Below are 107,141 nucleotides of genomic sequence, written 5' to 3' on the forward strand. Positions count from 1 at the left end.
AACATCGTCCCGGGCATCGGCTTCTCGCCGGACAAGGTGCTGCAGGCGCGGATCTTCGCCTATGCCGACGCGCACCGCTATCGCGTGGGCACGCACTACGAGGCCTTGCCGGTCAATCGTCCGCGCTGCCCGGTGAACCACTATCACGCCGACGGCGCGATGCGCTTCGACGCCCCGCCGCGCACCAACGCCTGGTATGAGCCGAGCAGCTTCGGCGGGCCGGTCGAGGATCCGTCCGTCGCCGAGCCGCCGCTGCCGATCCACGGCGACGCCGACCGGTTCAATCACCGCGACGGCAACGACGACTATGCCCAGCCGGGCGACCTGTTCCGCCTGATGGACCCCGACCAGCAGCGCCAGCTGTTCGACAACATCGCCGCGGCCATGCAGGGCGTGCCGGTGGAGATCATCAAGCGCCAGCTGGTCCACTTCCACCGCGCCGATCCGGCCTATGCCGCCGGTGTCGCTGAACGGGTCGGCGTACCGATCGCCGACATCGCCATCGCCGCCGAATAGGCGACGAGCGGGAAGGGCCGCCGGACTTGAGCGGCCGCGCGGCCCTTCCCAATCCTTCGAAGGAGTTTCTCCATGACCACCGCCGCCCTTCGCGTTTCAGGCTGGAGCCTGCTGCTGGCCGGCGCCGGGGCCGGGATCGTCCTGCCCCATCCGGTGACCACCACGCTGTGGACCGCCGCGGCCAGGCTGTTCACCCGGGCCGGCGACCGCGCCATGGTCGCGCGCCTGACCTCGGCGACCAAGTTCGGGCCGCGCATTCGTCGCGGCCTGGCGCGCCGACCGGCGCCGCGTCTCGGCGGGCTGATCCCGGCGGCTTGATCAGGGTTGCTCCGGGGTTTGAACCGGCCCCGCGACGCGCTAACTCTTGCAAATGAGTCTCAAGCCTCGCCGCAAGCCGCGTCGCCGCCTGACCCGCGCCGAACGCTGGGCGCTGGACGGGCTGGGCGGCGCCTTGGTGGCGACCGGGGCGGTGGGCGTCGTCGTGCCGGGCATGCCGACCACCGTGTTCTGGATCGGGGCGGTGGTCTGCTTCCTCAAGACCCGTCCGCATACGGTGCGTCCGTTGCTGCGGACGCCGGTCGTCGGGCCGGCGATCATCTGGTTCCTGCGCTGGCGGCCGTTCGGCGGCGGGCGCAAGTCGCGTCCTTCTGCTGACACCTGACGGGTCGCGCAGGCTCGCGAAAGCGCCTATCTACCCCGCGCCATGACCGACATTCTCGACGACGAAGACGAAACCGGGCCCCGCAAGCGCGCCCTGTCGAACCGCCAGGTGCTGGGCTTTGTCGCCCGGTTCTGGAAGCGGCGGCCGGTGCTGTTCGGGTTCGGCGTCGGCCTGACCCTGGTGGCCGTGGCCTTCGACCTGGCCCTGCCCTACGCCTCCGGCTACCTGGTCGACACGGTCGCCAGCAAGCCGCGCGGCGACGCCCAGGCCTGGTCGGCCCTGGCCGCCTTCGTCGGCGTCTATTTCGCCTTCGCGCTGGTGCGCAACATCTCCCACCGGTTCTGGATCCCGCTGGCGGCCCGGAACATGGAGGAGATGACCAACGAGAGCTTCGCCAAGGTGCAGGCCTTCTCGTCGGACTGGCACGCCGACAGCTTCGCCGGCGCGACCGTGCGCAAGCTGACCCGCGCCATGTGGGGCTATGACAGCGTCACCGACGCGGTGACCATCTGGCTGGGGCCGGGCATCATCGTGCTGGTCGGGCTGTCGTTCGCCATGCTGCTGCGCCAGCCCCTGGCCGGCGTCATCTCGCTGGTGGTCGTCGTGGCCTATCTGGCCGTCAATCTGGTCATCACTGAGCGCTATGTGCGGCCCAGCAACCTGCGGTCCAACGCCCTGGATTCCAAGATCGGCGGGGCCCTGGCCGACGCTGTGACCTCGAATCCGACCGTGAAGAGCTTCGGCGCCGAGACGCGGGAGGCCGAGCGCCTGGCCCAGGTCACGGCCGCCTGGCGCGAGGCGATCATGGTCACCTGGACCCGCTTCACCAATGTGTGGCTGGGCCAGAACCTGCTGCTGGTCGTGCTGCAAGCAGGGCTGACCGGAGCCATGGTCTGGGGCTGGGCCCAAGGCACGGCCACGCCGGGCGACGTCGCCTTCGCCATCACCGCCTTCATGCTGATGAGCGGCTATCTGCGGAATCTCGGCGAGAACATCCGCATGCTGCAGAAGGGCCTGGACGACGCCGAGGACGTCGCCGCCTGGACCAATCTGTCGCCGCAGATCGCTGACGCTCCCGAGGCTCCTGACTTCAAGCCGGCTTCGGGCAGCATCGAATTCCGCGATGTGACCTTCCGCTACAAGGCGGCCGGCGCGCCGCTGTACGACCATTTCAGCCTGAAGATCGCGCCCGGCGAGCGGGTGGCGCTGGTCGGGCCGACGGGCTCGGGCAAGTCGACCTTCGTCAAGCTGGTCCAGCGCCTGCACGACCTGCAGGACGGGGCGGTGCTGATCGACGGCCAGGACGTCTCGAAGGTGACCCAGACGTCCCTGCGTCGCGCCATCGCGGTGGTGCCGCAGGACCCGGCCCTGTTCCACCGCTCCCTGCTGGAGAACATCGCCTACGCCAAGCCGGACGCCACCCGCGAGGAGATCGAGGCCGCGGCCAAGAAGGCCCGCGCCCACGAGTTCATCCTGCGCCTGCCCAAGGGTTACGACACCCTGGTCGGCGAGCGCGGCGTCAAGCTGTCGGGCGGCGAGCGCCAGCGCGTGGCCATCGCCCGCGCCTTCCTGGCCGACGCGCCGATCCTGGTCATGGACGAGGCGACCTCGTCGCTGGACGTCGAGACCGAAGGCCAGGTCCAGGCCGCCGCCGAGGCGCTGATGGACGGCCGCACCACGATCGTCATCGCCCACCGCCTGTCGACCGTGCGCGGCGCTGACCGCATCCTGGTCTTCCAGAACGGTCGGGTGGTCGAGGAAGGCCGCCACGACGACCTGGCGACCCAGGGCGGCGTCTATGCGCGGCTGAACGCGATCAGCGCGGGGATGGCGTAGGGGCCACCCCGCAGCCCTTCGCCGCCGGGCGCAGGATCAAGCGTTGGCCGCCCAGCATCAGATCGCGGCGGGCTTCAGGCTCGACCAGCTGGGCCGGGCCGCTTTTCAGGGCGGCGTCCAGGTCGACGCCCTCGCACGACGAGGACGCATCGGCCACCTTGAGCCATTGGCCGCCGGTGAGCTTCATGACGTCCAGCATCGCGCCGTTGGTCAGCAGCACTTCGTCGACGCCGTCGCCATCGACGTCCAGCATCAGGGCCGAGCAGCGCATGCCGGCATAGCCGCAGACCGAACCGGAGTCGTTCTTGGTCCAGTCCTGGTTGCGGAAGCTGTCGGGCAGGGTCTTGCCGGAGGGGTAGACCTGCATCACCGCGATGTCCGGCCCGCCCGGCGTGGCCGAGGCCTTGGCGGTCAGCAGCCGGGCCTTGTCGGCGCGTTCGGCGATGTCGGGGTTTCCGCTTTTCACCAGCCGTTCCAGCGCATTGCGCCCGTAGCGTCCGCTCTCGAAGCGCAGGAACTGGAAGTCGAACTTGTCGGGCGCGACCTTGCCGGCTTCCAGGCGCTTGACCTGGCTGTTCACCGACAGGCGGGCCGGATCGGCGATCGGGGTGAACAGGGCGATCAGCAGCAGCACCGAGATGGCGGCCATGATCAGGTTGGTCGGCTCCAGCGGCTTCATCCAGACGCCGGGCTTGAGGGCCGCCAGCGTGTAGCCGACCGTGAAGCCGGCCGCGACGACCAGATAGGCGCAGGCCAGCACCCGGTCGGGGGTGAGGCCGTACTGGTCGATCCGCAGATGGAGGGCATAGCCGGTCAGGATGACGATCGGGATCAGCAGCAGGCCGGCCAGGCGCGCGGCCCAGCGCAGGATCAGGTGCGGCGGCTCGATGCCGTCCTGATAGGCGGCGTTGATCAGGATGATCAGGGCGGCGGCGGCCGACAGCAGCAGGGCCGCGGCGGCCTTGGTGCCCCACAGCGGGGCCAGGCCGGTGAACGGCAGGCTGGCCAGGAAGCCGGCGGCGATCACCACCATCAGCGGCAGCAGCCAGGCCAGCAGCACCAGGGCCACGGTGCGCACGCCGCGCACCAGGCCGGCGCGGGCCTCGGTCAGCTGCACGGCCATGTGCACGGCGGCGGCGAACATCAGGCCGGTGGCCGGGAAGGCGAAGGCGGTCTCGCCGATCAGCTTCTGGATCGCGTTGACGCCGATCAGCTTGAACAGCGCCCCGGCCAGGAACAGCAGCAGCCAGAAGGCGCCGGTGAAGGCCAGGGACAGGAACAGCCGCACGGCGTTGGTGCCGACCAGGTCGAAATAGTGGTCATAGGGCGCGACCGGCTTGCGGACGGCCTCGGCCGGCTGGACCAGGTGATGGGCGATGAACAGCAGGGCGGCCACGGCGATGAACAGCGGCGGCGACAGCGGACCGGCGCCATAGCGCTCGGGCGCGGCCCCGGTCCAGGCGGCGTGGACAGCCAGGATTGCGGCCAGGGCGGCGGCGATCAGGCTCCAGGCGATCAGGGCCCGGCGGCGCATGGCCGACAGCGCCGCCAGCGGGATCATCGGGACCATCAGGGCGCAGACCAGCAACGGCGCGTACAGCATCGGCTGCGTCGCGGGCCAGGCCTTGGACTCGTCGGCCTTCTGCAGCAGGAACATCGCGATGCCCTGGGCCAGACCGATCCCCAGGCGGGTGAAGGCGGTGGTCCGGTTCGTGGTGTTCTGCGTGGGCGCGTCGTCCATGCGGGGCGTCTCTCCGTTTCGGGTAAAGCACCACGCCGCGCCGATGTCGGGAAGGGGGCTTTTCGAACGTCCTTGTTGGCGATCAGATGTTCGCGCCTGGGAGTGACGACCGATGATGAAGCCGCCCGCCGCCTCGATCGACGCCTATCTGGCCGCCTTGCCGCCCGCGCAGCGCGCGGCGCTGGAAGCCCTGCGCGGTCAGATCCGCGCCCTCGTCCCCGACGCCGAGGAGGTCATCAGCTACGGCCTGCCGACCTTCAAGCTGCATGGCAATCTCGTGCATTTCGGCGCGGCCGCGAAGCACTGCGCGTTCTATCCGGGCTCGGTCGAGGCGTTCGCGGACCGGCTGAAGGGCTTTGACACCAGCAAGGGCACGATCCGCTTCCAGCCCGAGGCGCCGCTGCCGCCGGACCTGATCCGCGAGATCGTCGAATATCGCGTGGCCGAGAACCTGGAAATCGCGGCCGAACGGGCGGCGAAGAAGAAGCGGTGAGCCTCAGCCGCAGTCCTCGATGGCCTGGGCCAGGGCGGGGGCCGCGCGGGCGACCTGATTGGGGTAGAGCACCTGCGAGCCCGAAGGCTGGGCGTTGACCACGATCGAGGCGGGGCCGTCGGCGTGGCGGAAGGTGATCGTCCAGCTGGCGTTGGCCGGGGAGTGGGTGAACGGCTCCTCGGTGGGCGGCGGCGCCTTCTTGCGGCGCGCGTCCGCCGTCAGCGTCTTCAGCAGGCAGGCGCGCACCTGTTCCGCCGACTGGGCCGAGCTGTAGAGCGTGATCTGCAGGTTCGAGACGGGGGCGGCGGCCCCGCTCGGACCCGCCACGAAGAAAGCCGCAGCCGCCAGACCAGCCAACCGTTTCAAGGCACGCCCTCTGCAACAACAATACAGCCTGTAGTTTAGCGGGCTGTTGCGGACGGGAGCAATCGCCTATCGCGCCAGGCGGCCATCCTCCAGGGCGGCGGGTTCGAACGGGAAGATCACCGCCGGGTCGGGCTTGGCGACGCTCTTGACCAGCTTCTTGTCGCCGGCCGCGTGCAGCAGCCAGCGGATGACGTTGAGGCGGGCGGTCTTCTTGTGGTCGGCGCGCACGCAGATCCAGGGCGCGACGTCGCTGTGGGTGCGCATCAGCATCTCGTCGCGGGCCTGGGTGTAGTCATCCCACTTGGCCTGGGCGACGGCGTCCAGGTCGCTGGTCTTGAAGGCCTTCAGCGGGTCCTCGCGACGGGCCTTCAGGCGCTCGGCCTGCTCGTCGCGGCTGATATCCAGCCAGAATTTCACGTAGCGTAGGCCGTTCTCGACCAGCATCCGCTCGAAGGCCGGCACGTCGCGCAGGAACTGCTCCTGCTGCTCGGGCGTGGAGAAGCCCATCACCCGCTCGACCCCGGCCCGGTTGTACCAGGAGCGGTTGAAGATCACCGCCTCGCCGCAGGCCGGCAGGTAGTCGACATAGCGCTGGAAGTACCACTCGCTGCGTTCGCGCTCGTTGGGCTTGGGCAGGGCCACGACGGTGGTGGCGCGCTTGGACAGGTGCTCGGTGACGCGGGCGATCGTGCCGTCCTTGCCGGCCGAGTCGCGGCCCTCGAAGATCACCAGGATCTTCCAGCTGTCCTTGATGGCCTTGCGCTGCATCTCGATCAGGGCGAGCTGCAGCTGGCGAAGCTCGTTCTCGTAGTCGTCGGACTTGCTCATGACGTCAGCCTACCCCCGCATTGTTGGATTAGGCTAGAAGGACGCCATGATCCGTCTCTTCGTTCCCAACGCCCTTTCCGCCGGCGCCGGCGTCGCGCCCACGGTCGACCAGTCGCGCTATCTGACCTCGGTGATGCGCCTGGCCGTCGGGGCCGAGCTTCTGCTGTTCAACGGCCGCGACGGCGAGTGGCGCGCGACCATCGTTGAAGCCACCAAGCGCGGCTGCCTGCTGAAGGCCGAAGAGCAGGTCCGGCCGATGGAGAGCGGGCCGGACCTGGATCTCATCATCGCCATGGTCAAGCGCAGCCGGGTCGAGACCATCGTCGAGAAGGCCGCCGAGCTGGGCGCGCGTCGCGTGCGGCTGACGATGACCCGGCGCACGAACGTCGACTTCGTCAAGCTGGGCCGCCTGGACGCCATCGCCATGGAAGCGGCCGAGCAGACCGGCCGCCTGGACGTGCCCGAGGTGGCCGACCCCGAGAAGCTGGACAAGATCCTCGACGCCTGGGACCCAGCCCGTCGCCTCGTCTTCTGCGACGAGGGCGGCGACGCCAAGCCGGCGATTGAAGCGCTGGCCGGGACGGGCGGTCCGGCCGCCATTCTGATCGGTCCCGAAGGCGGGTTCGCGCCCGAGGAACGCGAGCGGCTGCGGGGGCTTTCCTTCGTCACGCCGGTGTCGCTGGGCCCGCGCATTCTGCGTGCGGACACGGCGGCGATCGCGGCCATGACCTTGTGGCAGGCGGCCGCCGGCGACTGGCGTTAGCGAGATATGCTCAAGGTCGCCCCTTGAGGTTCTGAAAGAAAACGCCCAACTGGGCGTGACATCGCGTTTCGCCGTCGGCGGAGGGACTTCGTTTCCATCCTCCCGCAGCATCATTCCCTGGGGAGGGGCGGCTTGCATGGCCGACACCGCTAGCGTTCAAGATCGTCAGCTGACGCTGGCCGACCTGACCGAATATTTCGCCCGCGGCAGCAAGCCCAAGGAGGCTTTCCGTGTCGGCGCCGAGCACGAGAAGTTCGGCTTCTACCTGGGCTCGCACGCGCCTGTTCCGTACGAGGGCGACAAGGGCGTTCACGCCCTGCTGACCGGGCTGCAGCGCTTCGGCTGGAAGCCGGTCATGGAAGGCGAGGTCATCATCGGCCTGGAGCGCAACGGCGCCAATGTCAGCCTGGAGCCGGGCGGTCAATTCGAGCTGTCGGGCGCGCCGCTGGCGACCATGCACGACATCTGCGAGGAAACCGGCCAGCACCTGGACGAGGTCAAGACCGTCGCCGACGAGCTGGGCCTGGGCTTCACGGGCCTGGGCTTCTCGCCGCTGTGGACGCGCGAGCAGGTGCCGGTGATGCCCAAGGGGCGCTACGTGATCATGCGCAACTACATGCCCAAGGTCGGCAATCTGGGCCTCGACATGATGCTGCGCACCTGCACGGTGCAGGCCAATCTCGACTTCTCCAGCGAAGCCGACATGGTCGCCAAGTTCCGCATGAGCCTGGCCCTGCAGCCGATCGCCACGGCGCTGTTCGCCAACTCGCCGTTTACGGAAGGCAAGCCGAACGGGTTCCTCTCCGCGCGGGCGAATGTCTGGACCGACACCGATCCGAACCGCACGGGCCTGCTGGACTTCGTGTTCGAGGACGGTTTCGACTTCGAGCGCTACGCCCGCTACGCGCTCGACGTGCCGATGTATTTCGTCAAGCGCGGGGACCGGTACATCGACGTCGCCGGCCGCTCGTTCCGCGACTTCATCGAAGGCAAGCTGCCCGAGCTGCCGGGCGAGATCGCCACGATGAAGGACTGGGCCGACCACACCACGACCGCCTTCCCGGAAGTGCGCCTGAAGACCTATCTGGAGATGCGCGGCGCCGATGCGGGTCCCTGGAGCCGCCTGTGCGCCCTGCCGGCGCTGTGGACCGGTGTGTTCTACGACGACGCGGCCCTGGCGGCGGCCTGGGACCTCTGCAAGGACTGGACGATCGAGGACCGTGAAGGCCTGCGCCGCGACGTCCCGCGCCTGGGCCTGAAGGCGCAGGTCGCCGGCCGCAGCGCCCAGGACGTGGCCAAGGACTTCGTGGCCATCGCCAAGTCGGGCCTAAAGGGCCGCGCTCACATGAACGGCGGCTTCCTGGACGAGACCATCTATCTGGGCGAGCTGGAAGAGATCGCCGACAGCGGGATCACGCCGGCCGAAAAGCTGCTGTCGCTCTACAATGGCGACTGGAAGGGCGACATCGGCCGCGTCTTCACCGACTGCGCCTACTGATGCGGATCGTCTCGTCCCTCATCGTCCCTTGTCTTATGGGCATGGCGCTGCTGGCGTCTCCGGCCGCCGCCCAGACCATCGCCGTGACCGGTCCCGAGGGCCAGTCGTTGACGCTGAGCGCCGCGGATATCGCCGCCCTGCCGCGCCAGACGGTGACCTTCGCCGGCCACGGCGAATCGCACGTCTATGAAGGTCCGCTGCTGATTGACGTGCTGGCCAAGGCCGGCGCGCCGACGGGCAAGGCGCTGCGCGGTCCGAACCTAGCCCACGTGGTGCTGGTCGAAAGCAGCGACGGCTACAAGGTCGCCTTCGGCCTGGCGGAATCAGATCCGGGCACACGCTCCAACCGCATGATCCTCGCCGACAAGGCCGATGGCGCGCCTATGGGCGAAGGTCAAGGGCCGTTCCGGTTGATCGTCGAGGGCGATCTGCGTCCCGCGCGCGGCGCGCGAATGGTCTCTGCCATCAAGGTCCTGAACCTGGGCGACAAGGCCGCGCCCAGCGCGCCCGCGCACAAGCATTAGAAGATCGCTCTCGCTCCGGCGATCAAGCCTGCCCACAGGCCGATCGTGGCGGCCAGGGCGAACAAGCGGCCCCAGGCGAGCTTGCGCCCGACCAACTTGGATTGGGGATTGATCGTCGCGTGAACAGCAGCGTCCGTCCGATGAGACGTGACGTAGGCCATGGTTTCTTCCTCCGCGCCCCTCTGCCGGGAGCTGAACCTCATGGTCACGCTCCCATCGGTTAAGGCGGGCTTAAGCCCGGCTTCCCTCCTGAAAATCGTCGTCTAGATCGCGCCGACGCCCTTGTAGGGCTGCTGCACCAGCGGCTCGTCGATGTCGTGCTCGGCCTTGTCGGGATCGGGCATCGAGACGTTCGGCTCCCAGTGCGCGGCCTGGCTGCTGCCCGAGCCGCTGTCGGTGTGGCGGACGATCTCGTCCACCTCGCGCGCCGCCGTCAGGCCGCCCAGCTGGAACTCCACGTGCTCGGGATAGAAGGCCACGCGCTCCTTGATCCGATCGACAGCCGCGAACGGCGTCTCGTAGGACCACACCGCATCCTCGATCACCTGGGCGTCGCGATAGATGGTGAAGTAGCTGGCGTCGCCCTTGTAGGGACAGTGGGTCTTCTTGTCGGTCCGGCGCAGGAACAGCATCTCAACGTCCTGGCGGGGGAAGTAGTAGACCGGCGGATAGTCGGCCTCCTTCAGCACCAGGACATCGTCGCTATCGGCGATCTCGTGACCTTCGAACAGCACGCGCACCGTGGTCGGCGCGCGGCTGAGCGTGATCGGATGGCTTTCGTCTGGAATCTTCATCGGGCGCTTCCGCATGAAAGGGTTCGCAAGGGAAACGCACGAAATCACCGCAAAGCTTCAACCGAGGCTCGCGCAGGGGTGAAAGTTCGCGGCGTCGGCGGCATGCCGTTGCTTGTGAAACCATCCGCTGCGTGATCTTCTCCCCGCCAATCAGGGGAGGCGAGGGCGATTTGACCGGGGGTCAAAACTCAGCCCCGTCACGTTTCAAGGTTCGCGTATGAACATCGTCATCGCCGGCGGCATACTGGTCACGCTCGTGACCGGCATCCCCGTTCTCGTGCAGTTGCTGAAGGGCCACCCGCGCGGCCTGATCATCTGCTTCCTGGCCGAGATGTGGGAGCGCTTCTCCTACTACGGCATGCGGGCGCTGCTGATCTTCTACCTGACCCAGCACTTCCTGTTCGACCCGAAGGCGGCCAGCGGCCACTACGGCTCCTACACCTCGCTGGTCTATATCGTGCCCCTGTTGGGCGGCTTCCTGGCCGACCGCTATCTGGGCACCCGCAAGGCCGTGGCGTTCGGCGCCCTGCTGCTGGTGGCCGGCCACCTGGCCATGGCGGTCGAAGGCAAGCCGGCGGTGCAGACCCTGGCCTTCGGCGGCCAGGTCTACGAGTTCCAGTCCGAGGGCCGCGGCGACGCGCGCACCGCTCAGCTGATCGTGGCCGGCAAGCCCTATGACGTCACCGCGACCCCCAAGGGCGACTTCGCGATCAAGGACCTGCCCCCCGGCGCGCCGCTGCCGGCCGTGCTGCCCAAGGGCGAGTACAAGCTGGACGTGGCCGGTCGCGACCCGCTGTACCTGAACATCTTCTGGCTGGCGCTGTCGCTGATCATCGTCGGCGTGGGCTTCATGAAGTCGAACGTCGCGGCCCTGGTTGGCCAGCTCTATCCGCAGGGCGATCCACGCCGCGACCCGGGCTTCACCCTCTACTACTACGGCATCAATCTGGGCTCGTTCTGGGCCTCGATCCTGTGCGGCATCCTGGGCGTCAACTTCGGCTGGTGGGCCGGCTTCGGCGCGGCGGGCCTGGGGATGCTGGCCGGCTTCGTGATCTTCGTGCTGGGCAAGCCCTGGCTGCTGGGCAAGGGCGAGCCGCCCGCGGACGCCAAGCTGAAGGAGAAGGTCGCCGGCCCCATCACCCGCGAGGTGGTGATCTACGGCGTGTCGCTGCTGGCCGTGCTGGCGGTGTTCCTGGTGGTCCAGCGCACCCCGGTGGTCAATGTCACCCTGCTGGCCGGCATGTTCGGCTCGCTGGGCTACATCCTGTGGTTCGCCTTCGTGAAGTGCGAGAAGGTCGAGCGCGAGCGCCTGCTGCTGGCCACGGTGCTGGTGCTGGGCGCGGTGGTGTTCTGGACCCTGTTCGAACAGGCCGGCTCGTCGCTGAACCTGTTCGCGGCCACCAATGTCGATCTCAAGCTGCTGTCCAAGCCGGTCGAGTGGTTCGGCGGGGCGGTGGTGCTGGGCGCGCCCGCCCAGCTGGCCGCGGCCGGGATCTCGACGGCCGGCAAGTTTTGGATCAACACCGACTTCAACGCCGCCCAGACCCAGGCCATCAACGCCGGCTGGATCCTGATCTTCGCCCCGGTCTTCGCCGCCCTGTGGACGGTGCTGACGGCGCGCGGCAAGAACCCCAGCGCCATGGTCAAGTTCGGCCTGTCGCTGATCCAGGTGGGGGCGGGCTTCCTGATCCTGCTGGTCGGCGCCACGTTCGCCGACGGCGCCTTCAAGATGCCGCTGATCTTCCTGGTGCTGATGTACATGCTGCACACCACCGGCGAGATGTGCATGTCGCCCGTGGGCCTGTCGCAGATGACCAAGCTGTCGCCGCTGCAGATGGTCTCTTTCGTGATGGCCGTCTGGTACATGGCCCTGGCCATGGCCAACCTGTTCGGCAGCTGGATCGCGGCCATCGCCTCGACCGAGACCATCGGCGGCCAGGTCCTGGACCCCGCCGCCGCCATGGCCCAGTCGCTGCTGGTCTTCAAGGTGATCGGCCTGGCCGCCATCGGCCTGGGCGTGGTGTTCCTGGCGCTGGCGCCGGTCCTCAAGAAGTGGTCGCACGGCGCCGACGAGACCGACGCCAGCTTGGTGGCCGATCCCAGCGTCTCGGGCCAGGCCTAAAGATCGAAGGGCCCCGGCGCTCACCGGGGCCCTTCACCGAGGCGCAGAGGGGCCGCGCCTCACCTTCGGGTGGAACGGCCTTCGCGGTGGCTCAATACCGGCGAAGGCCGCTTTCCGCTCCGACCCGAAGCCCGCGCACCGTGCGTGCGGCGGCGCTTCGAGGACAGTTACAAGCGCGAAAGGTGGATTAAACCTGCGACAGGTTCGCCTCTCCCATCCCGATCTTCCCGGCGAAAGCCGGGACCCAGGTCGTAGGGCGGTGAGGCGCATGCAGAAACGCCCGCGATCCTGTCGGGACCGCGGGCGCTCTTGCATCTGGGCCCCGGCTTTCGCCGGGGAAGCGGAGAGGGATCAGACCGCCGTGCCGCCCACGGTCAGGCCGGTGATCTTCAGCGATGGCTGGCCGACGCCCACCGGCACGCCCTGGCCGGACTTGCCGCACACGCCGATGCCGGGGTCGAAGTCGAAGTCGTTGCCGATCATCGTCACGCGGGTCAGGGCCGACGGGCCGTCACCGATCAGGGTCGCGCCCTTGACCGGGGCGGTGATCTTGCCGTCCTCGACCAGGTAGGCCTCGGTGCACTGGAAGACGAACTTGCCGTTGGTGATGTCGACCTGGCCGCCACCGAAATTGGCGCAGTAGAGGCCGCGCTTCAGCGAGGCGATCATCTCGGCCGGATCGTCATTGCCGGCCAGCATGCCGGTGTTGGTCATGCGCGGCATCGGCATGTGGGCGTAGGACTGGCGACGACCGTTGCCGGTGGCCTTCATGCCCATCAGGCGGGCGCTCATGCGGTCGTGCATGTAGCCGACCAGGATGCCGTCCTCGATCAGCACGGTGCGCTCGGTGGGCGTACCCTCGTCGTCGACGGTCAGTGAGCCGCGGCGGCCGGCGATCGAACCGTCGTCGAACACGGTGACGCCCTTGGCGGCCACGCGCTCGCCGATGCGGCCGGAGAAGGCGCTGATGCCCTTGCGGTTGAAGTCGCCTTCCAGGCCGTGACCGACGGCCTCGTGCAGCAGCACGCCGTTCCAGCCCGGGCCCAGGACCACGTCCATCTCGCCGGCCGGGCAGGCGACGGCGTCCAGGTTGACCAGCGCCATGCGCAGGGCCTCGTCGACCTGGCCCTGCCACTTGTCGGGGCTGATCCAGGCCGAGAAGCCGGCGCGGCCGCCGGCGCCCGAATTGCCGGTCTCGCGGCGGCCATCCTTCTCGACGGTGACCTGGACATTGACCCGCACCAGCGGGCGCACGTCGCGGATCAGCTTGCCGTCGGCGCGCAGGATCTCGACCACGCGGCGCTCGCCGGCCATCGAGGCCATGACCTGCACGACGCGCGGATCGCGGGCGCGGGCGAAGGCGTCGATCTCTTGCAGCAGGGCGACCTTGTCGGAGAAGTCGGGAGCGCTGACGGGGTTGTCCTCGCCGTACAGCTTTTCGTTGGTCGAGCGCGGGCCCTCGGCGCTGACGCCGGCATAGCCGCGCTTGGCCAGCTTGGCCGAATCGGCGGCGCGGCCGATGGCGGCTTCGGAAATCTCGGCGGCGTGGGCGTAACCGGCGGTCTCGCCGGCCACCACGCGCAGGCCGAAACCCTCGCCCGAATCATAGGAGGCGCTCTTGAGGCGTCCGTCGTCGAAGACGAAGGCCTCGCTCTCGGAGCGCTCGAGGAACAGCTCGCCGTCGTCGGCGCCGGCCAGGGCCTGGCCCAGGATGTCCCGGGCGCGTTCGGAATCGACGCCAGCGGCGTCCAGCAGGGAAGGAGCGGAGATGGGAGCGTTCATGCGCCTACAGGTAGGCCTTCCGAACGCGTCCGTCACCCCGCTCCCGATTCTCAGTACTCCCGGCGGATCTCGCCCGAGCCGCTGATCTCGCTGTTCACCGTCTTGGGTTCGGTGCGCAGTTCCAGATCGCCGCTGCCCGAGATGTCGATCTTGGCCAGGGAGGTGGCGAACAGCGCGCCGCCGCCGCTGCCGGAGATGTCGACGCTCGCCGTCTTGGCCTTCAGGTCGGCCAGATTGACGTAGCCCGAGCCCGAGTTGTCGATCGTCACCGCGTCGACCCGGCCCGAGGCGTCCACATCGCCGCTGCCGCTGACCGACACGGCGAAGGCGGGGTGGTCGTACTTGCGGATGTCCAGGTCGCCCGAGCCGCGCACGTCGAACTTGGTGACGTCCGGCGCGATGACCGTGATTTTCACCCGGTCGGAATCGCTGCGGATATGCACGCCGAAGGCGCTGATCGTGACGCTGTCTTGGTCAACGCCGTCGTTGCCGTCCAGGCTGATGTGGCCGCCGTCCACCTTCAGGCGGTCGATATAGGCCTTGGGGCCCGAGGCGACGATCTTGGCCTCTGCGCCCTGGACGAAGACCACGTCGATCGGCAGGTCGACGCGCAGCTCGTCCTTGCCCGTCCACGCGAAGGTGCGATCGATGCTGGGCGTCATGCGCTCGCCCCGGACGAAGTGGCTGCCGCTGGCGCGGATCACCTTGCCGTTCTCGCGGATGACGATGGTGTCGTCCTGGTTCAGCGGGATGGTCCAGCCGTTCTTGAGGATTTCAGGGCCGGCGATGGCCGCCACCCCGGCGAAGCAGCCGACGGCGAGCGCGAAGCTGGCTCCGGCGACGATCAGTGAATTGCGGATCAACATGGTGTCCCCTCCTTGTCCCGCTTAGGCTTGTTCAAGGGCCGGCTTGAGCAGCCGGAAGTGAAGGCGGGCGTACCAGACGACCGCGTTGAAGACGCCGACCGTGACGATGGTCAGCAGGGCGCCCAGGCAGGTCGCCACGCCCATCAGGCCCAGGCCGGTCAGGAAGGCGGTGATCGGGCCGCCAGGCGGTCCGGTCAGCGGGCCGACGGCGAACACCAGGCCGCCGCCGACGAAGACGGCGACCACGGCCACCAGCATGCCGAACAGGGTCCCCAGCACGCCCATCAGCAGGGGCAGCAGGATCATGATGTCCAGCGCGCCCAGGCCCAGCAGGGCGATGACGGCGGCCATGGCGTTGGAGGGGTTCTTGCGCTCCTCCCACTGCTTGAGGCCGTTTTCGGCGCGCAGCTCGCGGGCCAGTCGGTCCGGATCGCCCAGGGCGGCGGCCACTTCCTCTTCGCTGCGCCCGGCTTCCTGGGCGTCGGCGAAGTGGGCCTCGTGGTCGGCGACGATGTCGGCGATGGTGGTCACCGGCAGGCCGGCCAGGCCGCGACGCAGGCGGGTCATGAACTCGGCGCGGGTCATGCGGCGGCTCCCACGATGGCGTTGACGGCGTTCGAGAAGGTCGCCCACTCGGCCTTCTGCTGCTCGAAGCTGCGACGGCCGGCGGCCGTCAGGCGGTAATATTTGCGCGGCGGGCCGCTCTGGCTCTCGACCAGATAGGTTTCCACCAGACCATCCGACTGCATGCGACGCATCAGCGGATAGATCGTCCCTTCCCCCATATCGATGTCCTTCGTCAGCCTGCTGGCGATCTCATAGGCGTAGCTGTCGGCGTGCGAGAGCAAGGCCAGCACACACAGCGCCAGCACGCCTTTCTTCAGTTGAATTTCAATGGCTTCCGGCACGTCGTCCTCGCCTCCTTGGATGCTCTCTTCTACCGCCAGGTACTGCGCATCGCAAGGTACCTACTCATGAACGATACGTAATGATGCGGAAATTGCGGGAAGCCGTTGCGGCGCAGGTTTTCCGGGGGCTGGAGGCGAGGCGCGCCAATCCCATGCTCAGAGCGTGGTCTCTGGCGCTTGGCAACAGGGGACGATGCGCGTATGCAGCCTGCGGATCGGCCTTTTTGGGGCGGGCTGGGCGTCGACGTGTGTCCTTTTGGACCGCGCCGGTCGTGGCTCCCGCCATCATCGGGGTCGTACTAATCAAGTCGGCGCGGCGTGACATTGATTGATGTCAAATCGCCGCCGAAACGGGCCGTGAGGGATATGAAGGCGCAATTTTCGGGGATTCGGCGGGTCTTGACGGGCGCCAGCGCGCTCGCCGCCAGTGTCGTTTTCGCGGGGCACGCCCTCGCCGAAGATCTGATGGGCCAGCCGACTCCGGGGGCCATCGATCTGCAGCCCGCCGCGTCGGAGCTGAAGCACCACGCGATCTGGTTCCACAACATCATCCTGCTGCCGATCATCACGCTGATCACCCTGCTGGTGCTGGGCCTGCTGATCTGGATCGCGGTGCGCTACAACAAGAAAGCGAACCCGGTCCCGGCCAAGTTCAGCCACAACACCACGATCGAGATCATCTGGACCCTGGTCCCGGTGCTGATCCTGATGGTCATCGCCATCTTCTCGTTCCGGCTGCTGTTCCACTACAACGACATGCCCAAGCCCTACATGACCGTGAAGGCCACGGGCTATCAGTGGTACTGGGGCTACGAGTATCCTGACCAAGAGGTCAGCGAGATCGTGTCGCTGCCGCTGACCAAGGAACAGGCCGAAGCCAAGAAGGTCCCGTACCTGCTGGCCGCCGATAACGCGATGGTCGTCCCGGTGAACCAGGTTGTCCGCGTGCAGGTCACCGGCGCCGACGTCATCCACGCCTTCGCCCTGCCGGCCTTCGGTCTGAAGATCGACGCCATCCCAGGCCGCCTGAACGAAACCTGGTTCAAGGCCGAGAAGACCGGCGTCTTCTACGGTCAGTGCTCGGAACTGTGCGGCGTCGACCATGCCAACATGCCGATCGAGATCCAGGTCGTGACGCAAGCGCAGTTCGACGCTTGGGTCGCCGCCAAGAAGGCTCCGCCGGCTCCGGCCGCCGCGCCGGCTGCTGCTGCTGATGCCCCCGTGGCTTCTGGCGCGACCCCCGCCTCGGCTCCGGCCGCCGCTCCCGCTTCCGTCCCGGCCGCGGCTCCCGCCGCGCCGGCGGCCTAAGATACCTGTAGGATAGAAGTCCGATGGCTCACGCCGCAGACACTCATGGCCACGGCGGTCACGACGACGCCGACCACAAGCCGCCCTTCTTCGCCCGCTGGTTCTTCTCGACGAACCACAAGGACATCGGCACCCTGTACCTGCTGTTCGCCATCATGGCGGGCCTGGTCGGCGGCGCCCTGTCGGGCCTGATCCGCTGGGAGCTGATGGAGCCGGGCATCCAGGTGTTCTCCGACACCGGCCTGCTGGCCCAGATGGGCATCTTCAAGGGCAAGCACGGCTACAACGCCGTCGTCACCGCCCACGCCCTGATCATGATCTTCTTCATGGTCATGCCCGCCATGATCGGCGGCTTCGGCAACTGGTTCGTTCCGATCATGATCGGCGCGCCGGACATGGCCTTCCCGCGGATGAACAACATCTCGTTCTGGCTGCTGGTCGCCGCCTGGATCCTGCTCTGCCTGTCGATGTTCGTCGACGGCGGCCCGGGCCACGGCTTCGGCGGCGGCTGGACGATCTATCCGCCCCTGTCGACCATCGGTCACAAGGGTCCGGCCATGGACCTGGCGATCCTGTCGCTCCACCTGGCCGGCGCTTCGTCGATCCTGGGCGCGATCAACTTCATCACCACGATCTTCAACATGCGCGCGCCGGGCATGACCCTGCACCGCATGCCGCTGTTCGCCTGGTCGGTGCTGATCACCGCCTTCCTGCTGCTGCTGTCGCTGCCCGTCCTGGCCGGCGCCATCACCATGCTGCTGACTGACCGTAACTTCGGCACCCACTTCTTCGACCCGGCCGCCGGCGGCGACCCCGTCATGTTCCAGCACCTGTTCTGGTTCTTCGGTCACCCGGAAGTGTACATCCTGATCCTGCCCGGGTTCGGCATCATCAGCCACATCGTCTCGACCTTCTCCAAGAAGCCGGTCTTCGGCTACCTGGCGATGGCCTACGCGATGGTCGCCATCGGCTTCGTCGGCTTCGTCGTGTGGGCTCACCACATGTACACCGTCGGCATGAGCATCAACCTGCGCGCCTACTTCGTGGCCGCCACGATGATCATCGCCGTCCCGACGGGCGTGAAGATCTTCAGCTGGATCGCCACGATGTGGGGCGGTTCGATCAGCTTCAAGACCCCGATGCTGTGGGCGATCGGCTTCATCTTCCTGTTCACGGTCGGCGGCGTCACCGGCGTCGTCCTGTCGAACGCCGGCATCGACTACAGCCTGCACGACACCTACTACGTCGTGGCGCACTTCCACTACGTGCTGTCGCTGGGCGCCGTCTTCGCCATCTTCGCGGGCTTCTACTACTGGTTCGAGAAGATGTTCGGCATCAAGTACAACGAGTTCCTCGGCGCCGCCCACTTCTGGGTGATGTTCGTCGGCGTGAACCTGGTGTTCTTCCCGCAGCACTTCCTGGGCCTGCAGGGCATGCCGCGCCGCTACATCGATTATCCGGAAGCCTTCACGAAGTGGAACTACGTCTCGTCGGTCGGTTACATGATCACCGTCGTCGGCGTGGGCATCTTCCTGCTGATGCTGCTGGAAGCCGCGATCCGTCGCCGCAAGGGTGAAGCCAATCCGTGGGGCGAAGGCGCCACCACGCTGGAATGGACCCTGTCGTCGCCGCCGCCGTTCCACCAGTTCAGCGAACCGCCGGTGATCAAGGAAGACAGCCACCACTAACGGGCTGCCTCCCAACCTGGACCAAGCGGGGGCGCGGTCTGGATCCGAACCAGGGTCCGGGCCGCGCCCTTCGCCCATCAAGACCGATATTGAAGCCGACATGTCGAAGATCGCCGCCATGACCCCGGAGACCATCCCGGACAATTCGAGCACCGCGCGCTGGCAGGATTACTTCCAGCTGATGAAGCCGCGCGTGATGTCGCTGGTGGTGTTCACCGGTCTGACCGGCCTGCTGGCCGCCCGCGCGCCCATCCATCCCGTCCTGGGCGCGATCGCCGTGCTGTGCATTGCCGTAGGGGCCGGGGCCTCGGGCGCGCTGAACATGTGGTACGACGCCGACATCGACCAGCAGATGCGCCGCACCCGCGGCCGTCCCGTCCCGGCCGGCAAGGTCAAGGGCGAGGAGGCCGCCACGCTGGGCGTGGTCCTGTCCCTGCTCTCGGTGATGTTCCTCGGCTTCGCCATCAACTGGTTCGCCGCGGGCCTGCTGGCCTTCACCATCGTCTTCTACGCCGTCGTCTACACGATGTGGCTCAAGCGCTGGACGGCGCAGAACATCGTCATCGGCGGCCTGGCCGGCGCCCTGCCGCCCGCCATCGGCTGGGCCGCGGCCACGGGCTCGGCCCCGCTGAACGCCTGGCTGATGGTGGCCATCATCTTCTTCTGGACGCCGCCGCACTTCTGGGCGCTGTCGCTGTACGTCACCACCGACTACGCCAAGGCCGGCGTGCCGATGCTGCCGGTGGTCAAGGGCGCCAAGGAAACGCGCAAGCAGATCCTGATCTACAGCCTGATCTTCACGCCCATCTGCCTGATCCCGGCCTTCACCGGCCTGGGCGGCCCGCTGTATCTGGCCGTCGCGGCCCTGGGCGGTCTGGTGTTCCTGCTGCTGGCCTGGCGGGTGTTCGCCAGCAAGGCCGGCGACGCGGCGGATCCGCGCGTGGCCGACCGGGCCCTGTACGACGTCTCCGAGGACGAAAAGGCCGCCGGCGCCAAGGCCGCCCGTAACCTGTTCGCCTTCTCGATCCTCTATCTCTTCGCCCTGTTCGCCGCCCTGCTGGGCGAGGCCGTGGCCGGGGTGCATGCGCTGGAGCTGCTGAAGTGAACCAACCGCTCGACAACAAGGACGCGGCCAAGAAGGCGCGCAACGGCCGCAACCTGGCCCTGGCCCTGGGCCTGGCCAGCTTTGTCATCCTGGTGTTCGTGGTCACCCTGGTGAGGCTCGCTGGCAATGTTCACCCGCACGCCTAAGGCGCCGCCAAAGGGGAAGGCGGCCCCGCTGACGCCGCAAGAGGCCATGGCCCGCCGCAACGGCCGGGTGGCGTTGATCTGCGGCGTCGCCTTCTTCGGCATGGTCGGCGCGGCCTATGCCGCCGTGCCGCTGTACAAGCTGTTCTGCCAGGTCACCGGCTTCGACGGCACCGTCCGCAAGGCCGAGGTCGCCCCGACCACGATCCTGGACCGCAAGATCACCGTCCGCTTCGACGCCAACCTGCGCGACCTGCCCTGGACCTTCCAGACCATGCAGGCCAGCCAGGACCTGCGCATCGGCGAGACGGGCCTGGCCTTCTTCAAGGTCACCAACCCCACCGACAAGCCGATCACCGGCCGCGCGCTCTACAATGTGGTGCCGGAATCGGCGGGGCCGTACTTCCAGAAGCTGGAATGCTTCTGCTTCACCAGCCAGACGATCCAGCCTCACCAGACGGTGGAATTCCCGATCGTCTACTTCATCGATCCGAAATTCGTCGACGACCCGGAGACCAAGGGCAAGAGCGAGCTCACGCTCAGCTACACCTTCTTCCCGGCGGTGGATGACGACAAGAATAGCAAAGTCGCCGCGGCGGCTTCGCCTCGCATCGTGGAACCCCTTGGCGGCACGCCGTCGAGAGGGCTATAGCGTTCACTTAAGGACTACGGCGTAGGGGGACCGGCGACCGTGGTCAGAGGGATATAAGGGTTAGCAGCAACATGGCCGGCGCAGTCAAACACGACTACCACATCCTTCCGCCCAGCCCGTGGCCGTTCGTCGGCTCGATGGCTTCGGTCGTCATGGCCGTTGGCCTGATCGGCTGGGTCAAGGGCGGCTTCCTCGGCATGGAAAAGGGCAACTGGGCGATCTTCGCCGCAGGCTTGGCCGGCGTGCTGTACACCATGTTCGGCTGGTGGTCGGACGTGGCCAAGGAAGCCAAGGCCGGCGATCACACCCCGGTCGTCTCGATCGGCCTGCGCTACGGCATGATCCTGTTCATCGCTTCGGAAGTGATGTTCTTCGTGGCCTGGTTCTGGATGTTCTTCGAAATGGCCCTGTTCCACGGCCATCGTGAACTCTCGACCATCGAGGAAGTCCGCACCGCCTGGGCCACCTGGCCGCCGGCCGGCGTCGAGACCGTCTCGGCCTGGCGCCTGCCGCTGGTCAACACCCTGACCCTGCTGCTGTCGGGCACGACCGTGACCTGGGCTCACCACGCTCTGCAAGTCGGCGACCGCAAGGGCGCCAAGTGGGGCCTGATCCTGACCGTGCTGCTGGGCGCGCTGTTCACCTGCATCCAGGTGGTCGAATACGCCCACATCAACCACGAGCAGCTGTTCTATTCGGAAGCCGCCGTGAACTCGGGCCTGTACGGTTCGACCTTCTTCCTGGCCACCGGCTTCCACGGCTTCCACGTGTTCGTTGGCACGATCTTCCTGATCGTCTGCCTGATCCGCCTGATGAATGGCGCCTTCACGCCCAAGCAGCACTTCGGCTTCGAAGCCGCCGCCTGGTACTGGCACTTCGTGGACGTGGTCTGGCTGTTCCTGTTCGCGTTCATCTACGTGATCTTCGGGGCCTCGGCCCACTAAGATCCAAGGATCAAAGGGGCCCGGAACGCCGACCAGCGTTCCGGGCCTTTTTCGTTTCAAGGCCTGTGCATGACGAAGACCAACCCCTACAGCGCCGGCGCGCGCAGCCTCTGCCCTCACTGCGGCGAGGGGCATCTGTTCGAGGGCTTCCTGAAGGTGGCCCCGACCTGCGAGGCCTGCGGCTTCGAGCTGGGCAAGTACGAGACCGGCGACGGCGCAGCGACCTTCGTGATCCTGATCGCCGGGACCATCTGCGCGTTCGGGGCGCTGTTCTCGATGTTCGCCTGGAACTGGCCGGTGTGGGCGCTGCTGATCGTCTGGCTGCCGGCGGTGTTCGTCATCACCCTGGGCCTGATGCGACCGGCCAAGGGCCTGATGGTCGCCGCCCAGGTCGCCCAGAAGGCTTCCGAAGCGGGGCGCGATCATGTCTGAGAACCCCACCAAGAAGCCCGGCTTCCCGATCGGCCTGACGATCGCGGTCGGGATCTCGTTCGTGATCCTGTGCGGTCTCGGGACCTGGCAGATGCAGCGCCTGCGCTGGAAGGAGGACCTGCTGGTCCGCCTGGAAAAGCTGAAGGCCGCGCCGGCCGTGCCGCTGGCGCCCGTGCTGGCCGCCTCTGCCAAGGGCGATGACGTCTCCTGGACCCGAGTCGAAACGGATTGCGGACCGGCTAAGCCCGATCGCGTCGCCAACCTCCCGCTGACCTATGCAGTGCGTGAGGGCCAGATGGTTTGGCGACCTACGGTCACTTGCGAACTGAGCGGCGCTGTCAACGATGTGATCCTGATTGATCTTGGCGTCATCGACGCGCTGACAGGCAATCCCAATCCGGCCCCCGTCGCCTATCGCGCACCGGGGCGCGTCGTCGGCGTGCTGGTCCAGCCTGAGCAGATGAGCAAGGAACGCCGCAAGACGCTGCTCTCGGTGATGGGCGAGAACCCGTCTTCCTACATTTTGATGGCCGAGCAGGTCTCGCCCAAGGTCGATGGCGTCACCGTGGCGCCCTTGCCGGTAGAAATTTCCAATCGGCACCTGGAATACGCCCTGACGTGGTTCGGTCTTGCCGTAACCCTGCTGTTTATCTATGCCGCCATGCTCTGGCGGAGATTGAGACCCTGATGCGCTACGTATCGACCCGCGGCCAGGCCGCGACCATCGGCTTCCTCGACGCGGTGCTGGCCGGCCTGGCGCCCGACGGCGGCCTGTACGTGCCCGCCGAGTGGCCGGCCTTCTCGGCCGCCGAGATCGCGGGCTTCGCGGGCAAGCCGTACGCCGAGGTGGCCGCCGCCGTGGTCGGCAAGTTCGTCGGCGACGACATCCCGGCCGATGACCTGCGCCAGATGTGCGAGGAGGCCTATGCCAGCTTCGCCCACACCGCCGTCGTCCCGGTCAAGCAACTGACGGCCAACCGCTACCTGCTGGAGCTGTTCCACGGCCCGACCCTGGCGTTCAAGGACGTCGCCATGCAGCTGCTGGGTCGCCTGTACGACTACGTGCTGGAGCGCCAGTCGCGGAAGATGACCATCATCTGCGCCACCTCGGGCGACACCGGCGGCGCGGCCGTCGAGGCGTTCCGCGGTCGCAAGAACGCCCGCATCGTCGCCCTCTTCCCGGAAGGTCGCATCAGCGAGGTGCAGCGCCGGTTCATGACCACGGCCGCCGACGCCAACGTGGCCTGCGTCTCGGTGCTGGGCTCGTTCGACGACTGCCAGCACATCGTCAAGCAGGCCTTCCAGGACGACCAGTTCCGCCACGCGGTGGACCTGTCGGGCGTCAACTCGATCAACTGGGCGCGGATCGCGGCCCAGAGCGTCTACTACTTCACCTCGGCCGTCGCGCTCGGCGCGCCGAACCGCGAAGTGGCCTTCGTGGTCCCGACGGGCAATTTCGGCGACGCCTATGCCGCCTTCGTGGCCAAGAAGCTTGGCCTGCCGATCCACTCGGTGACCGCGGCGACCAATTCCAACGACATCCTGGCCCGCGCCTTCGAGACCGGCCGCTATGCGCGCGGCGCGGTGGCGGCGACCCAGAGCCCGGCCATGGATATCCAGGTCGCGTCGAACTTCGAGCGCCTGTACTTCGAAGCCGTCCGCCGCGACGGCACCGAGACCGGTCGGGCCTTCCGCGCCTTCGCCGACACCGGCCTGCTGGACATCCCGCCGGCCGCCTATGCCTGGATGCGCGAGCTGTTCCGCGGCGCGTCGGTCACCGAGGCCGACACCGCCAAGACCATGCTCTCGACCCTGAACGAGACCGGCGAGGTCATCGACCCCCACACCGCCGTCGGCCTGGCCGCGGCGCAGGGCGTCGACGTGCCGGCCTCGGTGCCGGTCGTCGTGCTGTCGACCGCCCACCCGGCCAAGTTCCCCGAAGCGGTCCAGGCCGCCACGGGCCTGCTGCCCTCGACCCCGCGCGCCACGCCTGACCTTTCCAAGAAGCCGGAAAAGTTCGAGCGCCTGCCGGCCGACGGCGGGACGATCAAGGCCTTCGTGCGGACCTTCGCGGCCAATAGCTGAGGGAAAGCTGGCGTTTAGCGGCGCGGCATCCTAGATACCCCGCCACATGACCGCCTCCCTCCGCACCCTGAAGAACGGCGTCCGCGTCGTCTGTGACCCGATGCCCGGCCTCGAGACCCTGGCCCTGACCGTCGTGGCGGGGCGCGGGGCGGCCTATGAGGATCCGGCGCGGTCGGGCTGGTCGCACCTTCTGGAGCACATGGTGTTCAAGGGCGCGGGCCAGCGTTCCTCGCGCGACATCGTCGAGGTCATCGAGAGCGAAGGCGGCTCGATCAACGCCGCCACCGGCTATGAGCGCACCAGCTTCCAGGTGCGGGCCCTCAAAGGGGGTTTGGATCTGGGCATGGACGTCGTCGCCGACCTGGTGCGTCGCCCCACGCTGGATCCCGCCGACCTGACCCGCGAGAAGCAGGTCGTGGCCCAGGAGATCGCCGAGGCCGCCGACGCGCCCGACGACTATGTCTTCGACCTGATCCAGCGCGCCAGCTGGGGCGACCACCCGGTGGGCCGTCCGATCCTGGGCAGCGACGCGACCGTCGAGGCCGCCACGGTCGAGGCCCTGTCCGACTGGCGCGCCTCGCTCTATGCCGCCGACCGCCTGGTGGTCAGCGCCACGGGCGCGGTCAGCGAGGCCGAACTGATGGCCGCCGCCGAGCGGGCGTTCGGCGACCTGCCCGCCACGCCCGGCGCGGCCGTGCCGGCCCCGGCCGCCTTCGTCGGCGGCCCGCAGGCCGAGGCCCGCAAGCTGGAGCAGGCGCATCTGGTCTTCATGCTGCCGGCCTGCGGCTCGCGCGAGGACGACTATTTCGCCCTGCGGATCTTTGCCGAGTGCCTGGGCGGGGGCATGTCCTCGCGCCTGTTCCAGGAAGCCCGCGAGAAGCGCGGTCTGGCCTACAATATCGACGCCTATGCCGACACCTATGCCGACCACGGCGCGCTGGGCGTCTATGCCGGCTGCGCGGCCGGCGATGCGGTGGAAACCGCCAAGGTCTGCGCCGGCGAGATCCTGAAGCTGGCCGACCGCATCGAGGACGCCGAACTGGCCCGCGCCAAGGCCCAGCTGAAGGCCCACATGTTCATGGCCCGCGAGCAGCCTCTGTCGCGCGCTGAGCAGGGCGCCGGCCAGGTGCTGCTGTTCGACCGGCTCTATCCGCCGACCGAGCTGGCGGCCGAGGTCGATGCGGTGACGCCCGCCGACGTCGCCCGCCTGGCCGCCCGCCTGCTGTCGGGCCGTCGCGCCGCCACCGCCGTGCTGGGGGCCAAGTCGGCTCTGAAGGCCGGCGAGGCGTTCGACAAGGCGTTGTTCTCCGCGTCCTGACGGTGAAAGGTGGCGTCCGTGACTGATCCAGAACCGTGTCCCCAACGCCGCCTGACGTGTCCGCCTTGCTGCCGTTCCTGAAGATCCGTCCGCGTCTGCAGCTGCAAGGGCGCGGCGTCTATCTGCGGCCGCCCCGGCCGCAGGACCATCGGCCGTGGGCGACCCTGCGCGCCCGCTCGCGCGCCTTCCTGGAGCCGTGGGAGCCGACCTGGCCGGAGAACGACCTTTCCCGCGCCGCCTTCCGCGCCCGCCTGGCCGCCTATGCTCGCGAACTGGAGCTGGGCGAGGCCTATCCGTTCTTCATCTTCCGTCGGGAAGACGACGCCCTGATCGGTGCCGTGCGACTTTTCCACGTGCGGCGTGGTGTCGCCCAGACCGGGACCATCGGCTACTGGATCGGCCAGCCTTTCACGCGCCAGGGCCACATGGCCGACGCCGTCGAGACGCTGATCCGCTTTTCTTTCCAGGGTTTGGGGCTTCACCGGCTGGAAGCGGCCTGCATGCCGGAAAACGATGCGTCGGCCGGCCTGTTGATGAAATGTGGCTTCCGCGAGGAAGGATACGCGCCCGCTTATTTGAAAATTAACGGCGGTTGGCGAGATCATCGTCTGTTCGGCATGGTTGCGCCCGATTAGGCGCTGGGGCCCATGCGCGGACTTTTGGAACGCGTATGTCTTTTCGCACGGGTGAGCGACGGATCTGGGACACCACGGCCACGCTGGAAGCGTTGGGCGGGGCCGACGTCGCGCTGTGGATCTGGGAACCTGAAGCCGACCGGCTGCGCCTGAACGGCGCTGCTCGCGCTTTGGGCTTGGGGCCGCTGGCCCCAGAGTGCTCGTCCGCCGCTTTCCGCGCCCTGGCCCTGCCGCAGGACCGTGCGCAGGCCGAGGAAGTTCTCAAGATCCGTGAGCCCGGCAGTGAAGTCGTCGCCCGCTTCCGCGTGCGTGGCGGCGAGACCTGCTTGTGGCGCGGGGTGTGGCTGGAGGAGGGCGTGCGCGCCGCCGGCGTCGTCGCCCCCGAAACCAAATTCGCCGCTTCGGAGCGCTGCGAGCTGACGGGCCTGCTGGACCGCCGCAGCTTCATCGCCCGCGCCCGCGAGCGGCTGTCGCGCGACGGCATGCACGAGCTGGTCGTCGCCGATCTGGACCGCCTGCGCCGCCTGAACGAGGCTCTGGGCCACGAGCGCGCCGACCTGGTCCTGGCCGCCCTGGGTTCGCGCCTGGTCGCGGCCTTCCCGAGCGACGCCTTGCTGGGCCGCATCGGCGAGGACGAGTTCGCGGTGTTGTGCGCGCCCAAGGGCTATGAGCCGGCCGAGATGTTGCGCGCGGCGCTGGAACAGCCGCTGCGCATTGCCGGTTTCGATATTCACCCGACCCTGTCGATCGGCGCGGTCTCGGCCGAGGGCGGCCTGGACGCGCCCGACGCGGCCGAGCTGATCCGTCGCGCCGAACTGGCCGTGGAAGCCGCCGCCGCCGCCGGTCGCGGCGGGGCCGCCGCCTATGGCCGCTCGATGGAGACCGACGGCCTGTCGCGCCTGGCGCTGGAGGCCGACCTGCGCGGTGCCATCGGCCGTGGCGAGATCGTTCCGTATTTCCAGCCCGTGGTGCGCCTGTCGACGGGCGCCCTGTCGGGCTTCGAGGCCCTGGCCCGCTGGATCCATCCGCGCCGGGGCATGCTGCCGCCTGACGAGTTCCTGCCGCTGATCGAAGAGATGGGGCTGATGAGCGAGCTGGGCGCGCACATGATGCACTCGGCCGCCAAGCAACTGGCCGCCTGGCGCGACGCGCACCCGGCGATGGGCAGCCTGACCGTCAGCGTCAACCTTTCGACCGGCGAGATCGACCGCCCGGGCCTGGTGGCCGACGTGGCCGAGACCCTGCGCATCAACCGCCTGCCGCGCGGCGCCCTGAAGCTGGAAGTCACCGAGAGCGACATCATGCGCGTCCCCGAGCGGGCCGCGGTGATCCTCAAGACCCTGCGTGAGGCCGGCGCCGGCCTGGCGCTGGACGACTTCGGCACGGGCTTCTCGTCGCTGTCGTACCTGACGCGCCTGCCGTTCGACACGCTGAAGATCGACCGCTACTTCGTGCGCACCATGGGCGGCAACGCCGGCTCGGCCAAGATCGTCCGCTCGGTCGTCAAGCTGGGCCAGGATCTGGACCTGGAAGTCGTCGCCGAGGGCGTCGAGAACGCCGAAATGGCCCGCGCCCTGCAGGCCCTGGGCTGCGACTACGGCCAGGGCTTCGGCTACGCGCCGGCCCTGTCGCCGCAGGAGGCCGAGGTTTATCTGAACGAGGCCTATGTGGATGGCGCGGCGCCGGTGAAGGCGCGGGGGTAGAGCTCTCAAGATCCTCCCCCGCGATGCGGGGGAGGTGGCCCGGAGGGCCGGAGGGGGCTAACGCGGCTTCCGCCCAGCTCGCCCCCTCAGTCGCTCCGCGACAGCTCCCCCGCATCGCGGGGGAGCATCTATTTCGCCCTAAGCCCGCCCCGCCGTCGCCGACAGATGATCCGCCGTGATCCCCAGCTTGGCCAGGGCCCGGGTCCACTTGTGCTCGTGGTCCTCGTCGAACAGCAGGCCTTCGTCGGCGTCGCAGATCAGCCAGATGTTGTCGCGCAGTTCCTGTTCCAGCTGCCCCGGACCCCAGCCGGCATAGCCCAGGGCCAGCACCGCCTTGCGCGGGCGGTGGATGACGCTGGCCATGGCGTCCAGCACGTCGCGGGTGGCGGTCAGGCCCACGCCGTCGGCCACGGGCAGGGTCGAGTCCGGCGAGTTGAAGTCGTCGGTGTGCAAGACAAAGCCGCGTTCGCGCTCGATCGGCCCGCCCAGCAGGACGAGATCGCCGGGAGCCTGGATCTCGGACTTCACGCCTAGCCGGTCCAGCAGCTCGAACACCGACAGGCCGTCGATCGGTCGATTGACCGCCACGCCCATCGCCTGCTCCTCGTCGTGGGCGCACAGATAGAGCACGGTGCGCTCGAAACGCTCGTCGTCGATGCCGGGCATCGCGACCAGCAGCCGTCCGGTCAGGAAGTCGGTGTCTGCGTCGTCTTCGATCAAGCTGGCCATGGCTGCAGGATTGGCCCTCAATGCGTCGGTTTCAAGGGAGGATCACGGAAACCTTGCGGCCCGCTCGCTTGTTCCTTGGCGTCTGCCCCCGCGAGGTCTATCTCGGGTGCGCGATTTTCTCGAACGCAAGGAAAAGGGACGGATGACCATCAAGGTTGGCGACACGCTGCCCGCAGCGACTTTCATGACCAGCACCGCCGAAGGCCCCGCGCCGATCACCGGTGACGACATCTTCAAGGGCAAGACCGTCGCCCTGTTCGCCGTGCCGGGCGCCTTCACCCCGACCTGCTCGGCCAAGCACCTGCCGGGCTTCAAGGAGAAGGCCGACGAGCTGAAGGCCAAGGGCGTCGACACGATCGCCTGCGTCTCGGTCAACGACGTCTTCGTGATGAAGGCCTGGGGCAAGGACCAGGGCATCGACGGCGAAGTGCTGCTGCTGGCCGACGGCAACGGCGACTTCACCCGCGCCATCGGCCTGGACTTCGACGGTTCGAAGTTCGGCATGGGCGGCCGCTCGCAGCGCTACTCGCTGATCGCCAAGGACGGCGTCGTGACCCAGCTGCACGTCGAAGAAGCCGGCCAGTTCAAGGTCTCGTCGGCCGAGTACCTGCTGGAGCAGCTTTAAGGCGTTAGATCCTCCCCCGCAATGCGGGGGAGGTGGCCCAGAGGGCCGGAGGGGGCAGCTCGGCCTAAGCAGCACGTGCCCCCTCAGTCGCTCCGCGACAGCTCCCCCGCATCGCGGGGGAGCATCTCGACTACGCCCCCAGCACCTCAGGCGTCATCGCCTCGAGATCCGCCGCGCCCAGCATGACGCCGGCGGCCGCGCCCGGGACCTGGGCCAGGACGCTTTCGGCGAATACCCGCGCCAGGGCCCGCTTGCTTTCGGCCCAGGCCGCATCGGCCTCGCCGTCGGCCGCCAGGGCGCCCTTGGCCAGCATCCAGCCGCCGACGACATCGCCCAGCAGCTTCTGATAGGCCGTGGCGCCCGACAGCGCGTCGGGCATGGCCTTTGCGCGGCGCTCGATCAGCCAGGCGGTCGCCGAAGCCGTGGCGTTCAGGGCCGCTTCCAGCCTCATGCCGACCGCCTTCAGATCACCCGCCCGCAGCACCTCGATGGTGTCGCGGATGTCGTCCATCAGGTCGGCGACGGCCTGACCTTCGCCCAGCATCAGCTTGCGGCCGACCAGATCGATGGCCTGGATGCCGTTGGTGCCTTCGTAGATCGGGGCGATGCGGGCGTCGCGATAGTGCTGGGCCGCGCCGGTCTCCTCGATGAAGCCCATGCCGCCGTGGATCTGCACGCCTTGCGAGGCGACCTGGACGCCGACATCGGTGGACCAGGCCTTGGCGATCGGGGTCAGCAGTTCCTCGCGCAGCTTGGCGGCGGTGCGGGTCGCCTCGTCGGTGGCGGCGCGCGAGAGGTCGGCGGCGACAGCGGTCGACAGGCAGATGCCGCGGGCGGCCTCGATATGGGCCTTCATCAGGACGAGGGTGCGGCGCACGTCCGGATGGTCGAACAATCGCGAGGGATAGGCGCCGGTCCAGGCCGAGCGGCCCTGGACGCGTTCCTGGCTGAAGGCCAGAGCCTGCTGATAGGCGCGCTCGGCGATGGCCACGCCCTGCGTTCCGACCTGCAGGCGCGCGGCGTTCATCATCGTGAACATGTTGGGCAGGCCCGCGCCCAGGCCGCCGACCAGCTCGGCCTTGGCGCCTTCGAACAGCATCACGCAGGTGGGCGAGCCGTGGATGCCCAGCTTGTGCTCCAGCCCGCCGACGCGGACGCCGTTGGCTTCGCCGAGCTTGCCGTCCGCATCGACCAGAACCTTGGGCGCCAGGAACAGCGAGATGCCCTTCACGCCCGGAGGGGCGTCAGGCGTGCGGGCCAGCACCAGGTGGACGATGTTGTCGGCCGCGTCGTGGTCGCCCCAGGTGATGAAGATCTTCTGGCCGGTGATCCGCCAGCCGCCGTCGCCATCCGGCGTCGCCACCGTGGTCAGGGCCGCCAGGTCCGAGCCGGCCTGGGGCTCGGTCAGGTTCATGGTGCCGGTCCACTCGCCTGAGACCAGCTTGGGCAGGTAGGTTTCCTTTTGCCTGGCCGAGCCGTGGTGCTCCAGCGCCTCGATGGCGCCCAGGCTCAGCATCGGGCACAGGCCGAAGGCCATGTTGGCGGCCTGGACCATTTCCAGCACGGCCACTTCCAGGGTCTTGGGCAGGCCCTGGCCGCCGTGCTCGGCCGGCGCGGCCAGGCTGGCCCAGCCGCCGTGGGCGAACTGCTGATAGGCGTCTGCGAAGCCGGGGGCGCAGCGGACTACGCCGTTCTCGAGCTTGGCCCCGACCAGGTCACCGCCGCGGTTCAGCGGGGCCAGCACGTCGGCGGCAAAGGCGCCGGCCGCTTCCAGCACCGCCACCACCGTGTCCGCATCGGCCTCGGGGAACGCGTCGGCCAGCCGGTCGAAGCCGGCCGCATGGCGCAGCGAGAAAGCAAGGTCGCGGACGGGGGCGCGGTAGGTCATGCCGGCTAACTCCAGGTTATCGCTGATCTGTTTGGCAGGGCGGTCCGGGCTCGCCAAGAGGCGGGTTGATTTATGCGTCAGATCACGGCCTCGTGATCTCCGCGCCCTTCCATCGCATGGCTAAGTTCCTAAGTCGGGGAAACCGTAACTGGTCCTGTTTTAATTTGCCTGGAGCAAATCCCGATGTTTCGTCCTATTGCCTCCGCGGCCCTGGCCGTCGCCCTGTTCACGGCCCCCGCCGCGCTGGCCGCGCCGGGCGTGACCTCGACCAAGCCCGCCGACCTGCCGGCCGGCCACTATGTGCTGGACAAGACCCACGCCTCGGTCGTCGCCAAGCTCAGCCACATGGGCTTCTCGAACTACCAGTTCCGCTTCACCAAGGTCGACGCCCACTTCGACTATGACCCGAAGAACCCGGCTGCCTCGAAGATCTCGGTGACCATTGACCCGGCCTCGATCGACACCTCGACCGGCCCCGACGCGTTCGGCGTGAAGTTCAACCAGGAACTGGCCGGCGACGGCTGGCTGGAAGCCAACAAGTTCCCGACCGCCACCTTCGTCTCGACCAAGGTCGAGCCGGGCGCGGGCCAGAAGGGCAAGGTTACGGGCGACCTGACCCTGCACGGCGTCACCAAGCCGGTGGTGCTGGACGTGACCTTCAACGGCGTCGGCTCGGGCATGGGCCCCGGCGTCAAGACCGGCTTTTCGGCCACCACGACGATCAAGCGCACCGACTTCGGCGTCAGCAAGTACGCCCCGCTGGTCGGCGACGACGTGACGCTGAACATCGAAGTCGAGTTCGACAAGAAGTAAGCTCTACCGGTGCGGCGAGTCGATGTCGGCTCGCCGCACCCCCGCTTTTGAATGCCCTGGGAGATACGGATGGCCGACACCCGTACGCGTTACACGACGGTGGCGATCGCCGTTCACTGGCTGATCGCCGCGGCCCTTATCTTCCAGGTCATCCTGGGCTGGCGCATGGGGGATGGTCCGAAGGGGCCGTCCACCTTCGCGATGGTCCAGCTGCACAAGTCCATCGGCATCACCATCCTGCTGCTCAGCCTGTTCCGGCTGGGCTGGAAGCTGACCCACAAGTCGCCGCCGCCGCCCGAGGGCCAGCCGCGCTGGGAGCGGATCGCCTCGCACGTGGTGCACGGCGGCTTCTACGTGATCATGATCGGCCTGCCGCTGACCGGCTGGATCATGGTCTCGGCCAGCCGCGTAGCCATCCCGACCCTGCTGTACGGCGCGATCCCCTGGCCGCACTTGCCGCTGATTCCCGAGATGGCGGCCGGCGCCAAGCAGGCCTGGCGGGAGTTCGGCGACATCGGCCACGGCGTGCTGGTCAAGACCACCTACTTGCTGCTGGCCCTGCACCTGGGCGCGGTGGCCAAGCACCAGATCCTCGACAAGGACGAGGTGCTGGGTCACATGGCCCCCGGCGCCCGGCCCGGCTGGAAAGAGCCGCGCGCCTGGCTGGCCGCCGCCGGCCTCATCGCGGTGATCGCCGCCGGCTATCTCTACACCCCCGCCGTCACGGCCAAGCCCGTCGCCCCCGCGCCGGTCGAGGAGCCCGTCGAAGCGCCGACCGCCCCGACGCCCGCGGCGCCGACCAGCGAGGCTGCGCCCGCTACGACCGAGACCGCCCCGCCGGTCGAGGAATCGCCGCTGAAGGATCCGGTCGCCTGGACCGTCCAGAAGGGCGCGACCCTGGCCTTCACCGCCGACTGGTCGGGCAGCGCCATCGAGGGGCGCTTCACCCGCTGGACCGCCGACATCCTGTTCTCGCCCGAGGCCCTGGACCGCTCGAAGCTGACCGTCAGCATCGACATGGCCTCGGCCGCCACCGGCGACGACCAGCGCGACCAGAGCCTGCCCAGCGGCGACTTCTTCGACACCGCCGCCCATCCGAAGGCGACCTTCACCGCCAGCAAGTTCCGCAAGACCGGCGAGGGCAAGTTCGTCGCCGACGGGACCCTGGACCTGCGCGGCGCCAAAAAGCCGCTCAGCCTGCCGTTCAGCCTGAAGATCGACGGCGACACGGCGACCGCGCGCGGTGTAACCAGCCTCGACCGGACCACGTTCGGAGTTGGACAGGGCGAATGGGCGTCGACGGATCAGATCGCAGGCAAGGTGCAGGTCAGCTTCTCGCTGGTCGCGAAGCGGAAATAGACGCCGCCGCCCGCGCCCTGCGCGCGGGCGGGCTCGTCCTGCTGCCGACCGAAACCGTCTATGGCCTGGGGGCCGACGCCGCCAATCCCGCGGCGGTGACGGCGATCTTCGAGGCCAAGGGCCGGCCGCGCTTCAACCCGCTGATCGCCCACGTCGCCGACCTTGAGACCGCCGCGCGGATCGCCGATTTCGACGACCGGGCCTACGCCCTGGCGAAAGCGTTCTGGCCGGGCCCCCTGACCATCGTCGCCCCGATCAAGGACACCGCCGCCGTCTGTGATCTGGCCCGCGCCGGTCTAGACACCGTGGCCATCCGGGTGCCGGGCCATCCGGTGTCGCACGCGGTGTTGGAAGCGTTCGGCGGCGCGGTCGTCGCGCCCTCGGCCAACCGCTCGGGTCGACCCAGCCCCACCACCTATGCCGACGCCGTCAGCGAGACCGGCGACAAGGCCGCCGCCGCCCTGGATGGCGGACCGTGCGCCGTCGGCCTGGAATCGACCGTGGTCTCGGTGCTGGAAGGCCAGGTGCGCCTGCTGCGCCCCGGCGCCGTTACCCGCGTCCAGCTGCAGCAGATCGTCGGCCCGCTGGCCGAAGCCGAGGATGACGCCAAGCGCTCGCCCGGGCGGCTCGCTTTGCACTACGCCCCTGACGCCCCGGTGCGGATCAACGCCCGCTCGGCCCAGCCCGGCGAGGCGTTCCTGGCCTTCGGCGGCGGCGCCTCGGGGGAGGGGGTGTTCAACCTCAGCCCCGGCGGCGACCTGGCCGAGGCCGCGGCCAATCTTTTCGCGTATCTGCGCGCCGCCGACCGCACCAAGCCCTCGGCCATCGCCGTCGCGCCGATCCCCGAGGACGGCCTGGGCGAGGCCATTAACGACCGCCTGCGCCGCGCGGCGGGCTATATCGGCTGACGCCGCAGGCGTAGGATCAGCACCATGAACAAGCCCGTTCCCACCCCAAATCTGACGGCTACCGTCTCCCGCCTGAAGGCCGTGCTCGGCGAAGGCGGCTGGAGCCAGGATCCCGATGTGGTCGGGCCGCACCTGGTCGAATGGCGTGGGCGCTGGAAAGGCGAGACGCCGCTCTTGGTCACCCCGCGCACGACCGCCGAGGTCGCGGCCGTTGTCGGCATCTGCGCCGCCGACGGCGTGGCTATGACCCCGCAGGGCGGTAATACCGGCCTCGTCGCCGGCCAGATCCCGCACGGCGAGATCCTGCTGTCGACCAAGAAGCTGACCGCCGTCCGCGACGTCGACCCGATCGACGACGTGATGGTGCTGGAGGCCGGCGTCACCCTCCATGAGGCCCACCAGCAGGCTGCCAAGGTCGGCCGCCGCTTCACGGTGGGGGTCGCGTCGGAAGGCTCGTGCACGATCGGCGGGCTGATCTCGACCAATGCCGGCGGAACGGCCGTCCTGCGCTACGGCATGATGCGCGAGCAGGTGCTGGGCATCGAGGCGGTCCTGCCCAACGGCGAGATCTGGAAGGGCCTGAAGCGCCTGCGCAAGGACAATACCGGCTACGACCTCAAGCAGCTGCTGATCGGGGCCGAGGGCACACTGGGCGTCGTCACGGCGGCGGCGCTGAAGCTGCATGCGCCCCTAGCCTCGCGGGCCGTGGCCATTGTGGGCCTGGCCTCGCCGGCCGACGCCATCCAGCTGCTGGCGCGGGCCAAGGACGAGACCGGCGGCGCGGTCGAGGCCTTCGAGTTGATGGGCCGCCTGGGCTTTGCCCTCACGGTGCGCAACGTGCCGGGCCTGCGCGACCCGCTATCGACCGAGCACCCTTGGTACGTGCTGATCGAGATCGCCAGCGGAGAGCCCGGCGCGGCCGAGGCGGCGCTGGAACGTCTTCTGGCCGGCGCGTTCGAGCGCGGCCTGATCGCCGACGCGGCCGTGGCCCAGACCGAAACCCAGATGAAGGCTTTCTGGCATATCCGCGAGGGCCACTCGGCCGGCCAGAAGCCAGAGGGCGCGGTGTGGAAGCACGACGTCTCGGTGCCGGTCTCCAAGATCCCCGACTTCATCGGCCAGGCCGACGCGGCGATCGCCAAGGCCTTCCCCGGCGCGCGCATCGTCGCCTTCGGCCATGTCGGCGACGGCAATGTCCACTACGACGTGCTCAAACCCGCCGGCGGGGACGACGACGCCCATGACGCCCAGCGTGAGGCGGGGGCCAAGATCGTCCATGACATCACCGCGACCTTCCAGGGCTCGATCAGCGCCGAACACGGCCTGGGGGCGATGAAGACGGGCGAGGCCCTGGCCTACAAGGATCCGATCGAGGTCGCGGCCCTGCGGGCGATCCGCCAGGCCCTGGACCCGGCGCGGATCATGAACCCGCGGATTCTGTTTTAAGTGCTCGACGTTTGCGGGCTCTCAAGGTCTGCAGGATCAGCACGCCGATGGCCCCAGCCGGGATCACGGCCTTGTAGAAGCCTGGTTGCGAATTGGGCCCCAGCAGGTTGATGGCCAGGGGGACGAAGCCCCACCGGCCGGTCGAGGCCTGCATCCAGAAGGCGCCGACGCCAACGAAGCACAGCACGGCCCACAGCACGCGATACTTCAGGGTCTTGTCGCGGGCCACCAGGACCAGGGCCACGATCATCGGCAGCGGCCAGGTCAGGGCGGCCATCAGGCCGAGGGTCTGGGTCATGGCGCGGAGATAGCTGGGACCCAGACCGGCGTCGAGCTAGAGTTCGCCCGCCTCCGTCATCATCGTCCTTAGCGCAGCCAGATGTCCCTTCAGCGCCTTGCGGCCGTCCGGAGCGAGCGACAGCCACGTGCGCTGGCGGCCGGCCGAGGCGGCCTTTCGCACCCTGACGTAGCCGGCTTCCTCCAGGGTCTTCACGTGCTTGCTGAGCACCGACTCCGAGACGTCCAGCGCCTCGCGGACGGTGGCGAAGTCGACGGTGTCGACCGCTGCTAGCATGCAGCACATCTGCAGGCGGTTGGGGGCGTGGATCACCGGGTCAAGTTCGGCGCTCATCGGGCGCGCAGGTCGGCGCGGAACGCCGCCTCCCACACGAAGCCGCCGATGGTGACGATGAGGGCGACGATCGCGCCGAAGATCGGCGGCGCCAGGGCCAGGCCTCGCTCACGTTGGAGCCAGACCGCGATCAGGCCGCAAAGTATGCTCAACGCGGCCAGGCCGATGGCGACCCAGCGGGTGCGGCCTGCCCGGTAACCATTGATCCATAGGCCGGTGTGACGCTTGTAGGCCCGCACCAGCAGCACCAGGCCAACGACATAGGCGGTGTAGAACGCGGCCACGAGGGGCAGGGGCAGGCCCTGTACCGCGATCAACCCCCCGATCAGCAGGCCCAGGGCCGAATGATACCAGGTCGGCGCCTTGGCCCTCTGGGCCAGATCGGCATTGGCGGCGTCGATCTCGGCCAGCATGCGCTGGGCGTCTTCGTTGCGGGTCATGGCGGGTTCCTCGCTTTCCGTGGTGGAAAGTTATGATCATAACTTTCCGGGTTGGCAAGTGACAACTTTCCGAGGTGGAAAGTTGATCGCCGAGGCACGGGTGTAGATCCCTCTCTCTTTGAGAGAGGGAGGGGCCCGCGCCGCAGGCGTGGGAGGGTGAGAGGTTAGGCGAAGCCGGTGGGTGGCTTCGCACATCTCGCTGGTTTTTCAGGACTATTCGGTGAGCGGTGTAACCTCTCACCCTCCCATGCTGCGCATGGGCCCCTCCCTCTCTCAAAGAGAGAGGGGTTCGGGTGTTCACGAGCGCTCAGCCGTTTTTCGCATCGTCCTAAAAACCTGGCCTATCCTCTCTTCACCTCGTCGCGGGGAAAGGGCGCATGGCCAGCGACCGATTGCGGCGGCGGGGTGTGGTCGAGCGGGGACAGGTCCGAGGGGGATACTCGGACGGTCCGGGGACCTGGTTCGCTGCCAGGCCCGCCCGTCGTCGGCGTGGTCGAAGACCAAGGGGTGTGTCTTAGCCTGAATTGGCTCGCCCTCCTCGACCTTCGGGGTTTGCTGGAAACGGCGAGACCCGGGTCCCGGTAAGGCCTGAACAAGGCCACCTGTCGGGACGCTGGCGGATAACGGCTGCGCGGAGCGTTCGGGCTTCGTCGAAACGGTACTTACAAACTCACACCCGGACGTTGTCCGGCGCTCCGCAGCCCTTTCCATCCCCTTCAGCGGCTGGCCGCGTGAAGCGGCGGGTCCGTGCGCCATTCCGTAGTGACCCCGCTAGCGAAGCTCCCTCGAAGCCTCTATCTCCCGGCCCATGTTGATGGTCATCTCGCCCGCCAAGTCGCTGGACTTCACCGCCCCGAAAACGGTGCTGCCGCTCACCACGCCTGAGCTGAAGCCCCAGATCGCCGAGCTGGCCAAGGTCACGCGCAAGCTGACCGCGCCCGACCTCAAGCGCCTGATGCACATCTCCGACGCCCTGGCCAAGCTGAACCGCGAACGATTCCAGGCCTTCGACGCCGAGCTGGAAGACGGCCTGCAGGCGGTGATCGCCTTCAACGGCGACGTCTATGGCGGCCTGGCCGCGCGCGAGCTGGACCGTCCGGCTCTGGACTGGGCCCAGGACCACCTGCGGATCCTGTCGGGCCTGTATGGCGTGCTGCGCCCGTTCGACGCCCTGCAGCCCTATCGCCTGGAGATGGGCACGCGCCTGAAGACCAAGCGCGGTTCGAACCTCTACGACTTCTGGGGCGAGACCATCTCGCAGACCCTGAATCAGGCGGCCGAGGGGCACGAAGACCCGACCCTGGTGAACCTGGCCAGCCAGGAATATTTCGGCGCCGTCGACGCCAAGGCCCTGAAGCTGCCGGTCGTGACCTGCCACTTCAAGGAAGAGAAGGGCAACGAGCTGCGCGTCCTGGGTTTCTTCGCGAAGAAGGCCCGCGGCCGCATGGCCCGCTACATCATCGACAACCGCATCGACCGCGCAGAAGGGCTGAAAGGCTTCGATCTGGACGGCTACGGCTTCCGGGCGGACCTCTCGACCGCCGCCGACTGGGTTTTCGCTCGCCTGCAGCCCTGAATTCATCTAGTGGTGAATTTATAAGGGCTCGCTCACCGCAAGGGCGAGCTATATGCTGCGCTGCAGCAATATAGGGAGCGCTCGCATGGCCGTCGATTTCGGTTTGCAGGGTCAGGTCGCCATCGTCACCGGTTCGACCAGCGGCATCGGCCATGCCTTGGCCGACACGCTCGCCGCCCAGGGCGTCAACATCGTCATGAACGGCCTGGGCGAGATGAACGCCATCGAGCGGGCCCGGGCCGAGATGGCCGAACGCCACGGCGTCGAGGTGCTGTACAACAGCGCCGACATGACCAAGCCGGCCCAGATCGCCGACATGGTGCTGCAGGCCAAGGCCGAGTTCGGCGAACTCGACATCCTCGTGAACAACGCCGGCGTCCAGCATGTGGCCCCGATCGAGGACTTCCCCGACGACAAGTGGGACCTGATCATCGCCATCAACCTGTCGTCGGCCTTCCACGCCACGAAGGCGGCGGTGCCGATCATGAAGGAGCAGGGGCGCGGACGGATCGTCAACATCGCCTCGGCCCACGCCCTGATCGCCTCGCCGTTCAAGGCGGCCTATGTCGCCGCCAAGCACGGCATCATGGGCCTGACCAAGACCGTCGCCCTCGAGGTCGCCCAGGCCGGCATCACCTGCAACGCCATCTGCCCGGGCTTCGTGAAGACCCCGCTGGTCGAGGCCCAGATCGCCGACCAGGCCAAGGCCCGCGGCATCTCGGAAGAGGCGGTGATGCGCGACGTCATCCTGGCCAGCCAGCCGACCAAGCAGTTCGTCACCTTCGAGCAGCTGGGCGGCATGCTGCTGTATCTGGTCTCGGACGCCGGGGCCTCGGCCAATGGCGCGGCCTTCCAGGTCGACGGCGGCTGGGTGGCGCAATAGCGGGACAGGCCCGATGCCGATCCCGCCCTTCACCAAGAAGAAGCCCTCGGGCCGAAACCTGAGCCTAGCCCTGCAGGGCGGCGGCGCCCACGGGGCGTTCGAGTGGGGGATCCTGGATCGCCTGCTCGAGGAAGAGGACCTGGAGATCCGGGCGGTGACCGCCGCCTCGGCCGGGGCGATGAACGCGGTCTGCCTGGCGCAAGGGCTGATCGAGGACGGCAAGGCCGGGGCCCGCGCCAAGCTGGACGCCTTCTGGAAGCAGGTGAACCGCCAGGGCGGGCGCAATGTCTTCGGCGACACCTCGATCTGGACCAACGCCTTCGCCGGCGGCGCGGATTGGCTGAAGAGCCTTCCCGGCTGGCGGATGGCGGAAACCTTCGCCCTGTCGCTAAGCCCCTACGAGTTCAATCCGTTCAACCTGAACCCGCTGCACGACACCCTGGAAGCCGAGATCGACTTTGGTCAGCTGCGGGAGAAGAGCCCGATCAAGCTCTACATCGCCGCCACGGCGGTGCGGACCAGCAAGTCGGTGATCTTCCGCGAGACCGAGCTGACCGTGCGCCACATCATGGCCAGCGCCTGCCTGCCGCAGGTATTCCAGGCGGTGGAGATCGACGGCGAGCCCTACTGGGACGGCGGCTTTCTGGCCAATCCGCCGCTATGGCCGCTGTTCTACGACGACACGCCCGACGACATCCTGATCGTCAGCCTCAATCCGTTCGTCCGCGAGGAGACGCCCCGCACGCCAGGCGAGATCATGGACCGCCTGAACGAGATCACCTTCAACGCCTCGCTGGCCTCGGAACTGCGGGCCATCGGCTTCGTGCAGAAGCTGCTGGACGAGGGGCTGCTGAAGGACAACGCCCGGGGCCGCTACCGCCGGATGCTGGTCCATGCCATCACCGCCGACAAGCCGCTGGCGGACCTCTCCATGTCGAGCAAGTTCAACACCGAGTGGAGCTTCCTGACCGACCTGAAGGAACGAGGGCGGACGGCGGCGGAAGCGTGGCTGGCCGACTGCGGGACGTGTATCGGCGTGACATCCAGCGTCGATCTGAAGGTCGGATTTCCGTGAGCAATCCCGTCCCCTGCGTCGGCGTCGTCTGCCTGCGGGGCGACGAGGTGCTGCTGATCCGCCGGGGCACGCCGCCGCGCCTGGGCCAGTGGAGCCTGCCCGGCGGCCGGCTGGAATGGGGCGAGACCCTGGAGGTCGCCGCCCTGCGTGAGCTGAAGGAAGAGACCGGCGTACACGCCGAGCTGACCGGCCTGCTCGACGTGGTCGACGGCGTGTTTCCCGCTCGCCCCTCTCTTGATGGAAGGGGCGGCGAGATCACCCGCCACTACGTGCTGATCGACTACGCCGCCCGCTGGACTGGCGGCGAGCCGGTGGCTGGCGACGACGCGGCCGAGGCGCGCTTCGTCTCCCGCGACGAGGCCATGGCCTTGGTCGAATGGGACGAGACCCGGCGGGTGATCGCCCAGGCCTACGACCGGATGGGCGGTTGACCCGGCGGCCAGGCTTGCTCACATCGGCCCCATGACCGTTCTCGAAGCCCGAGCGCCCAAGGCGCCGCTGTCGCCCAACGCCCTGATCCTGATCGCCGCCTGTGTGGGCCTGGGCTGGGCCGTCGTCGCCCAGCTGCCGCCGGTGGGACCGTTCACCTTCGCCTTCGTGGCCGCGACCTGGGTGCTGAGCGTCGGCGTCCACGAGTTCGGCCATGCGTTCACGGCGTGGAAGGCCGGCGACCACACGATCGTCGAGAAGGGCTACCTGACCCTCGATCCGCTGAAGTACTCGGACCTCGTCACCACCATCGTCATCCCGCTTCTGGCCCTGGCGATGGGCGGGATCGGTTTCCCGGGCGGGGCGGTCTATCTGCGCGAGGACCTGATGCGGTCCAGGACCTGGCGGTCGCTGGCCTCGCTGGCCGGACCGCTGGGGACGCTGGTCGTGCTGCTGGTGCTGGCGGTGACCCTGCCGTTCGTCGCCTCGCCGGACCTGCGCAACGCGCTCAGCCTGTTGGCCATGCTGCAGGGCAGCGCGCTGGTGCTGAACCTGCTGCCGATCCCCGGCCTGGACGGTTACGGCGTCCTGCGGCCGTTCCTGCCGGACGGGATCCGCAACGCCATCCGCCGGTTCGAGCCCGTCGGCATCCTGCTGCTGCTGGGCCTCATCTTTTTCGTGCCCGGCGCCAGCCGCCTGATCTTCGGCGCAGCCCTGGCGATCACCGACCTCTTGGGCGTGCCGCGCTCGGCGATCGCGGCGGGCTGGGACGCCTTCCACTTCTGGGGGACTTGACCGACGTCGCGTCAGCCTTCCTTCTTCAAACAAATGTTTCGAGAAGAATGAGGGAGGTTTCGCCATGGCCTACGCGCCGTTCAACCTGTCGGGCAAGGTCGCCCTCGTCACCGGCGGCAACCGGGGCATCGGCTTCGGCATGGCCAAGGCGATGGCGGAAGCCGGCGCCGACATCGTCATCTGGGGCTCCAACGCCGAGCGCAACCAGGCCGCCGAGCAGCAGCTGACCGGCCTAGGCGTCCGGGTGAAGGCCCAGACCGTCGACGTGTCCGACGAGGCGCAGGTCCGCGAGGGCATGGAAGAGGCCGTGGCCGCCATGGGCCGGGTCGACAGCGTGTTCGCCAATGCCGGCGTCGGCTTCGGCTCGCCCTCGTTCGTGGACATGACCACCGAGACCTATCGCAAGACGCTGGCGGTGAACCTCGACGGCGTCTTCTTCACCCTGCGCGAGGCCTGCCGCCACATGGTCGAGCGGGCCAAGACCGGCGACGCCGGCGGCTCCCTGGTCGGCGTGGCCTCGCTGGCCGCCATCGAGGGCGCGGCCCGCAACGAGGCCTATGCCGCCACCAAGGGCGCGGTGATCTCGATGATCAAGTCGGTCGCCGTCGAACACGCCCGCTACGGGGTGCGCGCCAACGCCATCCTGCCCGGCTGGATCGCCACCGACATGACCGCCGGCGCCCAGGCCAATTCGGTCTTCTCCGAGAAGGTCATCCCCCGCGTGCCGGCCCGCCGCTGGGGCGAACCCGAGGACTTCGGCGGCATGGCCGTCTATCTGGCCTCGGACGCATCGAGCTATCACTCCGGGACCACCCTGGTGATCGATGGCGGATACTCGATCTTCTAGGGCTTCGTATCTTGGACTCTTGGGTCCAGGAAAAGCGTATGAAAAACAGCCTCTTGCGGAGCTGGCGATCCGGTGAGAAGCTTTCTTCACGGCAGCCTGGACATCAGATCCGGGCGCTGATGAGGAAACAACACCGATGACGCCCCAAGACGTTGTCAGCTTGGCGCCGCCGCGCGGCTTCCTGATGCTGGTCGCCATGATCATCACGGCCATGGCCAGCTGCTTCTGGACGTCCGAAGCCGACGTCGAGACCGAGCTGGCCAAGCACCGCTAGGGCTGAGGTTCACCTCGCGGCACGCTTGCCGCGCCGGCCGCGCCCCGAAATCCTCCCTGAAAACAACAGGGAGGAACCGGCATGGGACTGCGCACGCCGCTCTGCGATCTTCTGGATATCGAGCACCCGATCATGCTGGCCGGCATGGGCGGGGTTTCCTATGCGCCCCTGACGGCGGCGGTCTCCAACGCCGGCGGCTACGGCGTGCTGGGCATGGCTGGCACGACGCCGGACTTCATCCGCCAGCAGATGCGCGAGGTCCGCACCCTGACCGACAAGCCATTCGGCGTCGACCTGTTGGCCGCCACGCCCGAGGCCCTGACCGCCAGCGTCGAGGTCATCATCGAGGAGGGCGCTTCGTCCTTCATCGCCGGACTGGGCGTGCCGTTGCCGATCATCGAACGGCTCAAGGTGGCCGGCCTGAAGGTGATGGTCGTCTGCGGGGCGGTGAAGCATGCGGTGAAGGCCGAGCAAGCCGGCTGCGACGCGGTGATCTGCCAGGGCGGCGAGGGCGGGGGCCATACGGGCCTGGTCGGCACCCTGCCGCTGGTGGCCCAGGCGGTCGAGGCTGTGAAGATCCCGGTGGTGGCGGCCGGCGGTCTCTATGACGGCCGGGGCCTGGCCGCGTCCCTGGCCCTGGGCGCCCAAGGCGTCTGGATGGGCACCCGCTTCATCGCCAGCCAGGAGGCCCACGCCGGCGAGCTCTATCGCCGGGCGGTGATCGAGGCGACCGACGAGGACACCGTCCGCACTCGCTGCTACTCGGGCAAGCCGATGCGGGTGCGCAAGAACGGCTATGTCGACGACTGGGAAGCGCGCCCGGCCGACATCCAGCCCTTCCCGCAGCAGGCCATGATCTCGGTGCGCAACCAGGCCATGGGCGGCATCGGCGGCCAGATCGAGGGGCTGGATCCTGAAAAGTCCTGCTTCGCCATGGGCCAGAGCGCCGGCGGCGTCCACGACGTCCCGCCGGCCGGCGAGATCGTGGCGCGACTGGTCAGCGAGGCGGAAGCGGCGCTGGCGAAGGCGGCGGCTTTCCGGACCTAGGTCTCCACCTTCGGCAGCACGCGCCGGAAGTGGGCCTCGACCGCGTCGTGGCATTCGCAGGCGCGACGTTCCAGGCCGGCGCGGTCGCGGATGGTGACCTTGCCGCGGCCGATGTCGATGACGCCGGCGTCCTGCAGGGTGCGGGCCACGGCGCTGATCGTCGTGCGCTGGACGCCCAGCATCTGGGCCAGGGTCTCCTGGGTCAGGCGGATCGGCTCGTCGCCGGCCCGGTCGTGGGCGAACAGCAGCCAGCGGCCGACCCGCTGCTCGATCGGGTGCAGGGCGTTACAGGCCGCCAGTTGCATCATCTGGGCGATCATCACGTCGGCATAGCGGTCGAACATGTCCGCAATCAAAGGGGTTGCGGTCTTCACCTCTTCCAGCTTCTGCGTCGGGATGCAGAAGGCGTGACCCGGCGTGCGGACCACGGCCCGACCATAGGCGGGCTTGAAGCCGGCGCTGACCACGCCGCCGATCGCGCCTTCCAAGCCGATGCTCGCGGTCTCGATCTCCTGGCCGTCTGCGGTGACGACCAGCAGCGACACCTGGGTCGGGCCGCAGGGCAAATAGGTGTGCTGCACGTCGTCGCCGGCGTCGAACAGCACCGCCTCGGCCGGCAGGTCGACCAGGACGAGGTGCGGGGCCAGCGCCGCCAGGGCGTCCGGGCGCAGGGCGGCCAGCAGACGGTTGGAGGCGTAGGGCGGGGCGGCGTCGCCGTCGGCGGCGCTGCGGACGATGCGGGTGATGAGGCTCATCAGGCTCTCCGGTGGCGCTTCGACTCCTAAAGCGCGCGTCGAACGGCTTAGTTTCCCGTGGACGGCGAGACTCTTCCGACGCACCCTCCGTTGACCTCGGGGGGAGCGGTGATGATCGCCAAGCGGCATGTCCGGCGCAGGCTCGGCCAGTATGGCGCGCTGTGGCTGGGCTCCTTCGTTCTCACCCTGATCGTGATGGCCGCCATGGTGTTCGGCGTCGGGGTCCCGTTGGCGGAAACCGCGGACATGGCGCTGCCGGTCGCCTTTATGACCCTGGGCGTCCTGGTTCTGATCGGTGTCGGTCTGACCCTGGCGCGGGAGGTCAGCCTGTCGACCAAGCTGCTGATCACCGCCCTGGCCCTGCTGCTGATCCTGCCGCTCTTGTGGGCGCCGGTGCTGGCGGTGGTGGTCTCGGCCGCCCTGGCCGGAGCCTCGGTCGAATACTCCACCGCCTATGCGGGCTTCCGCATCGTGGTCAGCCGCCTGATCTATCCGCTGGCCGCCCTGCTGGGCGAGGACCCGCTGATCGGCCTGATCTGGCAGGGCTTCCAGGTGGTGGCCTCGGTCGTCGGGGCCGTGGCCTCGATCGCCCAGGTGCTGCGCGTCATCCGTCCGTATCTGTACGACGACGACGAGGTCGAGGAGGCTAGCTGAGCTGGATGGGGTGCGGCAGGGTCCAGTCATCCTGCTGCTCATGCATCAGGACGGGCAGGCCGAGCCCAGACGAGTGGGCGGCCAGGCGGCGCACGGCCTCGCGGGCCTCGCGTCGGGTGTCGTAGGTTCCAAAGCGCAGGTTGTCGCCGATGATCGACCAATGCTGGCCAACGCGAACAACGCCGTAATGCACCTCAGTCATGGGCGTGACCTCCTTGCAGTAATCCACAGGGAAGCCCCGATCCGGGAATGGCGCAAGTCCTTTATCGCTCAAGCTTTTTCCTGACACCGATGGACAATTGTCCCCAGAGCCGCCGGTGCGCGTTCGCCTCCTGCGGGCGGGATCGTGACAGGCGGGCGCGGTTTGGCGATAACAGCGCCATGTCGCGTCCGTTCCTCATCGGCGTCTTTCTGAGCGCCTTTCTCGCGGTCCCCGTTCTGGCTCAGGAGCGGGACGCGAGCGAGCGCCAGCGTCTGCTCGACATCGCCTATGCCCTGGGCGAGAGCCATGCCCTGCGCCAGGCCTGCCAGGGCGAAGGCGACCAGTACTGGCGCGCCCGCATGGTGCGGATGACCGAGGTCGAACAGGCCGACCAGGCTTTCGACGCACAGATGCGCGAGCGCTTCAACACCGGCTTCGCCTCGCGCCGCAGCGAGTTTCCGACCTGCGACGACGCCAGCCGCAAGGCCGAGCAGCAGGCCGCTCGCCGCGGCCAAGCCCTGGCCCGCAAGCTCTCGCAATCGGTGCGACAGGCAAAACGGCCAGCGCCGGATTCCGTGGCGGAAGACGAAAGCGCGCGCTAACCTCCACCTTAGGTAACTGAGGGAGAGCGTTTTGGGCACGTCGATCGTCGTTGTGGTGCTGCTGATCCTGGCGTTCGCGCTGGTGTTCAGCGTGATCAAGATCGTCCCGCAGGGGCGCGAGTTCACCGTCGAGCGGTTCGGCCGCTATACCCGCACCCTGAAGCCCGGCATCAGCATCCTGACCCCGTTCGTCGAGACCATCGGCCGCCGCGTCAACATGATGGAGCAGGTCCTGGAGGTGCCCCAGCAGGAGGTCATCACCAAGGACAACGTGTCGGTGAAGGTCGACGCCATCGTCTTCATCCAGGTGATGGACGCCGCTCAGGCCGCCTACCGTGTCGACAACCTGATGTACGCCATTACCCAGCTGGCCCAGACCAACCTGCGGACCGTCGTCGGCTCGCTGGAGCTGGACGAGGTGCTGAGCCAGCGCGACCAGATCAACACCCGCCTGCTGTCGACGATCGATCACGCCACCGGTCCGTGGGGCGTGAAGGTGGCGCGCATCGAGATCAAGGACCTGTCGCCGCCGGCCGACATCACCAACGCCATGGCCCGCCAGATGAAGGCCGAGCGCGAGCGTCGCGCGGTGATCACCGAGGCCGAGGGCGAGAAGCAGGCCCAGATCGCCCGCGCCGAGGGCCAGAAGCAGGCCGCCATTCTGGAAGCCGAGGGCCGCCGCGAGGCCGCCTTCCGCGACGCCGAGGCCCGCGAGCGCGAAGCCGAGGCCGAGGGCAAGGCCACGACCCTGGTGTCGGACGCCATCGCCCAAGGCGACGTCAACGCCATCAACTATTTCGTGGCCCAGAAGTACGTCGAGGCCTTCGGCGAGCTGGCGCGCAGCCCGCAGCAGAAGACCGTCATCGTGCCCGCCGACTTCGCGAGCCTGACCGGTACGGTCGCCGGCGTTGGCGAACTGGTGAAGTCGCTCAGCCAGGATGCGCCGCGCTCGCCGCCGCCGGCGGCGCCTCAGCCCCGTCCGCGTCCGGTCGCCACAGCGCCGACCCCGCCCACCATCACGCCGCCCGGCGGCAAGCGCGGAGCCTAGACCATGGAAGCCGTCGCCGGTTTCTACGCCCTGCAACCGTTCTGGCTGTGGCTGGGACTGGCGGCGCTGTTCCTGGCGATCGAGGTGGCCAGCGGCACCGGCTGGCTGCTGTGGCCGGCGGCCAGCGCCTTCGTCGTCGGCCTGCTGGCCCAGGCGGTCCATCCCGGTTTCGTGGCCGAGCTGGGGCTGTTCGCGGTGCTGACCATCGCCTCGACCTATCTGGCCCGACGCTTCCTGCGGCCGGTGCTGGACGCCAAGGAGCCCGATCTCAACGACCCGCTGCTGCGCCTGGTGGGCCAGCGCGGGCAGGTGCTGTCGCCCTTCGAACAGGGCCGCGGCCGGGTGTTCGTCGACGGCAAGGAGTGGGCTGCCCAGACCGAAGAAGCCATCCCGGCGATCAGCCAGGAGGTGGTGGTCACCGGCGTCGACGGATCGGTTCTGAAGGTGCGCACGGTCGCGCCCTAACGCGGCTGCTGACAGAAGTCTGCGGGCGCCCTGTTATGACCCCCTGTTATATCGGCCAAGCGACACCATCTGAGGCCGGCTTTTGAAAAGGGGGAGCAAGGCGGCCGCTGGCTCGCTGCGCTCAAGGGAGACCGCGTGACCTCCATCATATCGGTAAAGGGTCTGAACAAGACCTATGCCTCGGGCCATCAGGCCCTGAAGACCATCGACCTCGATATCCGCAAGGGCGAGATCTTCGCCCTGCTCGGCCCCAACGGGGCGGGCAAGACGACGCTGATCAGCATCATCTGCGGCATCGTCAATCCCAGCCAGGGCGTGGTGCTGGCCGACGGCCACGACGTGGTCAAGGAGTACCGCGCCGCCCGGACCAAGATCGGTCTGGTGCCGCAGGAACTGAACACCGACGCCTTCGAGACCGTGTGGGCCACGGTCAGCTTCTCGCGCGGCCTGTTCGGCAAGCCGCGCAACGACGCCCTGATCGAGAAGATCCTTCGCGACCTCTCCTTGTGGGACAAGAAGGACAGCAAGATCATGGCGCTGTCGGGCGGCATGAAGCGCCGGGTGATGATCGCAAAGGCCCTGAGCCACGAGCCGACCATCCTGTTCCTGGACGAGCCCACCGCCGGCGTCGACGTCGATCTGCGCCGCGACATGTGGGAGATGGTCCGGGGCCTGCGCGAAAGCGGCGTCACCATCATCCTGACCACCCACTACATCGAGGAGGCCGAGGAGATGGCCGACCGGATCGGGGTGATCCGCAAGGGCGAGATCATCCTGGTCGAGGACAAGGACGTCCTCATGCGCAAGCTGGGCAAGAAGCAGCTGACCTTGCAGCTGCAGAGCCCGCTCGAAGCCCTGCCGGCCAATCTCCGGGGGCACGCCCTGGAGCTGGCCAAGGACGGCAACGAGCTGATCTACACCTTCGACGCCCAGGCCGAGGAGACCGGCATCGCCGACCTCCTGCGCCGCCTCAGCAACGAAGGCGTTGACTTCAAGGACCTGCATACCAGCCAGAGCTCGCTGGAAGAAATCTTCGTCAGCCTGGTGAGGGGCGCGAAATGAACGTCCATGCGATCAAAGCCATCTACCGCTTCGAGCTGGCGCGGTGGTTCCGCACCCTGCTGCAGAGCATCCTGGCCCCGGTGATCTCCACGTCGCTATATTTCGTGGTGTTCGGCTCGGCCATCGGCTCGCGCATGCAGTCGATCGACGGCGTCAGCTATGGGGCCTTCATCATCCCGGGCCTGGTCATGCTGTCGCTGCTCAGCGAGAGCATCTCCAACGCCTCGTTCGGCATCTACATGCCCAAATGGGCCGGCACGATCTACGAGCTGCTGTCGGCCCCGGTCTCGTGGGCCGAGGCGGTGACCGGCTATGTCGGGGCGGCGGCGACCAAGTCGGTGCTGCTGGGCCTGCTGATCCTGGCCACGGCGCGCCTGTTCGTGCCGTTCGAGATCGCCCACCCGTTCGTGATGGCGCTATTCCTGGTGCTGACGGCGGTGACCTTCAGCCTGTTCGGCTTCGTGATCGGCGTCTGGGCCGACAACTTCCAGAAGCTGCAGATCGTGCCGGCGCTGATCATCACGCCGCTGACCTTCCTGGGGGGCAGCTTCTACTCGATCAACATGCTGCCGCCGATCTGGCAGAAGATCACCCTGCTGAACCCGGTCGTCTATCTGATCAGCGGCTTCCGCTGGAGCTTCTACGGCCAGTCCGACGTCGGGGTCGGCATCAGCCTGGGCATGACCACTCTGTTCTTGGTCATCTGCCTGACCGCCGTCTGGTGGATCTTCAAGACCGGCTACCGCCTGAAGGTCTAGCCGTCGTCTTCGTCCTCTTCCTCGGGCTCGTCCGGGGAAGGGGAGGGAGCGCTGCTCTTCAGGCCCTTCATGCCGCCGGCCTTGCCGCCCTTGGCGATCAGCGCGGCTTCGGCGGTGCGGACCATCGGGCGCTCGCGGCTGAAGCCGGCCAGCATCTGGCAGGTCTCGAAGAAGCCGGGCTGGGTCCGGGTGTCGACCTCGGGCTGCTGGACGATCAGGTGCAGTCCGCGCGCCTGCAGCTTCAGCACCGCTTCGACCAGGCCGGTCATGTCGCCGGCCAGGGCGTGGAAGCTGGGCACCGCCACTGCGCCGCCCGGCTCCAGGGCGTCCAGGGCGCGCTGCAAGCCCGGGCGGACGACGCCCGAGGCCAGGCAGCGGTCGCTGAACACCTCCTGGCAGCCCAGCAGCAGCAGGCGCTCCTCCTGCGCGGGGCTGAAGAAGATCCCGCGCACGGGCGGCACGCGATAGTAGCCGACGAGGTTCATCGGCCGTGCTTGGCAAACCCCGCGCGGCTTGGCGAGGGCTTTGTCCAAGCGTCCACAGCTGGGTTCAGTAGCGCGGATTGGCCTTGCGCAGGCCTTCGTTGGCCAGGGCGTCGGCGCGCTCGTTCAGGGGGTGGCCGGCGTGACCCTTGACCCAGCGCCAGTCGACGTCGTGGCGCTCGCGGGCGGCGTCCAGGCGCTTCCACAGGTCGTCGTTCTTGACGGGACTCTTGTCGGCCGTCTTCCAGCCGCGCGCCTTCCAGCCGCGGATCCATTCCTGGATCCCCTTCATGACGTACTGGCTGTCGGTGTGCAGCTCGACCTTGCAGGGGCGGTTCAGGAGCTCCAGCGCCTGGATGGCGGCCATCAGCTCCATGCGGTTGTTGGTTGTCGCCGGCTCGCCGCCGGTGATTTCCTTCTTCTTGTCGCCATAGAACAGAATGGCGCCCCAGCCGCCCGGGCCGGGGTTACCCTTGCAGGCGCCGTCGGTATAGATCGTGACCTTGGGCGTCATCAGAACAGCACCAGGCCCTCGCGGTGGACGGCCAGCTTGCGCTCGTACTCCAGCGGGTCCTTGGGCTTGACCAGGGCGCCGGCGGGCGTCGCGCCCCAGTCGGCCAGGCGGGTCAGGAAGAAGCGCATGGCCGCGCCGCGCGCCAGGATCGGCAGGGCTTCCTTCTCGGCCGGGCTCAGCGGCCGGCGGCGCTCATAGCCGTTCAGCAGCGCCTTGGCGGCGGTGATGTTGAAGCTGCCGTCGGCCTCGAAGCACCAGGCGTTCAGGGTCACGGCCACGTCGTAAGCGTAGGCGTCGTCGCAGGCGAAGTAGAAGTCGATCGCCGCCGCGAACTTGCCGTTCGACTGGAAGAAGACATTGTCCGGGAAGTAGTCGGCGTGGATCGGGCCGGACGGCAGGTTGCGGGGCCACATCAAGGAGAGCTGCGCCAGGTCTTGGTCGATCGTCGTCGCCAGGCCGGGCTTCAGGTCCTCGGCCGCCTTGCGGTGCTTGGAGAACAGCGGGGCCCAGGCGGTCTGGCCCAGGTCGTTGGCGCGGCGGCCCGGATAGCCTTCGCCGGCCAGATGCAGCCAGGCCAGGCCCTCGCCGGCCTCGCGGCAGTGGGCGGGGGTGGGCTTGCGCACCGACAGGCCGGGCAGGAACTCGACGATCGCCGCCGCCTTGCCGCGCAGGGTCGACAGGGTCGCGCCGCTGCGGTCCGGGACCGGCCGGGCGCTGGGGTAGCCCTTGTGAGCCAACCAGGTCAGCATGTTGAGGAAGTAGGGCAGCTCCTCGGCCTTCACCCGCCGCTCGTAGACGGTCAGGATGTAGCGGCCCTTCTCCGTTTCCAGCAGGAAGTTGGAGTTCTCTACGCCCTCGGCGATGCCCTTGAACGCCAGCGGGGCGCCCAGGTCGTAGCCTTGCAGGAAGGCGGCGAGTTCTTCGTCGGTGATGTCGGTATAGACGGCCATGGCGCGGGGATGCGCGACGCGAGCCGTCCGGTCAAGCCGCCCTTATGCGGTGAGCAGGCGCGGCAGCTTGAACGTGATGGTTTCGCGGGCTTCGACCAGTTCCTCGACGCGGGTGTCGAAGCGGGCCGAGATGGCGTCGATGACGCCCTGCACCAGGTCTTCCGGGGCCGAGGCGCCGGCGGTCAGGCCCACGCGGTCGATGCCGTCGAACCAGACCCAGTCGATGTCCTTGGCGTCGTCGATCAGGTGGGCGGCGCGGGCGCCGGCCTTGAGGCCCACTTCCTTGAGGCGGACCGAGTTCGACGAATTGCGCGAGCCGACCACCAGCACCAACTCCGACTGCTCGGCCAGATGCTTGACCGCGTCCTGGCGGTTGGTGGTGGCGTAGCAAATGTCTTCCTTGTGCGGGGCGGCGATGCCCGGGAAGCGCTCGCGCAGCAAAGCCACCATATCCGCCGTGTCGTCGACCGACAGGGTGGTCTGGGTCAGGAAGGCGACGTTGGACGCGTCCTTCGGGGTCCAGGCGGCGGCGTCGTTGATGTCCTCGATCAGGGTGACCGAGCCTTCGGGCAGCTGGCCCATGGTGCCGATCACCTCGGGGTGGCCGGCGTGGCCGATCAGCACGATCTCACGGCCGGCGTCGAAATGCTTCTGGGCCTCGACGTGAACCTTGGAGACCAGCGGGCAGGTGGCGTCGAGGAAGATCATCTCGCGGGCCTTGGCTTCGGCCGGCACCGACTTGGGCACGCCGTGGGCCGAGAACACGACGGGGCGGTCGTCGGGGGCTTCGGACAGTTCCTCGATGAACACCGCGCCCATCGCCTTCAGGCGGTCGACCACGTGTCGGTTATGGACGATCTCGTGGCGCACATAGACCGGCGCGCCGAACTTCTCGACGGCGCGTTCGACGATCTGGATGGCGCGATCGACGCCGGCGCAGAAGCCGCGCGGGCTGGCCAGCACGAGCGAGATCGGACGGCGAACCGGCATAGGGGCGGGCGTATGGGCGTTCATGGCGCGGAAACTAGTCGCTTGAGCGGCCCGGCGCCAGGAGTCTGCGTCGTTGCGACGTCACGCATATGCCTTTATCAGGCTGCATGACGCCGGTGGGGCCCTAAGGTCCCGCTTGGCTCCTTTTTCTTCCGGACCAGACGTTTCATGCGCCGCAAAGTCTCGCTCGCCCTCAGAGCCCTGATGGTCGCCTCGCTCGCCGCGACGGCCTCGATCGCTCACGCCCAGCAAGGTCCGGGCGGCGGTGGCGACGATGAATCGGCCGCCAAGCGCAAGAAGCGCGACGCCGAGTGGAACCAGCCCAAGGCGCCGCTGATGCAGCTGCGCAACGCCGGCCCGTGCCCCTTCGTGAAGGTGCTGTACGACGCCAGCCGCTACATCGAATTCAAGGACGGCAAGGAATCGGCGGCTCAAGCCGGCTTCACCGGTGAGATCCAGAGCCTGTCGTCGGGTTGCGCCTACAAGGGCGACGAGCCGATCCGCATCCGCATCGAGGCGCTATTCCAGCTGGGCCGTGGCCCGCAAGCCCAGGGCGACAAGCACACCTACCGTTACTGGGTGGCCGTCACCGAGCGGAACCAGGCCGTGATCGCCAAGGAATATTTCGACCTGCCGGTCAGCTTCGCGTCGGGCCAGGACCGCGCCTATACCCGTGAAACGATCGAGTCGATCATCATCCCGCGCGCCGACGAGAAGGTCAGCGGCGGCAATTTCGAAGTGCTGATCGGCTTCGACGTGACGCCGGAAATGGCGGCCTTCAACCGTGACGGCAAGCGCTTCCGCGTCAATGCCGGCCAGGCCGCCCCGGCGCAGCAAGCCAAGACCCAAGCAGGGACGACGCCTAACCCATGAACGATTTGAAGCGGTCCCTGAGCGAGGCGGCCGCGGCCGCTTTCCAGGCCGCCGGACTGCCGCCCGAATTCGGTCGCGTCACCGCGTCCGACCGTCCCGACCTGGCTGATTTCCAGTGCAACGGCGCCCTCGCGGCGGCCAAGAGCGCCAAGCGCAATCCGCGCGAGATCGCCGTCCAGGTGGTCGACATCCTCAAGGGTGACCCGCGCCTGGCCTCGGTCGAGATCGCCGGCGTCGGCTTCATCAACATGCGCGTCAGCGACGAGGCCCTGTCGGCCCGCGCCCGCGAGATCGCCGCCGACGACCGCGCCGGCGCCCAGCTGCTGGAAGATCCGCGCCGGGTGCTGATCGACTATGCCGGCCCCAACGTCGCCAAGCCGATGCACGTGGGCCACCTGCGCGCCTCGATCATCGGCGAGTCGATCAAGCGCCTGTACCGCTTCCGCGGCGACGACGTGGTGGGCGACGCCCACTTCGGCGACTGGGGCTTCCAGATGGGCCTGCTCATCTCGGCGATCATCGACGAGGACGCCTTTATCCGCGCCCTGATGGACAAGCTGCCGGAAGCGCCGCGCGGCTTCAGCGCCGCCGACGAGGCCAAGGTGATGGCCGAGTTCGAGAGCCGCATCACCCTGGCTGACCTCGACCGCATCTATCCGGCCGCCTCGGTGCGCCAGAAGGAAGATCCGGCGTTCAAGGAGCGCGCCCGCAAGGCCACCGCCGAGCTGCAGAACGGCCGCTTTGGCTACAGGCTGCTGTGGAGCCACTTCGTCAAGGTCAGCCGCGTGGCCCTGGAGCGCGAGTTCCACGCCCTGGGCGTCGACTTCGACCTGTGGAAGGGCGAGAGCGACGTCAACGACCTGATCGAGCCGATGGTCCGCCAGCTGGAGGACAAGGGCCTGCTGGTCGATGACCAGGGCGCCCGCATCGTCCGCGTCTCGCGCGAGAACGACAAGCAGGACGTGCCGCCGCTGCTAGTGGTGTCGTCGGAAGGCTCGGCCATGTACGGCACGACCGACCTGGCCACGATCCTGGACCGCCGCAAGTCGTTCGACCCGCACCTGATCCTCTACTGCGTGGACCAGCGTCAGGCCCTGCACTTCGAGACCGTGTTCCGCGCCGCCTACCTGGCCGGCTACGCCCAAGAGGGCGGGCTGGAGCACATCGGCTTCGGCACGATGAACGGCACGGACGGCAAGCCCTTCAAGACCCGCGCCGGCGGCGTCCTGAAGCTGCACGACCTGATCGAGATGGCCCGCGAAAAGGCCCGGGAGCGCCTGCGCGAAGCCGGCCTCGGCGCCGAGCTGTCCGAAGAGGCCTTCGAGGAGACGGCCCACAAGGTGGGCGTGGCCGCCCTGAAGTTCGCCGACCTGCAGAACTTCCGCGGCACCTCGTACGTCTTCGACCTCGACCGCTTCACCAGCTTCGAGGGCAAGACCGGCCCGTACCTGCTGTACCAGTCGGTGCGCATCAAGAGCGTGCTGCGTCGCGCGTCGGAAGCGGGCGCCGTCGCCGGCCGCATCGCCATCCACGAGCCGGCCGAACGGGACCTGGCCATGCTGCTGGACGCCTTCGAGGGCGCCCTGCAGGAGGCCTACGACAAGAAGGCTCCCAACTTCGTGGCCGAGCACGCCTACAAGCTGGCCCAGTCGTTCTCGAAGTTCTACGCCGCCTGCCCGATCATGGGCGCCGACACCGAAGAGCTGCGGGCCTCGCGCCTGTCGCTAGCCGAGACCACCCTGCGTCAGCTGGAGCTGACCCTGGACCTGCTCGGCATCGAGGCGCCGGAGCGGATGTAATCGGCGCGCCCCTTTCCCGGATGGGAGAGGGGCGCTGCTTTCTCCGGGAAACGGGGATCGCTGGGCAGGCCCAGCTTGACTCGGACCCGCCCCTCCCGCATTGAGCCGACGACCCCCGCGGGAGACATCGGGATTCGATCCCGAGGCCGAAGGCGCAACCGCCCCGGAAACGCTCAGGCAAACGGACCGCGCGGGTTTTAGAAACGCTGGAAAGCAGCCTCCCGAGAGGGCGGCTCGCCGAAGGAGCAAGGCCAAACCCGTCCGGCAGAGGGGCGAGGCCGGAATCTCTCAGGCCAAAGGGACAGCGGGGGCGACTTGCCGGCGAACGCCGGTCCCGTCGCCGACCCCGCTTGGAGCCCGTCCAGTGTCCGAACACCTCAAGAAGACCCCGCTGTACGACGCCCACGTGGCGGCCGGCGCCCGCATGGTGCCGTTCGCAGGCTATTCCATGCCCGTGCAGTACAAGGACGGGGTGCTGAAGGAGCACCTCTGGACCCGTGAGCATGCCGGCCTGTTCGACGTGTCGCACATGGGTCAGGCCCGCCTGCGCGGCGACAACCCCGCCAAGAGCTTCGAGAAGGTGGTCTCGGCCGACTACCAGGGCCTGAAGGCCGGCAAGCAGCGCTATGGCGTGCTGTTGAACGCCGACGGCGGCATCATCGACGACCTGATGGCCGCGCGTCCCGACGACGACGGCCTGTTCGTCGTGGTCAACGGCGCCTGCAAGGACAACGACTACGAGATTATCGCCCGCGAACTGGCCGGCGAGGCCACGGTGACCCGCCTGGAAGACCGCGCGCTGCTGGCGCTGCAAGGTCCGCAGGCCGCCGCCGTCCTGGCTGCCCACGTGCCGGAAGCCGCCGAGATGGTGTTCATGGACGCCCGCGCCCTGACCGCCTTCGGTGTCGACGCCATCGTCTCGCGCTCGGGCTACACCGGCGAGGACGGCTACGAGATCTCGGTCCCGGCCGACGCCGCCGAGCGCATCTGGAACACCCTGCTGGCTGACGAACGCGTCAAGCCGATCGGCCTGGGCGCCCGCGATAGCCTGCGCCTGGAAGCCGGCCTGCCGCTGTACGGCCATGACCTGGACGAAGGCGTCTCGCCGATCGAGGCCGGTCTGAACTTCGCCGTCGGCAAGTCGCGCCGCGAGGCTGGCGACTATCTGGGCGCAGATCGTATCGGCAAGGAACTGGCCGGCGAGCTGTCGCGCATCCGCGTGAACCTGAAGGTGCTGGAAGGCGCGCCGGCCCGTGAAGGCGCCGAGATCGCCGATGACGCCGGCAACGTGATCGGCAAGATCACCAGCGGCGGCTTCGCGCCCTCGCTCGGCTTCCCGATCGCCATCGGCTTCGCCCCGCCGGCCTTCGCCGCAGTCGGGACGAAACTGAAAGTTATCGTTCGAGGCAAGCCGGCGGCCGCCGAAGTGGTGGCCAGCCCGTTCGTCCCGAGCCGTTACGTCCGCAAACTCTAATCAAACCAAGGGCCAGCAAGATGCGTTTCACCAAGGATCACGAGTGGGTCATCGTCGAAGGTGACGTGGCCACCGTCGGCATCAGCGCCTACGCCGCCGAACAGCTGGGCGACGTGGTGTTCGTCGAGGTTCCGGAAGCCGGCAAGACCGTGAAGCAAGGCGACGGCCTGGCCGTGGTCGAGAGCGTCAAGGCGGCCTCGGACGTCTACGCGCCGGTGTCGGGCGAGGTCGTCGAAGGCAATGCCGAGCTCGGCGACGCCCCGGAAACCGTCAACGCCCTGCCGGAAAGCGGCGGCTGGTTCGCCAAGATCAAGCTGTCGAACCCGGCCGAGGTCGACGCCCTGATGGACCGCGACGCGTACGAAGCGTTCCTCGCCACGCTGTAAAATCCTGTCATCCCGGCCCAGCGCGAAGCGCGCCGAGCCGGGACCTTCGCGAAAGCAGACCATGCGTTACCTCCCCCTGACCCCCGAAGACCGCGTCGAGATGCTCGGCGCGATCGGCGTGAAGTCGATCGACGACCTGTTCGTCGACGTGCCGGCCTCGGCCCGCCGCGACGGAACCGTCGACCTGCCGCTGCACGCCGGCGAAATCGAAGTCGAGCGCGAGATGGCGGGCCTGGCCCGTCGCAACCGTTCGGCGGGGGAGGGACCGTTCTTCTGCGGCGCCGGCGCCTATCGCCACCACGTGCCGGCCACGGTCGACCACATCATCCAGCGGTCGGAGTTCCTGACCAGCTACACGCCCTACCAGCCGGAAATCGCCCAGGGCACCCTGCAGGTCCTGTTCGAGTTCCAGACCCAGGTCGCGGCCCTGACCGGCATGGAAGTGGCCAACGCCTCGCTCTATGACGGCTCGACCGGCGCGGCCGAGGCCGTGATGATGGCCCAGCGCGTCACCCGTCGGAACAAGGCGGTGATGTCGGGCGGCGTCCACCCGCACTACATCGAGACCATCAACACCCTGGCCCACGCGGCCGGCGTGTCGACCCAGGCGATGGCCCCGGCCGTCGACGCCGAGGACGCGGTGATCGCCGCCATCGACGCCGACACGGCCTGCGTCGTCGTCCAGACCCCGAACGTGTTCGGCACGGTCACCGACGTGACCAAGATCGCTGAGGCCGCCCACGCCGCCGGCGCGCTGCTGATCGTCGTGACGACCGAGGCCGTCTCGTACGGCCTGCTGAAGTCGCCCGGCGAAATGGGCGCGGACATCGCCGTGGCCGAGGGCCAGTCGATCGGCAACGGCCTGAACTTCGGCGGTCCCTATGTCGGCCTCTTCGCCTGCAAGGAAAAGTTCGTCCGCCAGATGCCGGGCCGCCTGTGTGGCGAGACGGTCGACGCCGACGGCAAGCGCGGTTTCGTCCTGACCCTGTCGACCCGCGAACAGCACATCCGCCGCGACAAGGCCACGTCGAACATCTGCACCAACAGCGGCCTGTGCGCCCTGGCCTTCTCGATCCACATGAGCCTGCTGGGTGAGACCGGTCTGCGCCAGCTGGCGGCCCTGAACCACCAGAAGGCCGTGGCCCTGCGCGACGCCCTGAAGGCGGTTCCTGGCGTCGAGGTTCTGACCCCGCGCTTCTTCAACGAGTTCGCCATCCGCGTGCCGGGCAAGGCCGCCGAGGTCGTCGAGACCTTGGCCGGCCACGGCGTCATCGCCGGCGTGCCGTTCTCGCGCCTGGACGACGGCGCGGGCTTGGACGACGTGCTGCTGGTCGCGGCCACCGAAACCACGCTCGACATCGACATCAATTTCTTCGCCAAGCTGCTGACCAAGGTGGTGGGCCAATGAGCATGAACAACGTCGGCCGCCCCACGCGCCCGGAAGCTGCCGCGAACGACGCCGGCGGTCATGAAACCCTGACCGGCAACCGCGGTCTGCTCCAGAACGAAGCCCTGATCTTCGAACTGGACGGCTGGAACAAGACCGGCGTCGACCTGCCGGAAGCCGCCGCGCCTTCGAGCGACTTGGCCGGCCTGCTGCGCGCCGCGCCGATCGGCCTGCCGGGCTTGTCGGAGCCGGAAGCTGTCCGCCACTACGTGCGCCTCAGCCAAAAGAACCACGCCATCGACCTGGCGCTGTATCCGCTGGGCTCGTGCACGATGAAGCACAATCCGCGCCTGAACGAGAAGATGGCGCGCCTGCCGGGCTTCTCGGACATCCATCCGCTGCAGCCGCAGTCGACGGTTCAGGGCGCTCTGGAGCTGATGGACCGCCTGGCCCACTGGCTGAAGACCCTGACCGGCATGCCCGCCGTCGCCCTGTCGCCCAAGGCCGGCGCCCACGGCGAGCTGTGCGGTCTGCTGGCCATCCGCGCCGCCCACGAGGCGGCCGGCAACGGCCACCGCAAGACCGTGCTGGCCCCGACCAGCGCCCACGGCACCAACCCGGCCACGGCGGCCTTCGTCGGCTACACCGTCGTCGAGATCGCCCAGACCGAGGACGGCCGCGTCGACTTGGCGGACCTTGAGTCCAAGCTGGGCGACCACGTGGCCGCCATCATGGTCACCAACCCCAACACCTGCGGCCTGTTCGAGCGCGACGTCGTCGAGATCGCACGCCTGACCCATGCGGCGGGCGCATACTTCTACTGCGACGGCGCTAACTTCAACGCCATCGTCGGCCGGGTTCGCCCGGGCGACCTGGGCGTCGACGCCATGCACATCAACCTGCACAAGACCTTCTCGACGCCCCACGGCGGCGGCGGTCCGGGCGCAGGTCCGGTAGTGCTGTCGGAAGCGCTGGCCGCCTTCGCGCCCACGCCCTGGCTGGTCCATGGCGACGACGGTTTCGAGATGGTCGAGCACGCCGGCGAGGAAGGCGCCAAGACCGCCTTCGGCCGCATGAGCGCCTTCCACGGGCAGATGGGCATGTATGTCCGCGCTTATGCCTACATGCTGAGCCACGGGGCCGACGGCCTGCGTCAGGTGGCCGAGGACGCCGTCCTCAACGCCAACTACATCAAGGCCAAGCTCAGCGACGTGATGAGCCCGGCTTTCCCGGAAGGGCCGTGCATGCACGAAGCCCTGTTCGACGACAGCTGGCTGGAAGGCACCGGGGTGACCACGCTCGACTTCGCCAAGGCGATGATCGACGAGGGCTTCCATCCGATGACCATGTACTTCCCGCTGGTCGTCCACGGCGCGATGCTGATCGAGCCGACCGAGACCGAGAGCAAGCAGGAGCTGGATCGCTTCATCGAAGCATTGCGTCTCCTGGCCGGCGCAGCCAAGGCCGGCGAGGTCGAGCGCTTCAAGGGCGCGCCGTTCCATGCGCCGCTCAAGCGCCTGGACGAGACCCAGGCGGCCCGCAAGCCCCGGTTGAAGTGGAAACCTGTGGCTGCGGCGCCACTGGCGGCTGAATAGTAAAGTCCATACCCCTGATCATGGCGAGGGCGCCTTTACGGCGTCCTCGCCGCTCCACATATCGGGGATGCGCATCGGGGCTGCTTGGTTGATCCAGGCAGCAGGCGAACGCGAGCTTCGTTTCGCCCCTCCCATGATTGCCATCGCCCTCGCCATGCCGCGCACACGCCGCACGACCGATGACCTCGCTAGAGAGCTCATTGCGCGTGGGCTCCGTATCCTGCTCGTCACGGTGGGTCTGCTCCTGATCTTGGGCGGCGCGCTGATCGCCCCGCTACCAGGACCGATGGGCCTGCCGCTGACCGTGGCTGGGCTGATGCTGGTGCTGCGTAACTCGTTCAAGGCGCGCAAGCAGTTCGTCCGCTTCCAGCACGCCCACCCCAAGCTGATCTTCCCGCTGCGTCGCCTGCTGCGTCGCGAGCCCGAGGTGGTGCTGGTGGCCTGGCAGCAGGCGCTGCGGGTCGAGCGCCTGATCGTGCCGCGCAAGTGGCGGATGGCCGTGCGCTGGCGCAAGGCGGGCAAGCGCCGCCGCGCCATGAAGTCGGCCGGGCGGTGACCGCCACGGTTTCAGCGATCGAAATCAAGCATCGGGTCCGGCGCCGCGCGCGGCTGGCCTTGCTGCTGCGCGAGTTCGCGGCTCGGGCGTTCCGCTGGGTCGCCATCGGCTTCGGCGCCCTGGTGATCCTGGCCGGCGCGATCCTGACGCCGTTGCCGGGGCATGTGGGCCTGCCGCTGCTGGTGCTGGGCCTGATGGTGGTGCTGCGCTACTCGTTCCAGGCCCGCTAGACCTTCATCCGCTGGCAGCGTCGGCATCCCAAGCTGGTCTTCCCGATCCGCCGCCTGATGCGCCGCGAGCCTGAGGTGCTGCTGGTCGTCTGGCAGCAGATGCTGCGCACCGAGAAGCTGGTTTTGCGCAAGGCACGCTGGCGGCTGCTGAAGCGCACGCGCAAGAAGGCCAAGCGCTACGTCGCTCGCAAGATCGCCCAGCACAATAGGGCGCCGGCCTGAACCTCTCGCTCTGAATTCTTTGTCGTCTTGGGGATTGAGGGACGGTCAGGGCCGCTTGGGTCCGTCGGCATCTCAGGACAATCCATGCGTTTTGCGGTCGAAGCCTCGCTGACCTACGACTTTGCAGGTCCGTGCGAGGTTCTGCTCCTTGTCGAGGCAGCGCACGGACCGGACCAAGTCGCGCATGCCGAAGCCCTGACCTTCTGGCCCAATGTCGACGCAGTGCGGGTCGACGATCCCATCACTTTCGAGCGGCGGACGGTGTTCACCGCCTCGAGCCGCGTAAATGCCCTCTACCGCGCCGAGATCGAGGTCATGCCGCGCGCCCACGACCTGGCCGATGCGCCGGCCATGTTAATCCGCGACCTGCCCAGCGAGGTGCTGCCGTTCCTGCGGGCCAGCCGCTACAGCCCCTCAGACCGGCTGGAGCGCTTCGTGGAGCGGGAGTTCGAGGGCCTGGAGGGCGGACCCAAGGTCCAGGCGATCCTGGATTGAATCGCCACCCACCTGGACTATCGGGCCGGGGTCAGCGACGGGGCCAGCACGGCGGTCGACACCCTTGTGGACCGGGCTGGCGTCTGTCGAGACTTCACCCACCTGGTCATCGGCCTGTGCCGGGCCGCCAACATCCCTGCGCGGGCCGTCAGCGCCTATGCCTGGCGACTCGAACCACCGGACCTGCATGCCATCGCCGAGGTCTATCTGGGCGGCCGCTGGCGGCTGATCGACGCCACGGGCCTGGCGCCCATCGACGGCCTGGTTCGAGTGGCGACGGGACGAGACGCGGCCGACATCGCCTTCATGACCATCTTCGGTCGGGCCTGCCTGATCGAGCAGAGCTTCTCTATCCAGGCTATCGAGCCGTAAGGGTCCCGCGAAGATTGATTGAACGTCGTCCTTTGCCGTCGAGTAGGCGTTCAGCGTTTCTTCGATACGGGCGCGAAGCCAGTCGGTCTGCACGGACATCGTCCAAAGAAAAGGGCGCGGACCTTGCGATCCGCGCCCTTCTGTCTTTGTCCGATGGACCTGGCTGCTATTGCAGCTTGGCGCCCATCTGGCCGATCGCGGTGTCGATCAGCGGGTCGCTCTTGGCGCCGGCGAGGCGGGCGGCCAGGACGGCTTCGGCAGCTTGGGCGGCCATGTCGACTGCGGCGGCCTTCACGTCGGCGGCGGCTTGAGCCTCGGCCTGGGCGATCTTGCGTTCGGCCATCTCGGCGCGGCGCTTGATCTGCTCCTCGAGCTTTTCCTTGGCTTCCTCGGCCAGACGCTTGGCGTCGGCCTTGGCGGCTTCCAGCATGCCCGCGGCTTGGCGCTCGGCGTCCTCGCGCTGGGCCTTGACGTCCGCGAGCAGAGCTTGGGCCTCTTCACGCAGCTTCTGGGCTTCGTCGAGCTCGGCCTTGATCTTGGCGGCGTAGCCGTCAAGGGCGCCGAACAGAGCGCCCGGCAGGACCTTCAGGACGACCAGCAGGCCGAAGAAGACCACCAGGGCGACCAGAACCCAGAACTCGGGGTTCGAGACGCTGAACAGGGATTCGTGTTCCATCTTCAGCGCTCCTTAGGCCAGAGCCGACTTCAGCTCGGCGGCCGAAGCCGCCTTGCCCGTCAGCTTCTCGACGATCGCACCGGCCGTGTCCTCTGCCACCACGCGGACCTGGCTCAGGGCCTGGTCGCGGGCGGTCTGGATCGAAGCTTCGGCCGCAGCCAGCTTCTCAGCCAGCACGGCCTCTTCCTTGGCCTGACGCTCGGCGGTCTCGGCTGCGGCCTTGGCCTTGGCGTCGGCAGCGGTCTTCTGGGCCTTGGCGCGAGCCTCGGCCACCTCGGCGGCGGCCGCGCGGGCCTGGGCCTCGGCTTCGTCCTTCATGCGACGGGCGTCAGCGATGTCGCCGGCGATCTTGGCGCCGCGCTCGTCGATGGCGCCGCTGACGCGGGGCAGAAGGCCCTTCGACAGCACCGCGTAGAGAACGGCGAAGATGATCAGCAGCCAGACGATTTGACCGCCCCAGTGCTCGAATTGCAGCTGCGGAAGACCGCCGCTGCTTTCGTGCCCCTGAGCGACTTCCGTCGTCTCGGTCGTGCCGTGATGTTCCGTCGCCATGGGCGAAGGCGCCTCTCAGCTAGAGCGCCGCATGCGGGTGAAAGATCGACCCGGCCCACACGACGCTAGGAAAATAAAAAGCATGAAGCGCGGCGGTCTCCGGACGAGACCGCCGCGCTTCAAGGATCGGATTACGAGAACAGGATCAGGAAGGCGACGACCAGGGCGAAGATGCCCAGGGCTTCCGTCAGAGCCATGCCCAGGAACAGCATCGGGCGCTCTTGAGCGGCGGCGGTCGGGTTGCGCAGGGCGCCTTGGAAGTAGTTGCCGAACATCACGCCCAGGCCAACGCCCGCGCCGATCATGCCGAGCATGGCCAGGCCAGCGCCGATGTACTTAGCAGCAGCAGCGTCCATGATAGAGACTCCTTAGGAAGGGTATGTAGGTTGAAAGACTAGTGGTTGATCAGTGGCTGTCGAGGTGCACGACGTCGTTGAGATAGACGCAGGTGAGCACCGCGAACACGAAGGCCTGAAGGAAGGCCACCATGAACTCGAGGGCCGTCAGGGCGACGACGGAGGTCAGGGCCAGGGCCGCACCGGCCCAGCCCAGGATGCCGAGACCGCCCAGGGCGATCACGAAGCCGGCGAAGATCTTAAGCACGACGTGGCCGCCGACCATGTTGCCGAACAGACGCAGCGCCAGGGTCAGCGGGCGGACCAGGAACGAGACGATCTCGATCAGGACCACCAGCGGCAGGATCCAGCCGGGGACGCCCGACGGGGCGAACAGCTTGAAGAACTTGAGGCCGTTCTTGGCGAAGCCGACGGCGACCACGGTCAGGATGACCAGCAGGCCCAGCGTCAGGGTGACGGCCAGCTGCGAGGTCGACGTGAAGACCAGGAACATGCCCTGCAGGTTCATGAACAGCACGAACGCGAACAGGGTGAAGACGAACGGCAGGAACTTCTTGCCTTCGTGACCGATGATCGACTCCGCGAGACCGTCGACCAGTCCGTAGAGCAGCTCGCCCACCGACTGCAGGCGGCCCGGGATCACAGCCTTGCGGGCCGACAGGCTGTAGAAGCCGATGACCAGCAGGGCGGCCGACATCATCGCAGCGACCGAATTGGTGATCGACAGGTCGATGGCGCCCAGGCCGGGAACGGTCACGGTCGGCAGTTCCACGATCTTGCTGATCTGGAACTGGTGCATCGGATCGGCCATTGGCCCTAGTCTCTCTTCTGCTTGGGGACGGTTGGCCCGTCTCCCATGTGTTCGTCAGCTTTCGCCGACGCCTGCGCGCTCAGTTTCATCGCCTTGCGGACGATGGAGAAAATCGCGAGCCCCAGACCGATCAGCAGACCGCCGACCATGCCCCAGGGGCTCGTGTGGACGTAATGGTCGAGGAGCCAGCCGAAGCCGAGACCCACCAATACGCCCCCGATCAGATCCGCCAGAAGGCGGTAGCCGTCCTGGCTGGCCTTTTCGGACGCCGCCTTGGCGGGTTTTTCCGCCGCTTTCTTCGCCTCGAAAGCGGCGAGCCGAGCGTCCAGGCTGTCGAAAGCCTTGTCGTTCGTCTCGTCGGCCTTGGGCATGGGAAGCGGCAGGTCCGAAAACGCCGCGGACACGCCAAAAAAAGGCGCTTTTCCGGCCGGCTTGATCGGCGCGGAACCTATAGACCTCGTTGCAGTGCGTCAAGACGACCTAGCCGAGTCGCAAGCCCCGGTAATCCTTGAGGAAATCGTCTTTCCGTTCGGGAAGGGGCAAAACCGTCCCCGATCTTTGGCGCGCCAGCCCCTACCGACAGTGGGAACGGCTTCCTACATATCGCGCGTTCTCCCGACGTCGCTCCCCCTAGGCACGGAGCGCCGGGCCCGATGACGCATTGATTTTTTCGTCAATCTGGGCTTTAGAGCCGCCGCCTCCAAACAATACGAAGATTCATGTCGCACCTGAAAAACACCGGTTTCGCCGATCGTATCTCCGCTCAGCAGGAAGCCAAGAAGGCTATGCTGGCCAAGTTCAAGGCCAAGCCGACCGTCCAGGACCCCGATTTCGACAAGCGCGAAGAGCAACGCGCTGCCGAACTCGAAGCTGTCCGCGCCGCTCGCGCCGAAGCCAAGGAAGCGGCACGCCTCGAAGCTGTCGCGCGCCAAGAAGCGATCATGGCCGTCAAGCGCGCCGAGCGTAAAGAACGCAAGGTCGCCGAAGCCGCCGAGCAGCGTGAGCGCAAGGAAGTCAAGGCGCAGGCCCGCGAAGAGCTGCGCGCCCTGGGCAAGACCAGCAACAGCAAGGCTGACCGCGCCCACCAGTGGGCCAGCCTCTGGAGCAGCTGATCTCCTGACGATCAGACAAGGGGTCCTTCGGGGCCCCTTTTTCTTTGCGTGATGCGCGAAACGGGACCATGAGGCGCTCATGGTTTCCCTGGACGTCATCGCCACCCTGTTCGTGGTCGCCACCCTGGCTGGCGCGCTCGACGCCATCGCTGGCGGCGGCGGCCTGGTGACCCTGCCCGCCCTGCTGCTGGCGGGGCTGTCGCCCGTTCAGGCCCTGGGCACCAGCAAGCTTCAGAGCACATTCGGCGCGCTGTCGGCGACGACCGCCTTCGCCCGTCGCGGCATGATCGACTGGAAGACCGCCTGGCCGGTCGCCCTCGGAGCCGGGATTGCCGGCCTGTGCGGCGCGCTGTGCGCCAGCCTGCTGTCGCCACAGCTGCTGCGGGCCGTGGTGCCGCTGATGCTGATCGCCATCGCCCTCAATTTCGGCTTCTCGCGCGCCCTCAAGAGCGAGGACGTCGCGCCGCGCATGGCGCTGATCCCGTTCGCCTGTTTCGTCGCGCCGCTGGTCGGCTTCTACGACGGCATCTTCGGCCCCGGGGCAGGCGCTTTCTACATGATCGCGATCGTCACCCTGCTGGGCTACGGCGTGCTGAAGGCCACGGCCCACACCAAGCTGGCCAACGCCGCCAGCAATCTGGGCGGCCTCTCGCTGTTCATCCTCAAGGGCGCGGTCGTCTGGCCGATCGGCCTTGTCATGGCGGTCGGGGCCTTCCTGGGCGCCCAGATCGGCTCGCGCCTGGCCGTGCGCTTCGGGCCCAAGCTGATCCGGCCGCTGCTGGTGACGATCTCGTGCGCCATGGCCATCAAGCTGCTGGCCGACCCGACCAACCCCATCCGCCAGGCCGTCCAGGGCCTCTTGGTCGGCGTCTAGCTAGGCGACTAGCTTCTCGGCGGTCGACAGGTCGACGCTGACCAGCTGGCTGACGCCGCGCTCGGCCATGGTCACCCCGAAGAGACGGTCCATCCGGCTCATGGTCACCGGATTGTGCGTGATGGCGATGAAGCGCGTCTGGGTGCGCCGGCGCATCTCGTCCAGCATGTTGCAGTAGCGGTCGACATTGGCGTCATCGAGCGGGGCGTCGACTTCGTCCAGCACGCAGATCGGGGCCGGATTGGCCAGGAAGACGCCGAAGATCAGGGCGCTGGCCGTCAGGGCCTGCTCGCCGCCGCTCATCAGGCTCATGCTGGCCATGCGCTTGCCGGGTGGGCAGGCGAAGATCTCCAGGCCGGCCTCCAGCGGGTCGTCGCTTTCGATCAGCTTCAGCTCGGCCTGGCCACCCCCGAACAGCGCCTGGAAGAGCGTCTGGAAGTTTGCGTTAATTACGTCGAAGGCGGCCAGCAGGCGCTCGCGCCCTTCGGCGTTCAGCTCCTCGATGCCGGCCCGCAGCTTGGTCACCGCGCCCGACAGGTCGGCCCGCTCGGTCCTCATGATCTCGAGGCGCCCGGCATATTCCTGGGCCTCTTCCTCGGCGCGCAGGTTCACCGGGCCGATGGAGTCGCGCTCTCTTTCAAGCGCGAAAAGGTGAGCTTCCACACCTGCGGCGTCCTTCGGGACAGCCACGGCCTCGCCGGCGACGTGGCGGCCCAGCTCTTCGGGCTCCATGCGGGCCTGCTCGCGGATGGCCGAGGCCACTTCGGCGAAGCGCTGGCGGGCGCCGTCCAGATGGGCGACCAGGGCCGCGCGCTTTTCCCGGGCCTCGCCGGCGGCCTGTTCGGCGGCTCGGGCGGCGCGGTCGTTGTTGAGGCGGGTGGTTTCGGCCGCTTCCAGGGCGTCGCTGGATTTGGTCCGGCGCGTATCGGCGGCGGTGAACTCGTCCAGCAGGGCGACCAGCTTTTCCTTCAGCACCACCGGCGCTTCGCGCGCGGCTTCCAGGAGCGCGGCGGCCTTCACCCGGTCGGCGTCCAGGGCCTCGGTGCGCTTGGCGGCGCTCTCGGCCCGCTTGGACCAGTCGGCGTGGTCGCGCTCCAGGCTCTCCAGGCGACGCTGGCGGCCGGCCCTCTCGCGGGTCTCGACATCGAGCGCGGTGCGGGCGGCGCTGGCCGCCTCGCGGGCCTGGGCCGAGGCCTGGCGGGCTTGCGCCAGCTGCGGCTGCAGGTCGCCCGAGGTCTGGGCGGCGGCGTGGGCCTGGCGGGCCTGGGCCAGGCCTTCGTCGGTTTCGACCTTCTCGGCCTCGAAACGGGCGATGGTGTCGTCCAACGACTGGGCGCGGGCCGCCCGCATCGCCTGCTCGCGCTCGAACTTGGCCACCTGCTCGCGGGCCCCGTTCAGCAGGCGCTCGGCGTCGGGCGGGCCGCGGCGCTTGTCGCGCAGCAGCTCCTCGACGGCGCGCATGCGGTCGGCGGCGGTCTTCAGAGCGGCGTTGGTGGCGTCGGCGCGCGGCGCCAGCACGTCGATCTCGGCCTCGACCTCGGCCAGGCGGGTGCGCTGCTCCAGGCGGATGGCGGCTGGCTTGGGCGCGTCGGCGCGGGCCACGAAGCCGTCCCAGCGCCACAGGTCGCCTTCGCGCGACACCAGCCGCATGCCGACCTTGAGGTCCTTCTGCAGGCGATCGCCGTCGGTGCGGGCCACGACGGCTACGTGCGAGAGACGGGCAGCCAGGGCCGGCGGCGCCTTCACCAGCGGGGCCAGCGGCTCGGCGCCCTCCGGCCAGCTCGGCGTGGGCGCTTCTGCGCCGCCCCAGTAGGAAGGCGCCTTGGCGTCGAGGGCGGCGTCCAGGTCGTCGCCCAGGGCGGCGGCCAGGGCGGCGCCATAGCCCTTGTCGGGCGCGACGCTGTCCAGGGCCGGGGCGTGGCCGCTCTTGCTGCGCGGGGCGGTCAGCTGAGCCAGGCCGCGCGCCTCGGTGCGCAGGCGGCCCAGCTGGTCCTCGACATTGCGCGCCAGCTGGCGGGCCTGGGCCTCCTGCTCGGCGGCTTTCACGCGCTCGTTCTCGGCCTCTTCCAGCGCCGCGCGGGCGGCGGCCAGGGCGGTCTCGGCATTGGCGAAGCGCTGGCGAGCGTCGGCGGCGGCCGGGTCGATCTCGGGACCGACGGCGGCCCGCTCGGCCTTGGCCTGGTCCAGGGCGCGGTTGGTGCGGTTGGCGCGGGCGTCGGCCTCGGACAGGCGGGCGGCGGCGGCGCGGCCTTGGGCCTCCTCGGCGGCGACGCGGGCGGCCAACTGCTCGACCTGGGTTTCGGCGGCGGCGCGGGCCTCCTCGGCGGCCTTGGCGGCAGCGGCCAGTTCCGGACCCCGCTCGGGCGCGGCGGCGACCAGGGCGCGGACCTCAGTCAGCTCGGCGTTGATCCGGGCCAGGGCGGCGGCGGCGTCGGCCGTGGCCTGCTCCTCGCGGCCGCGGTCGGCGTCGATGCGGGCCAGATCGTTGGACAGGCGTTCGAATTCGGCGGCGGCGGCCTCGGCCTCGCGCTCGGCGCGGTCCTTCTGGATCGCCAGCTGCCCCAGGATCGCCTGGGCGATGGTCGCTTCCTCCCGCAGGGGCGGCATGGCGGCCTCGGCGTCGGTAATGGCGACCTGGGCGGCGGCGCTGGCGCGGGCGGTCTCCTCGACGGCCCGGGCGGCTTCTGTGGCCTCACGCTGGGTGCGCTCCAGCGCATCCCGAGCCTCGGTCCAGCGGCTGTACAGCACCGCCCCCTGCACGGCGCGGATCTCGGCCGACAGGCGCTTGTACTTCTCGGCCTGGCGGGCCTCGCGCTTGAGGCGGTTCAGGGCTGTCTCAAGCTCGCGCGCCACGTCGTCCAGGCGCGAGAGATTGCCTTCGGCGGCCCGCAGCCGCAGCTCGGCCTCGTGGCGGCGGGTATGCAGGCCCGAGACCCCGGCGGCCTCTTCCAGGATGCGGCGGCGGTTCTGCGGCTTGGCGCCGATCAGCTCGCTGATCTGGCCCTGGCGGACCAGGGCCGGCGAGTTGGCCCCGGTCGAGGCGTCAGCGAACAACAGCTGGACGTCGCGGGCCCGAACCTCGCGGCCGTTGATGCGGTAGGTCGAGCCGGCCCCCCGGTCGATGCGGCGCACGACCTCGAGGATCGGGTCATCGTTGAACTGGGCGGGGGCCGTGCGGTCGGCGTTGTCGATGGTCAGGGCGACATCGGCGTGGTTGCGCGGCGGTCGCGCGCCGCTGCCGGCGAAGATCACGTCGTCCATGCCGCCCGCGCGCATGGCCTTGGCCGAGTTGGCGCCCATCACCCAGCGCAGGGCTTCCAGCAGGTTGGACTTGCCGCAGCCGTTCGGCCCAACGATGCCCGTCAGGCCGGGCTCGATCCGGAACTCGGTCGGCTCGACGAAGGACTTGAAGCCCGAAAGGCGCAGGCGCTGGAACTGCACGAGGCGGTCCCGTCTGGGGTCCCTAGCCCTTCGCCTTGGCGGCGAAGGCTTTGGACAACGTGGCGAAGTCGGTGTCGCCGACGTGCTGGACGCCGTTGACGAAGAAGGTCGGGGTGCTCTGGACGTGCTCGACCTCGACCGCGCGGGCGGCGCGTTCGTTGACGGCCTTCAGGGCCGCCGGATCGTTCAGCGCCGCCGAGAACTGGGCGTCCGTCAGGCCGTACTGCTTGGCGATGGCCAGCAGGCCCTCGAACAGCTTGCCGCTCTCGTAGATCGACGCCTGGCGCTCGAACACCGTGGTCAGCACCTCGAAGTACTTGCCCGGGACGCGGCGCGCCAGGATGAAGCCGGCGGCAGCGAACTCGTTCGGCGGGGTGAGGAATTCGCGGAACACGAACCGCACCTTGCCGGTGTCGATGAAGCTCTTGCGCACCTGGGGCAGCACCGTCGTCCACCAGTGGGCGCAGTGCGGGCAGCTGGCTGAGGCGTAGACCACCAACTGCACCGACGCCTTGGGCGAGCCCAGCAACATCTCGCCGGGAACCGGCGGCATCTGGCCAGCGCGCGCCATGGCAGGACTGGCCGTCGCGACGGCCAGCCCGGAAACGATCAGCGCGCGCCGGTCCAGGGTCATTACTTCGAAGCTTCCTCGATGGCCTTGTCCAGCTCGGCCAGGCTGCGAGCGCCGCCCTCGTCTCCGCCGACCTTCTTGCCGTTGACGACGAAGGTGGGGGTGCCCTGGATCTTGGCTTCCTTGCTGTATTTCTCGACGCGCGCGTTCAGGGCCTTCAGGCCCTTTTCGTCGGTGACGCAGGCGTTGAACTGCTCTTCACTCATGCCGGCCGACTGGGCCACGCGCAGCAGGCCTTCACGGAACTGGCCGGTCTGGAACATCTCGCCCTGGGCGCGATAGACCGAGTCCACGACCTGGAAATATTTGTCCTTGCCGGCGCAGCGCGCCATCAGGAACGCGGCGGCGGCCACTTCCTGCGGCGGGGTCAGGATCTCGCGGTAGACGTAGTTGATCTTGCCGGTGTCGATATATTTGGCCTTGAAGGCCGGATAGACGTCCTCGTTCCACTCGGCGCAGTGGCTGCACGAGGCCGAGGCGTACTCGACCACGGTGACCTTGGCGCTGGCGTTGCCCTGGGTCATGTCCTCGGCGGTGACGGTCTCGCCCTTGGGGCCGCAGGCGGCAAGCCCGGCGGCGAGCGCGGCGACGACAGTGACTCGGCTGATCAGCGAACGCATGGAATTTGGCCCTCGACGGTCGATTGGAAAGTTAAGCCCGATTCTCGTTATCGCGCGAAAAGGGCCTAAACCGTGACAGCGCATGAGCTTCACGGCGAAGCGGTTGTCAATGGCGTGAGCGGGCGTTCAGCGCTCCGAAGCCAGCACGCCTCGGCCCAGCTTCAGCAGGGCCTGCTTCAGATCGCCGTCGGGCTGTTCGGACAGGCTGTCGGAGAGCTGCTTTTCCAAGGCCGCGTCCAGGGGCGGCTTGCGGCGTGGACGCTGAGCCACGGGCGCAGCGGGAGCCTTCACCGGGCCCTGGACGATGCGCAGACGCGTGACCACGCCCTTGCCCAGCAGCATGTCCAGGCGGGCGGTGATCTGCGGCGCCTGGTGCTGGATCAGCGAGGCCACAGGGCCGTCGACGCGCAGCTCCAGCGCCCCGCCGTCGCCGTTGCGGCCCTTGATGATGCGGACCGGCTCGGTACGGCGGGCCAGGGTGTCGCCGACGATCTCGCGCCAGCGGGCCTGCAGGGCGGCCGGACCCTTGCCGTACTTCTCTTCCAGCGACTTCAGCAGCGGCGCCAGGTTCTTGCCGGCCGGCGGCGGCGAACGGAACTGCGGCCGAGTGCGCTTCTTGCTCAGGATCGCAAGGGCTTCTTCCGGCGTGGGCAAGGGGCGGCGCATGACCAGAAAGCTAGCACGACGCCCGGCCTTCGGGGTAGGCAAGGAGACGATGAAAGACCGCGACGCCCTCCGTTCTGCTCTCTTGGCCTGGTACGACGCCCAGGCGCGCACCTTGGCCTGGCGGACCTCGCCCGGCGATCGCCGCGCCGGCGTGCGTAGCGATCCCTACCGCGTCTGGCTGTCGGAGGTGATGCTGCAGCAGACCACCGTGCCGCACGCCACGCCCTATTTCCTGGGCTTCACCGAGCGCTGGCCGACGGTGTCCGACCTTGCCGCGGTCGAGGACGGCGAGCTGATGGCCGCCTGGGCGGGGCTGGGCTACTACGCCCGGGCCCGCAACCTGCTGGCCTGCGCCCGGGCGGTAGCCGGCGAGCACGGCGGGGTCTTTCCGGATACCGAGGACGGCCTGCGGGCCCTGCCGGGCGTGGGGGCCTATACCGCCGCCGCTGTCGCCGCGATCGCCTTCGACCGCGCCGCCAATGTCGTCGACGGCAATGTCGAGCGGGTGATGTCGCGATTGTTTGCGGTCGAGACGCCGCTGCCCGACGCCAAGCCCGAGCTGAAAGCCCTGGCCGCCGAGCTGGTCACCGGCGATCGGCCCGGCGACTGGGCTCAGGCGCTGATGGATTTGGGCGCGACGGTCTGCAAGCCGAAGTCGCCACTGTGCGACCGCTGTCCGGTCTCGACCTGGTGCGACGCCTATGCCGGCGGCGCGCCCGAGACCTATCCAAAGAAGACCAAGAAGGCCGACCGGCCGCGCCGTCACGGCGTGGCCTATGTCCTGACGCGTGGAAACGAGGTCGCCCTGGTCCGCCGTCCGCCCAAGGGCCTACTGGGCGGGATGCTGGGCTTGCCGACCAGCGAGTGGCGGGCCGAACCGTTCTCCGATGCGGAAGCCGCCGTCGCCGGGCCGGTCGCCGCCGCCTGGCGCGACCTGGGCGCGGTCGAGCACGTCTTCACGCACTTCTCCCTGACCCTGCGCGTGTTCGCAGCCCAGGGGGCGAACGATGGTGACTTCGTCTGGACGCCCAAGGAAGGGCTGGGCGCGCTGCCCAGCGTCTTCCTGAAGGCGGCGCGCGCGGCCGAGCGGCTGATCTAGTTCATCCCCGCGCGGACCTGAGCGCGCAGGACATCGATGGGGGCCAGGCCCGCGTCGGTCTTGAAGTGCCAGTAGGTCCAGCCGTTACAGGCCGGAGCGGATTGAACGAGGGCGCCGATCTTGTGGATCGAGCCCGACAGGTCGCCGACCGTGATCGAGCCGTCCGGGCGCACCTTGGCGGCGTGGTTGCCCTTGGCGCAGTAGAGGGTGTCGCCCGGCGACAGCAGGCCGCTCTCGACGATCGTGCCGAACGGCACGCGCGGCTCGGCGCGCTTGCTGCCCATGATGTCCAGGTCTTCCGGCGCGATCGGCACGACCTTGGCGATGCGTTCTTTGGCGTGGCCGATATATTCGGCCTCGCGCTCGATGCCGATGAACTTGCGGCCCAGGCGCTTGGCGGCCGCGCCGGTGGTGCCGACGCCGAAGAACGGATCCAGGATCACGTCGCCCGGCTTCGTCGTCGACAGGATCACCCGATAGAGCAGGGCTTCCGGCTTCTGGGTCGGGTGGGCCTTCTGGCCGTCGGCGCCCTTAATGCGCTCTTCGCCGGTGCATAGCGGGATGGTCCAGTCCGAGCGCATCTGCACCTCGTCATTGGCCATCTTCAGGGCGTCGTAATTGAAGGTGTAGCGCTTGGCGTTCTGGCTCTTCGACGCCCAGATCAGGGTCTCGTGAGCGTTTGCGAAGCGGGTGCCCTTGAAGTTGGGCATCGGGTTGGACTTGCGCCAGACGATGTCGTTCAGGATCCAGAAGCCCAGGTCCTGCACGGCCACGCCGACGCGGAAGATGTTGTGATAGCTGCCGATCACCCAGATCGCGCCGTCGTCCTTCAGGACGCGGCGGGCGGCCTTCAGCCACTCGCGGGTGAACTTGTCGTAGGCGGCGAAGCTCTCGAACTGGTCCCAATGGTCGTCGACCGCGTCGACCTTGGAATTGTCGGGACGCAGCAGGTCGCCGCCCAGCTGCAGATTGTAGGGCGGGTCGGCGAAGATCAGGTCGACCGACTTCTCCGGCAGGGCATTCATCTGCTCGATGCAGTCGCCCAGGATAATGGTTTCCGGCCCGAACTTCATGGTCCCGTTCCTTTAGAAAGCGAACGGAATCATGAGTCTTTCTGGTAAATGCGGTGTGTAGAGACGTGGTTACCGGGCGATTAACCTTACCGTTTGAGTCCGGTTGGACTCAAAACCCTTGCGCGATCAGGCGTCTAGGTCGCCACGGATAATTTCGCCGGCCAGGGCGGCCTTCACCGGCGCCCAACCCATGCGATGGATCGGCGAGGGGCCAAGCTTGCGCAGGCCCTCGACGTGGATCGGAGCGTGATAGCCCTTGTGGCCGGCGAAGCCGTAGCCGGGATAGACCGTGTCCATCTCGACCATGATCCGGTCGCGGGCTTCCTTGGCCAGGATCGAGGCCGCGGCGATCGAGCACGACAACGAGTCGCCCTTGACCACGGTCTTCACCGTGCAGGGCAGCTTGAAGGCGTAGTTGCCGTCGACCAGGGCGAAGACCGGCGTCACCGACAGGCCCGAGACGGCGCGATGCATGGCCAGGCCCGCGGCGTGCAGGATGTTGAGCTCGGCGATCTCCTCGATCGAGGCCATGCCGACGCACCACGAAATGGCGACGGCCTTGATCTCTTCCTCCAGGGCCGCGCGGGCCTTGGCGGTCAGCTTCTTGGAGTCGTTCAGGCCCTTGGGGATGCGGTCGGGATCCAGGATCACCGCCCCGGCGCTGACCGGCCCGGCCCAGGGGCCGCGCCCGGCCTCGTCCACCCCGCAGACAGGTCCCTGTCCGCAGGCCAGTTCCAGCATCATGTCGGGCCCGGTGCGCATGGCTCGAGGTCTAGGCGGATTTGACGGGGATGCAAACGGCGTCTTCATCGCGCTCTGAGTTTGCGCCATATCTCAACAACACAGGGTAGAGTTCAGGGAGGGCGCGATGGGGGTCTTTGTGGGGGTGGCCTTGGCCGTGGCGCTGGCCGGTGACACGGCCGCGAGCGCTTCGCCTTATCGCGTCGGCGACTGTCTATGGGACGCTCTGTCGACGGCGCAGCAGCAGGAGGTCCTCGTCGCCTACGGCAAGGGGATGGGGGCAGCCACCTCGACCTTGGCGCAGCACGACGCGACGGTGCAGGCGGCCGCGCCGCGATGCGTTGGAGCCGAGGGCGCGCCCGCATTGTTATTGAAGGGCGCCGCGGCCTCGGCGATGATCCGGTCTGTCTCGAGCCGGTCGCTCCAGAGCGAGCGAGGATTGGACGCTTCGGCCCTCGAACGCACTTGGACGGCAAGTTCGGAGACCGCCAGGACGTGCACGCGGGTCTTTGCCGCCAAGGTGTTCGGCCCGATGGCCGACAAGGTTCTGAGCGGCCAGACCTGCGCGTATCCCAAGGCGCCGCTGGAGCTTCTGAATGCGCTGAAGCTGGACCCGAAGGCGCCGGGCGACCAGAGCGCCGTTCGGCATGCCCTGATCCACTTCAACGGCCGGGCCCAAGGCGAATTGATGGAGGCGATGCTGGCGGCGTTCCTGGGCTATGGTGCGCCCAAGAGCTGACGGACGAGGTTTTCTTGGTGACGATGAAGACGGCGCGACATGGGGCTGCGGTGTTGGCCGCGACGGGTCTGATGTTCCTGGCCCACGCGGATCTGGCCCTTGCTCAGGACGCCATCGCGTCGTCGGCGGCGGGCGACTGGACCCTGGTCTGGTCCGACGAGTTCGATGGCGATCGGCTGGACGAAACCAAGTGGGCCTATGCGGCTGACTGTGGCGGTGGCGGCAACGACGAGCGGCAATGCTACGACGTCACTGCCGAGACGGTGTCGGTTGGCGGCGGCGTACTGAAGCTGACCGCGATCAAGCGCAAGACCACGGGCCTGGCCAATCCCTGGGCCGGCCCGACCGGACCGATGAAGACCGGCGACTACGCCTCGGGCAAGATTCTGACCCAGGGCAAGGTCAGCTGGCGCTATGGCCGGATCGAGGCCCGCGCCAAGGTTCCCGGCGGACAGGGCGTCTGGCCGGCGATCTGGATGATGCCGGACTTCTCGACCTATGGCGGCTGGCCGCGCTCGGGCGAGATCGACATCCTGGAGGCGGTGAACCTGGGCGCGCCATGCGGCGCGTGCGACGGCGGGCGTGAGAACCGGGTGTTCGGGACGATCCACTTCGCCGGCGACGAGACCGGATCGCACAGCCAGCGCAGCACCGGGACGCTGATGCCCGTGTCCGACGACGGGTTCCACGTCTATGCGGTCGAGTGGTCGGCCGAGGCGATCACCTGGTTCGTCGACGGCGTGCAGTACGCCCAGGCCAAGGCCGCCGACTGGAAGCGCAAGGATCAGGCGGCTGGTCCCGCGCCGTTCGACCAGCCCTTCCACCTGATCCTGAACCTGGCCTTTGGCGGCCGCTGGCCCGAGGGCGCCAACGCCAAGGGAATCGACGAGACGGCCTTGCCGGCGACAATGGAGGTCGACTGGGTGAGAGTCAGCCAGCGCGTCCCCAAACCGTAGGAGCCGTCGTGACCCCGTTTCACCAGCTGCTGGTCAACAACCTGGTCGCCAACATCACCAATTTCACGGTCTGGTTCGCCCTGACCTTCTACGTCTATTTGGAGACCCGTTCGGTGTTCGCCACCGGCATGATCGCCGGCGTCTATCTGGTGCTGACCGCCGTCTCGGGCTTTTGGTTCGGCAGCCTAGTGGACCATCACCGCAAGACCGTGGCCATGGCCGGGTCCAGCGTGGCGTCTCTGGCCTTCTACCTGCCGGCCCTGATCCTGCTGCTCTTGGCCCCCAAGGGGGCGATGGCCGATGTCGGCGCGCCGTGGCTGTGGGGGTTGATCGGCCTGACCATGCTGGGCGTCATCGCCGGCAATGTCCGCGGCATCGCCCTGCCGACGCTGGTGACCATCCTCATTCCCGAGGAAGAGCGCGACAAGGCCAACGGCCTGGTCGGCATGGTGTCGGGCATCGGCTTTCTCACGACCTCGGTGATCAGCGGCCTGCTGGTGGCCTGGGGCGGCATGACCTACGTGCTGGTCTTCGCCCTGGCCTTCACCCTGGCGGCGCTGGCCCATCTGCTGACCATCCGGATCGACGAACCCCGCGCCCAGCCGGCCGACGACGCGCCGGCCGAGCCGCGCAAGGTCGACCTGCGCGGCACCATCCGGGTGATCGCCGCTGTGCCGGGCCTGTTCGCCCTGATCTTCTTCGCGACCTTCAACAACTTCCTGGGCGGGATCTTCATGGCGCTGCTGGACGCCTATGGCCTGTCGCTGGTGTCGGTGCAGGTCTGGGGCCTGCTGTTCGGCGTGCTGTCGGTGGCCTTCATCCTCAGCGGCATCGTCGTCAGCCGCGTGGGCCTTGGGGCCAGCCCCTTGCGCACCCTGCTACTGGTCAATCTGATCACCTGGGCGGTGTGCTGCGTCTTCACCCTGAAGGCGTCGATCGTGCTGCTGGCGGCCGGCTGCTTCGTCTGGATGCTGCTGGGCCCCGTCGCCGAGGCCGCCGAGCAGACCACCCTGCAGAAGGTGGTGCCGCTGGAGCGCCAGGGCCGCGTCTTCGGCTTTGCCCAGTCGGTAGAGCAGGCGGCCTCGCCGCTGACAGCTTCCTGATCGGCCCGCTGACCCAGTTCGTGGTCATTCCGTTCATGACCCACGGCGCCGGCGCGGCAGCGATCGGCGACTGGTTCGGACGCGGCGCCGACCGGGGCATCGCCCTGGTCTTCACCCTGGCCGGGGTGGTCGGCGTGGTCGCCACCGTGCTGGCCTTCAACTCGCGGGCCTACAAGCGGCTGTCGGCGACCTATGCGAAGGGCGCGGCGGCCTAGACCCGCTTGGCCATCGCCTTGCATTCTGCGTGGCGGAAGCAGGTGGTCAGGTGGTCGTTGACCAGGCCCGTGGCTTCCATGAACGCATAGGTGATCACCGGACCGCAGAACTTGAAGCCCTTGGCCTTCAGAGCCTTGGCCATGTCGACGGCCAGCGGAGTCTGGGTCGGGACCTCACCCGCGCGCCATTCATTCTGGATCGGCGCGCCGCCGACCATGTCCCACAGGAAGGTCCCGAAGTCCTCGCCCCGCTCGCGCATGTCCAAATAGATCCGCGCGCCCGAGATGGCCGCGTCGATCTTGGCGTTAGAGCGGATGATGCCGGCGTCGGCCATCAGCCGGGCGCGGTCGGTCTCGTCGAAGCGCGCCACCTTCTCCGGATCGAAGCCGGCGAAGGCCGCGCGGAAGCCCTCGCGCTTGCGCAGGATGGTGATCCACGACAGCCCGGCCTGGAAGCCGTCCAACACCAGCTTCTCCCACAGGGCGCGGCTGTCCCACTCGGGCACGCCCCACTCGTGGTCGTGATAGGCCTCGTAGAACGGGTCCCCGTTCATGCCCTTCCAGGTGCAGCGCGCGTGCTCGGTCATGCGGCGACGCTACCAGAACTTTTCGAGAACGAAAGCCCCTAGGCAAGCCAAGCCGGACGCTCGACCGTCACCGGACGGCCGTCGGCGGTCAGGTCCGCGCCCTCGATGCGGTCCAGGCGCAGGATGGCCATGGCCCGGCCGTCGCGGCCGCTCAGCACCTCGCCGGCCCGCAGGTTGCCGGCCAATACCTCGGTCCCGAAGGCCGGGGCGGGGCCCTCAAAGGTGATCGGCAGCATGCGGTTCTTGATCGTGCCGCGCCGCTTCATCCGGCTGGTGGTTTCCTGGCCGACAAAGCAGCCCTTCTTGAAGTCGATTCCGGCTAAGAGGTCGAAATTGGCCTCGATCGGATAGGTCGCCTCGCTACCCCAGTCGGCGGGGCCCGGGGCGCTCAGGGCCAGGCGATGGGCCTCATAGGCCTCTTCGTCGGCATTGGCCTCGCGCTCGCCATAGGCCCGCGCGCCCAGGCCCGGCAGGCGCGGGTCGACATAGTCGCCTGAGGCTTCACCGCCCCAGATCGCGAACACCGGCAGGTCACTGGCTTCCAGCGTCGCCTTGGCCCGCAGGCGGTACATGATCAGCCGGGTCAGGATCGCGGCCCGATGCTCGGCCGCCACGTCCAGCAGGGCGCCGCCGTCTTCCGTCGCCGCCACGAACAGGTCGTACAGCACCTTGCCCTGCGGGGTCAGCAGCGCCGCGAAGCGCAGTTCGCCAGGCTGGATGGCCTCGACATCCTGGGTCAGCAGGCCCTGCAGGAAGCTCTTCCAGTCCGGTCCGGATACGGCGATGACGGCGCGGGAGGCGAGGGGGGCGACGGTAAGCGTGCTCATGTCCGCACATGTGGCGCCGAGAGCGCACCTCCGCCAGTCCTGAAAAAGACCGAAAGCTCAACTGTTAACGTGGGATGCGTCGACTCACAGACGCATCTATAGATGGACCGATGACACAGCGGGCCTTCCCGATTCTCTTCATCACGGCCACCCGCATCGGCGATGCGGTGCTGTCGTCCGGCCTGATTAAGATGCTGGCCGACCAAATCCCCAACGCGCGCTTCAGCATCGTCGCCGGCCCCCTGGCCGCGCCGCTGTTCGCCCATGTGCCGGGCCTGGACCGCGTGATCGTCATGGAGAAGGGCAAGGGCAAGGGCCACTGGTTCAAGCTCTGGAACCAGGTGCGCCACAAGAAGTGGGGCCTGGTCGTCGACCTGCGCGGCTCGGGCACGGCCCTCTTCCTGCGCCGCGAGAAGCGGGCGATCTGGAAGAAGACCGCCGGCGAGCCGGTGCACAAGGTCATCGACGCGGCCCGCACCCTGAAGCTGGAAGGCGACCCGCCGGCCCCGCATCTCTACATCAACGACGAGGTCCAAGCCCTGGCCGACGGCCTGCTGGGCGACGGCGGTCCAATCCTGGCCATGGGGCCGGCCTCGAACTGGATCGGCAAGGTCTGGCCGATCGAGCGCTTCATCCAGACCGCCGCCCAGTTGCTGGACAAGGACGGCCCCATGGCCGGCGGGCGGCTGCTGATCCTGGGTGGTCCGGAAGACCAGCGCATGGTCGAGGAGCTGCGCATGGCCACCGCGCGCGGCCGCTGCATCGACCTGACCGGCAAGGTGGATCTCTTGACCGCCTATGCCTGCCTGCGGCGGGCGCGAATGTTCATCGGCAACGACTCGGGCCTGATGCACATCAGCGCCGCCGCCGGGACGCCGACCCTGGGCCTATTCGGGCCTTCGGACGAGCGCCGCTATGCCCCGTGGGGCGAGCACGCCCAGGCCATTCGCGGCCCGCGCGGCTTCGAGCAGTTCCTGGCCGTCGACCCGGATCTCTCCCAGGCCATCCGCCACATGAGCGACCTGCCGGTGGCCCAGGTGGTCCGTGAAGCCAAGGCCCTGCTGGCTCGCACCGCACCCGCCGACGTCTCGGCCCAGGCCGCGGTGGTCGAGGCCGCGATCGCCGAGGAGGAGGCCGGTGTCGAAGCCGCGCCGCCGGCCGAGGACATCGCGCCGGAACACGTCTTGGTGGTGGAAGAGCCTTCCGCCCAGGAAGAGGCGGTCGAAGAAGCGCTGGCCGAGGAACGCCCCGCCTCGCAGGGATGAGCGGATAAGGCTTGCGGGGCGGAAGCAGGACTCCTACGACCGCGCAGAACTCACCGCAGGAGCTGTCCCATGACCCAGACCTTCGACCTGATCGTGCGTGGCGGCGAGGTGGTGAACCACGCGGGCCGGGGCCTTGCCGACATTGGCGTCCGCAATGGCAAGATCGTCGCGATCGGTGACCTTTCCCAAGCCTCGTCCGGCGAGATCTTCGACGCCTCCGGCCTGACCGTCCTTCCGGGCGTGATCGACAGCCAGGTCCACTTCCGCGAGCCGGGCCTGGAGTGGAAGGAAGACCTGGAAAGCGGGTCGCGTGGCGCAGCCCTGGGCGGCGTGGTCGCCGTCTTCGAGATGCCCAACACCGAGCCGACGACGACCGATCCGGACGCCTTGGCCGACAAGCTCTCGCGCGCCAAGAACCGCATGCACACCGACCACGCCTTCTATGTCGGCGGCACGCATGAGAACGCCCAGTTCCTAGGCGAGCTGGAGCGCCTGCCGGGCTGCTGCGGCATCAAGGTGTTCATGGGCGCCTCGACCGGCACCCTGCTGGTGCAGGACGACGAGGGCGTCGAGAACGTGCTGCGCCACGTCAACCGCCGCGCGGCCTTCCACTCGGAAGACGAATACCGCCTGGCCGACCGCCGCCACCTGGCCCGTCCCGGCGACTGGACCAGCCACCCCGAGGTGCGCGACGCCCAGGCCGCCCTGCAATCGACCCACCGCCTGGTCCGCATCGCCAAGGCCCTGGGCAAGCGCATCCACGTGCTGCACGTCACGACCAAGGAAGAGATCGACTTCCTGGCCATGAACAAGGACGTCGCCTCGGTCGAGGTCACGCCCCAGCACCTGACCCTGGTCGCGCCCGAGGCCTATGAGCGCCTGAAGGGCTTTGCCCAGATGAACCCGCCGATCCGCACCGCCGACCACGTGGCCGGCGTCTGGCGCGGCATCGAGGCCGGCATCGCCGACGTGTTGGGCAGTGACCACGCCCCGCACACTCGCGAGGAGAAGGCCCGGCCCTATCCGGCCTCGCCGTCGGGCATGCCGGGCGTCCAGACCCTGGTGCCGGTGATGCTGACCCACGTGGTGGACGGCAAGCTGAGCCTGGAGCGCTTCGTCGACCTGACCAGCCATGGCGTGAACCGCGTGTTCGGCCTGGCCGACAAGGGTCGTATCGCCGAGGGCTTCGACGCCGACTTCACCATCGTCGACATGAAGGCCCGCAAGGTCATCACCCACGAGCAGATGGCCAATCGCGCCGGCTGGACCCCGTTCGACGGTTTCGAGGCCAAGGCCTGGCCGGTAGCGACCATCGTGCGCGGCATCGTGGTCATGCGCGACGACGAGATCATCGCCGAGGGCCGTGGCGAGCCGGTGCGCTTCCTGGAAACGCTCGTGCGCTAAATTTCACTCCGTCTACGGATCAACCAAAGGCGCTCAGCCGGTCCGGGCACCAGATCCACGGCGCGGTCATAGGCCAAAAGCGCCTCCTCGCGCCGTCCCAGACGCGCCAGGAGGTCGGCGCGCACCGCGTGGAACGGCTGGAAATCGGCCAGCCGCGCGACATCCAGCGCCTCGATCTCGGCCAGGGCCGCGGCGGGGCCGGCGACTTCCGAGAGCACCACGGCGCGATTGATCCGCACGAACGGGTCCTCGCGCAAGGCCAGCAGCAGATCGTACAGCGCCAGGGCCGCCGACCAGGGCGGCGGCTCGGCCAGCGACCGGCGCACACACCACACGCCATGCAAGGCCGCGCGCAATTGGCGCGGACCCGAGCGGTTCAGTCGTGCGGCTTGGCGCAGCAGTGCCTCTCCCTCGCGGATCAGCGGCTTGTTCCACCGAATGGGGTCCTGCTCCGACAGCGGGACCATCGCGCCGTCGGCGTCCAGCCGCGCCGGTCGGCGGGCCTCGGCGAAACGCACTAGGGCAGCGAAGGCCAGGCATTCCGGCTCGGTGGGCAGAAGGTCGGCCAGCACGGCCGTCAGCTCCAGCATCTCGCGGCCATAGCCGGCGTGCGGCCCGGCCCCGGCGGCGTCCTCGTGGGCGCGGGCATAGGCCACATCGAGGGTCGACAGCACCGCGGTCAGACGTTCGGGCCAGGCCTCGGGACCGGGGACCTCGAACGATACCCCGGCCTGGGCGATCTTCTTCTTGGCGCGGGTCAGCCGCTGGAACATGGCCGGCTCGGCGACCAGGAAGGCGCGGGCGATCTCCTGCACCGACAGGCCGCAGACCAGTCGTAGGGTAAGGGCCGCGCGGGCCTCGGGCGCGACGGCGGGGTGGCAGCAGACGAAGATCAGCCGCAGCCGCTCGTCCGGGATCAGGCGGGCGTCCGAGGCCAGGATGTCCTCGGCCGAAGGCTCGGGTTCAGGCGCATCGGGCGTCAGTTTTTGCCCGATGCTCCGTCTACGGATCATGTCGACCGCATGCCGCCGCGCAGTGGCGTAGAGCCAGGCGGGCGGGTCCAATGGCAGAGCCGCCGGCCAGACGGCGGCGGCCCGCGCGCAGGCCTCGGCATAGGCCTCCTCGGCCAGGTCCAGGTCGCGGAAGGTCGCGGCCAGGGCGGCGATGATCCGCCCCCCGGCCTCCCGCGCGGTCTGGTCTAAGGCGCTCAATCCATCTCCATCACGGGGCGGACCTCGACAGCGCCATCGCGTAGCAGTGGGATCCGCCGGGCGATGGCCAGGGCCGCGTCCAGGTCAGGAGCGTCGACGATGTAGAAGCCGCCCAGCTGCTCGCGGGCCTCGGCATAGGGGCCATCGTGCAGGGCGTGGCCCTCGGGCGTCTTGCGCACGGTGGTGGCGGTGTCGGTGGTCTTCAGGCCTTCGCCGCCGCGCAGGATCCCCTGCTCGGCCAGCTCGCCGGCCAGGGCCTGATGGGCGGCGATGATGGCCTCCAGATCGGGGCTGTCGTCCTGATAGAGGCTCTCGTCTTCGTAGATCAGCAGCATGTATTGCACGGTCACGTCTCCTTCGCGGCGTTTCGACAGGAGAGACGCGCGAGCCGGCCCGGATTCGACAGGCTCTCGGAAAAAAGTCGAGGCCCGATTGAACGGCGTGATCTGAAACGGGATAGTCGGGCATGAACGCATCCGTCGACGCCCCGTTTCGTGACGCCCGTTACGCCCCGCGCGCTTTGGAGGTCGAACGCCGGGACGACGCGCTGATCCTGCGCAATCCGATGCCGTATGTCGCCGACATGCGCACGACCACGGCCCCGCTGGCGCGCTGGGCCGTCGAAGCGCCGGATCGCGTCTGGCTGGCCGAGCGCGACGGCGAGGGCTGGCGGACGGTGACCTACGAGATGGCTGCCAAGCAGGTCGGGGCGTTGGCTACTGGTCTATATGAGCAGGGGCTTATGCTGGGCCAGCCGCTATTGATCTTAGCGCGCAATGGCATCGACCACGCTCTGATCTCGTATGCGGCGATGAGTATCGGCGCGCCGATTACGCCTGTCTCGCCGCAATATGGTTTGAAAGGCGCAAACCTATCGCGACTTGAGGCCGTAGTTGAGCATCTTCGACCATCACTCATTTATGTGGATGACGCCGAGGACTTTGCCGAAGCGTTGGCGGCGCTGTTTCTCGAGGGGATTTCCGTCGTCGCGAGCCGCAATCCCCGACCTAGCGATATTTCGTTTGGTCAGTTGCTGTTCTCAACACCCTCTCCCGCGGTCGCTGAGCCCGATGATGTCGCCAAACAACTGCTAACATCTGGCTCGACGGGGCGGCCAAAGCTCGTCATCTGCACTCATTCGAACATCGCGCTCAACGCCTGCCAGATCCAGGGCTGCTACGCCGATCCCGATCCGCCGGTGCTGGTCAATTCCGCGCCCTGGAGCCACAGCCTGGGGGCCAACGCCATCCTGCACATGGTGCTGCACCGGGGCGGGACGCTGTACATCGATGCTGGCCAGCCGCTGGCTGGCAAGTTCGCCGAGACCGTCCGCAATCTGCGCGAGGTCGCCACGACCTATCACAACATGGTCCCGGCCGGCTGGGGCCTGCTGGTCGGCGAGCTGGAGCGCGACGCGGCCCTGGCGGCCAGGTTCTTCGAAAAGGTGCGGGTGCTGCAGTACGGCGGCGCGTCCATGGCCCAGTCGATCCTGGACCGCGTCCAGGCGGTGGCGGTGCGCACGGTCGGCGAACGGATCACCTTCGCGGCCGGCTACGGCGCGACCGAGACCGGGCCGACGGCCTGCAACATCCACTGGCTGAACGCCCGCTCGGGCATGGTCGGCCTGCCGACCCCGGGCACGGCGGTGAAGCTGGTCCCGGCCGGCGAGGGCGGCAAGTTCGAGATCCGGGTCAAGGGCCCGCAGGTCTCGCCCGGCTATCTGGACCAGCCCGAGGCGACCGCCCAGGCCTTCGACGAGGACGGCTTCTACCGGCTGGGGGACGCCGCGCGGCTGGCCGATCCGGAGGATCCGTCGGCGGGTTTGGTCTTCGACGGACGGCTGGTGGAGAACTTCAAGCTGGCCAGCGGGACGTTCGTGGCGGCCGGGGCGCTGCGGGTGGCGGCGGTGTCGGCGATCGGCGGCGTGGTCTCGGACGCGGTGGTCTGCGGCGAGGGGCAGGACGGGGTCGGGCTGATGCTGTTCCTGGACGCCAAGGCCTGCGAGCGATTGGGTGACCAGGCAGCCGTCACGACGGCGATCGCCGAGGGCCTGTCACGCCTGAACGCGGCGGCCAAGGGCGGCGGCGGAAAGGTGCTGCGGGCCTTGATCCTGGACGGCGCGCCTGATGCAGCCAGCGGTGAGCTGACCGACAAGGGCTATATCAACCAGGCCCTGGCTCGCGACCGGCGTCCGGCCGAGCTGGCGCGCCTGTTCGCCGAGAACCCGGACGCCGGGGTCATGCGGTTCTAGGCTCGGGACCCCGCGCCACGCCCAGGCAGATCAGCAGCTGGCCGAAATAGTAGAGGCCCCAGACCGCCAGGCCGGTCGCGAAGGTGTCGGGCAATGAGCCCAGCCGCGCGAAGATCAGGAGGTCGGAGACCACGAACATCAGCGCTCCTAGTCCCACCCAGTTGCGGGCATAGCAGCTCATCAACGCCGTTGCCGCCATCACCGCCAGGATCAGGCCGTATAGGGCGACACTGGGCGCGGCGGCGCGGTCGGCGGGCAGCAGGTACGACGCGATCGTCACCACCGGGATCAGCAGCAGCTGCAGCCGCGTGCCCGTCCCGCGTTGCCGCAGATAGAGACCCGTGGCCACCAGATGGCCCAGCAGGAACGACACCGCTCCAACCGTCAGGCCGTGGGTCTGCAGCAGGACGTCGCCGCCCGCGCCCAGCGCCATGACCGCAACCAGCAGCCAGCCGTCGAGGTCTCTGGCCCGCAGCGCCGCATGGACCGCCAGCAGCCCCACGCCCGCACCTTTCCACGCCGTCTCGACGGCTTGGGGCAGGTCCGCCGTCCAGGTCGCCACGTAGCTGACACCGGCGACCACCGACGCGACAAGCGTCCAGCGCGCGACCGCGCTCACTCCTTGCATGAACCGTTTCCCCCAATTTTTTCTCGAGATTGCGACGAGCTTTGCTGTGGATGCAATCGTGTTGAGGGGGGCGTCGAAATGTCGGAGACAAAGGACATAACAAAACGGAGGACAGCATGAACGGCGCGGACGCCTTGGTCACCACCCTGGCCGACAACGGGGTCACCGCCTGCTTCGCCAATCCCGGCACCAGCGAGATGCAGTTCGTCTCGGCCTTGGATCGCGAGCCGCGCATGCGCTCGGTGCTGTGCCTGTTCGAGGGCGTGGCGACCGGCGCCGCCGATGGCTACGGGCGGATGGCTGGAAAGCCCGCCTGCACCCTGCTGCACCTGGGGCCCGGCTACGCCAACGGCGCGGCTAACCTGCACAACGCCCGCCGCGCCTTCACGCCCGTGGTCAATGTCATCGGCGATCACGCCACCTATCACCGCGGCTTCGACGCGCCGCTGAACAGCGACATCGCCGCTCTGGCCGCGCCTAACTCGTTGTGGGTCAAGTCGGCCGAGAGCGCCGACAGCGTCGGACCGCTGGCCGCCGAGGCCATCGTCGCCAGCTATGGCGCGCCGGGCGGCAACGCCAGCCTGATCCTGCCGGCCGACAGCGCCTGGAACGAGGCGACGGTGAAGGGCCCGGTGGTCACGCCGCCGGCCTTCGCCCAGCCCGATGCGGCGGCCGTGGAGGCCGTCGCCAAGGCCCTGTCCTTCGCCAAGAAGCCGGTGCTGCTGCTGGGTTCGGGCGCATGTGGCGAGGCGGCCCTAGCCGCGGCGGGGCGGCTGTCGGCCCACGGCGTGCGCGTCCTGACCGACACCTTCACCTCACGCCAGGCGCGGGGCGAGGGACGCTTCCGCCCCGACAAGCTGCCCTATTTCGCCGAACTGGCCCTGCAGGATCTGGAGGGCGTCGACCTGATGGTGCTGGTCTCGACCCAGCGTCCGGTCGCCTTCTTCGCCTATCCCGACCGGCCCAGCGTGCTCGTGCCCGAAGGCTGCTCGGTCGAGACCCTGTGCGGCCGTGAGATCGACGCCGAGGCCGCCCTGATCGCCCTGGCCGATGCGGTCGGCGCGCCGGCGGCCGGACCAGTCGAGACCTACGCCCCGATCGACGCCCCTGCCGGCAGACTGGACGCCTGGGCCATCGGCGCGTCGATCGCCCGGCACATGCCGATCGACACCGTGGTCTCGGACGACGCGGTGACCGCCGGCCTGCCGATCTTCACCCAGACCCGCGCCGCCCGCGCCCACGACTGGCTGTCCCTGACCGGCGGCGCCATCGGACAGGGGATCCCGGCGGCGATCGGCGCGGCCGTGGCCTGTCCCGACCGAAAGGTGCTGGCCCTGACCGGCGACGGGGCGGGGATGTACACGGTGCAGGGTCTCTGGACCCTGGTCCGCGAGCAGCTGGACGTCACGGTCGTGGTGTTCGCCAACCACGCCTATCGCATCCTGGGCATCGAACTGGGCCGCACGGGGGCCGGCAATCCGGGTCCCGCGGCCTCGAAGCTGCTGGACCTGGGCGATCCGCGTATCGACTGGGTCGCGGTGGCCACCGGCATGGGTATGGCCGCCGAGCGGGCCGAAACCGCCGAGGCCTTCGAGGACGCCTTCGCCCGCGCCATGGCCGCCCCCGGCCCGCGCCTGATCGAGGCGGCGCTCTAGCGCTCGAGGCCTTCGGGCAAAAGAAAAGGCCCGCCGGGATCGCTCCCGGCGGGCCTCGTCATTTCAAGCTCTGATCAGATCAGCTCTTGGTCGCGTTGGTCGGCAGCTTGCAGCCACCGCCGATGCCCTTGGCCTGCACGCAGGACAGGAACTGCGACGAGGCCGGCTTGGCGACGTTCAGCGGATAGGCCAGCACCCAGCCCGGCAGACCGTCCGAGCAGGCGACTTCGACGAAGCCTTCCTTGTCGGTCGAGCCGATGATGCGGGCGTCCGAGACCTTGCACGAACCCTTGTTGAACTTGACCAGGTCGGCCGACAGACGGGCGTACTGGCTGTCCTTCTTGGTGAAGGTGCAGCGGTAGCCGTTCAGCTCCGAGGTGATGCAGTCGAACACCTGGCCGTCATTCGCCGTGAAGATGGCGATGGCGCCGACGTCGCTGTTCTTGCACTTCAGCTCGACGACTTCCTTCTTCGGATCCTGGCTGGGCAGCATGCCGTACTTTTCGACGTCGCACGGGAAGCCAGCCTTGGTGGCGAGCTTGCCGTAGAAGCCGGCCTGTTCGGTTTGGGCGGCCACAGCGTCGGTCATGGTGCAGCCGCCGCCGACGAAGCCGGCTTGGGCGCACGGAATGGCCTTGGCGAACGCACCGGTGGCGGCGGTCTGCTGGTACATGTAGCCCTTACCGTCCTGGCACGAGACCTCGTAGTAGTTGTCGGTCTTGGTGCTGAGGACGTAGCGCTTGTCCTTGACGGCGCAGTTGTTGGCCGCGGAGGTGTTCAGCGTGTTGACGACGTTCAGCTGCGTTTCGCGGTTGGTCAGCTTGCAGTTGACGTTGCCGCCTTCGTCATAGAGCAGGCAGCTGTTGGCGATGATCTCGCCGCTCAGGCTGAGCGGGTTGGCCGTCTGGATGACGTAGCCCGAGCCGCCCTTACAGGCGACTTCGAAGAACGAGTTCTTGGCCGACGAGCCAATGGCGCGGCTGTTCTCGACTTCACAGTTGACGCCGGCCTTGGTGGCGTAGGCTTGCAGGGCGGCGCCGGGATTGGCGTTGCCGGGCAGAACGCAGGCGAGACCGCCGGCCTTGCCGTCGGCTTGCGGGGCGCTCGATTCCAGGCAGGTGTAGGTCTGGACGGGGGCGTCCTTCTTGGCCAGGACCGCGAAGCCCATGCCTTCGTTACAGGCGACTTCGTAGTACTTGGTGGCCGCCTTCTTGTCCTCGCCGATGAAACGGGCGTCAGAGACGGTGCAGGCGATGCCAGCGGCCTGGATAAGGGCCGGGGCTTCCTTCATGCCCGCTTCGCGCGACTTGGCGTCGACGGCAGCGGGCTTGCCCTTCTCTTCTTTCGGCGCCGAAATGACGACGGCCGGAATGAGAACGGCGACCGCGAGGGCGGCCGACAGGCCGATCGCGAAACGCTTCATGGGAAACATCTCCTGGGTGGATTCCTCGCGCGGACATAAGCGCGTGCTTGCATCGGGGGTCAAGATACCGTCCGACATAGGCGCGATGATGACCGCGCCTGCGGGCAAAAAATGGGTCGGTAGAAGCTTTGCCTTACGAGCAAGGCCGGGGAAGGAAACACGATGCGGGACGGGTTCGAAGACGAAGCAGAGGCCGGGGCGGCGGTCGAGGCCCCGAAGAAGGTCGGACGCCTGATCTATCCGTTCGAGACCGCGCCGGAGGTCGGGACGGGCGAGGCCGTCGAGGTCGCGCCGGGCGTCCTGTGGCTGCGGATGCCGCTGGGCGGCTCGCTGCAGTTCATCAATGTCTGGGCGATCCAGGACGGCGAGGGCTGGGCGGTGGTCGACACCGGCCTGCAGACCCGCGAGACCAGCCAGGCCTGGCGCGACGCCTTCGCCGGAGCGCTGGGCGGCAAACCGATCACCCGGGTGATCGTCACCCACCTGCATCCCGACCATATCGGCCTGGCCGGCTGGATGACCCGCAAGTTCGATTGCCGCCTGTGGATGACCCGGCTGGAATACTTCCAGTGCCGGATGCTCGTGGCCGACACTGGCCGCGAGGCGCCCGAGGACGGTGTGAAGTTCTTCCACGCCGCCGGCTGGGACGAGGACGCCATAGAGAACTACAAGGCCCGTTTCGGCGGCTTCGGCAAGGCGATCTACGCCCTGCCCGACAGCTATCGGCGGCTGTCGGACGGCGACGATTTCGAGATCGGCGGCAAGACCTGGCGTGTGGTGACGGGGCAGGGGCACTCGCCTGACCACGCCTGCCTGTGGTGCCCGGAGTTGAACCTGCTGATCTCAGGCGACCAGGTGCTGCCGCGCATCTCGTCCAACGTCTCGGTGTTCCCGACCGAGCCCGACGCCGACCCGTTGAGCGATTGGCTGCGGTCGCTGGCCAAGGTGCGGGACACCGTGCCGGACGAAGTGGTCGTGCTGCCGGCCCACAACGATCCGTTCGAAGGGCTGCACACCCGAATCGAAGGGCTAATCTCCGGCCACGAGCGCGGGTTGGGGCGGCTGGAAAAGAAGCTGGCCGAACCCAAGCGGGTGGTCGACACCTTCGGGGCGCTGTTCGCGCGGCCGATCGGGCCGGACCTGCTGGGCATGGCCACCGGCGAGGCGCTGGCGCATCTCAACTGCCTGATCGGCCGGGGGCTGATCCGCCGCGATGTCAATGACGACGGCGTCGCCTGGTACAGCGCCTGAAAACGCTCGTTTGACATTTCGCGTGCGAAACATAATCTGGCGGGCATGTCCGTGCCCACTGATCGCCGACTGATCTTCCTGCTCAACGCCGGTCAACGGCGCGTGCAGCGCTGGATCGAGGCCAAGATGGCGGCCAAGGGGGGGCTGACTGCCGCCCAGTCCGGCGTGCTGTTCTATCTCGGCGACAAGGACGGCGTGCTGATCGGCGAGGCCGCCGATGCCTTGGACCTGGCCCCCTCGGCGATGACCGGCCTGATCGACCGCATGACCCGCGCCGAGCTGGTCGAGCGCCAGTCCGATCCCAGGGACGGCCGGGCCATGCGCCTGCACCTGACCGACAAGGGTCGCGCCGCGCGGCGAGACGCCAAGTCCGGCCTGGACGGCATCAACGCCCACCTGACCGATGGTTTCACCGACGACGAGATCGCCGTCGTCGCCCGCTGGCTGGCCAGCCTGCAGACCAAGTTTCCCAAGGGAGAAGCGCAATGACCGATCACGTAAAGGTCGAGATCGACGCCGGCGTGATGACCCTCACCCTGGCGCGGCCCGAGAAGAAGAACGCCCTCTCCAACGCCATGTACAAGGTGCTGGCCGACAGCCTGGAGGCCGCCGAGAAGGACCCCGCCGTGCGCGTCGTGGTCTTCCAGGCCGAGGGTGACAGTTTCACGGCCGGCAACGACCTGCAGGACTTCGCCGCCCAGGGCTCAGGGGCTTTCACCGAGGAGCGCCACGTCGGCCGCTTCCTGAAGGCCCTGGCCCACGCCACCCGGCCGTTGGTCGCCGCCGTTCACGGCCAGGCCGTGGGCGTGGGCACGACCATGCTGCTGCACTGCGACCTGGTCTATGTGACGCCGGACGCCCGCCTGACCGTGCCGTTCGTCAACCTGGCGCTGGTGCCCGAGGCCGCCTCGAGCTGGCTGCTGCCGGCTCGGATCGGCTATGCCCGCGCCTACGCCATGTTTGCGCTGGGCGAGGCGATCGATGGAGCGACGGCGGTGGCCTGGGGCATCGCCAATGGCGCGGCCGAAGCCGGCGACCTGCGCGCCCGCGCCCGCGAGGCGGCCGACCGCCTGGCGACGCGTCCGCTGGGCGCCCTGACCACCACCAAGCGCCTGATGCGCGACGCCGAGAAGATCGCCGAATTGATGGACACCGAAGGCGCGCTGTTTGGCGAGCGCCTGAAGACCGCCGAAGCCCGCGAGGCCTTCATGGCCTTCATGGAGCGCCGGCCGCCGGATTTCACCAAGGTGGGCTAGCCTCGCCGCATAACGAAGAAACGATCTGGGAGGATCGCCATGGCTGAACGGATCACCTCGCCCTTCGGGGCGATCTCGACGGCGCGCGAGGTTGTCGCGGGCCATGACTTGTCGGGCCGCGTAGCCATCGTCACGGGCGCGGCGACCGGCATCGGCGTCGAGACCGCGCGGGCCCTGGCTCTCGCCGGCGCCGAAGTGATCATCGCCGCCCGCAAGCCGGACCTAGGCGAAGAGGTCGCCAACCAGATCAACGAAGAGGTCGGCTCCAAGCGTGTCAGCTTCGGCATGCTGGATCTCTCCAGCCTTGAGGCGGTTCGCCACTTCGCCAACCGCTGGGGCGAGCGGCCGATCGACTTGCTGATCAACAACGCCGGGGTCATGGCCAGTCCGCTGATGCGCACCGCCGACGGCTTCGAGATGCAGTTCGGCACCAACCACATGGGCCACTTCCTGCTGTCGGTGCTGCTGGCTCCGAACCTGGTCGCCGGCGCCAAGGCCAGCGGAAAACACTCGCGGCTGGTGTCGCTGTCGTCGATCGGCCACCGCCGCGCGGGCGTGACCTTCGAGGATCCCAACTACGAACATCGCGACTACGACAAGTGGGAGGCCTACGGTCAGGCCAAGACCGCCAACAGCCTGTTCGCGGTCGGCTTCGACAAGCGCTTCAAGGGTCAGGGCGTCAACGCCAACGCCGTCATGCCGGGCGGCATCATGACCCCGCTGCAGCGCCACCTTCCGATCGAGGAGCAGAAGGCGCTGGGCTGGATCGACGAGCACGGCAACACCCGCGCCGGCTTCAAGACCCCCGAGCAGGGCGCGGCGACCAGCGTCTGGGCGGCGGTCGGCGACGAACTGGAAGGTGTGGGCGGGCTCTATCTGGAAGACTGCAACCAGGCGGTCCCGTGGAGCAAGGAGCACGCTTGGGTCGGCGTCATGCCCCACGCTCTGGACCCGGAGGCGGCCGACCGCCTGTGGGACTATTCGATGACGGTGACAGGCGCCTGATGGAAAGCCGATCCACCCTGCGCCTGGCCGGGGTCGCGACCCTGGCCGGGGCGGCGATCGACGTCGTCGCACCGTTCGTCATCTATCCGCGGCTGAGCCAGCCCTGGCCGCATCTGGTCTATGTGATCATCGACCTCTTGCTGGTCATCGGCATGCTGGGCCTGCGGGCCGTAACGGCGCGATCAACGGGCGCGCTGGCGCTGACCGGCTTCGTCCTGGCCCTGCTGGGCGTGATGCTGGTGCGCACGTCCGAGGCCCGGATCTTCGGCGAGGCCTCGTACATGATCGCTTCCAGCGCCTGGTCGATCGGCATGGTGCTGTGGGCGGTCGACCTGCTGAAGGCCAAGACGTTCCGGTTGGCCGCCGGTCTCTGGATCGCCGCGCTGGTGGTCGGTTTGGCGGGCCTTGTCGTCAAGGACGGCGGGACCATCGCGCACCTGGCCAAGTGGGCCTTCATCGGCGGCTTCGCGGTGGTCGGGCTGGAGCTCTTGCGCAAGCGCTAGCGCTTCTTGCGGGCGGCGAACTCCAGCGACTTTCGGGACCAGTCGATCAGGATCTCCTGGTCGTCCAGCGCCTCGGCCGGGGCCGACCAGTAGTTCAGGGTCTTGCCGTCGCCGAACGGATCGAAGATCTGCGCGCCGGCCGCCTCGAACTCTGCCTTCAGGCCCTCATCGCCCTTGAGGTAGAGCACGTCATCGGCAATGAGGGCGAAGAACAGGCCGTTGGCGTAGATCCCCGCGCCGCCGAACATCCGGCGCGTGGTGATCCGTCCCAGCGGCGCCAGCTGCTCGACCACGAAGTCCAGATAGTCCGAAGAGACCGCCATGTCCGTCAATGTCCGTCCAGCCACGCCCGCCGACGCGAGCCTCATCCACCAGTTCATCCGCGATCTGGCCGAGTATGAAAAGCTGCTGGACGCGGTCGAGGCGAGCGAAGCCGACACCGCCGCCGCCCTGTTCGGCGACAACCCGCGCGCCTTCGCCGACATCGCCGAAATCGACGGCCAGCCGGTGGGGTTTGCGCTCTGGTTCTACAACTACTCGACCTTCGTGGGCCGGCACGGGATCTATCTGGAGGACCTGTTCGTGCGGCCGGCCGCGCGGGGTTCAGGGGCCGGCAAGGCGCTGCTGGCCAACCTGGCCAAGCGTTGCGTCGTCGAGGGCCTGGGCCGGCTGGAGTGGTCGGTGCTGGACTGGAACGCCCCGTCGATCGCCTTCTACGACAGCCTGGACGCGGCCGCGATGAACGAGTGGATCACCCGTCGCCTGACCGGTGACGCGCTGAAGAAACTGGCGGGGGTTTAGGCGCTCTGCGTCCTTCGAGGCCCGGCTTCGCCGCGCACCTCAGGATGAGGGATTCTCTGATTTCCTCATCCTGAGGCGCCCGCGCAGCGGGCCTCGAAGGACGCACTATTCCAGCCGGTCGGCCTTGCGCAGGTCGGGGAAGAGGTAGGCCCACAGGGCTGTGACGGCCATGGCCCCGACGCCGCCGAACACCGCCGCGCCAACGGGGCCCAGCAGCCAGGCCGCGGCCCCGCTCTCGACCTCGCCCAGTTCGTTGGAGGCGCTGATGAACACGCCCGAGACGGCGGCGACGCGGCCGCGCATGGTGTCGGGGGTGACGATCTGAACGAGCGTCTGGCGAACATAGACCGACAGCATGTCGGCCCCGCCCAGCACGGCCAGGGCGCCCACCGACAGCCACTGCAGTTTCGACAGGCCGAACACCACGGTGGCCAGGCCGAACACTGCGACGCCCGTGAACATGATCTTGCCGGCGTTGCGACGGATCGGGTTGCTGGCCAGGTAGATGCCGACCAGCGCGGCCCCGATCGCGGGGGAGGCGCGCAGCAGGCCAAAGCCGCCGGGGCCGATGTGCAGTACATCCTTGGCGAACACTGGCAGCAGGGCTGTGGCCCCACCCAGGATTACCGCGAACAGGTCCAGCGAGATCGAGCCGAAGACGATCTTGTTGTTCCAGACATAGGCCAGACCCTCCTTGATCAGCTCGACGCGCGAGCCGTCCTGCCGTTCGGGCTTGGTGGAATGGCGCACCAGAAGCGCCAGGGTCGCGGCCAGCAGATAGAGAACCACCGAGCCGCCGAAAGCGAGCTCCGGCGAGTGAATTAGCAGCAGGCCTCCAAGGGCCGGTCCGGCGATGGCGCCGCCCTGCCAGGCCAGCGAGTTCCAGGCGATGGCGCGGGGCAGCAGGGCGCGGGGCACCAGCATCGGCCCCATGGCGCTGCTGGCCGGCGATAGGAAGGCGCGGCTGGCCCCGAACAGCACCGATATGGCGAAGATCGGCCACAGATGGTGCGAACCCGACAGCGCCAGCATCAGCAGCGTGCCGGCGCTGATGGCGTCCAGGGTCAGGCTGGCGGCGATGATCCGCTTGCGCGTGCGGCGGTCGGCCGTCTCGCCGGCGATCAGGGTCAAGAGCAGCAGTGGCGTGAACTGGGCCAGGCCAATCATGCTGACCAGGAAGGCCGACTCGCCGACCGAGTGGGTCAGGCGGGCGATCGCGTAGACCTGCCAGCCCAGGGCTACCGACTGGATCTGCACCCCCAGGGTCGAGCAGAACCGCGCCACCAGGAACAGGAGAAAGTCACGTTCCCGCAACAGGGCGCGGCTAGAGGAGTCGGAAGCGGGCGCGTCTGCTGGGTCGGGGTCTGACATCGGCCAGCAACATAGGGGCAACGCGTCGCGCTGCAACGTTATTGACCTGAGAAAGGCTTGGCCCTACAGCGCGCGCAGTCATCCGGAGCTTTTGGCCCATGCGCCTGCGACGAATCCTGCGCGAACGCGCCACGATCTGAAGCTCTCCCGCGCGCCTTCGCGTCGGGAGCCCCCGACGTCTCTCGCACTTCGAAGGCCGATGACCTCCGTTTCCACCTCTGTTTCTTCCGCGCCCGCCTATCCGTCGCTGGTCCTCGAGACCCCGGCGATGGAGGCGGCCGTCACCCATCTGATCGACCGGGTCTTCGGCCCGGGCCGCTTCGCCAAGTCATCCGAGCGCTTGCGCGAGGGCAACACCCTGCTCCCGGACTGCTCGTTCGTGGCCCTGCGCGACGACAAGCCGGTCGGTTGCTGCCGCATGTGGCCCGTGACCATCGGCGGCGAGGGCGTGGCGTTCCTGGGGCCGCTGGCCGTCGATCCGGACGAGCGCAGCGCCGGCCTGGGCCAAGCCCTGGTCGAGAGCGCCGTCGATGCCGCCCGCGCGGCGGGCTGGCGCGCCGTGCTGCTGGTCGGCGACGGGCCCTATTTCGGCCGCGTCGGCTTCAACAACGCCCACACCGCCTGGGTCGTCATGCCGGGTCCCGTGGACCAGCGTCGGGTGCTGTTGTTGCCCCTGCGTCAAGGCGGCGACGAAGGTTTGTCGGGTCTGGTGGCGATCGATCCCCGCGCTTGAGCCGGGGGACCGAAGGGCCTAACTGATCGGGGATGACCGACGTTTCCCCCAAAGTTGGACTGGAAGGCGTCGCCCAGGCGGCCAAGGCTGCGGGCGCGCGCGGCCTGCCCCCGGTCCACCTGTGGAACCCGCCGCACTGCGGCGAGATCGACATCCGCATCCGCAAGGACGGGGTCTGGTTCCACGAGGGCACACCGATCGGCCGCGAGGCCCTGGTGCGGCTGTTCTCGACCGTGCTGCGGCTGGACCCGGACGGCTATCACCTGGTCACGCCGGTCGAGAAGATGAAGATCGTCGTCGAGGACGCGCCCTTCATCGCCACCCGCGTGGATCGAGAGGGCGACGCCCTGGTCTTCCAGACCAATGTCGGCGACACCGTCGAGGCCGGCCCAGACAACGCCATCCGCGTCGAGATCGACCCGGCGACCGGTGAGCCGCGCCCCTATCTGCACGTGCGCCGCGGTTTGGAGGCCCTGATCGCCCGGCCGGTGTTCTACGAGCTGGCCGAGATGGCGACGCTGAACGGGGATGCGTGGGGCGTCAGCTCGAACGGCGCAGTGTTTGCGATCGCTCCGCCCGGAGCGGACATCGCATGATCCCGGATCTAAAGGGGCAGAACCTGCGGGCCTGGATCGGCGACCGCCTGGACCCGATCGCCGACTACGACCCCAGCCTGGCGAATCCGATCAAGTCGGACTTCGACCTCAATCCGGGCCTGACCTTCGACAATCCCCACGCCCTGCGGCCGGCCGCGGTTCTGGTGGGGCTGATCGAGCATGACGACGGCCTGACCGTGTTGCTGACCCGCCGCGCCGACACCCTGCGCAGCCACACCGGCCAGATCGCCTTTCCGGGCGGTCGCTGCGATCCGGGCGAGACGCCGTGGGGCACGGCCCTGCGCGAGGCCCAGGAGGAGGTCGCCCTGGACCCGTCGTTCGTCACGGTGGCGGGGCTGCTTCACGGCTATCAGACGGTGACCGGCTTCCACGTCACGCCGGTAGTCGGCTTCATCGATCCGAAGGCGACCTTCGTGCCCAGTCCCGAGGAGGTGGCCGACGTCTTCGAGACGCCGTTCGCCTTCCTGATGGACCCGGCCAACCACCAGCGCCAGCATCGCGAGACGCCCAGCGGCGAGCGGCGCAACTTCTACGCCATGCCGTGGAACGACCGCTTCATCTGGGGCGCGACGGCGGGGATGCTGCGGTCGCTTTACGAGCGCCTGCACGATTCCGCCGGCGAGTAAGGCGTTTCCTCTCTGGCGGAGTCGGGCGCTCCTGCCCTAACTATCGCCCCGATTTGGGGATCGGGTCTGTCCTTTCAGGTGGAAGCATCTGAAATGCGATGACAGTCCCTTCAGAAGGACTTGGGAGTACGGCGGCAGCGTTCGCCGACTCCGAACGCGTGGGTGGGAGTCAGGCGTTGGAGACTATGACGATCGGCGCGCCGCCGTGGATGGCGCTACCGGAGACGCGCGCGGTGATCGCGGCGCTGGAGGCGCGCGGCTATCCGGGCTGTGCGCGCTTCGTCGGCGGCTGTGTGCGCAATACGCTGATGAACAAGCCGGTGGACGATATCGACATCGCCACCACCCTGACGCCGGACCTGATCATCGACGCCCTGGAGCAGGCGGGCCTGCGGGCCATTCCAACTGGTGTCGATCACGGCACCATCACGGCGCTGTCGGGCGGTCGGCCCTATGAGATCACCACCTTGCGCAAGGACGTCTCGACCGACGGCCGCCGGGCGGTGGTGGCCTTCACCCAGGAGTGGAGCCAGGACGCCGAGCGGCGGGATTTCCGCTTCAACGCGCTCTATGCCGACCTGGAAGGCCATATCTACGATCCGACCGGCGAGGGCGTGAACGACGCCCGCGATGGCAAGGTGGTGTTCGTCGGCGATCCGATGACCCGCATCCGTGAGGACTATCTGCGGATCCTGCGCTTCTTCCGGTTCCAGGCCTGGTACGGCAAGGGCGAGGCCGACCAGAAGGCCCTGGCCGCCTGCAAGGCGCTGAAGGGCATGGTCTCGGGCCGCGCCGCCGAGCGCACCCAGAAAGAGTTGATGAAGATGCTGGCGTCGGACGATCCGCGCCCGACCTTCCGGCTGATGTCCGCCACCGGGGTGCTGTCCTCGATCCTGCCGTCGGTGAAGTCACTGGCTCGCTTCGAGGCCCTGGTGGGCATCGAGACCGAGCAATTGTTCGAGAACGACCCGGTGCTGCGCCTGGCGGCCCTGATCCCCGACGACGCCAAGATCGCAGCAGAGACGGCTGAGCGCCTGCGCCTACCCAATAACGTCCGTGATCGGATTGTCGACGCTGTAGGCAAGAATCCGCGCGTCGTATCGTGGATGAGCCCGCGCGAAGCCCGCCGCGCTGTCTACGGCCTGGGCGTCCGCGCCTTCTGCGATCGGGTCAAGCTTGCCTGGGCCGGTTCGGGTCGTCCGTCGACCGCGCCGCAATGGCGGGCCCTGCTGGCCCTGGCCGAGACCTGGAACCCGCCGACGTTCCCGCTGAGCGGCGACGAGATCCTGCAGGCCGGCGTGCCCAAAGGCCCGATGGTCGGGGAAGTGATGCGCGAGATCGAAATCTGGTGGATCGATCAGGACTTCATCGAGGACAAGTTCAGCGCCATCGAGCGCTTGAAAGCAGTCGCCCAAGGGATGGTCTACTGATGCGGATCGGCCTGCTCGAAACCGGCGAACCGCCGGGCGACCTCTTGGAAAAGTACGGCAGCTACGCCTCGATGTTCGAGGCGCTGCTGGGCGGCGATCACGCCTACCGCGTCTATGACGTGCAGAAGGGCGAGCTGCCGGCCGATCCGGCCGAGAACGACGCCTATGTCGTCACCGGCTCGGCCGCCGGCGTCTATGACCCGCTGCCGTGGATCGAACCGCTGAAGGCGTTCCTGAGGGCGGCCAAGGGCGAGACGCCGATGGTCGGGGTGTGCTTCGGCCACCAGATCATGGCCGAGGCGTTCGGCGGCAAGGTCGAGAAATCCGACAAGGGCTGGGGCGTGGGCCTGCAGGCCTATGAGGTCGCCGAGCATGCGCCGTGGATGGATGACGCCCGCCACGTGTCGGTTCCGGGCTCGCATCAGGACCAGGTGGTCGAACTGCCGGAGGGCGCGCGGGTGCTGGCCGGCAGCGCCTTCACTCCCTACGGCATCCTGGCCTATGACGACGCCAAGGCGATCTCAATGCAGTTCCACCCCGAGTTCTCGCCGGCCTACGCCAAGGCCCTGATAGAGGCTCGGCGCGGCACGCGGTTCACCGACGAGCAGGCCGACGCGGCCATCGCCAGCCTGGGCGCGCCCAACGACCGCGATCGCCTGGCGGATTGGATCGGCCGTTTCCTGGCGCAGGCAACCTGAGGCCAAGCTCGAACGTTTCCTGACCTACATCCCAGACAGCCGACATCCGGGAGATTTCTCATGCGCGTTGCTACCGTGGTGATCCTCGCCGGAACCCTGGCCGCCGCTGGCGCAGTCGTGGCTAGCGTCCAGGCCGCGCCGGAGACGGCGTCGAAGCCGGCCGCCGCGACCCTGAAGACCGCCGCCAGCTTCCAGTCGATCAAGGATCCGGGCGCGCGCTCGGTTGCCCTGTTCACAGAGGCCGGAAAGGTGATCCAGAGCCCGCGCTGTCTGAACTGCCACCCGGTCGAGCGCGCCCCGACGCAAGGCGATGATCTGCACCCGCACAATCCGCCGATGAAGGCCGGCGACAGCGGCCATGGTCCGGCCGGCCTGCCGTGCTTCTCGTGCCATGGCGAGGCCAACGTCCCAACCTGGGGCCAGAACATCAAGAGCATCCCCGGCGATCCGAAATGGGCCCTGGCCCCGGCCGAGATGGCCTGGCAGGGCAAGAGCCTGGGCCAGATCTGCGCCCAGCTGAAGGATCCCGCCCGCAACGGCGGCAAGACCATGGCCCAGATCCACCACCACATGGCCGAGGACCACCTGGTCGGCTGGGGCTGGAACCCCGGCGCCGGGCGCACGCCGGCCCCAGGCACCCAGGCTCAGTTCGGCGAACTGATCAAGGCGTGGATCGACACCGGCGCGAAGTGCCCGAAGGCCTAGGGATCAGTTCACGGTAACGCGGAAGCGCGTCGTCACCGTCGCCCCGATGCCGATGTTGGCGATCGTGGTCGCGACGCGCGCGCCGTTGAACACGTTGGCGTCGGTGGCCTGGGCCCCGTCAAACAGGCAGGCGCCCAGCAGGACATTGCCACCGACATAGGTGCTGTTGGCCAGATAGGTCGTGTCCGCCGGGATGGCGTCGGTAACCGCCACGCCCGTCAACGGCTGGGATCCGATGTTCTTGACCTGGATGCAGTACTCGATGACCGCGCCGGGGATCGCCTTGGGCGTGAGGACGCCGTTCAAGGGGTCGCTGATGACGACGGCGGTCTTGATGACCTGGGCGGTCGGCGCGGCGATGTCGTACTCGTCGCTGGCGCTGAAGCGGCCGTCGCGGACGAGATCGGCATAGCCGGCGGCGTCGGCGAAGACCGTGTCGATCTGCGTGGGATTGTCGACCAGGCTCTGGACGAGGTCCGCCCCCAGCACGCCGCCCGCGCCGCCCGTCGCGGCGACGGCGGTCAGCTCCACGCCCGCGACGCCGCCGGCAGGACCCGAGGCGGGGATGTCGGCCACGACGAAGACGGTCTTGGTCCCGTCTGGCGCCAGCTCGTCGATATAGGTGGCGACGTCGAAGCCCGCGTCATAGACGCCGTTGCCGTTCCCATCGACGAAGACGCGGATGTTGTTGACGCCGAAGTTGTCGACCCGCCCCAGCTGGGTCTGGACGCCAAGGGTGGTGTTCAGGGCGAACAGCCGGAAATCCTGCGTTGCGTTGGTCGTGTTGGTGACGGTGAAGGTCGTGACCTGGTCGGTCTGGCCAAAGCTCACCAGGGTCGCGGCGGCGCCGACTTCGGCGACCGTCAGATTGACCTTGCGGTCGACCACGAAGCTGGCGGTGTTCGAACTGACCGGCGCCTGCGGAATGCCCCCCACGCTGTAGGCGACCGTGGCGGTGTTGTTGACGTTCGCGCCGGCCTGGGCCCCGGTCGCCGCCGACGCCATCGGGCCCCAAGCAGCGGCCAATGCGGCCAGGGCGTTGGCGATCATCCACCGATGCGTCGTCTTCACGGAAAGTCCTCTTGCAAGATGGCCCGCGCCCCGCCCGGACGGGCGACGCATCGGAGGGACGCGTGTCATCGCGCGCGGCGTCTCACGACACCGCGGCGCGCGACGCCGCGCGGGTTCTCAGGTCAGGGGCGTGGGCGTCGTACCGTCCCGCGCCGTCGAGGCTGGGCGGGAGGCGGGAGGGCGCTCATCGGTCTTGAACTCAGGCGCCATGCCCTAGGGGAATGACGGCTAATCAGACCTTTAAGAGGTGGAACGGAGCGCGAACCTCTAGACCAAGGTCTAGGGGCGAGATGGGCGTTTCTTGCTCGAAAAACACCGTTCGCAATCGTTTACCGGTTCTGGGTTTCCATGGTTTGAGGTGAATGCTGCCCTTAGGGCCACTTCACCGTCGGCGGCATCGAGCTGAGGATCGACTCGACATTGCCCCCGGTCTTCAGGCCGAACATGGTCCCGCGGTCGTACAGCAGGTTGAACTCGACATAGCGGCCGCGCTGGACCAGCTGCTGCTCGCGTTCCTCCGCCGTCCAGGCCTCGCCCATCCGGCGACGGACGAGGTCGGGATAGATCTCCAGGAACGCCCGGCCGACGTCCTGGGTGAAGGCGAAGTCGCGGTCCCAGTCGCCGCTGTCGTGGTGGTCGTAGAAGATGCCGCCGATGCCCCGCGGCTCGTTGCGGTGGGGCAGGAAGAAGTACTCGTCGCACCAGGCCTTGTACTTGGCGTACCAGGTCGGATCGTACTTGTCGCAGGCCCGCTGGTAGGCGGCGTGGAAGTCGACGGCGTCCGGGAAGTCCTGCTGGCGCTGATAGCCCAGCAGGGGTGTCAGGTCGCCGCCGCCGCCGAACCAGCTCTTGGTCGTGGCGATGAAGCGGGTGTTCATGTGCACGGCCGGCACGCGCGGGCTGACCATGTGGGCGATCAGGCTGATGCCGGTGGCGAAGAAGCGCGGATCCTCGCCGGCCCCGGGCATGTTCTTGGCCATCTCGGGCGTGAAGCTGCCGTGCACCGTCGAGACGTGGACGCCGACCTTCTCGAACAGGCGGCCATGCATCATGCCCATGACGCCGCCGCCGCCCGCCGCGCGGTCCCAGGGCTTCTTCTCGAAGCGGCCGGGCGCGCCGGGATAGAGGTCGGCGGGCGCTTCGTCCTCGAGCTGCTCGAACGCCGCGCAGATCTGGTCGCGCAGGCTTTCGAACCACGCCTTGGCGCGGGATTTCTTGGTGTCGAGGTCGTGATCGCTGCTCATGGCGCGCAATTAAGCCGATATTCGACAAGAGGCGAGAGGCGATCCCATATAGGTCGAGGTTTCCGTCCTTCGGAGTTCTTGTGATGACTGATGTCTGGATCGCCTCGGGCGTGCGCACGCCCTTCGCCAAGGTCGAGGGGGCGCTGGCCGACTATGACGCCATCGGCCTGTCCGTGCCGGTGGTGAAGGCGATGCTAGCCAAAGGCGCGCGGCCCGACTTCGCGGTCTGGGGCACGGTCATTCCGAACCTGACATGGAGCAACTTGGCGCGCGAGGTGCTGCTGGACGCCGGGGCCGACCCAACCATTCCGGCCTTCTCGACGATCATGGCCTGCTCGACCAGCATGATCGGCGCGATCGAGGCAGCGGGCATGATCGACGGACGCGGCCGGGACCTCGCCCTGGTCGGCGGCGTCGAGAGCATGAGCCGGGTGCAGATCGGCCTGTCGGTGGCGCTGTCGGACTGGATCCGCAAGTTCCAGGGCGCGCGCACCGGCCAGCAGCGCCTGGCGGCCCTGGGCGCTCTGAACCTGAAGGACGTGCGCCTGTTCATTCCCAAGGTCGCCAATCGCGTAACCGGTCTGTCGATGGGCGAGCACACCGAGATCACCGCCAAGGAATGGGGCCTGACCCGCGTCGACCAGGACGCCATCGCCTATGCCAGCCATCGCGACGCGGTGAAGGGCTGGGAGAGCGGTTTCTTCGACGACCTGGTCATTCCGGTGGGCGAGACCCAGCGCGACACCATCCCGCGCAAGGATTCCACGCCCGAGAAGCTGGCCAAGTTGGGCCCCGCCTTCGACAAGACCAGCGGCAAGGGCACGCTGACGGCCGGCAATTCCTCGCCCCTGACCGACGGGGCGGCCGCGATCTGGGTCGGCTCGGAGAACGGCATGAACCGCCTGCCCGGCGAGACGCCGAAGGTGAAGATCGTCGACTACGAGGTCACCTCGATCGACCTGCGCCACGAGGGTCTCTTGATGGCGCCGGCCTATGGCGTGCCGCGCATGCTGGCGCGCAACGGCATGACCTATGCCGATGTGGGTGTGTGGGAGATCCACGAGGCCTTCGCCGCGCAGGTGCTGTCGCACATCGCCGCCTGGGAGAGCGCGCAGTTCCTGTCGGAGAAGGCGGGCGTCGCCGCGCCGATGGGCAGCTTCCCGCACGAGCGGATGAACCCCAATGGCGGCAGCCTGGCGCTGGGTCACCCGTTCGGGGCCACCGGCGCGCGGATCCTGAGCCAGGCGGTGAAGGAGCTGGCGGCCCGCCCCAAGGGCGAGCGGGCGATCGTCAGCATCTGCGCCGACGGCGGCCAGGGTACGATGATGCTGCTGGAGTCTGCCTGAGCCTACGTCAAAGCCGTGAAGATCAGAGCCACGACGGTGACGTCGAAGATGCGGATGGCGAGGGACAGCATGGGCGCTCACAGCGTTGAGTTCATCAACGCTTAAGCAAGAACCGCGCCAGCCCGTGGGTTCCGCCAAGAACCCCGTGCGGGCCTAGATGTTGGTCTTCTTCAGCAGGCCCGCCTTGGGACGGCGGTCGGCCGGGCCGGAATATTCCGTGCCGAGATAGGTCGATCTGGCCGTGTCGAGCACTTCCTGCCCACCGCGCAGGCCGCGCTTTTGACCCGACTGACCCATGACGTGAGCGGCGAAGGCGGCGAAGCCCTCGCGCCGGGGCGGCGGTTCGGTGCGCGGTGGGGGGGCGTCTTCCTCCACGATGAACACGACCTCTTCTTCGGTCTCAGGACGCGACTTGTCCCGCGGCGCCGGCAGAGCGCGGCGTGCGGGACCGGAGCGTCGAATGGGATCGATCGGGTCGTTCATGGTCGGAAACCTAGAACGGGGACGGTTAAGAACGCCTGGATCGGCTTGGTTAAGAACCGGTTGGGGTTAAGGCTTGTTGGCCAGCTTGGCCAACTGCTCCTGCATCGCTTCCATCTGGCGCTTCAGGTCCGCCAAAGAGTCGTCGCTGGACGGGGCGGCCGGCGCAGGCGGCGGCTCGGCCTGGGCGGCCGCGGCGTCTTCCGGGCGCACATAGGCGAACGGCGAGAACATCTTCATGGCCCGGTCGAACAGCGCCATGTTCTGGCGGATCTGCTCTTCGTAGACGCCCATGCCCGGCATCTTGCCCGGGGCCATGGTCGACAGCTGGCCGCGCAGGCGCTCCTGCTGCTTGGCGAAGCTCTCCAGCGACATCTCCAGGTACGACGGCAGGAAGGCCTGCATCGAGTTGCCGTAGAAGCCGATCAGCTGGCGCAGGAACTGGATGGGCAGCAGGTTCTGGCCGCCGCCGCGGTTCTCTTCCTCGAAGATGATCTGGGTCAGGACCGAGCGGGTGATATCGTCATTGGTCTTGGCGTCGTAGACCACGAAGTCGACGCCTTCCTTCACCATGTCCGACAGGTGTTCCAAAGTGACGTAAGAAGACGAGGCCGTGTTGTAGAGGCGACGGTTCGCGTATTTCTTGATGATCACGCGTTGGGCCGAGGCTTTCTCGCCGCCGGTGGCCGTTTCGCCTTTTTCAGGGTTCTCGGACATTTCGTTCCCTAGATGCGGCTTCGTCCGCCTTTTCGCATCGCACTATCGCTAATGCAAAGCCATGACGCCAGTAGGGTGATGTCGTGGAAGCGTCGCCAACCCGTGAAAATGTGGCCGTGACGAACGTGGTTCGGGCATGCAAGGCTGGTGTTGCACTGCGAAGTGACGCCACGAACCAGACGGCGTCACATCAGATCGTCACGGGAGCTATCCGCATGAGCGACATCGTCATCGTCTCCGCCGCCCGCACGCCGGTGGGCTCGTTCAACGGGGCGCTGTCCAGCTTGCCCGCCGCCGAGCTGGGCAAGCTCGCGATCGAGGCCGCGGTCTCCCGCGCGGGTCTCGCGCCCGCCGACGTGGACGAAGTGATCCTGGGCCAGGTGCTGCAGGCCGGCGCCGGCCAGGGCCCCGCCCGCCAGGCCGCCGTGAAGGCCGGCGTGCCGGTCGAGAGCCCGGCGTGGAGCTTGAACCAGCTGTGCGGCTCGGGCCTGCGCGCCGTGGCCCTGGCGGCCCAGCAGATCGCCGACGGCTCGGCCAAGGTGGTCGTCGCCGGCGGCCAGGAGAGCATGAGCCAGGCGCCGCACGCCCAGAACCTGCGCGGCGGCCAGAAGATGGGCGACCTGCAGTTCGTCGACACCATGATCAAGGACGGCCTGTGGGACGCCTTCCACGGCTATCACATGGGTCAGACGGCTGAGAACATCGCCAGCCGCTGGCAGATCACCCGCGCCGACCAGGACAACTTCGCCGTCGCCTCGCAGAACAAGGCCGAGGCCGCCCAGAAGGCCGGCAAGTTCGACGACGAGATCGTCCCGGTCACCATCAAGGGCCGCAAGGGCGACACCGTGGTCGACAAGGATGAGTACATCCGCCACGGCGCGACGCTGGAAAGCGTGTCGGGCCTGCGCCCGGCCTTCACCAAGGACGGTTCGGTCACCGCCGCCAACGCTTCGGGCCTGAATGACGGGGCCGCCGCCCTGGTGCTGATGAGCGCCGACGAAGCCGCCAAGCGCGGTCTCAAGCCCCTGGCCAAGATCGCCTCCTGGGCCAATGCCGGCGTCGATCCCGAGATCATGGGCACCGGCCCGATCCCGGCCTCGAAGAAGGCGCTGGAAAAGGCTGGCTGGAGTGTTTCGGACCTCGACCTGGTCGAGAGCAACGAGGCCTTCGCCGCCCAGTCGCTGTGCGTTGTCCGCGAGCTGGGCCTCGACCCGGCCAAGGTCAACGTCAACGGCGGCGCCATCGCCATCGGTCACCCGATCGGCGCCTCGGGCGCGCGGATCCTCACCACGCTGGTGCACGAGATGAAGCGCTCGGGCGCCAAGAAGGGTCTGGCGACCCTGTGCGTTGGCGGCGGCATGGGCGTGGCCATGTGCGTCGAGGCCATCTGATACCTTTCGATACGCAACCTTAGCCGTGACCGCACGCTCCTACCTTCCGGTAGGGGGTGCGCGGACCGGCGCAACCATAAGAATATCCGGGAGACAGATATGACGAGAGTTGCGTTCGTGACCGGCGGCACCCGCGGCATCGGTCGGGCGATCTGCGAGCGGCTGATCGCCGACGGCCACAAGGTGGCTGCGGGCTATTCCGGCAATGAGGCGGCGGCTGAGGCCTGCGCCAAGGAGCTGGGCGTCATGGTGGTGAAGGGCAATGTCGGCCACTTCGAAGACTGCCAGGCGGCCGTGAAGAAGGTCGAGGCCGAGCTGGGCCCCGTCGACATCCTCGTGAATAACGCCGGCATTACCCGTGACGGCATGCTGCACAAGATGACCTACGAGCAGTGGTCCGAAGTGATCCGGGTCAACATGGACAGCGCCTTCAACATGACCCGTCCTGTGATCGAGGGCATGCGCGATCGCGGCTGGGGCCGGATCGTCAACATCAGCTCGATCAACGGCCAGAAGGGCCAGATGGGCCAGACCAACTACTCGGCCGCCAAGGCCGGCCTGATCGGCTTCACCAAGGCCCTGGCCCTGGAGAACGCCAAGAAGGGCGTGACGGTCAATGTGATCTGCCCCGGCTACATCGACACCGAAATGGTGGCGGCGGTGCCGGAAAACGTCCTGGCCGGCATTATCGGCGGAATCCCCGTCGGTCGCCTGGGCAAGGGCGAGGAGATCGCCGACATGGTCTCGTTCCTGGCCGGCGAGCGCGCGGGCTTTGTGACCGGCGCCACGCTCAGCCTGAACGGCGGCCAGTACATGGCTTAACCGCCTGAAAGCGTTTTCCTCCGAAGCTGGGCTTGACGGTCGCTGTGGCGTTTTGGCCTCATGCGCCCTGCTTCGGGGGATGGACCTTAACCCGTCCAAGATTCGCCCCACTCGGCGAGCAGTACGGATCGCATGAAATTCTGTAAGGCGGAGTTGAGCGAGCTTGGGGCCGGGACGGCCCTCGCGATCGCGGCTCTGATGCTCATGGCGGCGCCCTTGTGGCCAGGCAGCGCGAACGCCCAGCAGCTGCCGCACTCGCTGCGCGACGCCCTGCTCGGCCACAAGGGCGCCGCCGAGGCGCGTCGTGTTCCCGCGCCTCCCGTCGCCCGTTACGTCTCCGAGAGCGGCGGCGCCTTCATCTTCGACCAGGCCGCCTCCCGTCCCCTGATCAAGTTCGACAACAGCACCGAGGTCTGGGTGCTGTCGCGCCAGCCGGCCTCGCGTGGCGACGTCATCTATCGCAACGACCTGGGTGAGCCCGTCCTGCGGATCACCAAGCTGGGCGGCATGATCCTGTACGGCGACGACGCGCCCATGGGCGTGGCCGCGGCGCTGTCGGGGCGAGCGGCGTCGATCCAGCCGCCGGTCATGCTGTCGCCGGTGGCGCTTTACCAGCGCATGGGCCAGGCCAGCGTGCGCGCCAGCCGCGCCGCCCAGCGCCAGGTGCCGTTCGAGACCCTACAGGACGCTCGGCCCGAGACCTCGGTGCTGATCGCCGACGCCGCGAGCCTGGCGGCCGAGGCGTTCGAGCGCGCGGCTCGCAAGGATCGCTCCCTGCTGTCGCGGGTTCTGCGGGTGCTGCTGACCGAAG

General features: G+C 68.2%; 118 protein-coding genes, 3 pseudogenes and 1 riboswitch (2 of these 122 only partly in view). Of the genes and pseudogenes, 77 read left to right on the forward strand and 44 right to left on the reverse strand.

Translation table 11 applies throughout. The features are described 5' to 3' along the window. The 4 genes from ABDW31_RS17750 to ABDW31_RS17765 form a co-directional block, all read left to right on the forward strand. Window positions 1-516 carry the 3' portion of a catalase gene (locus ABDW31_RS17750; RefSeq protein ID WP_343699275.1) on the forward strand. It extends 945 nt beyond the left edge of the window, so 516 of the gene's 1,461 nt are visible here — the last part of the coding sequence; its start codon lies beyond the left edge, outside the window; its stop codon occupies window positions 514-516. 72 nt (window positions 517-588) lie between these two features. Then, window positions 589-834, forward strand: a complete 246-nt coding sequence (locus tag ABDW31_RS17755; RefSeq protein WP_343699276.1) for a hypothetical protein — start codon at window positions 589-591, stop codon at window positions 832-834. Window positions 835-886: 52 nt separating this feature from the next. Further along, window positions 887-1,177 (forward strand): DUF454 family protein, encoded by a 291-nt coding sequence (locus ABDW31_RS17760; RefSeq protein ID WP_184714487.1) that lies wholly within the window; start codon window positions 887-889, stop codon window positions 1,175-1,177. Window positions 1,178-1,219: 42 nt separating this feature from the next. Beyond that, window positions 1,220-3,013 (forward strand): ABC transporter ATP-binding protein, encoded by a 1,794-nt coding sequence (locus ABDW31_RS17765; protein WP_343699277.1) that lies wholly within the window; start codon window positions 1,220-1,222, stop codon window positions 3,011-3,013. On the opposite strand, the gene ABDW31_RS17770 is transcribed toward ABDW31_RS17765, so the two are convergent. Continuing rightward, a complete protein-coding gene (locus ABDW31_RS17770; RefSeq protein WP_343699278.1) occupies window positions 2,994-4,754 on the reverse strand; it encodes a DUF4153 domain-containing protein in 1,761 nt (586 codons plus the stop codon). The genes ABDW31_RS17765 and ABDW31_RS17770 overlap by 20 nt on opposite strands. A gap of 112 nt (window positions 4,755-4,866) precedes the next feature. Here ABDW31_RS17770 and ABDW31_RS17775 point away from each other — a divergent pair, with 112 nt between their 5' ends. Then, window positions 4,867-5,247: an iron chaperone gene (locus ABDW31_RS17775; RefSeq protein WP_343699279.1), complete on the forward strand. Its 381-nt coding sequence runs from the start codon at window positions 4,867-4,869 to the stop codon at window positions 5,245-5,247. A 3-nt stretch (window positions 5,248-5,250) separates the two neighbouring features. Here the strand turns inward: ABDW31_RS17775 and ABDW31_RS17780 are convergent, their stop codons facing one another. Then, window positions 5,251-5,613, reverse strand: coding sequence for a hypothetical protein (locus tag ABDW31_RS17780; protein WP_343699280.1), 363 nt, complete (start codon window positions 5,611-5,613; stop codon window positions 5,251-5,253). 66 nt (window positions 5,614-5,679) lie between these two features. Further along, window positions 5,680-6,441: a polyphosphate kinase 2 gene (gene ppk2 / locus ABDW31_RS17785; RefSeq protein ID WP_343699281.1), complete on the reverse strand. Its 762-nt coding sequence runs from the start codon at window positions 6,439-6,441 to the stop codon at window positions 5,680-5,682. 46 nt (window positions 6,442-6,487) lie between these two features. On the opposite strand from ppk2, the gene ABDW31_RS17790 reads away from it, so the two are divergent. From ABDW31_RS17790 to ABDW31_RS17800, 3 genes are all read left to right on the forward strand, one after another. Next, on the forward strand, window positions 6,488-7,204 hold the full coding sequence (locus ABDW31_RS17790) for a 16S rRNA (uracil(1498)-N(3))-methyltransferase (RefSeq protein WP_343699282.1): 717 nt from the start codon (window positions 6,488-6,490) through the stop codon (window positions 7,202-7,204). 136 nt (window positions 7,205-7,340) lie between these two features. After that, window positions 7,341-8,702 (forward strand): glutamate--cysteine ligase, encoded by a 1,362-nt coding sequence (locus ABDW31_RS17795; RefSeq protein ID WP_343699283.1) that lies wholly within the window; start codon window positions 7,341-7,343, stop codon window positions 8,700-8,702. 41 nt (window positions 8,703-8,743) lie between these two features. Beyond that, a complete protein-coding gene (locus ABDW31_RS17800) occupies window positions 8,744-9,226 on the forward strand; it encodes a molybdopterin-binding oxidoreductase (protein ID WP_343699284.1) in 483 nt (160 codons plus the stop codon). Here the strand turns inward: ABDW31_RS17800 and ABDW31_RS17805 are convergent. Both ABDW31_RS17805 and ABDW31_RS17810 read right to left on the reverse strand, forming a co-directional pair. After that, window positions 9,223-9,387, reverse strand: a complete 165-nt coding sequence (locus ABDW31_RS17805; RefSeq protein WP_343699285.1) for a hypothetical protein — start codon at window positions 9,385-9,387, stop codon at window positions 9,223-9,225. The genes ABDW31_RS17800 and ABDW31_RS17805 overlap by 4 nt on opposite strands. A gap of 102 nt (window positions 9,388-9,489) precedes the next feature. Then, entirely contained in the window at window positions 9,490-10,020 is a 531-nt protein-coding gene (locus ABDW31_RS17810) for a DUF427 domain-containing protein (protein ID WP_343699286.1), read from the reverse strand. A gap of 217 nt (window positions 10,021-10,237) precedes the next feature. Between ABDW31_RS17810 and ABDW31_RS17815 the strand changes: the two genes are divergently transcribed. After that, a complete protein-coding gene (locus tag ABDW31_RS17815; RefSeq protein ID WP_343699287.1) occupies window positions 10,238-12,142 on the forward strand; it encodes an oligopeptide:H+ symporter in 1,905 nt (634 codons plus the stop codon). A 351-nt stretch (window positions 12,143-12,493) separates the two neighbouring features. On the opposite strand, the gene tldD is transcribed toward ABDW31_RS17815, so the two are convergent. From tldD to ABDW31_RS17835, 4 genes are read right to left on the reverse strand one after another with little or no spacing between them, the layout of a single operon-like run. Continuing rightward, window positions 12,494-13,924, reverse strand: a complete 1,431-nt coding sequence (gene tldD / locus ABDW31_RS17820; RefSeq protein WP_184714466.1) for a metalloprotease TldD — start codon at window positions 13,922-13,924, stop codon at window positions 12,494-12,496. 50 nt (window positions 13,925-13,974) lie between these two features. Next, window positions 13,975-14,790 carry a DUF2807 domain-containing protein gene (locus ABDW31_RS17825; RefSeq protein ID WP_343699288.1) on the reverse strand — a complete coding sequence of 272 codons (816 nt, stop codon included), beginning with the start codon at window positions 14,788-14,790 and terminating at the stop codon, window positions 13,975-13,977. 21 nt (window positions 14,791-14,811) lie between these two features. Then, window positions 14,812-15,375 (reverse strand): DUF1700 domain-containing protein, encoded by a 564-nt coding sequence (locus tag ABDW31_RS17830; RefSeq protein WP_184714462.1) that lies wholly within the window; start codon window positions 15,373-15,375, stop codon window positions 14,812-14,814. Continuing rightward, window positions 15,372-15,698, reverse strand: coding sequence for a PadR family transcriptional regulator (locus ABDW31_RS17835; RefSeq protein WP_184714460.1), 327 nt, complete (start codon window positions 15,696-15,698; stop codon window positions 15,372-15,374). Before ABDW31_RS17835 ends, ABDW31_RS17830 begins: the two co-directional genes overlap by 4 nt. Before the next feature lie 366 nt (window positions 15,699-16,064). Here ABDW31_RS17835 and coxB point away from each other — a divergent pair, with 366 nt between their 5' ends. The 12 genes from coxB (at window position 16,065) to ABDW31_RS17895 (ending at window position 27,711) form a co-directional block, all read left to right on the forward strand. After that, on the forward strand, window positions 16,065-17,006 hold the full coding sequence (coxB, locus tag ABDW31_RS17840) for a cytochrome c oxidase subunit II (RefSeq protein ID WP_184714458.1): 942 nt from the start codon (window positions 16,065-16,067) through the stop codon (window positions 17,004-17,006). Between the two features lie 23 nt (window positions 17,007-17,029). Continuing rightward, window positions 17,030-18,694 carry a cytochrome c oxidase subunit I gene (ctaD, locus tag ABDW31_RS17845; RefSeq protein ID WP_184714456.1) on the forward strand — a complete coding sequence of 555 codons (1,665 nt, stop codon included), beginning with the start codon at window positions 17,030-17,032 and terminating at the stop codon, window positions 18,692-18,694. Between the two features lie 100 nt (window positions 18,695-18,794). Then, the gene (cyoE, locus tag ABDW31_RS17850) at window positions 18,795-19,799 is read left to right on the forward strand and encodes a heme o synthase (protein WP_343699289.1); all 1,005 of its coding nucleotides are present in this window, start codon (window positions 18,795-18,797) and stop codon (window positions 19,797-19,799) included. Next, window positions 19,796-19,945 carry a hypothetical protein gene (locus ABDW31_RS17855; RefSeq protein WP_343699290.1) on the forward strand — a complete coding sequence of 50 codons (150 nt, stop codon included), beginning with the start codon at window positions 19,796-19,798 and terminating at the stop codon, window positions 19,943-19,945. Before cyoE ends, ABDW31_RS17855 begins: the two co-directional genes overlap by 4 nt. Continuing rightward, entirely contained in the window at window positions 19,926-20,594 is a 669-nt protein-coding gene (locus ABDW31_RS17860) for a cytochrome c oxidase assembly protein (RefSeq protein WP_343699291.1), read from the forward strand. Before ABDW31_RS17855 ends, ABDW31_RS17860 begins: the two co-directional genes overlap by 20 nt. Before the next feature lie 71 nt (window positions 20,595-20,665). After that, window positions 20,666-21,538, forward strand: a complete 873-nt coding sequence (locus tag ABDW31_RS17865; protein WP_184714447.1) for a cytochrome c oxidase subunit 3 — start codon at window positions 20,666-20,668, stop codon at window positions 21,536-21,538. Between the two features lie 69 nt (window positions 21,539-21,607). Continuing rightward, window positions 21,608-21,970: a DUF983 domain-containing protein gene (locus tag ABDW31_RS17870; protein WP_343699292.1), complete on the forward strand. Its 363-nt coding sequence runs from the start codon at window positions 21,608-21,610 to the stop codon at window positions 21,968-21,970. After that, the gene (locus tag ABDW31_RS17875; protein ID WP_343699293.1) at window positions 21,963-22,658 is read left to right on the forward strand and encodes an SURF1 family cytochrome oxidase biogenesis protein; all 696 of its coding nucleotides are present in this window, start codon (window positions 21,963-21,965) and stop codon (window positions 22,656-22,658) included. Before ABDW31_RS17870 ends, ABDW31_RS17875 begins: the two co-directional genes overlap by 8 nt. Then, on the forward strand, window positions 22,658-24,055 hold the full coding sequence (thrC, locus tag ABDW31_RS17880; RefSeq protein ID WP_343699294.1) for a threonine synthase: 1,398 nt from the start codon (window positions 22,658-22,660) through the stop codon (window positions 24,053-24,055). The genes ABDW31_RS17875 and thrC overlap by 1 nt, the downstream gene beginning before the upstream one ends. Before the next feature lie 46 nt (window positions 24,056-24,101). Then, window positions 24,102-25,373, forward strand: a complete 1,272-nt coding sequence (locus ABDW31_RS17885; RefSeq protein WP_343699295.1) for a pitrilysin family protein — start codon at window positions 24,102-24,104, stop codon at window positions 25,371-25,373. Between the two features lie 56 nt (window positions 25,374-25,429). Continuing rightward, window positions 25,430-26,008 carry a GNAT family protein gene (locus tag ABDW31_RS17890; RefSeq protein ID WP_184714437.1) on the forward strand — a complete coding sequence of 193 codons (579 nt, stop codon included), beginning with the start codon at window positions 25,430-25,432 and terminating at the stop codon, window positions 26,006-26,008. Window positions 26,009-26,043: 35 nt separating this feature from the next. Then, a complete protein-coding gene (locus ABDW31_RS17895; RefSeq protein ID WP_343699296.1) occupies window positions 26,044-27,711 on the forward strand; it encodes a bifunctional diguanylate cyclase/phosphodiesterase in 1,668 nt (555 codons plus the stop codon). 138 nt (window positions 27,712-27,849) lie between these two features. Here the strand turns inward: ABDW31_RS17895 and ABDW31_RS17900 are convergent, their stop codons facing one another. Next, window positions 27,850-28,440, reverse strand: coding sequence for a YqgE/AlgH family protein (locus ABDW31_RS17900; protein WP_184714433.1), 591 nt, complete (start codon window positions 28,438-28,440; stop codon window positions 27,850-27,852). A 142-nt stretch (window positions 28,441-28,582) separates the two neighbouring features. Here ABDW31_RS17900 and ABDW31_RS17905 point away from each other — a divergent pair, with 142 nt between their 5' ends. Next, window positions 28,583-29,065, forward strand: coding sequence for a peroxiredoxin (locus ABDW31_RS17905; RefSeq protein ID WP_184714431.1), 483 nt, complete (start codon window positions 28,583-28,585; stop codon window positions 29,063-29,065). A 130-nt stretch (window positions 29,066-29,195) separates the two neighbouring features. Here ABDW31_RS17905 and ABDW31_RS17910 read toward each other — a convergent pair whose 3' ends face one another. Next, window positions 29,196-30,953 carry an acyl-CoA dehydrogenase gene (locus tag ABDW31_RS17910; protein ID WP_343699297.1) on the reverse strand — a complete coding sequence of 586 codons (1,758 nt, stop codon included), beginning with the start codon at window positions 30,951-30,953 and terminating at the stop codon, window positions 29,196-29,198. Between the two features lie 183 nt (window positions 30,954-31,136). Here ABDW31_RS17910 and ABDW31_RS17915 point away from each other — a divergent pair, with 183 nt between their 5' ends. From ABDW31_RS17915 to ABDW31_RS17930, 4 genes are all read left to right on the forward strand, one after another. Further along, entirely contained in the window at window positions 31,137-31,766 is a 630-nt protein-coding gene (locus tag ABDW31_RS17915; RefSeq protein WP_343699298.1) for a YceI family protein, read from the forward strand. Between the two features lie 69 nt (window positions 31,767-31,835). Next, the gene (locus ABDW31_RS17920) at window positions 31,836-33,125 is read left to right on the forward strand and encodes a YceI family protein (protein ID WP_343699299.1); all 1,290 of its coding nucleotides are present in this window, start codon (window positions 31,836-31,838) and stop codon (window positions 33,123-33,125) included. Further along, entirely contained in the window at window positions 33,056-34,033 is a 978-nt protein-coding gene (locus ABDW31_RS17925; RefSeq protein ID WP_343699300.1) for an L-threonylcarbamoyladenylate synthase, read from the forward strand. The genes ABDW31_RS17920 and ABDW31_RS17925 overlap by 70 nt, the downstream gene beginning before the upstream one ends. Window positions 34,034-34,057: 24 nt before the next feature. Next, window positions 34,058-35,479, forward strand: a complete 1,422-nt coding sequence (locus ABDW31_RS17930; RefSeq protein WP_343699301.1) for an FAD-binding oxidoreductase — start codon at window positions 34,058-34,060, stop codon at window positions 35,477-35,479. Here the strand turns inward: ABDW31_RS17930 and ABDW31_RS17935 are convergent. Genes ABDW31_RS17935 through ABDW31_RS17945 form a run of 3 tightly spaced genes read right to left on the reverse strand, consistent with a single transcriptional unit; the run spans window position 35,454 to window position 36,550 of the window. Further along, window positions 35,454-35,777, reverse strand: a complete 324-nt coding sequence (locus ABDW31_RS17935) for a hypothetical protein (protein WP_184714420.1) — start codon at window positions 35,775-35,777, stop codon at window positions 35,454-35,456. The genes ABDW31_RS17930 and ABDW31_RS17935 overlap by 26 nt on opposite strands. A 36-nt stretch (window positions 35,778-35,813) precedes the next feature. Continuing rightward, window positions 35,814-36,110 carry a transcriptional regulator gene (locus ABDW31_RS17940; RefSeq protein ID WP_343699302.1) on the reverse strand — a complete coding sequence of 99 codons (297 nt, stop codon included), beginning with the start codon at window positions 36,108-36,110 and terminating at the stop codon, window positions 35,814-35,816. Next, window positions 36,107-36,550, reverse strand: a complete 444-nt coding sequence (locus ABDW31_RS17945; RefSeq protein WP_343699303.1) for a hypothetical protein — start codon at window positions 36,548-36,550, stop codon at window positions 36,107-36,109. The genes ABDW31_RS17940 and ABDW31_RS17945 overlap by 4 nt, the downstream gene beginning before the upstream one ends. A gap of 808 nt (window positions 36,551-37,358) precedes the next feature. Between ABDW31_RS17945 and yaaA the strand changes: the two genes are divergently transcribed. The 8 genes from yaaA (at window position 37,359) to ABDW31_RS17985 (ending at window position 43,476) form a co-directional block, all read left to right on the forward strand. Continuing rightward, the gene (gene yaaA / locus ABDW31_RS17950) at window positions 37,359-38,126 is read left to right on the forward strand and encodes a peroxide stress protein YaaA (protein ID WP_343699304.1); all 768 of its coding nucleotides are present in this window, start codon (window positions 37,359-37,361) and stop codon (window positions 38,124-38,126) included. An 85-nt stretch (window positions 38,127-38,211) separates the two neighbouring features. Continuing rightward, window positions 38,212-39,009 (forward strand): 3-hydroxybutyrate dehydrogenase, encoded by a 798-nt coding sequence (locus tag ABDW31_RS17955; protein ID WP_343699305.1) that lies wholly within the window; start codon window positions 38,212-38,214, stop codon window positions 39,007-39,009. Window positions 39,010-39,022: 13 nt separating this feature from the next. After that, on the forward strand, window positions 39,023-40,084 hold the full coding sequence (locus ABDW31_RS17960) for a patatin-like phospholipase family protein (RefSeq protein ID WP_343699306.1): 1,062 nt from the start codon (window positions 39,023-39,025) through the stop codon (window positions 40,082-40,084). Then, window positions 40,081-40,515 carry an NUDIX hydrolase gene (locus tag ABDW31_RS17965; protein WP_343699307.1) on the forward strand — a complete coding sequence of 145 codons (435 nt, stop codon included), beginning with the start codon at window positions 40,081-40,083 and terminating at the stop codon, window positions 40,513-40,515. Before ABDW31_RS17960 ends, ABDW31_RS17965 begins: the two co-directional genes overlap by 4 nt. A 31-nt stretch (window positions 40,516-40,546) precedes the next feature. Next, window positions 40,547-41,308 (forward strand): site-2 protease family protein, encoded by a 762-nt coding sequence (locus ABDW31_RS17970; RefSeq protein WP_343699308.1) that lies wholly within the window; start codon window positions 40,547-40,549, stop codon window positions 41,306-41,308. Between the two features lie 64 nt (window positions 41,309-41,372). Beyond that, complete coding sequence (locus tag ABDW31_RS17975; RefSeq protein ID WP_343699309.1) at window positions 41,373-42,155, forward strand: SDR family oxidoreductase; 783 nt, start codon at window positions 41,373-41,375, stop codon at window positions 42,153-42,155. 136 nt (window positions 42,156-42,291) lie between these two features. Continuing rightward, window positions 42,292-42,429 (forward strand): hypothetical protein, encoded by a 138-nt coding sequence (locus ABDW31_RS17980; protein WP_184723437.1) that lies wholly within the window; start codon window positions 42,292-42,294, stop codon window positions 42,427-42,429. An 81-nt stretch (window positions 42,430-42,510) separates the two neighbouring features. Next, window positions 42,511-43,476, forward strand: coding sequence for a nitronate monooxygenase family protein (locus ABDW31_RS17985; protein WP_184723435.1), 966 nt, complete (start codon window positions 42,511-42,513; stop codon window positions 43,474-43,476). Here the strand turns inward: ABDW31_RS17985 and ABDW31_RS17990 are convergent. Next, window positions 43,473-44,231: a Crp/Fnr family transcriptional regulator gene (locus ABDW31_RS17990; protein WP_343699310.1), complete on the reverse strand. Its 759-nt coding sequence runs from the start codon at window positions 44,229-44,231 to the stop codon at window positions 43,473-43,475. The two genes, ABDW31_RS17985 and ABDW31_RS17990, sit on opposite strands and share 4 nt — an antisense overlap. 111 nt (window positions 44,232-44,342) lie before the next feature. Here ABDW31_RS17990 and ABDW31_RS17995 point away from each other — a divergent pair, with 111 nt between their 5' ends. Beyond that, window positions 44,343-44,885, forward strand: a complete 543-nt coding sequence (locus tag ABDW31_RS17995) for a hypothetical protein (protein WP_343699311.1) — start codon at window positions 44,343-44,345, stop codon at window positions 44,883-44,885. Here the strand turns inward: ABDW31_RS17995 and ABDW31_RS18000 are convergent. Then, complete coding sequence (locus ABDW31_RS18000) at window positions 44,878-45,087, reverse strand: hypothetical protein (protein WP_343699312.1); 210 nt, start codon at window positions 45,085-45,087, stop codon at window positions 44,878-44,880. The genes ABDW31_RS17995 and ABDW31_RS18000 overlap by 8 nt on opposite strands. Window positions 45,088-45,266: 179 nt before the next feature. Between ABDW31_RS18000 and ABDW31_RS18005 the strand changes: the two genes are divergently transcribed. The 5 genes from ABDW31_RS18005 (at window position 45,267) to ABDW31_RS18025 (ending at window position 49,022) form a co-directional block, all read left to right on the forward strand. After that, window positions 45,267-45,689: a TIGR02301 family protein gene (locus ABDW31_RS18005; RefSeq protein WP_184723426.1), complete on the forward strand. Its 423-nt coding sequence runs from the start codon at window positions 45,267-45,269 to the stop codon at window positions 45,687-45,689. 31 nt (window positions 45,690-45,720) lie between these two features. Beyond that, window positions 45,721-46,737: an SPFH domain-containing protein gene (locus ABDW31_RS18010; RefSeq protein ID WP_184723422.1), complete on the forward strand. Its 1,017-nt coding sequence runs from the start codon at window positions 45,721-45,723 to the stop codon at window positions 46,735-46,737. 3 nt (window positions 46,738-46,740) lie between these two features. Next, window positions 46,741-47,202 (forward strand): NfeD family protein, encoded by a 462-nt coding sequence (locus ABDW31_RS18015; protein ID WP_343699313.1) that lies wholly within the window; start codon window positions 46,741-46,743, stop codon window positions 47,200-47,202. A 69-nt stretch (window positions 47,203-47,271) separates the two neighbouring features. After that, on the forward strand, window positions 47,272-48,264 hold the full coding sequence (locus ABDW31_RS18020; RefSeq protein ID WP_343699417.1) for an ABC transporter ATP-binding protein: 993 nt from the start codon (window positions 47,272-47,274) through the stop codon (window positions 48,262-48,264). Then, entirely contained in the window at window positions 48,261-49,022 is a 762-nt protein-coding gene (locus ABDW31_RS18025; RefSeq protein WP_343699314.1) for an ABC transporter permease, read from the forward strand. Before ABDW31_RS18020 ends, ABDW31_RS18025 begins: the two co-directional genes overlap by 4 nt. Here ABDW31_RS18025 and ABDW31_RS18030 read toward each other — a convergent pair. Genes ABDW31_RS18030 through ispH form a run of 4 tightly spaced genes read right to left on the reverse strand, consistent with a single transcriptional unit; the run spans window position 49,019 to window position 51,982 of the window. Next, window positions 49,019-49,555 (reverse strand): recombinase family protein, encoded by a 537-nt coding sequence (locus ABDW31_RS18030; RefSeq protein WP_343699315.1) that lies wholly within the window; start codon window positions 49,553-49,555, stop codon window positions 49,019-49,021. The two genes, ABDW31_RS18025 and ABDW31_RS18030, sit on opposite strands and share 4 nt — an antisense overlap. 16 nt (window positions 49,556-49,571) lie before the next feature. Further along, window positions 49,572-50,018, reverse strand: coding sequence for a ribonuclease HI (gene rnhA, locus ABDW31_RS18035; RefSeq protein WP_184723407.1), 447 nt, complete (start codon window positions 50,016-50,018; stop codon window positions 49,572-49,574). Beyond that, a complete protein-coding gene (thrB, locus tag ABDW31_RS18040) occupies window positions 50,018-50,968 on the reverse strand; it encodes a homoserine kinase (protein WP_343699316.1) in 951 nt (316 codons plus the stop codon). The genes rnhA and thrB overlap by 1 nt, the downstream gene beginning before the upstream one ends. Before the next feature lie 42 nt (window positions 50,969-51,010). Next, window positions 51,011-51,982 carry a 4-hydroxy-3-methylbut-2-enyl diphosphate reductase gene (gene ispH, locus ABDW31_RS18045; RefSeq protein ID WP_343699317.1) on the reverse strand — a complete coding sequence of 324 codons (972 nt, stop codon included), beginning with the start codon at window positions 51,980-51,982 and terminating at the stop codon, window positions 51,011-51,013. A 144-nt stretch (window positions 51,983-52,126) separates the two neighbouring features. On the opposite strand from ispH, the gene ABDW31_RS18050 reads away from it, so the two are divergent. From ABDW31_RS18050 to ABDW31_RS18095, 10 genes and pseudogenes are all read left to right on the forward strand, one after another. Next, a complete protein-coding gene (locus ABDW31_RS18050) occupies window positions 52,127-52,831 on the forward strand; it encodes a Tat pathway signal sequence domain protein (RefSeq protein ID WP_343699318.1) in 705 nt (234 codons plus the stop codon). Beyond that, window positions 52,828-54,630 carry an arginine--tRNA ligase gene (locus tag ABDW31_RS18055; RefSeq protein ID WP_343699319.1) on the forward strand — a complete coding sequence of 601 codons (1,803 nt, stop codon included), beginning with the start codon at window positions 52,828-52,830 and terminating at the stop codon, window positions 54,628-54,630. The genes ABDW31_RS18050 and ABDW31_RS18055 overlap by 4 nt, the downstream gene beginning before the upstream one ends. Before the next feature lie 108 nt (window positions 54,631-54,738). After that, a riboswitch (glycine riboswitch) is annotated at window positions 54,739-54,829 on the forward strand. A gap of 165 nt (window positions 54,830-54,994) precedes the next feature. Then, window positions 54,995-56,104, forward strand: coding sequence for a glycine cleavage system aminomethyltransferase GcvT (gene gcvT / locus ABDW31_RS18060; RefSeq protein ID WP_343699320.1), 1,110 nt, complete (start codon window positions 54,995-54,997; stop codon window positions 56,102-56,104). 20 nt (window positions 56,105-56,124) lie between these two features. Further along, entirely contained in the window at window positions 56,125-56,490 is a 366-nt protein-coding gene (gcvH, locus tag ABDW31_RS18065; protein ID WP_184723389.1) for a glycine cleavage system protein GcvH, read from the forward strand. 61 nt (window positions 56,491-56,551) lie between these two features. Continuing rightward, window positions 56,552-57,898 (forward strand): aminomethyl-transferring glycine dehydrogenase subunit GcvPA, encoded by a 1,347-nt coding sequence (gene gcvPA, locus ABDW31_RS18070; RefSeq protein ID WP_184723386.1) that lies wholly within the window; start codon window positions 56,552-56,554, stop codon window positions 57,896-57,898. Continuing rightward, on the forward strand, window positions 57,895-59,472 hold the full coding sequence (gene gcvPB / locus ABDW31_RS18075) for an aminomethyl-transferring glycine dehydrogenase subunit GcvPB (RefSeq protein WP_343699321.1): 1,578 nt from the start codon (window positions 57,895-57,897) through the stop codon (window positions 59,470-59,472). Before gcvPA ends, gcvPB begins: the two co-directional genes overlap by 4 nt. A gap of 133 nt (window positions 59,473-59,605) precedes the next feature. Beyond that, window positions 59,606-60,028: a hypothetical protein gene (locus ABDW31_RS18080; protein ID WP_184723379.1), complete on the forward strand. Its 423-nt coding sequence runs from the start codon at window positions 59,606-59,608 to the stop codon at window positions 60,026-60,028. Further along, window positions 60,025-60,480, forward strand: a pseudogene (locus ABDW31_RS18085) (hypothetical protein). Before ABDW31_RS18080 ends, ABDW31_RS18085 begins: the two are co-directional and overlap by 4 nt. A gap of 84 nt (window positions 60,481-60,564) precedes the next feature. Further along, a complete protein-coding gene (locus tag ABDW31_RS18090; RefSeq protein WP_343699322.1) occupies window positions 60,565-60,975 on the forward strand; it encodes a hypothetical protein in 411 nt (136 codons plus the stop codon). A gap of 12 nt (window positions 60,976-60,987) precedes the next feature. Beyond that, window positions 60,988-61,347, forward strand: a complete 360-nt coding sequence (locus ABDW31_RS18095; RefSeq protein ID WP_343699418.1) for a transglutaminase family protein — start codon at window positions 60,988-60,990, stop codon at window positions 61,345-61,347. Window positions 61,348-61,513: 166 nt separating this feature from the next. Here ABDW31_RS18095 and ABDW31_RS18100 read toward each other — a convergent pair whose 3' ends face one another. The 5 genes from ABDW31_RS18100 to ABDW31_RS18120 form a co-directional block, all read right to left on the reverse strand. After that, on the reverse strand, window positions 61,514-62,023 hold the full coding sequence (locus tag ABDW31_RS18100) for a F0F1 ATP synthase subunit B (protein ID WP_184723374.1): 510 nt from the start codon (window positions 62,021-62,023) through the stop codon (window positions 61,514-61,516). A gap of 12 nt (window positions 62,024-62,035) precedes the next feature. Next, window positions 62,036-62,575 carry a hypothetical protein gene (locus tag ABDW31_RS18105; protein ID WP_184723371.1) on the reverse strand — a complete coding sequence of 180 codons (540 nt, stop codon included), beginning with the start codon at window positions 62,573-62,575 and terminating at the stop codon, window positions 62,036-62,038. Between the two features lie 131 nt (window positions 62,576-62,706). Next, on the reverse strand, window positions 62,707-62,931 hold the full coding sequence (locus ABDW31_RS18110) for a F0F1 ATP synthase subunit C (RefSeq protein WP_184723368.1): 225 nt from the start codon (window positions 62,929-62,931) through the stop codon (window positions 62,707-62,709). 49 nt (window positions 62,932-62,980) lie between these two features. Beyond that, window positions 62,981-63,742, reverse strand: coding sequence for a F0F1 ATP synthase subunit A (locus ABDW31_RS18115; RefSeq protein WP_184723365.1), 762 nt, complete (start codon window positions 63,740-63,742; stop codon window positions 62,981-62,983). A 5-nt stretch (window positions 63,743-63,747) separates the two neighbouring features. After that, on the reverse strand, window positions 63,748-64,113 hold the full coding sequence (locus ABDW31_RS18120) for an AtpZ/AtpI family protein (protein ID WP_184723362.1): 366 nt from the start codon (window positions 64,111-64,113) through the stop codon (window positions 63,748-63,750). A 348-nt stretch (window positions 64,114-64,461) separates the two neighbouring features. On the opposite strand from ABDW31_RS18120, the gene ABDW31_RS18125 reads away from it, so the two are divergent. Next, window positions 64,462-64,854 carry a DUF6481 family protein gene (locus tag ABDW31_RS18125; protein ID WP_184723359.1) on the forward strand — a complete coding sequence of 131 codons (393 nt, stop codon included), beginning with the start codon at window positions 64,462-64,464 and terminating at the stop codon, window positions 64,852-64,854. Window positions 64,855-64,933: 79 nt separating this feature from the next. Then, window positions 64,934-65,728 carry a TSUP family transporter gene (locus tag ABDW31_RS18130; RefSeq protein ID WP_343699323.1) on the forward strand — a complete coding sequence of 265 codons (795 nt, stop codon included), beginning with the start codon at window positions 64,934-64,936 and terminating at the stop codon, window positions 65,726-65,728. Here ABDW31_RS18130 and smc read toward each other — a convergent pair whose 3' ends face one another. From smc to ABDW31_RS18150, 4 genes are all read right to left on the reverse strand, one after another. Further along, window positions 65,729-69,169 (reverse strand): chromosome segregation protein SMC, encoded by a 3,441-nt coding sequence (gene smc / locus ABDW31_RS18135; protein ID WP_343699324.1) that lies wholly within the window; start codon window positions 69,167-69,169, stop codon window positions 65,729-65,731. Window positions 69,170-69,191: 22 nt separating this feature from the next. Then, the gene (locus ABDW31_RS18140; protein WP_184723350.1) at window positions 69,192-69,803 is read right to left on the reverse strand and encodes a thioredoxin domain-containing protein; all 612 of its coding nucleotides are present in this window, start codon (window positions 69,801-69,803) and stop codon (window positions 69,192-69,194) included. Then, a complete protein-coding gene (locus tag ABDW31_RS18145) occupies window positions 69,803-70,420 on the reverse strand; it encodes a DsbA family protein (protein ID WP_343699325.1) in 618 nt (205 codons plus the stop codon). The genes ABDW31_RS18140 and ABDW31_RS18145 overlap by 1 nt, the downstream gene beginning before the upstream one ends. A gap of 126 nt (window positions 70,421-70,546) precedes the next feature. After that, window positions 70,547-71,086, reverse strand: a complete 540-nt coding sequence (locus ABDW31_RS18150; protein ID WP_184723345.1) for a DciA family protein — start codon at window positions 71,084-71,086, stop codon at window positions 70,547-70,549. Window positions 71,087-71,135: 49 nt separating this feature from the next. Between ABDW31_RS18150 and mutY the strand changes: the two genes are divergently transcribed. Beyond that, window positions 71,136-72,185, forward strand: a complete 1,050-nt coding sequence (mutY, locus tag ABDW31_RS18155; protein ID WP_343699326.1) for an A/G-specific adenine glycosylase — start codon at window positions 71,136-71,138, stop codon at window positions 72,183-72,185. Here mutY and ccrM read toward each other — a convergent pair. Both ccrM and ABDW31_RS18165 read right to left on the reverse strand, forming a co-directional pair. Further along, window positions 72,182-73,258, reverse strand: coding sequence for an adenine-specific DNA-methyltransferase CcrM (gene ccrM / locus ABDW31_RS18160; protein ID WP_343699327.1), 1,077 nt, complete (start codon window positions 73,256-73,258; stop codon window positions 72,182-72,184). The two genes, mutY and ccrM, sit on opposite strands and share 4 nt — an antisense overlap. Window positions 73,259-73,384: 126 nt before the next feature. After that, entirely contained in the window at window positions 73,385-74,020 is a 636-nt protein-coding gene (locus ABDW31_RS18165; protein WP_184723336.1) for a ribonuclease HII, read from the reverse strand. A gap of 130 nt (window positions 74,021-74,150) precedes the next feature. Here ABDW31_RS18165 and ABDW31_RS18170 point away from each other — a divergent pair, with 130 nt between their 5' ends. From ABDW31_RS18170 to ABDW31_RS18180, 3 genes and pseudogenes are all read left to right on the forward strand, one after another. Continuing rightward, entirely contained in the window at window positions 74,151-74,738 is a 588-nt protein-coding gene (locus ABDW31_RS18170; RefSeq protein ID WP_343699328.1) for a hypothetical protein, read from the forward strand. 23 nt (window positions 74,739-74,761) lie between these two features. Next, complete coding sequence (locus ABDW31_RS18175) at window positions 74,762-75,694, forward strand: glycoside hydrolase family 16 protein (protein WP_343699419.1); 933 nt, start codon at window positions 74,762-74,764, stop codon at window positions 75,692-75,694. A gap of 8 nt (window positions 75,695-75,702) precedes the next feature. Beyond that, window positions 75,703-77,012 (forward strand): annotated as a pseudogene (locus tag ABDW31_RS18180) (MFS transporter). On the opposite strand, the gene ABDW31_RS18185 reads toward ABDW31_RS18180, so the two are convergent. Together ABDW31_RS18185 and ABDW31_RS18190 are read right to left on the reverse strand one after the other, a co-directional pair. Continuing rightward, entirely contained in the window at window positions 77,009-77,599 is a 591-nt protein-coding gene (locus ABDW31_RS18185; RefSeq protein WP_343699329.1) for a DNA-3-methyladenine glycosylase I, read from the reverse strand. The pseudogene ABDW31_RS18180 and the gene ABDW31_RS18185 overlap by 4 nt on opposite strands. 38 nt (window positions 77,600-77,637) lie before the next feature. Next, window positions 77,638-78,426, reverse strand: coding sequence for a folate-binding protein YgfZ (locus ABDW31_RS18190; protein WP_343699330.1), 789 nt, complete (start codon window positions 78,424-78,426; stop codon window positions 77,638-77,640). Between the two features lie 110 nt (window positions 78,427-78,536). On the opposite strand from ABDW31_RS18190, the gene ABDW31_RS18195 reads away from it, so the two are divergent. Both ABDW31_RS18195 and ABDW31_RS18200 read left to right on the forward strand, forming a co-directional pair. Further along, entirely contained in the window at window positions 78,537-79,691 is a 1,155-nt protein-coding gene (locus tag ABDW31_RS18195) for a glycosyltransferase family 9 protein (RefSeq protein ID WP_343699331.1), read from the forward strand. A gap of 69 nt (window positions 79,692-79,760) precedes the next feature. After that, on the forward strand, window positions 79,761-81,095 hold the full coding sequence (locus ABDW31_RS18200; RefSeq protein WP_343699332.1) for a dihydroorotase: 1,335 nt from the start codon (window positions 79,761-79,763) through the stop codon (window positions 81,093-81,095). Here ABDW31_RS18200 and ABDW31_RS18205 read toward each other — a convergent pair. Both ABDW31_RS18205 and ABDW31_RS18210 read right to left on the reverse strand, forming a co-directional pair. Next, on the reverse strand, window positions 81,092-82,306 hold the full coding sequence (locus ABDW31_RS18205) for a DUF6596 domain-containing protein (protein WP_343699333.1): 1,215 nt from the start codon (window positions 82,304-82,306) through the stop codon (window positions 81,092-81,094). The genes ABDW31_RS18200 and ABDW31_RS18205 overlap by 4 nt on opposite strands. Further along, complete coding sequence (locus ABDW31_RS18210; RefSeq protein WP_343699334.1) at window positions 82,303-82,656, reverse strand: YciI family protein; 354 nt, start codon at window positions 82,654-82,656, stop codon at window positions 82,303-82,305. Before ABDW31_RS18210 ends, ABDW31_RS18205 begins: the two co-directional genes overlap by 4 nt. 116 nt (window positions 82,657-82,772) lie before the next feature. Here ABDW31_RS18210 and ABDW31_RS18215 point away from each other — a divergent pair, with 116 nt between their 5' ends. Then, window positions 82,773-84,557, forward strand: a complete 1,785-nt coding sequence (locus ABDW31_RS18215) for a feruloyl-CoA synthase (RefSeq protein ID WP_343699335.1) — start codon at window positions 82,773-82,775, stop codon at window positions 84,555-84,557. Here ABDW31_RS18215 and ABDW31_RS18220 read toward each other — a convergent pair. Next, a complete protein-coding gene (locus ABDW31_RS18220; protein WP_343699336.1) occupies window positions 84,544-85,185 on the reverse strand; it encodes a lysoplasmalogenase in 642 nt (213 codons plus the stop codon). The genes ABDW31_RS18215 and ABDW31_RS18220 overlap by 14 nt on opposite strands. A 116-nt stretch (window positions 85,186-85,301) precedes the next feature. Here ABDW31_RS18220 and ABDW31_RS18225 point away from each other — a divergent pair, with 116 nt between their 5' ends. Beyond that, window positions 85,302-86,840 carry an acetolactate synthase large subunit gene (locus ABDW31_RS18225; RefSeq protein ID WP_343699337.1) on the forward strand — a complete coding sequence of 513 codons (1,539 nt, stop codon included), beginning with the start codon at window positions 85,302-85,304 and terminating at the stop codon, window positions 86,838-86,840. A gap of 79 nt (window positions 86,841-86,919) precedes the next feature. Here the strand turns inward: ABDW31_RS18225 and ABDW31_RS18230 are convergent, their stop codons facing one another. Next, complete coding sequence (locus ABDW31_RS18230; RefSeq protein ID WP_343699338.1) at window positions 86,920-88,272, reverse strand: hypothetical protein; 1,353 nt, start codon at window positions 88,270-88,272, stop codon at window positions 86,920-86,922. A 153-nt stretch (window positions 88,273-88,425) separates the two neighbouring features. Here ABDW31_RS18230 and ABDW31_RS18235 point away from each other — a divergent pair, with 153 nt between their 5' ends. The 5 genes from ABDW31_RS18235 to ABDW31_RS18255 are packed head-to-tail and all read left to right on the forward strand — an operon-like array spanning window position 88,426 to window position 92,278. Continuing rightward, the gene (locus tag ABDW31_RS18235) at window positions 88,426-89,514 is read left to right on the forward strand and encodes an MBL fold metallo-hydrolase (RefSeq protein WP_343699339.1); all 1,089 of its coding nucleotides are present in this window, start codon (window positions 88,426-88,428) and stop codon (window positions 89,512-89,514) included. A 45-nt stretch (window positions 89,515-89,559) separates the two neighbouring features. After that, on the forward strand, window positions 89,560-90,003 hold the full coding sequence (locus tag ABDW31_RS18240; RefSeq protein WP_343699340.1) for a MarR family winged helix-turn-helix transcriptional regulator: 444 nt from the start codon (window positions 89,560-89,562) through the stop codon (window positions 90,001-90,003). Further along, window positions 90,000-90,770: an enoyl-CoA hydratase gene (locus ABDW31_RS18245; RefSeq protein ID WP_343699341.1), complete on the forward strand. Its 771-nt coding sequence runs from the start codon at window positions 90,000-90,002 to the stop codon at window positions 90,768-90,770. Before ABDW31_RS18240 ends, ABDW31_RS18245 begins: the two co-directional genes overlap by 4 nt. A gap of 39 nt (window positions 90,771-90,809) precedes the next feature. After that, window positions 90,810-91,775, forward strand: a complete 966-nt coding sequence (locus ABDW31_RS18250; protein WP_343699342.1) for an SDR family NAD(P)-dependent oxidoreductase — start codon at window positions 90,810-90,812, stop codon at window positions 91,773-91,775. Next, on the forward strand, window positions 91,775-92,278 hold the full coding sequence (locus ABDW31_RS18255; protein ID WP_343699343.1) for a hypothetical protein: 504 nt from the start codon (window positions 91,775-91,777) through the stop codon (window positions 92,276-92,278). Before ABDW31_RS18250 ends, ABDW31_RS18255 begins: the two co-directional genes overlap by 1 nt. Here the strand turns inward: ABDW31_RS18255 and ABDW31_RS18260 are convergent. Beyond that, window positions 92,275-92,610: a TfoX/Sxy family protein gene (locus ABDW31_RS18260; RefSeq protein ID WP_343699344.1), complete on the reverse strand. Its 336-nt coding sequence runs from the start codon at window positions 92,608-92,610 to the stop codon at window positions 92,275-92,277. The genes ABDW31_RS18255 and ABDW31_RS18260 overlap by 4 nt on opposite strands. Here ABDW31_RS18260 and ABDW31_RS18265 point away from each other — a divergent pair. Together ABDW31_RS18265 and ABDW31_RS18270 are read left to right on the forward strand one after the other, a co-directional pair. Beyond that, the gene (locus ABDW31_RS18265) at window positions 92,600-93,079 is read left to right on the forward strand and encodes a GNAT family N-acetyltransferase (RefSeq protein ID WP_343699345.1); all 480 of its coding nucleotides are present in this window, start codon (window positions 92,600-92,602) and stop codon (window positions 93,077-93,079) included. The two genes, ABDW31_RS18260 and ABDW31_RS18265, sit on opposite strands and share 11 nt — an antisense overlap. Next, a pseudogene (locus ABDW31_RS18270) lies at window positions 93,078-93,184 on the forward strand (hypothetical protein); the annotation flags it as partial. The gene ABDW31_RS18265 and the pseudogene ABDW31_RS18270, both read left to right, overlap by 2 nt. Here ABDW31_RS18270 and ABDW31_RS18275 read toward each other — a convergent pair. Continuing rightward, window positions 93,185-94,450, reverse strand: coding sequence for an MFS transporter (locus tag ABDW31_RS18275; protein WP_343699346.1), 1,266 nt, complete (start codon window positions 94,448-94,450; stop codon window positions 93,185-93,187). It abuts the pseudogene before it with no gap. 199 nt (window positions 94,451-94,649) lie between these two features. Here ABDW31_RS18275 and ABDW31_RS18280 point away from each other — a divergent pair, with 199 nt between their 5' ends. The 6 genes from ABDW31_RS18280 (at window position 94,650) to ABDW31_RS18305 (ending at window position 99,259) form a co-directional block, all read left to right on the forward strand. Beyond that, the gene (locus ABDW31_RS18280) at window positions 94,650-95,183 is read left to right on the forward strand and encodes an N-acetyltransferase (protein ID WP_343699347.1); all 534 of its coding nucleotides are present in this window, start codon (window positions 94,650-94,652) and stop codon (window positions 95,181-95,183) included. A 32-nt stretch (window positions 95,184-95,215) separates the two neighbouring features. After that, window positions 95,216-95,779 carry a DUF1285 domain-containing protein gene (locus ABDW31_RS18285; RefSeq protein WP_343699348.1) on the forward strand — a complete coding sequence of 188 codons (564 nt, stop codon included), beginning with the start codon at window positions 95,216-95,218 and terminating at the stop codon, window positions 95,777-95,779. After that, a complete protein-coding gene (locus ABDW31_RS18290) occupies window positions 95,776-96,426 on the forward strand; it encodes a CoA pyrophosphatase (protein WP_184723272.1) in 651 nt (216 codons plus the stop codon). Before ABDW31_RS18285 ends, ABDW31_RS18290 begins: the two co-directional genes overlap by 4 nt. A 185-nt stretch (window positions 96,427-96,611) precedes the next feature. Next, window positions 96,612-97,856: a CCA tRNA nucleotidyltransferase gene (locus ABDW31_RS18295; RefSeq protein WP_343699420.1), complete on the forward strand. Its 1,245-nt coding sequence runs from the start codon at window positions 96,612-96,614 to the stop codon at window positions 97,854-97,856. Further along, entirely contained in the window at window positions 97,856-98,554 is a 699-nt protein-coding gene (locus tag ABDW31_RS18300; protein WP_343699349.1) for a type 1 glutamine amidotransferase, read from the forward strand. Before ABDW31_RS18295 ends, ABDW31_RS18300 begins: the two co-directional genes overlap by 1 nt. 60 nt (window positions 98,555-98,614) lie before the next feature. Next, entirely contained in the window at window positions 98,615-99,259 is a 645-nt protein-coding gene (locus ABDW31_RS18305) for an Isoquinoline 1-oxidoreductase subunit (protein WP_184723267.1), read from the forward strand. Window positions 99,260-99,262: 3 nt separating this feature from the next. Here ABDW31_RS18305 and ABDW31_RS18310 read toward each other — a convergent pair whose 3' ends face one another. Both ABDW31_RS18310 and hemF read right to left on the reverse strand, forming a co-directional pair. Beyond that, on the reverse strand, window positions 99,263-100,330 hold the full coding sequence (locus tag ABDW31_RS18310) for a hypothetical protein (RefSeq protein WP_343699350.1): 1,068 nt from the start codon (window positions 100,328-100,330) through the stop codon (window positions 99,263-99,265). A 371-nt stretch (window positions 100,331-100,701) separates the two neighbouring features. Then, on the reverse strand, window positions 100,702-101,574 hold the full coding sequence (hemF, locus tag ABDW31_RS18315) for an oxygen-dependent coproporphyrinogen oxidase (RefSeq protein ID WP_343699351.1): 873 nt from the start codon (window positions 101,572-101,574) through the stop codon (window positions 100,702-100,704). Window positions 101,575-101,657: 83 nt separating this feature from the next. Between hemF and ABDW31_RS18320 the strand changes: the two genes are divergently transcribed. After that, window positions 101,658-102,920 carry an acetyl-CoA C-acyltransferase gene (locus tag ABDW31_RS18320; protein WP_343699352.1) on the forward strand — a complete coding sequence of 421 codons (1,263 nt, stop codon included), beginning with the start codon at window positions 101,658-101,660 and terminating at the stop codon, window positions 102,918-102,920. Between the two features lie 2 nt (window positions 102,921-102,922). Here the strand turns inward: ABDW31_RS18320 and ABDW31_RS18325 are convergent, their stop codons facing one another. From ABDW31_RS18325 to phaR, 3 genes are all read right to left on the reverse strand, one after another. Beyond that, on the reverse strand, window positions 102,923-102,988 hold the full coding sequence (locus ABDW31_RS18325; protein WP_184724251.1) for a hypothetical protein: 66 nt from the start codon (window positions 102,986-102,988) through the stop codon (window positions 102,923-102,925). Between the two features lie 85 nt (window positions 102,989-103,073). After that, window positions 103,074-103,403 (reverse strand): hypothetical protein, encoded by a 330-nt coding sequence (locus ABDW31_RS18330; RefSeq protein ID WP_184723256.1) that lies wholly within the window; start codon window positions 103,401-103,403, stop codon window positions 103,074-103,076. Between the two features lie 66 nt (window positions 103,404-103,469). After that, window positions 103,470-104,117 (reverse strand): polyhydroxyalkanoate synthesis repressor PhaR, encoded by a 648-nt coding sequence (phaR, locus tag ABDW31_RS18335; RefSeq protein WP_184723253.1) that lies wholly within the window; start codon window positions 104,115-104,117, stop codon window positions 103,470-103,472. A gap of 215 nt (window positions 104,118-104,332) precedes the next feature. Here phaR and ABDW31_RS18340 point away from each other — a divergent pair, with 215 nt between their 5' ends. From ABDW31_RS18340 to ABDW31_RS18350, 3 genes are all read left to right on the forward strand, one after another. Then, a complete protein-coding gene (locus tag ABDW31_RS18340; RefSeq protein ID WP_343699353.1) occupies window positions 104,333-105,508 on the forward strand; it encodes an acetyl-CoA C-acetyltransferase in 1,176 nt (391 codons plus the stop codon). 99 nt (window positions 105,509-105,607) lie between these two features. Then, window positions 105,608-106,330, forward strand: a complete 723-nt coding sequence (locus tag ABDW31_RS18345; protein ID WP_184723247.1) for a beta-ketoacyl-ACP reductase — start codon at window positions 105,608-105,610, stop codon at window positions 106,328-106,330. Between the two features lie 132 nt (window positions 106,331-106,462). Further along, window positions 106,463-107,141, forward strand: partial view of a DUF4908 domain-containing protein gene (locus ABDW31_RS18350; RefSeq protein WP_184723244.1) — the 5' portion only. It continues 116 nt past the right edge of the window; only the first 679 of its 795 coding nucleotides appear in the window; it begins with the start codon at window positions 106,463-106,465; its stop codon lies off the right edge, out of view.

This window comes from Caulobacter sp. (assembly GCF_039596335.1).
GTDB lineage: Bacteria > Pseudomonadota > Alphaproteobacteria > Caulobacterales > Caulobacteraceae > Caulobacter.

Bases quoted from the DNA above. Each gene is read 5' to 3' on its own strand.
- ABDW31_RS17755 (WP_343699276.1), top strand. From the start codon at position 589: ATGACCACCGCCGCCCTTCGCGTTTCAGGCTGGAGCCTGCTGCTGGCC.
- ABDW31_RS17760 (WP_184714487.1), top strand. From the start codon at position 887: ATGAGTCTCAAGCCTCGCCGCAAGCCGCGTCGCCGCCTGACCCGCGCC.
- ABDW31_RS17765 (WP_343699277.1), top strand. From the start codon at position 1,220: ATGACCGACATTCTCGACGACGAAGACGAAACCGGGCCCCGCAAGCGC.
- ABDW31_RS17770 (WP_343699278.1), bottom strand. From the start codon at position 4,754: ATGGACGACGCGCCCACGCAGAACACCACGAACCGGACCACCGCCTTC.
- ABDW31_RS17775 (WP_343699279.1), top strand. From the start codon at position 4,867: ATGATGAAGCCGCCCGCCGCCTCGATCGACGCCTATCTGGCCGCCTTG.
- ppk2 (WP_343699281.1), bottom strand. From the start codon at position 6,441: ATGAGCAAGTCCGACGACTACGAGAACGAGCTTCGCCAGCTGCAGCTC.
- ABDW31_RS17790 (WP_343699282.1), top strand. From the start codon at position 6,488: ATGATCCGTCTCTTCGTTCCCAACGCCCTTTCCGCCGGCGCCGGCGTC.
- ABDW31_RS17795 (WP_343699283.1), top strand. From the start codon at position 7,341: ATGGCCGACACCGCTAGCGTTCAAGATCGTCAGCTGACGCTGGCCGAC.
- ABDW31_RS17800 (WP_343699284.1), top strand. From the start codon at position 8,744: ATGGCGCTGCTGGCGTCTCCGGCCGCCGCCCAGACCATCGCCGTGACC.
- ABDW31_RS17805 (WP_343699285.1), bottom strand. From the start codon at position 9,387: ATGGCCTACGTCACGTCTCATCGGACGGACGCTGCTGTTCACGCGACG.
- ABDW31_RS17810 (WP_343699286.1), bottom strand. From the start codon at position 10,020: ATGAAGATTCCAGACGAAAGCCATCCGATCACGCTCAGCCGCGCGCCG.
- ABDW31_RS17815 (WP_343699287.1), top strand. From the start codon at position 10,238: ATGAACATCGTCATCGCCGGCGGCATACTGGTCACGCTCGTGACCGGC.
- tldD (WP_184714466.1), bottom strand. From the start codon at position 13,924: ATGAACGCTCCCATCTCCGCTCCTTCCCTGCTGGACGCCGCTGGCGTC.
- ABDW31_RS17825 (WP_343699288.1), bottom strand. From the start codon at position 14,790: ATGTTGATCCGCAATTCACTGATCGTCGCCGGAGCCAGCTTCGCGCTC.
- ABDW31_RS17830 (WP_184714462.1), bottom strand. From the start codon at position 15,375: ATGACCCGCGCCGAGTTCATGACCCGCCTGCGTCGCGGCCTGGCCGGC.
- coxB (WP_184714458.1), top strand. From the start codon at position 16,065: ATGAAGGCGCAATTTTCGGGGATTCGGCGGGTCTTGACGGGCGCCAGC.
- ctaD (WP_184714456.1), top strand. From the start codon at position 17,030: ATGGCTCACGCCGCAGACACTCATGGCCACGGCGGTCACGACGACGCC.
- cyoE (WP_343699289.1), top strand. From the start codon at position 18,795: ATGTCGAAGATCGCCGCCATGACCCCGGAGACCATCCCGGACAATTCG.
- ABDW31_RS17860 (WP_343699291.1), top strand. From the start codon at position 19,926: ATGTTCACCCGCACGCCTAAGGCGCCGCCAAAGGGGAAGGCGGCCCCG.
- ABDW31_RS17865 (WP_184714447.1), top strand. From the start codon at position 20,666: ATGGCCGGCGCAGTCAAACACGACTACCACATCCTTCCGCCCAGCCCG.
- ABDW31_RS17870 (WP_343699292.1), top strand. From the start codon at position 21,608: ATGACGAAGACCAACCCCTACAGCGCCGGCGCGCGCAGCCTCTGCCCT.
- ABDW31_RS17875 (WP_343699293.1), top strand. From the start codon at position 21,963: ATGTCTGAGAACCCCACCAAGAAGCCCGGCTTCCCGATCGGCCTGACG.
- thrC (WP_343699294.1), top strand. From the start codon at position 22,658: ATGCGCTACGTATCGACCCGCGGCCAGGCCGCGACCATCGGCTTCCTC.
- ABDW31_RS17885 (WP_343699295.1), top strand. From the start codon at position 24,102: ATGACCGCCTCCCTCCGCACCCTGAAGAACGGCGTCCGCGTCGTCTGT.
- ABDW31_RS17895 (WP_343699296.1), top strand. From the start codon at position 26,044: ATGTCTTTTCGCACGGGTGAGCGACGGATCTGGGACACCACGGCCACG.
- ABDW31_RS17900 (WP_184714433.1), bottom strand. From the start codon at position 28,440: ATGGCCAGCTTGATCGAAGACGACGCAGACACCGACTTCCTGACCGGA.
- ABDW31_RS17905 (WP_184714431.1), top strand. From the start codon at position 28,583: ATGACCATCAAGGTTGGCGACACGCTGCCCGCAGCGACTTTCATGACC.
- ABDW31_RS17910 (WP_343699297.1), bottom strand. From the start codon at position 30,953: ATGACCTACCGCGCCCCCGTCCGCGACCTTGCTTTCTCGCTGCGCCAT.
- ABDW31_RS17915 (WP_343699298.1), top strand. From the start codon at position 31,137: ATGTTTCGTCCTATTGCCTCCGCGGCCCTGGCCGTCGCCCTGTTCACG.
- ABDW31_RS17920 (WP_343699299.1), top strand. From the start codon at position 31,836: ATGGCCGACACCCGTACGCGTTACACGACGGTGGCGATCGCCGTTCAC.
- ABDW31_RS17925 (WP_343699300.1), top strand. From the start codon at position 33,056: ATGGGCGTCGACGGATCAGATCGCAGGCAAGGTGCAGGTCAGCTTCTC.
- ABDW31_RS17930 (WP_343699301.1), top strand. From the start codon at position 34,058: ATGAACAAGCCCGTTCCCACCCCAAATCTGACGGCTACCGTCTCCCGC.
- ABDW31_RS17935 (WP_184714420.1), bottom strand. From the start codon at position 35,777: ATGACCCAGACCCTCGGCCTGATGGCCGCCCTGACCTGGCCGCTGCCG.
- ABDW31_RS17940 (WP_343699302.1), bottom strand. From the start codon at position 36,110: ATGAGCGCCGAACTTGACCCGGTGATCCACGCCCCCAACCGCCTGCAG.
- ABDW31_RS17945 (WP_343699303.1), bottom strand. From the start codon at position 36,550: ATGACCCGCAACGAAGACGCCCAGCGCATGCTGGCCGAGATCGACGCC.
- yaaA (WP_343699304.1), top strand. From the start codon at position 37,359: ATGTTGATGGTCATCTCGCCCGCCAAGTCGCTGGACTTCACCGCCCCG.
- ABDW31_RS17955 (WP_343699305.1), top strand. From the start codon at position 38,212: ATGGCCGTCGATTTCGGTTTGCAGGGTCAGGTCGCCATCGTCACCGGT.
- ABDW31_RS17960 (WP_343699306.1), top strand. From the start codon at position 39,023: ATGCCGATCCCGCCCTTCACCAAGAAGAAGCCCTCGGGCCGAAACCTG.
- ABDW31_RS17970 (WP_343699308.1), top strand. From the start codon at position 40,547: ATGACCGTTCTCGAAGCCCGAGCGCCCAAGGCGCCGCTGTCGCCCAAC.
- ABDW31_RS17975 (WP_343699309.1), top strand. From the start codon at position 41,373: ATGGCCTACGCGCCGTTCAACCTGTCGGGCAAGGTCGCCCTCGTCACC.
- ABDW31_RS17980 (WP_184723437.1), top strand. From the start codon at position 42,292: ATGACGCCCCAAGACGTTGTCAGCTTGGCGCCGCCGCGCGGCTTCCTG.
- ABDW31_RS17985 (WP_184723435.1), top strand. From the start codon at position 42,511: ATGGGACTGCGCACGCCGCTCTGCGATCTTCTGGATATCGAGCACCCG.
- ABDW31_RS17990 (WP_343699310.1), bottom strand. From the start codon at position 44,231: ATGAGCCTCATCACCCGCATCGTCCGCAGCGCCGCCGACGGCGACGCC.
- ABDW31_RS17995 (WP_343699311.1), top strand. From the start codon at position 44,343: ATGATCGCCAAGCGGCATGTCCGGCGCAGGCTCGGCCAGTATGGCGCG.
- ABDW31_RS18000 (WP_343699312.1), bottom strand. From the start codon at position 45,087: ATGACTGAGGTGCATTACGGCGTTGTTCGCGTTGGCCAGCATTGGTCG.
- ABDW31_RS18005 (WP_184723426.1), top strand. From the start codon at position 45,267: ATGTCGCGTCCGTTCCTCATCGGCGTCTTTCTGAGCGCCTTTCTCGCG.
- ABDW31_RS18015 (WP_343699313.1), top strand. From the start codon at position 46,741: ATGGAAGCCGTCGCCGGTTTCTACGCCCTGCAACCGTTCTGGCTGTGG.
- ABDW31_RS18025 (WP_343699314.1), top strand. From the start codon at position 48,261: ATGAACGTCCATGCGATCAAAGCCATCTACCGCTTCGAGCTGGCGCGG.
- rnhA (WP_184723407.1), bottom strand. From the start codon at position 50,018: ATGACGCCCAAGGTCACGATCTATACCGACGGCGCCTGCAAGGGTAAC.
- thrB (WP_343699316.1), bottom strand. From the start codon at position 50,968: ATGGCCGTCTATACCGACATCACCGACGAAGAACTCGCCGCCTTCCTG.
- ispH (WP_343699317.1), bottom strand. From the start codon at position 51,982: ATGAACGCCCATACGCCCGCCCCTATGCCGGTTCGCCGTCCGATCTCG.
- ABDW31_RS18050 (WP_343699318.1), top strand. From the start codon at position 52,127: ATGCGCCGCAAAGTCTCGCTCGCCCTCAGAGCCCTGATGGTCGCCTCG.
- ABDW31_RS18055 (WP_343699319.1), top strand. From the start codon at position 52,828: ATGAACGATTTGAAGCGGTCCCTGAGCGAGGCGGCCGCGGCCGCTTTC.
- gcvH (WP_184723389.1), top strand. From the start codon at position 56,125: ATGCGTTTCACCAAGGATCACGAGTGGGTCATCGTCGAAGGTGACGTG.
- gcvPA (WP_184723386.1), top strand. From the start codon at position 56,552: ATGCGTTACCTCCCCCTGACCCCCGAAGACCGCGTCGAGATGCTCGGC.
- gcvPB (WP_343699321.1), top strand. From the start codon at position 57,895: ATGAGCATGAACAACGTCGGCCGCCCCACGCGCCCGGAAGCTGCCGCG.
- ABDW31_RS18080 (WP_184723379.1), top strand. From the start codon at position 59,606: ATGATTGCCATCGCCCTCGCCATGCCGCGCACACGCCGCACGACCGAT.
- ABDW31_RS18090 (WP_343699322.1), top strand. From the start codon at position 60,565: ATGCGTTTTGCGGTCGAAGCCTCGCTGACCTACGACTTTGCAGGTCCG.
- ABDW31_RS18100 (WP_184723374.1), bottom strand. From the start codon at position 62,023: ATGGAACACGAATCCCTGTTCAGCGTCTCGAACCCCGAGTTCTGGGTT.
- ABDW31_RS18105 (WP_184723371.1), bottom strand. From the start codon at position 62,575: ATGGCGACGGAACATCACGGCACGACCGAGACGACGGAAGTCGCTCAG.
- ABDW31_RS18110 (WP_184723368.1), bottom strand. From the start codon at position 62,931: ATGGACGCTGCTGCTGCTAAGTACATCGGCGCTGGCCTGGCCATGCTC.
- ABDW31_RS18115 (WP_184723365.1), bottom strand. From the start codon at position 63,742: ATGGCCGATCCGATGCACCAGTTCCAGATCAGCAAGATCGTGGAACTG.
- ABDW31_RS18120 (WP_184723362.1), bottom strand. From the start codon at position 64,113: ATGCCCAAGGCCGACGAGACGAACGACAAGGCTTTCGACAGCCTGGAC.
- ABDW31_RS18125 (WP_184723359.1), top strand. From the start codon at position 64,462: ATGTCGCACCTGAAAAACACCGGTTTCGCCGATCGTATCTCCGCTCAG.
- ABDW31_RS18130 (WP_343699323.1), top strand. From the start codon at position 64,934: ATGGTTTCCCTGGACGTCATCGCCACCCTGTTCGTGGTCGCCACCCTG.
- ABDW31_RS18140 (WP_184723350.1), bottom strand. From the start codon at position 69,803: ATGACCCTGGACCGGCGCGCGCTGATCGTTTCCGGGCTGGCCGTCGCG.
- ABDW31_RS18145 (WP_343699325.1), bottom strand. From the start codon at position 70,420: ATGCGTTCGCTGATCAGCCGAGTCACTGTCGTCGCCGCGCTCGCCGCC.
- ABDW31_RS18150 (WP_184723345.1), bottom strand. From the start codon at position 71,086: ATGCGCCGCCCCTTGCCCACGCCGGAAGAAGCCCTTGCGATCCTGAGC.
- mutY (WP_343699326.1), top strand. From the start codon at position 71,136: ATGAAAGACCGCGACGCCCTCCGTTCTGCTCTCTTGGCCTGGTACGAC.
- ccrM (WP_343699327.1), bottom strand. From the start codon at position 73,258: ATGAAGTTCGGGCCGGAAACCATTATCCTGGGCGACTGCATCGAGCAG.
- ABDW31_RS18165 (WP_184723336.1), bottom strand. From the start codon at position 74,020: ATGCGCACCGGGCCCGACATGATGCTGGAACTGGCCTGCGGACAGGGA.
- ABDW31_RS18175 (WP_343699419.1), top strand. From the start codon at position 74,762: ATGAAGACGGCGCGACATGGGGCTGCGGTGTTGGCCGCGACGGGTCTG.
- ABDW31_RS18185 (WP_343699329.1), bottom strand. From the start codon at position 77,599: ATGACCGAGCACGCGCGCTGCACCTGGAAGGGCATGAACGGGGACCCG.
- ABDW31_RS18190 (WP_343699330.1), bottom strand. From the start codon at position 78,426: ATGAGCACGCTTACCGTCGCCCCCCTCGCCTCCCGCGCCGTCATCGCC.
- ABDW31_RS18195 (WP_343699331.1), top strand. From the start codon at position 78,537: ATGACACAGCGGGCCTTCCCGATTCTCTTCATCACGGCCACCCGCATC.
- ABDW31_RS18200 (WP_343699332.1), top strand. From the start codon at position 79,761: ATGACCCAGACCTTCGACCTGATCGTGCGTGGCGGCGAGGTGGTGAAC.
- ABDW31_RS18215 (WP_343699335.1), top strand. From the start codon at position 82,773: ATGAACGCATCCGTCGACGCCCCGTTTCGTGACGCCCGTTACGCCCCG.
- ABDW31_RS18220 (WP_343699336.1), bottom strand. From the start codon at position 85,185: ATGCAAGGAGTGAGCGCGGTCGCGCGCTGGACGCTTGTCGCGTCGGTG.
- ABDW31_RS18225 (WP_343699337.1), top strand. From the start codon at position 85,302: ATGAACGGCGCGGACGCCTTGGTCACCACCCTGGCCGACAACGGGGTC.
- ABDW31_RS18230 (WP_343699338.1), bottom strand. From the start codon at position 88,272: ATGTTTCCCATGAAGCGTTTCGCGATCGGCCTGTCGGCCGCCCTCGCG.
- ABDW31_RS18235 (WP_343699339.1), top strand. From the start codon at position 88,426: ATGCGGGACGGGTTCGAAGACGAAGCAGAGGCCGGGGCGGCGGTCGAG.
- ABDW31_RS18240 (WP_343699340.1), top strand. From the start codon at position 89,560: ATGTCCGTGCCCACTGATCGCCGACTGATCTTCCTGCTCAACGCCGGT.
- ABDW31_RS18245 (WP_343699341.1), top strand. From the start codon at position 90,000: ATGACCGATCACGTAAAGGTCGAGATCGACGCCGGCGTGATGACCCTC.
- ABDW31_RS18250 (WP_343699342.1), top strand. From the start codon at position 90,810: ATGGCTGAACGGATCACCTCGCCCTTCGGGGCGATCTCGACGGCGCGC.
- ABDW31_RS18255 (WP_343699343.1), top strand. From the start codon at position 91,775: ATGGAAAGCCGATCCACCCTGCGCCTGGCCGGGGTCGCGACCCTGGCC.
- ABDW31_RS18265 (WP_343699345.1), top strand. From the start codon at position 92,600: ATGTCCGTCAATGTCCGTCCAGCCACGCCCGCCGACGCGAGCCTCATC.
- ABDW31_RS18275 (WP_343699346.1), bottom strand. From the start codon at position 94,450: ATGTCAGACCCCGACCCAGCAGACGCGCCCGCTTCCGACTCCTCTAGC.
- ABDW31_RS18280 (WP_343699347.1), top strand. From the start codon at position 94,650: ATGACCTCCGTTTCCACCTCTGTTTCTTCCGCGCCCGCCTATCCGTCG.
- ABDW31_RS18285 (WP_343699348.1), top strand. From the start codon at position 95,216: ATGACCGACGTTTCCCCCAAAGTTGGACTGGAAGGCGTCGCCCAGGCG.
- ABDW31_RS18290 (WP_184723272.1), top strand. From the start codon at position 95,776: ATGATCCCGGATCTAAAGGGGCAGAACCTGCGGGCCTGGATCGGCGAC.
- ABDW31_RS18295 (WP_343699420.1), top strand. From the start codon at position 96,612: ATGACGATCGGCGCGCCGCCGTGGATGGCGCTACCGGAGACGCGCGCG.
- ABDW31_RS18300 (WP_343699349.1), top strand. From the start codon at position 97,856: ATGCGGATCGGCCTGCTCGAAACCGGCGAACCGCCGGGCGACCTCTTG.
- ABDW31_RS18305 (WP_184723267.1), top strand. From the start codon at position 98,615: ATGCGCGTTGCTACCGTGGTGATCCTCGCCGGAACCCTGGCCGCCGCT.
- hemF (WP_343699351.1), bottom strand. From the start codon at position 101,574: ATGAGCAGCGATCACGACCTCGACACCAAGAAATCCCGCGCCAAGGCG.
- ABDW31_RS18320 (WP_343699352.1), top strand. From the start codon at position 101,658: ATGACTGATGTCTGGATCGCCTCGGGCGTGCGCACGCCCTTCGCCAAG.
- ABDW31_RS18330 (WP_184723256.1), bottom strand. From the start codon at position 103,403: ATGAACGACCCGATCGATCCCATTCGACGCTCCGGTCCCGCACGCCGC.
- phaR (WP_184723253.1), bottom strand. From the start codon at position 104,117: ATGTCCGAGAACCCTGAAAAAGGCGAAACGGCCACCGGCGGCGAGAAA.
- ABDW31_RS18340 (WP_343699353.1), top strand. From the start codon at position 104,333: ATGAGCGACATCGTCATCGTCTCCGCCGCCCGCACGCCGGTGGGCTCG.
- ABDW31_RS18345 (WP_184723247.1), top strand. From the start codon at position 105,608: ATGACGAGAGTTGCGTTCGTGACCGGCGGCACCCGCGGCATCGGTCGG.